The following is a 115,343-nucleotide window of genomic DNA, read 5'->3' as shown; positions in this document are numbered from 1 at the left end:
ATCTTCCGAAACACTCAATTTTCTAGGCTATAATTGAGGGCTTCCGGAGAGGTGGATGAGCGGTTTAAGTCGCACGCCTGGAAAGCGTGTGTGGGTTAATAGCCCACCGCGGGTTCGAATCCCGCCCTCTCCGCCAAATTGATGGTGACATCCAATCACCTGTGTGGGACGTTAGCTCAGTTGGTAGAGCAGCGGACTTTTAATCCGTTGGTCACAAGTTCGAATCTTGTACGTCCTACCATCAACGTCGCGTAGACACACGAAAGCCCGCTCCTGAAAAGATAGCGGGCTTTTTTGTTTTCAGGCCCTTGCCAGATTGTTGCCAGATTTTTTTCTGTGCCAGTTGATCCCCCGTACTGCCCCGGGCCATGCGGCGTGATGAACTCCTAACACGGACCATAGCTCCCGACCAGTGTGGTGAAGCTGCGGCTGGCGAAGACCAGCCCGTCGTCCCAGCGCAGCAGGAAGGGCACAGATATTCGGTCCAGCATGTCGAAGTGCGTGAACAGCGCCTGCTCCAACGCTGGCTCCGCCGTTTTTGATCTCCCGGTCGCTGTTCATTGCCATGAATCTGTACGGTCTTCGCTACTGGAAGCCGTCCACTTGGTCAAAGCCCGATCTTTTGCTACTGGTGCCTGGCCTGGTGGCCGGTATCGGTGCCGGCTATTTGCTGTTCAAGGCACTAGATCATCGCGCCATAGCCATCCAGATGGCTGCCATCACACTGGTTTTCGTGGGTATGTGGTTTCTGCGCGCCGGCGAAGTCGTGGGGCAGCCGCGTTCGTCACCGAAGGCTATGGCGGCCGGTGTGGCATCAGGCATCACCACCATGGTCGCCCATTCAGGCGGGCTGCCTTTGGCAATGTACCTCTTCCCGTTGGGACTCAGCACGCAGGTCTATGCGGACACAACAAACATGTTCTTCACAGTGGGCAACATCATCAAGGCTGTGCCATGGATAGTGAATGTTTGCAGCAGTTTGCCAGGCGAATCGCCGGCCTCTGATTGGTAATCGGATATTGGTGATCAGTGATTGCAGGGTGCTGGCCTGAGCAGCCCGCTCAGCACGCCTCCTGCAGCAGGAACCGCCGTGATCCGGCTTTGGCGCTCGTATAGGCCTTGGCCAAGTCTGGATGATCTTTCTCGAAGGCAGCCGTGTTGAAGGCCTTGCCGTTCTTGGAGCGCTTCCAGCTCACCGAGCCACCGGGAAAGGTCGCATACGACGCCACCCCCATGCGCTGCTGGATCTGGTGTTTCAGCAATGCTTCCTGAGCTTCCCAGTCCTGCAAGAGTTTGCGAACGTGAAGCAGCTTGGCGCACGCATCGCAGGCACTCTCGTCCTCGGACAGGTCCACCGTGTCGCCGCTATCCTGCGAGTACAGGCTGCGCAGTGCAACTGCCGTGCTGTCCGACGCATCTGCATCGGGCGCCTGTCCGGACTGCACCCTCTCCCAGAACTGCGCCTCCAAGGCCATCAGTTGGACGATCATGGTCTCGTCTCGCTTGATGCGGTGGATCTGCAACTCCTGCCCGCAGATCAGGACTGCCACATCGGCCGCCTGCTTGCCTGTCACGGCGAGCTGGTGCATGACCTGCAGCTGGATGTATTCCGGAACGCCATCTCTCCAGAGCCTGGCGCCGTTGATGCCTGCAGTCTTGCATTCCAGGATCTGGACATCGGAAGCTCCCACCACTTCCCGGTCGATATTGGCGAGCATCCAGGGCACCTGGGGATGGCCCAGCACGGCATTGACCCGGCGCACCTTGTTGCCGGTGCGCTTGGTGTAGTGGGCGGCGACGAAGGGTTCTAGCAAGGTGCCCCAGTACATGGGACTGGTCTCGTCGTTGGGATCCACGGTCGGCAGGAGGTGGCCCTTGCCGGTTTTGTGCATCCACAGCTCGAGCTGGGATTGGTAGGGATTGAGCCCTACGGCCGCCGCAGCATCGGAGCTGCCGACGCCTTGGCGGCGTACATCCAGCCAGGTCTCACGCGGCACGCCCCGGGTGGAAACAAGGCGCAGCGCAGGACGTCTGGCCCGCGAGGCTGGTGCATGTATAGAAACAGGTGTCGGCATGGTGCCTCCAGTGAATTGGGTGAAGAAATAAACAAGGACACAGGCAATGAAAGCTCAATGCAGGCAACTGCCCGCCTTCTCCAGTCCCCTGCCCTCAAAATCTCGAAACCCAAAAGCACAAAGCCCTCACCGCAGTGGTGAGGGCCTATGACGTTGGGAAGCTTCGAATGAGAAAGTAAGAGACGAGGGAAGAAGGCCGAGGGCCGAAAGGCGAGAAGCGCACCGCAAGCCCGTGGATTCAAGCCACCAGCTGCAAGGCGTGTTCGAGTGCACGCTGCTTGACCGCAGCCCCCACACCGAACCAGGCACTGTCCAGGCGGTTGTCCTGGCTGCGAGCCCGGCGTTCGTGGTCCACGTACTCGGTGATCGAGCACAGCAAACCCCAGGCCGTGCCCTGGGCTGCGGACAAGGTAGCGCCGCGCCCGTGGCCGTCAAAGAGCATCTGCGCCTTCTGCATGGCCCGCTCATTGGTCAACGCTGTGGAATGCCCTGCCCCGCTGGATCCTGGCTTGTCTGCTGCGCAAAGCACCTTCAAGAAGAAGTTCATGGCCTCGTGGCTCTTGACCTCGCGTTCTGCCAGGGTGCGCATTTGGTACATGAAGGAGTCCCATTGGCCGACGGCAATACCCAATTGACGTTTGACGGCCTGGGCATCGAAGCGGGTGGAGTGGGAGACTTTCACGGCATTGGTTGCTCCCTTCAGGGCAATCGCCAGAGTGTTGTTGCAAACCACCCTCACGGTGGTGGGCATGGCGACCGTGGCCAGGGTGCCATCACAGGAGGTCGCCAAGAGCAGGTAGCCATGGACGACGTCACCACCTTTGAGAGCAGTTGACTTGCCTGTGCGGGCCAGCGCCCAGAACTTGCGACCCGCCTTGAGCACACCGGCTGTCTCCAGTTCATAACCGGCGACCTCTGTGAGATCCCGGTAGAACTCCAGTACATCCCGAGGCTGCACCACCTGGTAGCGGTTGCTGACCACTGACAGCGGTGCCTTGGTGTCACTGCGGTACAGCACCTTCTGGTCCGGGAACTCCTTGGGCTCGGCATATATGGAAGAAGATGCACCCGAGCTGTCGGCAGCCAGATAGCGCACAGGTGTTTCTAGGATCTGCCACTGCATGCCTGCGGCTTGCGCCCAGACATCCAGAGATTGCTTTCGAGGCAGGTTATTGCCCAGTTGGTGCCAGGGGGTCTGGCCTGAATAGGCCATGGTTTCGACGAGATGGGACATGATGAAGTTCTCCTTGATGGTTTCTTCTGGTATCAGGCTTTAAAGGAATAGCCGCAATCCTGGCATTGGTAGTTATCGAGGTAGGCTTGATCGAGCTGCTCGCCGATGCTCCCGCCAATCTCTCGCCCAATGGCTGCGCCAGCCACGATGCCAATCACGCCTCCTATGGTGGTGCTGAAAACTGTTCCTACAGGACCTGCGGCAGCACCCACCCTGGCGCCCATTGACGCACCTTGCATGGCGTTTGTGATGCCCGCTGCGGTCCCCGCAATGGCGCCTACGTTCTGACCTACTTTCTTGCCGGTTCCTTTGGCGTAGACAGCGAAGGATTGGCAATGGCGGCATTGAATCGACATGAATACTCTTGACATAAAAAAGCGCCCCTGGCAGAAAGCCAAGGGCGCTGTGGATGGAAAAATTGAGGGTGAATGCAGGTTTAGTTCAAGGCGATCTGCTCCTGTATCACGACGAGAATATGTGAATGAAAATTTTTAAAAATGAATGGCTGAGCCCCTATTGAAAGAGGGCAAGACGGTGGTCATCATTGCGCGCCATGTTGTCCTTCCGTCATCGGACAGGCCACGGACCGCACCATGCAAAGTTACAGAATCTCATTCATCTCGTTTATCTCTGTCATGTTGTGACAGCTCGAATGGAAGTTCTTTCGAGTGGATCTGAATCTAAGGGAGACCTATGCGAAGAGACAATTAAGCATTCTTTAACAACGGGTTCGTAGCGCATGACTACTTAGCGGAGAAGCTTGAAACTTTGCTGAAACTTCATCAACTCTTGAGTCAACACACTCCGCCGAATGATCGATCCTGATGAGACTGAAATGACGCATCTTTATCGCTCTGACAGCCACTGTTCTAGATAATGGATACTGGTACCTCCCTTGAGGAACTCCGCATCCAGCATCAACTCCTGGTGCAGCGGCACATTGGTCTGTATCCCCGTAGCAATGAGATCACCCAGTGCGCACCTCATACGACCAACGGCTTCAGCTCGATCTCGACCGTGCACGACGATTTTTCCCACCAAGGAGTCATAGAACGGTGGAATCTCATAGCCGCTATACATGTGTGAATCCACACGCACGCCTGGGCCGCCAGGCGCAATCCATTCTCTCAACAAGCCAGGAGAAGGTTTGAAACTGTGCGGATCTTCTGCGTTGATGCGACATTCAATGGCATGCCCAAGCCGCACGATGTCCGCTTGGATCCACGGCAGGTGTTCACCTGCAGCGATGCGAATTTGCATTTCAACGATGTCTATACCAGTAACCCACTCAGTCACCGGATGCTCAACCTGTACACGAGTATTCATCTCGATAAAATAGAACTCGCCGTTCTCGAGCAGGAATTCGAACGTGCCAGCCCCCCCATAACCCATGCGCTCGCATGCGCGGGCACAGCGTTCGCCGATTTCGGCCAACCGCACGGAATCAACGCCGGGTGCCGGAGACTCTTCGATGATCTTCTGATGGCGGCGCTGCATGGAGCAGTCCCGCTCGCCCAACCAGACCGCATTGCCATGCGTGTCGGCCAGCACCTGAATCTCGATATGGCGTGGCGCGAGCAGATACTTCTCCATGTACACGGCCGCGTTGCCAAAGGCAGCATTGGCTTCGGCCTTGGTCATGGCGATCGACTGGAGCAGCGAGGCCTCGTCGTTCACCACGCGCATGCCGCGACCACCGCCACCGCCTGCGGCTTTGATGATGACCGGATAGCCTATGGAGGCCGCCAGTGCCTTGGTCTTTTCGTCGTCGTCTCCCAGTGCCTCCGGCGAGCCCGGAACGCAGGGAACGCCCGCATCGATCATGGCCTGCTTGGCCGAGACCTTGTCGCCCATGGTGCGCATGACCGATGCGCTCGGGCCGATGAAGACCAGCCCGGCCTGCGCCACCTTGTCGGCAAAGCCCGGATTCTCGCTCAAGAAGCCGTAGCCCGGATGAATCGCATCGGCACCCGCCAAAGCAGCCGCATCCAGCAATGCGGCCTGGTCCAGATAGCTGCGCGCGGAAGGCGCTGGGCCAAGGCAATAAGCCTCGTCCGCGTGTCGCACATAAAGCGAGCTCTTGTCGGCCTCCGAATACACCATGACGCTCGCGATGCCGAGCTTCTTGCAGGCACGTTGCACACGCAAGGCGATTTCGCCGCGATTGGCGATCAGCACTTTCTTCAGCATGGCATCAAGCCTCCTCGATCTCAAACAACGGCTGACCCGCCGAAACCAGCTCGCCGTTGTCGCACAGCACGCGCTTGACGCGTCCTTGGGTTTCGCTTTCGATCTCGTTCATGATCTTCATGGATTCGAGCACGCCGACCACGGTGCCTGCATCGATGCTGTCCCCCGCATTCACCAACGCGCCGCCGCCCGGCGTGACCGAGCGATAGAAGGTACCGGCCATCGGTGCCTTGAGAATCTGCAGCGCGATGCTTGCCTGCGCAGGTGCTGCGACGGTGGATGGAGATGCTGTGGACGCTTGTTGCACGACAGACGATGTCTGTACAGCAGCGACAGGTACATCCGCCCCATCGGCAAAGCGCTGAATGCGAACGTCCACGCCGTTCTGCGACAGCTCCAGCTCATCCAACTGCGCCTCAGCCGCCACGGCGATCAGCGACTTGATCTTTTCAATGTCGAACGACATGCTCTCTCAATTCCTGTGTTGGGAAATCGGACGGACCTGCAGACCCGATTGCTGCAGACGCGCGCGCACCAGCGCAGCCAGATCGGCGGCACCGGGCGTGTCGCCATGCACCAGCACCGAGTCGATGGAAACCGGCATGCGCTTGCCGCTCTGGCTGGTGATGGCGCTGTCCTGGAACATGCGCACCACGCGCTCGATCACCGCCTCGGATTCGTGAATCACCGCACCCGGCAGCTTGCGTGAGACAAGCAATCCGTGGTCGTCATAAGCGCGATCGGCGAACACCACGCGCTTGACCGGCAAGCCCGCGTTCAACGCAGCCGTTTCCATTTCCGTCATCGGCGGTGCGATGATCGTGAGCGATGCATCGAACGCCTTGATCGCAGCCATCAACGTGGCCGCGAGTTCTGCCTCTGCAAAGCACATATTGCCCAACGCACCATGGAAGGTCACATGCTGCACTTTCTTGCCAGCGGCCCGCGCAATGCCTTGCAGTGCACCGAGCTGATACCAGGTCATCGCGCGCAGTTCCGACGCATCGAGATTCAACGGCCTGCGACCAAAGCCCTGAATGTCGGCAAAGCCCACATGCGCGCCGATGTCCACACCGTTGTCGATGGCGAGCTGCACGGTCTTCACCATGATGCTCGGGTCGCCCGCGTGAAATCCGCAAGCGATGTTGGCCGAGGTGATCACCTTCATCAGCGCCGCATCGTCGCCCATGCGGTAAGGACCGTAGCCTTCGCCCAAATCGCAATTGATGTCTACGTTCGTCATGCTTTAAACATCCTGAAAAAGAAACTCCACCGCGCGCTTGACCCGCGCGTGATAGGCTTGCACCTCGTCGTTGGCATCCAGCGCCTGCTGCATGCTCACGCACTGAAAACGCAAGCGGCTGCCGATGGGCGCCTGTGCAAGCCGCCACATGTCGGCCGCCACCACGGTCGCCATCTTGGGATAGCCACCAGCCGTCTGCGCATCGCACTGCATGACGATGGGCTGCCCCTGTGGCGGAATCTGCACCACGCCCGGAACAATGCCATGCGACAGCAGCTCTAGCGCTTTCTCGGGCTTGAGCTGCGTATCGCCACTCAACCGCATGCCGATGCGATTGCTGTCCGGCGTGATCTGCCACTCACAGGTTTGAAACCGCTCGCGCGTGACCGCGCTGAAGCTGTCCCATTGCGCTGCGGGCACTACGCGAACAAGCGTTGTCTTGTCCGAAAAGGACGCTTCAACCTCAGGCAATGGAATGCCCGCGCAAGGCGGCAACACGCCAAAACGACGGTTTGAATTCAACGCACGCGAAGGCAGCAAAGCAAGCGAATCGCCCTTGCGCAGGGCGCGGCCATCCATGCCACCAAAACCTGCTTTCAAATCGGTACAACGCGAGCCCAGCACCACCGGCACATCGATACCGCCGGCCACGCACACATAGGCCACGCCACCGCTCTCCGGCGCAGGCAGCGTGACGATCTGCCCCGGCTGCACCGCCACGCTCCACCATGGCGGGCAGCGCTGACCATCCACTTCCATCTGCGCGTCCGAGCCCGTCACTGCGATGCGCGTGGCTTGCTTGAACTGCATGCGTAGCGGAAAAATCACCACTTCCAGAAACGCAGCGTCCGCCGCGTTACCAACCATCAGATTGCCGACCTGCGCGGCCAAAGCATCCAAGGGCCCGCTGACGCCCACGCCATAACGCCTGAAACCGCGTCGTCCAGCATCCTGCACGGTGGTCAAGCCGCCCGTGGAAAGAATCTCCATCATGACAGCGCTCCCACCGCACGAAAGCGCACCAGGTCGCCCGGCGATAGCAATGCGGGCGCTGCCACTGTCGGATCGAAGAAGCGCCGATCGGTGAAGCCGATCACGTTCCAGCCACTGGGCAGCGTCTGCGCCTGCACACCCGTCTGCGCACCGCCGATGGAAACGCAACCCGCCTGCACCTTGAGACGCGGCTGCGCACGTCGCGGCGTATGCAGCTTTTCGTGCAGTCCGCCAAGATATGCAAAGCCCGGATGCGCGCCGAGAAAAAACACCGTGTAAGTCGCAGCGCAGTGCAGCTCGATCACCTCTTGCGTGCTGATGCCGTTGTGTGCAGCAACATGCTCCAGATCGATACCGTATTCACCGCCATAAACCACGGGCAGCTCGAAATCACGCGCCACTCGCTGTGTCTGCTTGGGATGCAGCCAAGCCTGATTCACCACAGCCTGCAATTGCGCGGAATCGACCTGCGTGGAATCGAACACCAGCATGAGATTGTTCATGCCCGGCACCGCCTCTTCCACACCCGGCTGGTGCGAGAGTTCATCGGCCACCATCAGAATGCGCTCCTGCAGCGCGAGACTCATCGGCGGCTGGCAATCGAACAGCAGAGCATCGGTACCCAACGCGCTGACCGACAGCGGCGGTGGCACCAATGGGCGTTTCATTCCGGCAGTCATGCCTGTGCCTTGACGGTAAACAGCGGCTTGCCGAAATCCACCTTGTCGCCATCAACCACGAGCACTTGCGCAATCTCGCCGCTCACCGGGCTTTCGATGGATTTGAGAATACCGCGCGACTCCAGATACATGGCGGGCGCACCTGCTTCAACTTTGGTACCGGCAACCAGCGCCGTACCACCCGCTTGAGCGGGATGGCGAAGGCGCGCAATGCCCAGAGCGTTTGAACGCACAACGGTCTTCTCATCAGACGTCGCACACTTCGACGAATTGACGCTCTGCGAGACCGCCACAGCCACTGGAGCACCTGCTCGCGTGACCAGGCGCAGTCGCGTGGAAGCGTCGCGAATGTCGATGGCCTGCATGCCGGACTGGCGCAGTTGCTGCGAGATCTGAAGTATGTCTGCTGAATTCATGTTGTGCCGTTCAAATCGTCTCTTCAATCAGGGCAGTGCTTCAAACTTCAGGTCCTTGATGGCAGTGACCTTGTAGGGGCGCTTGAGCTTGTATTCCGAATCGTCGCCAAACCACTTCTTCCAGTGCTGGTCCATGTAGCCGCTGGATTCGAGCTTGTTGAGCACAGCATTGATTTCGTTGTGCAGTGCTGTCTCGCCCTTGGTCATGCCGATCGCCACGGGCTGGATGTACAGTTCTTCATCCATCACCACCGCAGGCTTGGGGCCCTTCTGCGATTGGATGGCGAACGCCGTGGCCGACACGTTGTTGATCACGAACGCATCCACTTTGCCCTGTTGCAGCGCGAGGAACGCGGACGACGCATCCTGATAGGTGAGCGGCGTTGCGCCCTTCAAACGCAGCTTGATGGCAGTCTCGGAAGTCGATCCCTTGGTGGAGCTGATCTTCTTGCCATCGAGGCTGGCCAGATTCGTCAGGCCCGAAGTCTTGCCGACCACGGCCACTTCCTTGCCCACGTTGTAGGCGTTGCTGAATTCGACCTGCTCTGCGCGCGTCTTGGTGTAGCCCATGTTGGCGATGATGATGTCGATGTGACCGAGCTTCAGTTCAGGAATGTGCACGCCCACGGGGAAGCCGCGCACCTCGGCCTTCAGGCCCATTTCCTTGGCCACTGCATGGCAGAGCTCCACGTCCGAACCGATGGTCTCGCGCGTCTTCGGGTCTGGATAGCCAAACGGTGCGATGGCTGCAAACGTGCCGCACACCAGGGTCTTCTTGGCCTTGATGTTGTCGAGCTGATCTGCGCTGGCCGCGCCGGAGAATGCGGCAGCAGCGATTCCCAACGCGGTGAGCAGCACGGGAGCAATGCGGAATGGAGATGGCATGGCGTGGTTTCCTTGATGTGAGGGGCGGGTGGAAAAACGGTGGGAAAGTATGGATTCGGTGTTTGAATCTCAGTGCGAACGCAGATCGTTGAGGAAACGCTGCGCACGCTCGGACTTCGGGTTGCTGAAGAACGCATCGGGCGTGTCGGACTCGATCAACGTGCCATGGTCCATGAACCAGACACGGTCTGCCACTTCGCGGGCAAAGTTCATTTCGTGCGTCACGCACATCATGGTCATGCCGTCGCGCGCAAGCTGCTTCATCACCTGCAGCACCTCGCCGACCATCTCGGGGTCGAGCGCGCTCGTGGGTTCATCGAACAGAATCGCCGGTGGATTCATCGCCAGCGCACGCGCAATCGCCACGCGCTGCTGTTGACCGCCGGAGAGTTGTCCAGGATAGGACGATGCCTTGTTCGCCAGTCCCACGCGTTCGAGCAGTTGCAGCGCGCGTGCACGTGCCGAGCTGCGCTTCTCGCCTAACGCGGTGACAGGTGCCAGCTCGATGTTTTCCGTGACCGACAGGTGCGGGAAAAGGTTGAAGCTCTGAAAAACAAAACCCACATGCGCGCGGAACTTGTTGATGTCGAGCTTAGGCGAATACACATCCTGCCCGTCGAACTCGATGCTGCCTTTCTGGATAGGCTCCAGTCGATTCACAGTGCGGATCAGCGTGGACTTACCCGAGCCCGAAGGGCCGCAGACCACGATCACCTCGCCCTTGTTGACGGTGGCGTTGATGTCGTTGAGCGCGTGGTATTCGCCATACCACTTGTTCACGCCATTGAAGGAAATCATGGGCGTACCACCCTGTGTTGCCTTGATCATGGAGATACTCTTTCCCGTTCCTTAAACATTGACTTGCGGCGCAATGGGCGCACTCGCCGCATACGATCCCGACGACAGCTTGCCGGCACGGCGCAGCGCAATGCGTTGCTCCAGCCAGCGAGCAAACTGGGTCAGCGCCGCACACACGACGAAGTAGATGGCCGCCAGCAGGATGTAGACTTGGAACGGCATGGTCAGCAGCGTCGCGTTGATCTGGCTGCCTGCAAAGGTCAGTTCGTTCACGCTGATCACATAACCCAGCGCCGTGTCCTTGATGCTCGAAACAAACTGCGAGACGATGGCCGGAACCATGTTGTAGATGGCCTGCGGCAGCAGCACCTTGAAGGTGGTCTGCATGTAGCTCAGGCCAATCGCACGCGCAGCTTCGGTCTGGCCTGCGGGCAGACCCGTCATGCCCGCACGCACGATTTCTGCCAGATAAGCGGACTGGTAGATCACCAGCGTGACCAGCATCGTAGTGAAGCCCGCCACCGGACGCCCCAGAATCTGCGGCACGATGAAATAGGTCCAGAAAATGAACATGATGAGCGGCACACCGCGCACCACATAGACGATGGCCGTCGCAGGCCAGCTCAAATACTTGAACGGGCTCAGGCGGCACAGCGCCAGCACCACGCCCAGCGGAAACGCCAGTACGATGCCGACAATTGACAGCAGCAAGGTCACTGCCAGACCGCCGAGCGGGCCGTTCGGATACTGGCCGACCAGCAGCAGCATCCAGTTGTCGCGAATGATGTTGAGGATGTCGGTCATGGTCAGCGGGTCTTTATCTTGGTACGGTGTTCAATCAGTGCGCCCGCCCACATGAGCAGCAGCGACAGCACCAGATAGATGACGGTGGATGCCAGGTACACCTCGAACGTCTTGAAGGTCGCGCTCTCCACTTCCTTGGTCACATAGGTCAGCTCGGCCACGCCCACGGTCATTGCAAGACTCGTGTTCTTGAACAGCAGCACCGTGTGATTGATCAGCGGAGGCAACGCAATGCGCAGCGCTTGCGGCATGATCACCAGACGCGCTGCCTGCAGATACGACAGACCCAGAGCGCGAGAGGCTTCCAGTTGCGAAGCCGGAATCGAACGGATGCCGCCGCGCAGGTCTTCCGACATATAGGCACCAAGGCACAGACCGATGCCGATGAACGCAAAGATGAACTCGCTGTTGTGCGCATTGATCCACTGCTGCGCAGCCTCGGGAAGAATCGCCGCAACGCCGAAGTACCACAGAAAGATATGTACCAGCAACGGCACGTTCTGGTGATATTCCACATACGCCGTGGCGGTCCAGACGCAGAGCTTGTTGGCGCTCATGCGCATCACCGCGATGACCACGGCCACCGTCATCGCCAGCGCGAATGCGATTGCCGCCAGTTCCAGCGTGTTGATCAAGCCCTTCCCCACCTGAGTCAGAAACTCCGGTTTGGCAAAGAGCGAAAAGTCCATCTGAATGCTCATGCCATCACTCTTTCGCAAGCAGCCTTCGCTGCCCGCTTGGGTGTTTCGAGACTCGGCGCTTTCGTGCCTGCCCGCGAACGAAAAATGTGGGAATCGGTTCTCATGCTTTGAATGTCATCTCTTGCCTTGGTATACGGAACTTCGATCGCGCAAAGGATTGCCAAACGCAGTCTGTAGCCAGATTCACGGCGACCCTTATGGGACAACATGCCGCAACGAGGGCACGAATCACCAACACCGGAGGGTATTAGCGATTGGCCGCATGTCTGCACTGCTTTGTTGCATTGCGGTGCATGCTTCGCGACATTCCTATTTTCATGCACTTTTCATGCCAAATTAGGCCTTGCAAGCCGCCACGGCCTGAGCGATGGCCGCATAGCCGGCTTCGATTTCTTCCATCGACGTGGCGAACGACATGCGCAGAAATCCCGGGCATCCGTAGGACGTTCCATCGATCACCGCGACGCCCGCCTGCTCGATGAAGAAGTTCATCACATCGACATCGCTTTGCAGCACGTTACCTGCAACAGTCTTCAAACCGAGCAATTTCTGCACGTTCACAAAAACATAGAACGCACCGTCAGGCTGCATGCAGCTCAGACCCGGAATCTTCGCGATGAGTTCCATCACGCGATTGCGGCGCGACTCAAAAAGATGTGCTGCTTCCGCCACGCATTCCTGCGGACCATCGAGCGCAACGACCGCAGCCGCCTGGCTCATGGCGCTTGCGCAGGTAGTGCTTTGTGTGAGCAGCAGATTGATGCGCTTGACCAGTTCCACCGGTCCCGCACCATAACCAATGCGCCAGCCCGTAAAGGCGTAAGCCTTGGAAAGACCATTGACCAGCAGCGTGCGTTCACGCAGATCAGGTGCGATCTGCAGCGGCGACACATGGGTCACACCGTTGTAAACGAAGTGCTCATAGATCTCGTCGGTCATCAGCCAGACCTGCGGATAGGCACGCAGCACATCGCAGATGGCTTCGAGTTCTTCGCGCGTGTAGACAGCACCCGTGGGGTTGTTGGGTGTGTTCAAAATCACCCAGCGAGCGCGTGGCGTGATGGCCTTGGCCAGTACATCGGCAGAGAGCTTGAAGCCGCTCTCCTCGCTGCATGCAACGATCACGGGCTTGGCCGCCTGCAGCGCCACCATGTCGGGATACGACACCCAGAACGGTGCAGGCACGATCACTTCATCGCCCTCGTTCAGGGACGCTGCGAACGCGTTGTAGATGATGTGCTTGGCACCGCAGCCCACGACGATTTCTTCGGCGCGGAAGCTCAGTTGGTTTTCGCGTTCGAGCTTGCGTGCGATGGCTGCGCGCAGCGCGGGCGTTCCGGCCGATGCGGTGTAGCGCGTCTGCCCGCTCTTGAGTGCGTTGATGCCGCCTTCGATGATGTGCGGGGCGGTGTCGAAATCGGGCTCTCCAATCGTGAAGTCGATCACCTTGCGGCCCTGGGCGCGCAGCGCGTCGACCTTGGCCTTGGCTGCCATGCTTGGCGAAGGTTTCACAGAGGCAAGACGTTCAGAAAACAAGATGCAGTCCTTTAAGTGATGAATGTGACTCACTGACGTACCGTGAGCATTCATGGCATTCTTCATGCATCAAGCAATAAAAAAAAGCGATATTTATGAATAAAATTGCATCACATTTTTCGATCACATCATCGATTACCCGAAGGCCCGCACCATGATGACGTTCAAGCAGCTCGAAGCGATCTACTGGGTCACCCAGCTCGGTGGCTTCTCGCAGGCCGCAGACAAGCTGCACACCACGCAGTCCGCCATTTCCAAGCGCGTGCAGGAGCTGGAGACGCTGTTCAACATGCCGCTGTTCGACCGCACGCAGCGCACCTCTCGCCTCACCGAAAAAGGCGAGGAGATGTACGTGGTGGCCAAGAAACTGCTGGAGCAGCGCGATGCGGCGGTCAATCAGTTCATCTCGTCGCAGGAGGTGGTGCGACGCCTGCGCATCGGCGTGACCGAGCTCACCGCAATGACCTGGCTGCCGCGCCTCGTGAATCTGGTGCAGACCCATCACCCACGCGTGGTGCTGGAGCCCGATGTGGACATGAGCATGATCCTGCGCGACAAGCTGCTTGCCAACGAGGTCGATGTGATCTTCGTGCCCGATTCGTGCAAGGACGAACGCTTCACCACCAAACGGTTGGGCGTGGTCGAGAACGCATGGTTCTGCAAACCCGGAACCTTCGATGGCATGAAGGTCAAGCGCCTGCATGACCTGTCGTCGCACACATTTCTCACGCAGGGCGACAAGTCGGGAACGGGCGTGCTATACAACCAGTGGCTGAGTTCGGTGAACATGCAGCCGTCCAACACCATCGTCTGCAACAGCCTGCTCGCCATCATCGGCATGACTGTTTCAGGGCTGGGCTTCAGTTACCTGCCCCGGCAAAGCATGGAGCCGCTGGTAAAATCCAACTTGCTGGAAGTGCTCAAGATCTCGCCCACGCTCCCCAAGACCAACTACGTCGCGGCGTTCAAGAGCGATCAACGCAGCACGTTGCTCTCCTCCATCATCCTGCTCGCTCAGGAATGCTGCGATTTTTCGCGGGCTTTGCAAACGCCGTAAGGCCGCCGTTCAAAGCACGAAAATGGCGCGAAAGTCGTTCACGTTGGTATGGGTAGGCCCTGTGAAGAACAGGTCGCCGATGGATTCAAAGTAGCCGTAAGCATCGTTGCGATCCAGATGATCGGCAATGCGCGCCCCCTGCTCTGCCGCGCGCTGCAAGGTGGTTGGAGTGACGAACGCGCCCGCGTTGTCTTCCACGCCGTCGATGCCATCCGTGTCGGCGACAAGCGCCCACACATTGGCTTCGGATTTGAGTGCAACGGCCAGCCCCATGCAGAACTCGCCCGCGCGGCCCCCTCGCCCCTTGGCCGTGCCAGCGGGTCGTTCACGCACGGTGACGGTTGTCTCTCCACCCGACAGAATCACGCACGGCTTAGCGAACGGCTCGCCGCGCAAAGCGACGGCACGCGCAAGCGCCGCATGTACCTTGCCCGCCTCCCGCGATTCGCCTTCGATTTCGTCGCTGAGGATATGCGCCGCAAAACCCGCATCGCGCGCCACTTGCGCCGCGGCTTGCAGCGATTGCTGTGGCGTGGCGATGAGGTGGCACACATGTCCATCGAACGCTGCATCGCCGGGCTTGGGCGTTTCAAGCTCTCCGCTCACCAAACTTGCGCGCACTTTGATCGGTACATCGATGCGGTAACGATCAAGAATCGCCAAGGCTTGCGCGCAGGTGCTTGCATCGGCAACCGTCGGCCCGCTTGCGATCACCGAAAGATCATCTCCGGGCACATCGCTGATCGCCAGCGTCACCACTTTCGCCGCGCCGCACGCAGCAGCCAGGCGGCCACCCTTGATGCGCGAGAGATGCTTGCGCACGCAGTTCATCTCGGCAATGTCGGCACCCGAGGCAAGCAGTTGCTGATTGATGCGCTGCTTATCCGCCAGCGTGAGCCCATCCGCAGGCAAGGTCATCAACGACGAGCCGCCGCCCGAGATTGGGCAGATGACGAGATCGTCCACGCTCAAGCCTTGCACCAGTTGCAAGATGCGTTCGGCCGCATTCAAACCTGCCGCATCCGGCACCGGGTGCGCCGCCTCGACGATTTCCACGCGCTCTTTCAAACCTTCGGGACGCGGCGGAACATGGTGATAACGCGTCACCACCAATCCGCAAAGCGGTGCATCCTGCGGCCACAGCGCCTCCAGCGCGTGAACCATCGAGGCACCCGCCTTGCCCGCGCCGACGACCACCGTGCGCCCTTTCGGCGGCTGCGGCAAGAATGCCACCATGTTCGCCAACGGCAAGGCTCGCTGCACTGCCGCTTCGTAAAGCCGAACCAGAAACTCTTGCGGATCGGTCATCGCCATCATCATGAGCCCACGATGTTGCGTGGCTCGCCACGCACAAATGCTTCGATGTTGTCCACCAACTGATCAGCCAGCGTCTGAATCGCCTCTTCGCTCGCCCACGCCACATGCGGCGTGAGAATGAAGTTGGGCCGCGACGCCAATTGCATTAGCGGATGATCCATGGGCGGCGGCTCCACCGATACCACATCGAACGCCGCGCCGCTGATCTGCCCGGCGTCGAGCGCCGCACCGATCGCGGACTCATCGACCAGTCCACCGCGCGCCGTGTTGATCAGCAGCGGCTTCTTGCGCATCAACGCAAGTTCCGGCGCACCAATCATGTTGCGAGTGGCAGGCGTGAGCGGGCAATGCAGCGTGAGCACATCCGACTGCGCCAGCGTTTCCTCGAACGGCGTGTAGAGCGTGCCCTGCCCCGTCACTCCCTTGAAGCCCGAAAACAGCACGCGCATGCCAAGCGCACGCCCCATCGCAGCCGTCGCCTGCCCCAGCACGCCATCACCGATCACCCCCAGCGTGGAGCCCGCCAGATCACGGATCGGGAAATCAAAAAGGCAGAACTGGTTCGCCTCGATCCAGCGCCCCGCCTTCACCGCATCGCGATACGCACAGATGCTGCGACGCAGTGCAAAGATCAACGCAAACGTGTGCTCGGGCACCGTGTTCACCGCGTAGTTGCGGATATTGCTGACCACAATGCCGCGCTCGCGACAGGCCGCAACATCCACGTTGTCAGTGCCAGTCGCAGCCACGGCCACCATCTTCAAACGTGGAGCCGCGTCAATAGTGGCGCGATCCAGGCGCACCTTGTTGACGATGACGATGTTCGCATCCGCAATGCGCTCAGCGACCTCCGCAGGCGCCGTGCGCTCATGCACCGTCAGCTCATGCGCAAACGCCGGAGCGCGCAGCACGGTGCTCGGGCACAGCGTCGCGCGGTCGAGAAAGCTGATCTTCATGCCGGAACCTCGACGCCCAGACGCGTGAGCGTCGCATCGATCCACTTCGTGTCCAGCGTACCTTCTTCGATTTCGCGAATCGTCACCTTCTCGGCGTCCTGCTTGCGACGTGTGGCTTCCAGCAGAGCCTGCGCTTCATCGATCGGCACGCACAGCAGACCATCGGCGTCGCCCAGAATCAGATCACCGGGATTGATCACCATGCCGTTCAGCGAAACCGACACATTGATGGAGCCGGGACCATCCTTGTATGGCCCGCGATGCGTGACACCCGCCGCGTAAACAGGGAACGTGCCCGCACCAATTGCATCCACATCACGGATCGCACCGTTCATCACAAAGCCCGCGATGCCGTTCTTGACAGCAGTGGCCACCATGAGTTCGCCGATCAGCGCATTGGTCACGTCGCCGCCCGCATCCACCACGATCACATCGCCCGGCTTGGCCATGTGCAGCGCCTTGTGGATCATCAGATTGTCGCCAGGCCGAGTCTTCACCGTGAACGCCGGGCCCGCCAGCACGCCCTTGGCGTGATACGGACGCAAACTCGCACCACCCGCCGTCATGCGCGACATGCAGTCACTCACATTGGCCACCGGCAACGCGCGAAACGCCTCGACGATCAGAGAGTCCACCCGACGGGTGAGAGCGCAAATTTGAAATCCGTTCATTTCCATTGACTTTCGTAATCAGTTCCGCTCACCCTGTGAACAAGCCATTCAGCAAGGTAGCGATAAAAGTTTAGGAGGGAAAATTAGAGAAAAAAAGCGAATTTATTTTCTTTCAAAGAATCACTTTTTCTCATTTAAATCTGCATCGATTGAGATTCGAATTGAGATAGCCCTCTGAATCTCCCATCGAGATACTTGGCTCCATCAAAATTTTAGCGACTGCTTACAAAAGCCTGAGCGAGATGGGGCCGTCGGTGTGCTTTTTTTTGCTTGGCGATAAAGCAAACGGAGGTACAGGATGGTGGTGTTCGCAGAGCAATTGAGTCGCTCTCAACGGCGTGCTTTTCAGCGAGATGAGAAATATAAGAGACAGCTGGTCCGCAAGCGATCTTCCCGTATCAGTAACTTCGTAACGTGCGCTGTATTTCGCCACCAGTTTGAGAATCTTCAGCTCCAATCCGATTGCCCGAATGTTGAGCTCGACTACTTGTCGCTCAAACGTTCTGGACATCACGTTCTCACCCAAGCGCTTGAAGCAATTCATCTTCGTCTCCACCAGTGATCTGCGGTGGTAGCCGCTCCAGCGTTTCCAGATGGCACGACCCAATCGCTTGCATGCCTTGACTGCCTCATTGCGATGGGTGAATGCCAGTCCTTTGCGCAGTCTTGCTCCTTTGCGCGGCGGGATGACGGGGATGACTCCCCGCCTGTGACAAGCCTCATGCACGTCCTGCGTGTCATACGCTCCATCACCCGTGAGGCTGACCACAGTTTCATGGTTGGGGATTTGATTCAGTAACTCGGCACCCACTGGCGAGTCACCGACTTCATTGGTGGTCACAACGATGGCCCGGATCTGCATAGTGTCGGCATCAATACCCAGATGCACCTTGCGCCATTGACGGCGCCGCTCTGCACCATGCTTCTTGGTTTTCCACTCGCCTTCGCCCAGGAACTTGATGCCCGTGGAGTCAGCGAGCATGTGCAGGCCCTGGCTGCTTGGACGGTAGTGCACCAGAACATCCAGACTCTTTTGCCTACGGCACACCGTGCTGTAGTCGGGCGCAGCCCAAGGCAGGCCCATCAATTTGAGTAACGACTGCACCAAGCCCAAGGTTTGCCGCAGAGGCAAGCCGAACAGACATTTGATGGTCAGGCAAAACTGGATAGCAGCATCTGAGAAGGTGCGATTGCGGCCACGCTTGCCGCTTGGAGGGGCCATCCACTGCAGTCCAAAGTCCAGCCAGATGGTCAAGTCGCCTCGGGCCTTCAATGCTGCGTTGTACGCCTTCCAGTTTGTGGTGCGGTAACGCTTGCGTCCCCAGCTCGATTCGCTCATCTGGCGAGCCTACCGCACTGCAGAGCTGGAGTTGTGCAACAACGCCACCCCGATTCCCACCACTCATTCTCGCCGGTCGTCAGGCTCAGCATCGAACACCTCGACCGGCGCAAGCGAGGCTGGCAGCTGTAGCTGTGCCTCCCAGCATAACGATGCCCTCGCGGCTTCCTTCGGACATTGCCAGTTCTCCGCGGAGTTCGTCATCGCGGCATCCAGAGGCTTGCTACTTCTTCGCCTCGGTCAACATGCGAACAGCCAGACCAGCCAGAACCGTTCCCATCAGCCATCGTTGAACCGAGATCCAGGTTGGGCGGTTGGCAAGAAAGACAGCGATTGATCCTGCGAGCATGGCAATCGTCGCATTCACGCTCACGCTGATCACAATTTGCGTGAAGCCCAGTACCAGCGATTGGGACAGCACGCTGCCATGTGCGGGGTTGATGAACTGCGGCAGGAGCGACAGATACATCACGGCGATCTTCGGGTTGAGAAGATTCGTCAGGAAGCCCATCAGGAACAGCTTCTTTGGGCTGTCCTGCGGAAGATTCTTGACCTCGAACGGAGAGCGCCCTCCCGGCTTGACGGCTTGCCATGCCAGATAGATCAAGTACAGAGCGCCGCCAATGCGCAACGTGTCATAGGCATAGGGCACCGCCATGACGAGCGCGGTAATGCCAAGTGCGGCGCACATCATGTAGAAGACAAAGCCAAGGGCCACACCGCCCAGAGAGATCAAGCCCGCCGTGCGCCCCTGGCATATGGAACGCGAAATCAGATATACCATGTTGGGCCCCGGGGTGAGGACCATTCCAAGGGCGATGAGGCCGAAAGCAAGCAGATTGTCAAAGTCGGGCATGACGATTTCCTAGGATATTGCCATTTTTAACATACCGGCCAAGATCTCGCGCCGTCAACGCTGCGTTGTACGCCTTCCAGTTTGTTGTGCGGTATTTGCGCCGACCCCAACTCGTCTCACTCATCTCCACAGCCTACGCTAGCTGAGGACGGCATTTGTGCAACAACGCCGCTTCTGGATACAACAGATCTTGTCGCATGCATTAGCAGCGTTCGCAGACATGCGTCACCACTTGTGCACAGACTGGCGCTAGGCTTATGCGTGAACGGGACCTGAGCCACTAAAGCTCCGGGCGCGGCGCATGCCGGCTACGTCATTCCTGTATGCCGTGATGGCAACAAGCTTCTGTTGCTCTGTGTACCTGATCATTTCGATTCCTCTAATCAGGGGGCTGATCATTCCTTGGTGACACCATCCTCATGGACACAACCCCTATAAGTCGCTTTTCGACACGCTAATGCAGTCCGAAGCACACCGCAAGCCTTCGCAGCCATTGGAACAACCGTCAAGCTGAACCCCGTGGGCAGATTTGGTTGTGCAGCCCACCATCCACGTAGATATCCGTTCCGTTGATATATCGCGCAGCATCACTGGCGAGGTATACGGCGGCATCGGCGGCATCCCATGGCGACCCCATTGCCCCCGTTGGACAGATGGCATTGCGCGTCGCAAGCAGATGATCCAACCCTTGCGGATGCGCAATGGCCAGCTGCTGGCGCACCAAGGCCGTGTCCATCATCCCAAGCAAAATGTTGTTGCATCGGATACCGTGCCCCGCGTACTGCATGGCAACGCTCATGCCAAGCGCATTCATGGCAGCCTTGCTCGCGGAGTATGCGCAGAAGGCAGTGCCTCCCGCCCGCGTTCCGGCAACGGATGACACCTGCACGATGGCACCTCGGCCTGCTCGCTTCATCAGAGGCAGCACATGCTTGAGCGCCAGAAAGGCTGAGCGCGTGTTGAGTGTGAAGGAGCGCTCCCACTCCTCGACAGACACGTCCTCCGGACCGCCAAGCATCACCGCCCCCACGTTGTTGACGAGTATGTCGATGGTGCCGCGATTCACCTGCGCCAATTGCACTGCACGCTGAATCGATGCCTCATCGCACACGTCCGCCTCAATCACTTCGCAACGCCCTCCGGCCTCCTGCGCCAATTGCTGCGTGCGCCTTGCCGATGCCATGTCCTTGTCTACTGCATACACCAATGCACCTTGCGCCGCCATGCGAATCGCAACCGCGGCGCCGTTGCCAGGCCCCGCCTCCGCCGCACCAGCGCCGAAAATCAAGGCGGTCTTCGTTTCGAGAGAAAGACTCATCGGGGTCCCATCCTTACCGCGCCATCCAGACGCACACATTCGCCGTTCATGTAGCCGCTCGTCAGCAGGAACTCCACCAACTGCGCATACTCCTCCGGGTTTCCCACGCGGCTGGGAAAAGGAACCGAAGCCTCCAGAGCCACGCGCAGCTGTTCAGGGGCACCGCGCAGCATGAACGTGTCGAAGAAGCCTGGCTTGATGGTGTTGACGCGGATGCCCTCGCTTGCCAAGTCACGCGCGATCGGTAGCGTCATGCCCGCCACTCCGGCCTTGGATGCCGAATAGGCGGCTTGCCCTATTTGCCCCTCGTCCGCGGCGATCGATGCGGTGTTCACCACTGCACCGCGCTCGCCACTCGCCAACGGATCAAGCGCCAACATACCCGCGGTGGACTGTGCGATGCAGCGGAAAGTGCCCAGTAGGTTGATACTGATGACGCGTTCATAGTCAGCCATCGGATGGGATCGAATCACACCCGTATTCTTGTCGCGCACTGCGGTCTTATGAGCAATCACAATACCCGCGCAATTCACCAGCACACGCTCCTGACCGTGCACTGCCCGCGCCCGCGCAAAGGCGGCCTCAATGCTTTGGTCGGACCCCACATCCGTTTGGCAGAAAATCCCACCGATCTGCCGCGCCAGCGCCTCTCCGGCCTCGGCGTCAAGATCGAATACCGCCACCCTGACGCCATGCCGAGCCAGCCGTATAGCAGCGGCTGCGCCCAGACCCTTGCCGCCACCCGTCACAACCGCAGCCACGTTATGATCGAGTCTCATACCACCGTCCTCCTAGCATCAGCGCGTGCATTTGCCGCCTTGTCCTCGGTGTACACATACTGCGGCGCAGCGGCCAGAGCCTCCACCAAGAAGCGCTCCTGCGGCTTCTCAGATGCGGTCTTCGGGATCTCCCCCACCACCTGAATGAAACTCGGCACGAAGTTGGCCTCCAGTGCCTCGCGGCAGCGGCGGAACAGCGCCTGCGCGTCGAATTCCTTGTCCACCAAAGGAACCACCGCAGCAACCAAGTCCTTTTCGCCGGGCGCGCTCGACGACGCTGGCACTCCGTATACATAGACATCGGACACGAGGCCAGACTCGGCAATGGCTTTTTCCACGTAGGCCGTGGCGATGAAGTCACCGTTGCGGCGAATGCCTCCCCCCTTGCGGTACTCAAAGAACAACCACCCGTCAGCGTCCTCGCGCACCACGTCGCCCATATGCAGCCAACCGCCTGCGCCCTTCTTGGCAGAAGCCTCTGGATTGCCCACGTACTCCACCTGGAAAGGGGTTCCATCCGCTGGTTGCACCAACAGCTCGCCTGGCGTACCGCGCGGCACATCCCTTCCCGCATCATCCACGATGCGATGTGCAAGATAGGGGGCGACGCGGCCTATGCTGCCCACCGGTCCGCCGCCAATCGGGTTGAGGGCAAGCCCACCTTCAGCCGAGCCGTAGAACTCCAGCACCTTCACACCGAAACGCTGTTCGAACTGCTCCCATATTGCGGCAGGCATGCCTGCAGAGACGACAAAGCGTACCGGGTTGTCAGCGTCATCTGGGTGCGCAGGTGCGGCATACAGCGCGGTCGTCATGCCTCCCAGCAAGGTGAATGTGGTGCATTGATGTCTGCGCGTGATCTCCCACAGCCGCGAGCGCGTGAAGCGCCGCGAAAACACCACACGCATCCCGCCCAGCAATGCGGGCGCCAGCGTCACCAAAAGGGCATTCGCATGTGTCAGGGAGAGACCGGAATACAGCCGGTCGTCTGGCCGGTAGCCAAAGCCTTGCATAGCTGCAGCGCCTGTCTCGCAGAAGCGGCGATGTGTCAGCACAATGCCTTTGGGGTCGCCCGTGGTGCCGGACGTATGGATGATCTGCATCACCTCGTGGCCGTTGTCCAATGGCACCGGCAAATCCTCACCCTCTATAGTCAGATGGGCATAGTCTTCTATGCGTGGACCCCACTTTTCTGGACTTGGCCCTTCATCGGTGGCGAGTGCTACGATCCAGTCAACCGAAGCCCCTGCATCCATCACTTCCTCTATGTTGTGCAGCGCGTAGTCTGCAGCAATGATGCCGGTAGCTTTGGAGTTACTGATCATGAACGCCAGCTTTTCGCCACGTGTGCGCGGGTCGATAGGCACGAGCACGGCGCCTAACAACGCAGTGGCGATCATGAGTTCGACGAATTCGGCGTGATTGGCCATCAGCAGTGCAATCACGCTGCCCGGCCCCACGCCTCGCCTGGAAAGACCTCGGGCAAGACGCTGCGCGTTCCGCCACAAATCCCCATAACTGCGGCATACATCGGCCAGCGCCGGGCCGCCCTCGAACAGCAGCGCCTCGCGCTTCGGGTCGGTCCGTGCAAACAGCTCAATGACCGACGCGATGTTGGGGTGAGAAATGACGGTCATCGCGCCTCACTCCTTCTGCAGAATACTGATAACGATGGCGGCGGCGTCCTCACCGATCCAGCCACCGCCATTTTCCGCGAGCGCGGTGCGAGCACCTGCTACCTGCCGCGGGCCGCAGCGTCCACGCAGTTGATCGGTCAGCTCCACGAGTTGAGCGCAGCCAGAGGCTCCGATCGGGTGCCCCTTTCGCAACAGCCCACCGGAGGGATTGACCGGAACGCGGCCACCGAGCCGCGTAGCCCCGCTGTTCAGCAATGCCACGGCCTCGCCCTCGGCGGCCAAACCAAGATACTCGTAGTAGATGAGTTCGGCCGGTGCGCCCGCGTCATGGAGCTCAATTACGTCTAGCGCCTCTGGGCCCAGGCCTGCGGCTTCGTAGGCTTGCCCGGCCACGACCGGTACTAGCCGCTCCTTCTTTCCAGTACCTTCCGCATAGTCCCAGCCCGAGGCCAGAACGGACGACATTACACGCACCTTGTCGCGCAGGCCAAGTTTCCGTGCTGCCTTTTCCGACACCAGCACCAGAGCTGCAGCACCGTCGCCTATAGGCGCGCACATCGGGCGTGTCATCGGATCCACAATCATGGGCGCCGCCAGTACCTGTTCTACCGTCAGCACGTCCTGGAACTGCGCCTTCGGATTCAAGCTGCCATGAAAGGAGTTCTTGGCCGCCACCGCCGCAAAGTCGCGCTGCGTCGCGCCGCACTCCGCCATGTAGTCGCGCGCCATCGCGGCGTACACGTCCATGAACAGCGAGCGTGAGCGCCCCGGTCCCGCCAAGTCGGCAGTCGATCCGCTGCGCGACAGGTTGGCCTGCAGCATGGCCATGACATGGTCGATGGCTTCCAGATCCACAGCGCCATGGAATACCGAAAAGGTGCGCGCCTTATCTTCGCTGTAGAGCTTCTCAAAGCCTGCGACAAGCACGATGTCGTATGCACCCAACGCAATCATCTGCACTGCTTGCTGAAAAGCCGTGGCCGAAGTTGCGCAGGCATTTTCGACATTAATGACAGGAATTCGTCCAATGCCGATGCCGCGCAGCACGACCTCGCCAGGAACGAGCACCTGCCCGGTCATCACGCCGGCAGCGGCATTGCCCATGTATGCAGCCTGCAACTGCGAAGCACTAATACCTGCATCAGCGATAGCCTCGCTGATCGCCTCGGCGGCGAGCGACTTGAGGCCACGATTAAGGTGTTTGCCAAAACGGGTCATGCCCGTGCCGGCGATATATACGGATTGCATGAAGAGAACCTTAGGGTTAGGGGAATTTAAGAATTTGCGCGGCTGCGCCAGGCGTGGGTGATCCAGCCACTCAGGCCATTGGGGGCGAGAAAGACCACGGCAAGCAACGCGAAGCCGAAGATCATCCAAGGCGCGGATTTCGACAGGCTCTCAGCCCCGTTAGGCGTAAGAACGATGAAGGCTGCTCCCAGAAAAGCCCCCCACAGACTGCGTACACCGCCTACAAAACTCCCCACCAGCAACGACACCGAGAGAAGGAATGGGAAGCTTTCAGGCGAGACAAACTGGCCAGCCACCACGCTCAAGGCACCTGCCAGGCCAGTAAACGCTGCGCTGAGACCGAACATCTGCGTGCGGATGACGGGAATGTTGAGTCCACCGGCCGCAGCCGCGAGAGGCTGGTCACGCGACGCATCCACCAGACGGCCAAACTGCGTACCAAGAATGCGCTGTGCCAAAAGAAAGGCGGCCAGAGCACAGGCTGCGACACACATCATGATCGCCCAGTCCGCCCGATCAGCCAACATACCGGGGAACGTGGGCTTCTCCAGGATGATTCCCTGCACACCACCTGTCAGCCACTCGATCTGCTTCCATTTGAGCGCTTGCGGCGTTACCACTGCCACCGCGAAGGTAGACAGCGCCAGATAGAGCATGGGCAGGCGCAGTGCCGGGAAGCCGAACAGGAAGCCCGCCACAAAGCACAATACCGCCGCTGCGGGTACGCCCACATAAAGCGGCCAGCCCAGGTGGTGCGATAGCACCGCCGCCGCATAAGCCCCCAAGGCAAAGAAGGCGCTATGCCCGAGGGAGACCTGGCCGGTGTAGCCGCTGAGCAGATTCAGGCCCATGATGGCAATGCCGTAGATCAGCACCTGCGTCATCACATATAGCGGGTAGCTTTGCCAGCCAAAGGACCAGGCCACAAGAGCAAGCCCGGCTGCCAAGGCACCCCAGCGCAGCCAGATTGGCGACGCCAGCGGGTGTTCCATCGCATTGTGGGTATGGTTGATGTTCATGCTCATACCCTCACCTGAACAGATTTGCCGAAAATGCCAGAGGGCCGCACCACCAACACGGCGATGATCAAAAGCATGATGCAGGTCAGCTTCAGGTCGTTGCCGACCACGTATGCGCCCAGCAGATTTTCCAGCACGCCGATGGCGAAGCCCCCAGCCACGGCTCCCACCGGGCTGGCAATACCACCCAACAATGCGCCTGCTAACGCGTAGATCAGGGGGCTCATCATCATCGACGGCTCCAGGAACACGATGGGCGCCGCCATCAACCCAGCCACGGCGCCGGCCACCGCCGCGAGGCCCCAGCCTACGGCCAATACCTTGTTGGTATTGATGCCCACCAACTCTGCGGACGAAGGATTCACCGCCACCGCGCGCATCGCCAGACCGAAGCGTGCGAAGCGGAAGAACACGAAAACAGCGAGCAGCTCCACAACGGTGGCCAGTAGAATGCCCGCCTCGTGAGCCGAGAGGAAGGGTTCGGCATGACTGAGAACGCCGCCAAACGGCGTGGCGAACTCCTGCAGTTCATGTCCGAAAAGCCAACCCGCCAGACTGTTGAGAATGATGAGCAGCGCGATGCTTGCGGCAACGACCGAAAGTACCGGCTTGTGCCGCAGGGGCTGGAAGATCACTCGATCAAGCGCAAGCCCGAGCAAGAAGGACCCCACGACAACGATGGCAAAGGCCGCCCACCACGACGCGCCCGCCTGAACGAGAGCCCAGCTCATGTAGGTAGAGAACATCGCCAACTCGCCCTGTGCGAAATTGACGGATGCAGTGCAGCGGTAGATAAGCACAAGCGCAACGGCAAGGCTGGCATAGATGCCACCCGCGGCCAGACCTGAGGCTATCTGATGAAGAAATGCTTGCATGGAAAGTCCTTGTGGGGGTCAATGGCCGAGGTAGCTGCGGCGCACGGTGTCGTCTTCGCGCAACGCTGCGGCAGTGCCTTGCGCAGCAATCCGGCCACTCTCGAGCACATAGGCCCTGTCGACCAGATCGAGCGCAATGTTGGCGTTCTGTTCCACGACCAGTGCCGTGAGATGTTCGCGCTCCCTCAGCTCGCGCAAGAGTTCATAGATTTCCTGCGTCACGCGCGGCGCAATACCGAACGAAGGCTCGTCGAGCAGAAGCATCTTGGGACGCATCATCAGCGCGCGGGCAATGGCCAGCATCTGCTGCTCTCCGCCGCTCAAGGTACCCGCCGTCTGCTTCGCACGGGTAGCCAGCTTGGGGAACAACGTCTGCATCCGAGCAAGGTCTTGCTCGACGCCATCCCTGTCACGGCGGCGGATCGCGCCAACATACAGGTTCTCCAGTACCGTCAAATCCGCGAAGGTGCCGCGACCCTCCGGCACATGTGCAACGCCCAGCTCAGCTATTGCGGGCGCAGGCAGGTCGATGACGTCCTGCCCCTCGAAGCGCAGCGTGCCTGTGGATGTCACCTGCTGGTGGCTGATTGCGCGCAAGATGGAGGTTTTGCCGGCCCCGTTGGCGCCGAGTAGCGCCACCATTTCTCCGGCCTGCACATGAAGATCAATACCATGGACCACCGCAGTTCGACCATAGGCCACACCAAGGTTGAGGATTTCAAGCCGCTGGGTCACAGCACGCCTCCTAGATAAGCATCAATCACCGCTGGATCGTTCGCCACCACCTCGGGAGAGCCCTGGGCGAGCTTGCGACCGAAGCTGAGGACAGCGAGGTCCGAGCAGGTCTTCATCACGAAGCGCATGTTGTGCTCAACGACCACCATGGTCAGCTTCAGTTCCTCGTGCAAGTGCAGCAGCACCTCTCGCAGCTCATCCACTTCGCCAGCAGTGAGACCTGCGGCGGGTTCGTCGAGCAGCAACAGCCTGGGCCGCGTTACCAGCGCACGCGCGATTTCCACACGGTGCTGGATACCCACCGGCAGCTCCGCCACGCTGCGGTCCGCATAGGCAGACAGTCGCAACGTGGCCAAGGCGGAGTCGGCTGCATGCGCGATCTCCTGCTCGGCTGCGCGGACCACACGCGAGCGCAGCGCAGCACCGAACATGGACACTGGCAGCCGCGCGTGCGCACCCACCATCACGTTCTCGCGCACCGTGAGCGACGGGTAGAGGGCGACGTTCTGGAACGTCCGGCTTAGACCGAGCCGCGCCACGCCGTGGCGCGGCATGCGCGTAAGTTCCGTGTGCCCTAAGCGCACACTGCCGCGCGTGGGCCGGTATAAACCGCTAATGCAATTGAAGCACGTGGTCTTGCCCGCCCCATTCGGCCCGATGAGGCCAAAGATGCTGCGCTCAGGCACATCAATTGAGACGGCGTCCAGTGCAACGACGCCGCCAAAGCGGATCGTCAAATCGCGTACGGAAAGAATGGGAACCATGGCTGCATCCATCCCATCAGGCAGACATCAGCTTCCAGCTCGAACCATCGAACTGCTGCAGGCGGAGGCCCGTCACCGGGTGCGGCTGGGTATCGCTGGTCTTGATGCGCAGGCCAGGCAGCATCATGGGCAGTTCCATGTCGAGGCGACGTGTCTGGCGCACGATGTTCTCTCGCGAGAGGTCGTTGCCGCACTGCTTGAGCACTTGCACCACCGTTTGTGCAATGCAGGTGCCATATACAGCGTTGTAGTCCTTGGCTGCGCCACCGTTGTATTTGTCCATGAAAGCATTCCAGGCCAAGAGGCCGGGATCATCCTTCCAGGTCGGATCAGCTGGGTCTTTGAGAAAAGCGGCGCTGATGACCCCCTTGACCTTGTCCAGTCCTATCGGGGCGAGCACCTTGGGCACCGAAGACGAGTTCTGGTTGATGTAGATCGTCGGCTTCCAGCCGATGTCATGGGCCTTGCGCAGCGACTGGATCGTCGCCTTCGGTGAGCCCCACATAACCAGTACATCCGCACCCGAAGCCTGCATGGTGACTACCTGTGAGTCCACCGTTGGATCCGTGACCTCGTGGGATTCTTCGCGCACGATCTGCTTGACAGCGACGCCCAGGCCTTCCTTGAGGCCGCGCAGCAAATCCTTGCCTGCATCGTCATTCTGGTACAGTACGGCAATCTTCGCGTTGGGCCGCGTCTGCAGAATGTGCTTGGCCATGGTGCGGCCTTCGTCGGTGAAAAGCGGCTGCCAGCCCAGGCTCCAGGGGAATTTGGCAGCATCCTCAGCCCATGTGGCAGCACCGGACCCAATGAAAAGCTGCGGCACCTTCGCGCTGTTGAAATAGCCTCGCGCTGCCACCCCAGTGGGCGTGCCCACGGGGGATGCGACAAAAGCCACCTGTTCACGCTCCACCAAGCGGCGTGATTGCTCAACAGTCTTCGGAGGACTGTAGCCATCGTCGAGCTGCACCAGCAAAAGCTTGCGCCCGTCCACGCCACCCTGGACATTGACAAAATCAAACCAGGCGGCCAGGGCCTTCCCGATGGTCGCATAGCTCGCGGCTGGCCCGCTCAGCGGCAGCGTTTGGCCTATCTTGATTTCACGATCCGTCACTCCCGGAGTTCCCGAGCGTTGTGCGCGGGCCAGATCGGCAAAGCCGGTGAGCATGGCACCGGAAAGCATGGTGATGAAATGTCTTTTCTGCATGTTGTCTCCTGTCGTGATTGGAATAGCTGGGTAGTCAGGGCGCAGGTAGCCCTTGGGCCTCAACTGAGGCACCAAAACGTGTCAATTCAGTGGTGGCCCTCGGCTGCTTTATGCAGCGGAGGTCTTGCGCGTTAGTGAGTTCTTTGCAGCAGTCTTTGTGCTGGTACTTGCGGGGGCCTTCGCAGGCCCCTTGTTGGATGCAACGCCGCTCCATAGCACCGAGAGCATCGGCTCAGCTTGGGCTACCAACGAATAGCTGCGGCGGCGGTACTCCCACATGAGGAAAGCCCGGTTGAAGATCGCATTGAACATGTCAAGGATCAGCCGGCTATCCAAGTCGTGCCGGACCGCTCCTTGCTGCTGCGCGTCCTTGATGGCATTGAGCATGCGCAGCATCAGCTCGCGTTGTGCATAGCTCGGATCACGCATCCAGCGCTCCAAGGGAACAGTCATGAAGATGATGCGACCTATGTTCGGGTTCTTTTCGTAGAACTCGAAGTGCAACCTCAGCACCCCCAGCAATTTGGAGTGCAGGTCTCCATCGCCATCAAGCGGCTTCAGCGCTGCCGGGTAAAGCCCGCTCAACCAATACTGGATGAAATAGAACAGCAGCGACTCCTTGTCTCCGAAGTAGCGATAGATCGTGCGAAAGCTCATGCCGGCTTCGCGAGCAATCGTTCGCATATCTACGCGGTGAAAGTCACCCGCAGCGTAGATCTCCATGACGACAGGGGAAAGGCGTTCTCGCACGGTTGCAGGAACGGCTTGTTCGGTCGGCTCGGATGCCGGCGCCTCATTGCCGCCTGGGGCTACATGTTCTGACATTGGTATTCATCCATGGGTAACATCATTACCCCAAGGATAACATCATTACCCAAAAGAATCGCAAGGGTTTACCCGTCAAAACCCAATGCTTGGAAGCATCGCACTTTTGCAGCTTGTCCAGCCTCACGCTGATGCCCCGTACCGGAACCGTGGCTGCTGCCTGTTTCGATGACACCTTGTTAATATGAAAGATGAAACCGGAGGTGGTTCATGCAGAGAAGAAAGACATTTAGCCGCGAGTTCAAACTTGAGACGGTCAAGCCGGTGGCCGAGCGTTGCGTGTCTACGGTCCTGACGACTATCGATAGCACCCGCATCCCAATATAGACAAAAGAAAAAAAGAGAGTCAGAAAGGAGGAACCCGGCGCCTGCCGTGTTCATCCTTTGCTTTCCTCACGTCGCATGCTCAGAGTTTTTGAGTGCGATAGTCACAACCTCCGCACATCTGCCCTGCAGCCGCGCTCCATCCGCAGAGCAAAGAATGCATTGCCAAAGTGCGTCCCGGGACACACGAGCGCCAAACCCGCTGCCCCACGGCGCGCTCCATGCATGATTGACGACCAGCGCAGCCCCGATGACATAGCTTGGTCGGGGCGCCTTTCCCTCTGCCACTTCAGACAGTGCCGTCATCTCCACACCCACCACCCAGACCCAGCAGACGGTGTCCTCCAACTGGCCTTGGTGTCTACGCTGCAACACCAGTTTGAGCAGTACACATCCTCCACGCTCCAGAACAGTTCCTAGACAATTCATCGACTCGGTTCCAGTGGTCGTGGCGCTCCGGATCTCGCATCCCGGAAACATTGCGCTCCACCCATGGTGGTCATCTATAGGTGAGCTCAATGGCCGAGAGACAGCAATACTGCGCAGAGGCCGCTGCATCATCACTGCCGCACTGCGCCTCAGGCACCATTCCAGGCCTTCCGGATCCGATACGCTGCCGCGATCTGTATTCGGAAACAGGTAGCTCCAGCGCCTGCGCCCCGATGGGCTGACCACTCGGTATTCCCACGGGCCATCAAACCGGATGCCACGCATGTAGCGATGTATGAGCGCCTTGTCTGCAGATTCAGCCATGCCGCTTGTCTCGCCCTCTCTCGGGTTGACGCATCTCCTGCAAATGCATCCCCTGCCCCGTGGGCTCTGCTGCCTGCGGATAGAACTCCCGAACGATCTCCGTCGCCTCCTGCTCCAGTTCCTCAAACAGGCCCAGCGCATAGCCATCTCTGGCTGCTTGCTCCAGCGCTTCCTGGTCGTGGCCCACCTCCTGCGCATATTCCGCAGCCTGTGCTGCCTGGCTGATGGCTGCGTCGAGCTGCATTCCATTGCGGATACCCAGGTCCACGTAGTAGATCGGCGTGCGGTGTGACATGGGCGTGAATTTGGCGCGCACCCACCCGGATAATCTCGTTCAAAAAAGCATACTTGTGGGGCAATGCATTGTTGAAGATGAGATCGTGACAATTGGTCCAGTTCCCGCACGGCCATGCCCTCCGTCTCGACTTGGCTTGAGCGCTATGCCGGATTAACCGCGCCAATCCCCATAAATGCAAAAGCCGCCCACTCGGGACGGCTTTCTAACTGTTCCCGCTCTTACGCTCTTGCTGGCTGGTCAGCTGATCTATGTAGGTTTCGCGAACTTCCAGCGGTCGCCACCTCGATACTTTTCCTGATTGGCTGGGCCTTCTTCCTCGTTGGCTCACCCTGAGCAGACACCGCAGTTGAGAAGACCTCAATCTTGCTTTCCAGAGTCCGAAGCAACTCAACTGCGGAATCTCCGGTAAGGTCACCGTCCGAACTCACCTCGCATATGCGAAGCGCATCTTTGGCCCCCATCAGATAGGCCGTCTTGAACACCCTTACCTGATCCTGCGAAAGGCCTTGCGAAGTCTGCGACAAGGGTTTAGCTATGGACCACATAACATCTCCAGAATTTCAAATGGTCAAACACATTTACGAAAGAAGAGGTTAGTACGAACTGGCGTCAGTGGATTAATTGTTAATTGATTGTTACTCGCAAGTAGGGAACTCAGGGCTTCCGCTTACAACAGGGAGCGATAGCGACCGGGTGCCCCCAATCCGACCTTTCGGCTTGACCAGCCTTCAATGGCCAGCGCACACAGATCCGGGTCTTCGCAGGGGTGCTCAACGCCCTTGGCGGTCATGCGCTTGCGGGTCTGTCCATCTCCCACACAGAGGGGTCGTGTCGTGGCCCGGTCGAACAGGGTGTAGTTAGCCCGCAGGTTCAGGGCGGGATCGTTGAACAGCACGCGGATGTTTGTGTCGGCACTTTTTGCGCGCCCCTATTGCTAGCAGGCATCGCCGTCGCTGAAGATGTCTGCAATACTCCACTTGTTCAGTCAATTTGCAAAGAAGCGCCGCCGGTCAGCAGCACTGCGCACGCAGCACCTCTTTCAGTTTCTTGACAGCAACCTCCAACTCATGCGGTGTATGGGCAGCAAACCCCATGAGAAAGCCCGCCTTGTGCCGCTTGGACAGGTGCAGCGCCGTCAAGCCGAGCAAGTCGATACCCGCACCGCGCGCTGCATCCACCACGGCGCGCTCCGAAACCAGCCGGGTAAGAACACAGGGCATCTGCATGCCCCCATCAGGAACCCGAGGCTCCAGAAAATCGCCCAGATGCTCGCGAACCAGTCGCGCCAGTACGTCGCGCCGCTCGGCATAGACAGCGCGCATGGTTCGCACATGTACCCCCAGGTGCCCGCCTTCAATGAATCGCGCCAAGGTCAATTGCGGAATGGGTGCGCTGTGCCCGTCCAGCAAGGTGCGCGCCACGGTCATCGGAGCAACCAGTGACGGCGGAAGCACCATGTAGCCAATGCGCAATCCAGGAAACATCGACTTGGTAAAGGTGCCGATGTAGATCGTGCGCTCCTGTGGATCAAGCCCCTGCACGCAGGCCGTAGGCATGCCAGCGTAGTGGAATTCGCTGTCGTAATCGTCCTCGATGATCCATGCGTCTTCCCGCTGCGCCCAAGCAATGGCCGCCAAGCGTCGATCCAGCGTTAGCGTGGCGCCAGTGGGGAATTGGTGGGAGGGTGTCAGAAACATTGCTCTGGCGGACGGCGTGGCGTGCAACAGATCCGTCCGCATGCCGTGGGCATCCAGCGGCACGGGTACGCACTCCAGCCCTGCTGCCTCGAAGGCCTTGCGAGCCCCGTGATACACCGGGTCTTCGATGAAGATGCGATCACCGGCATCGAGGAGAACCTGGGCACACAAGGTCAACGCCTGCTGCGAACTGGTCAGCACCAGCACCCGCTCGGGTGTAGCACGCGCACCCCGCTCCAGGTTCACATAGTCGGCAATGGCCCGGCGCAATGGCTCCATACCCTGGGGCGGACTGTGCAGCAGGGCCTGGGTACAGTGCTCCTTGAGCACTTGCCGCTGCAACCGTTCCCAGGTTTGAAGTGGAAAGTTGCGCGTCTCCGGTACGCCGGGGGCAAAGGCGCGCGGCGCGAGGAAATCACGCACACCTCCGCCAGCGAACATGGCCGCACCGCGCCGGCTCAGGCGCAAGGCGGGTACGCGCGTGGCCTGGCGTCGTACCAGACCACGCCCAGGAAGGCGCTGTACCTGTTCCGACACGAAACTGCCACTCCCCACACGCCGCTCGATGAAGCCTTCGGCGTGCAGTTGGCTGTAGGCGGATTCCACCGTATCGCGTGAGACGCCCAGCGATTGGGCCAGTGACCGTGATGCGGGTAGAGGCCGCCCCACGTCCAGCGCACCCTCAAGAATCAATTGGCGCACTGCCCGCTGGATGCGGGCATGCAGCGGCAACGCGCGGTGAGCGGGGTCACCTATCCAGGCTTTGACGGTTTCGAGTTGAGCGTGCTTGAACAATTGGTCTGTATACCTTCAAAAAAATGGCATGAAGCAACCATCCATTTCAACTCTATAAATCGGATACCTCACGCGGTCAATCGTTTTTTCGGGAGAGCTATCAAGATCATGTCATCCGCCCACACGCCTTCGTCTCTTCACTGGAGCGATCTCGTTCATCCCGTAGTGGCCGGCCTCATCTCGGTCATCGTCAACTATGGAGGGACCTTCATCCTGGTGTTCCAAGCTGCCAGGGTGGCGGGCCTCAGCCCGGAGCTGACGGCCTCTTGGGTATGGTCGATTTCGATTGGTGTGGGAGTGACGGGGCTGCTGCTCAGTTGGATGACACGGGAGCCCATCATCACGGCGTGGTCCACGCCCGCAGCGGCCTTCCTGGTCACGGCCTTGGCCACAACGCCGTATGCTGAAGCAGTGGGGGCCTACTTGATCTCAGCGGGAGCTTTCGTGGCACTGGGGCTGTCGGGGTACTTCGAGCGTGTCATCCGCCTCATTCCTACGGGCGTGGCGGCGGGGCTGCTCGCAGGCATCCTGCTGCAGTTCGGCACCAGGGCATTTGGCGGCATGAGCGTCGATCCCGCGCTGGCGGGCCTGCTGATCGTGGCCTATGTGGTGCTCAAGCGGTTTTTGGCACGCTATGCCGTCGTAGGCATCCTGGTGCTGGGATTAGCCTTCTTGCTGTTGCAGAACCGGGTTGACCTTTCCGGGTTGGAGTTGAAGTTCGCAGCTCCGGTATTTACCAGGCCGGAATTCTCGCTCAACGCCCTGCTCAGTGTCGCGCTGCCGATGTTTCTGATTACCCTGACCGGCCAATACATGCCCGGGATGCTCGTGCTGCGCAACGATGGCTTCAGGAGCAGCGCCAATCCTGTCGTCATGGTCACCGGCCTAGGCTCGCTGCTGATGGCGCCGTTCGGCTCTCATGCCTTCAACATCGCCGCGATCACGGCCGCAATCGCCACAGGACCTGAGGCGCATGAAGACCCGTCAAAACGCTGGATCGCGGGTGTTGCCGCTGGCGTGTGCTACATCCTGGTCGGTGTGTTCGGGGTCACGCTGGCCGCTGTTTTCATGGCTTTTCCTGCTACCTTTATCACCACGCTGGCGGGCCTGGCCCTGCTAGGAACCATCGGTGGCAGCCTGGCTACCGCACTGGCGGATGCCAAGGCACGCGAAGCCGCACTGATTACCTTCCTGGCCGCAGCGGCCAACATCACGCTGTGGGGTATTGGCGGGGCGCTCTGGGGATTGATCATCGGACTGCTCGCCTATGCCGTGCTGAACGGCCGGATGCCATTGCGCACGGAGCCGGGCTCGGTCCTCTCCACCAAGAAGGGATAACGCGATGCGCACTCTTTCAGAAACCCCGACCCGTCACGATCAGCACGGGCTGTACCCCGAGGCCATCAGCGTGGAAGACTTCCGTCGCAACCTCGCCGCCGTGCAGGCCCGTATGGATAGCGCCTGCCAGCGCGTGGGACGCGATCAGGCCAGTGTGCGGCTGCTACCTGTCAGCAAGACCAAGCCCGAGGCCAGCCTGCGCCTGGCCTACGCCGCCGGCTGCCGCATGCTGGGTGAAAACAAGGTGCAGGAGGGGCATGGCAAGTGGGAGTCGATGCAGGATCTGGCTGATCTCCGCTGGTCAGTCATCGGCCACCTGCAAACCAACAAGGCCAAGCTGATGGCGCGTTTCGCCAGTGAATTCCAGGCACTGGACAGTCTGCGCGTAGCCGAGGCACTGGACAGGCACATGCAGGCCGAAGGACGCTCGCTCGACGTGTTCGTACAGGTCAACACATCGGGGGAGGCGAGCAAGTACGGCCTGAACCCCGAGGATGTGCCCGCCTTTATCCGGCAATTGCCTACCTTCTCAGCGCTGCGCGTGCGTGGCCTGATGACGCTGGCACTCTTCTCCGCAGAGGCCGGGCGGGTGCGCCAGTGTTTCGCCCTCCTGCGAAATCTGCGCGACCAGTTGCGACAAGACGCTCCCACAGGCATGGAGCTGGAGGCGCTATCGATGGGTATGTCGGGCGACTTCGAGATCGCCATCGAGGAAGGTGCCACCGTGGTTCGCGTGGGACAGGCCCTCTTTGGCGCGCGCGCCTTGCCGGATAGCTACTACTGGCCGACGGCTTCTCATTCCAACATGCAGGCCCCGTCATGAAAACCGCCATCACCGCTTGGCTTCCGCTCCATCTTTCGCAACCCACAAAGGCTTCTCTCAGGTACATGCGTACCTCCACCAAAGCTACACCCCGAGATAGGCCTTCATGAATCTGCGCGCATGGAGGGAATGAATGGATCAGAAGTTGTGCTTCACGCCAGCATAGATCATCCGCGTCTTGGCTCCTGAGTCCCCTGCAGCCATTTGCAGGCCACCGGAGAGGCTGCCGTTCCAGAAGTTGTACTGGCCATTTTTCTGATTGCGCAACTCGAGCACGGATACATCCAGCTGTGTTCGCTTGCTCAAGGAGTATTGATAGCTCACGGACAGCATCTTCGCCCCGGAATCTTGGAATTTTGTGCCATTGATCTTGGTGGACATTGCCTGCCCCCAGGTGGCCGACACCAGGTGCGGACCGAATCCGTAGGCGACAGGGATCGCATAGGAGACGCGTTGCTGCGAGGATCCGCTGGCCGTATCGGTCACTTTGTTTCGATCGACCAGCAAGCCCGCGCGCCATCCATTGTTCAGGTACCCGATACCCAGGCGGTCCGCATCCTGGTCGAGCGTTCCGACAGTCTGCGCAGGCAAGACGCCCTGCGCGCGGCGCGCCATGTGGTAGTAGCCTACCCTGAACGGGCCGTTGGTGTATGTCGGGTTGACATACCAGGTCTTGTTGCGCTTGTTGACGGCAGACTCCGCATCGAACGAGTATGACGCCATACCCGAGAAGCCGCCGATATTGGGGGCTTCATATCGAATGGTGTTATTCAAGAAGCTGCCCGCAAAGTAGGAGCCGTTGATCGTGCCCAGCACGTTCAGAGAGTTTGCCGCATTGGGTGCCGCGTCAAAGGAGCCATGGAAGTCAATGAGAAACCAGTGATGGCTGAAGTACACCGACTGGCGACCCAGCTGCAATCGCCCGAGGTCCTTGTCGCCGAGTCCCACGTAGAAATTACGGCCGGCACCTAGAGCACCGGTGTCGCCCGCGAAGTCCCATTCCAGATGGTAGTAGGCGCTCTTGCCGCTGCCGAGATCTTCTTTTCCATCCAGGTACCAGAAGCTGGTGTTGTTGGTAACTCGGGTGACGCTTGGATCAGCACCCCCTCCACCTCGCACGGACACGTTGTCCATGCCCAGCTTGACCTGGCCGCCGAGTGTCACGGCAGATTGAGCCAGGGCGGCAGAGGATGCCGTCGCCAATCCAATCGCCACCACGATAACAGTCTTATTCACGTTGTCTTCCTTTATGACTAAAAATTTTCTTGCAATGAATTCCCACCAGAAATTCCGTTAACTCAAGCGAACACCTCCTATCAATTCAAAATTGAGAACTGCAGAGGCTTACGCGGCAAACGAGTCCGCACCCACCCAGGTCGCATGAAAACCGTTCGGAACACGCTGCGGCAAGATCACCTTGGCAACCGGCCCATCTGCAATGAGCTTGGCGTCGAAAACCCACACCTCGGAGCGACTCTCGTGGGTGTTGAAGACGAAACCCACGACGTAGCCGTCGTCCTCGTCCACCGCGTTGTCCTTGCGTGCGAACGGCGCTTCGCTGAACCAGTAGCCCAGACCGGGGTGATAGGCCGTGGCGCTTCCCAACAGCAAGTCGTACTTCGCAATACCGGCAAATTGCGGTTGCTCGAGCGTGCGCATACGCCCCATCAGCACGTTGTAGGAATATCGATTGCGGTGGCCTTGATACCAGCCATTGATCGTTGGAAACTCGGTGTTGAGGATGTCATCGACCACACCTTCCCGTGTCTTTCCTGTTGCCAGGTTGAATCGCCACTGGTACAGCTCGTAATCCGTTCCCTGCGTGCCAATCGTGAACAGCAGGCGCTGCTTGTCGAGTGAGCCATCAAACTGCTTCGGCATGCTGTATGGCGTGCCAAGCATCACGATCTCAGTTTCACCACGTGCGTTGACCTCCTCCCACGCGTTCAACACATGGAGCATGTAGCGCGGATCGGCTTCGAACCACCGGATGTCCTCCACCGCACCGTGGCGAGGAATCACTGCAAAGCGCGAAGGCAGATGCTCATGGAAGTCCAGGCTGTAACGTCCCGCAGCCAGGGCATCAGGGCTGTTGACCAGCGGGAAGTCATGCAGGATGCTGAAGTTCTTGGTAATCGCCATGTCGTGCGGAAGGCGCGGCCCAGGCAATTGCACGGGTATGAGTGTCTTGAGCGCACCATCGGCACCTACTACTCCGTAGTGCATGTATGGCGCTTTGTTGCCATATGCAAAGAACATGAATTCGCCGGTGCGCTCGTCCACGCGAGAGTGCGCAGAGATCTGCAAACCGATCAGCCGAGGATCGGGCTCGAGCTTGCCGAGGGTCTCCAATGTCTGCGGATCGACCTGGTACACGGAGCCGCCGCGATACCACATGGACAACAGCTTTCCGTTGTGGAATTTCACGTCTGTATTCGACGTGTTTTTCAGCGCATCATCCGGGAGCGTGCCTGTCGGCATGCGCCCCTTCAGTCCGGGAAGCCGCGCGCGTCCCGCCGCGCGATCGGCCAGCAAGCCTTCGGTGAGCACCCAGCGATTGCGGAATTCAACGCGACCGCGTTCGAAGCGGACCGCATGCAACATGCCATCGCCATCAAACCAGTGGTACTTCCCTTGAGGTTGAAACTGCGGCGACGGACCATTGCGCACATACAGCCCATTCAGATCCTCCGGCACCTTGCCGATCACCTTCAACTGGTCATCGACCAGCTCTCTATGAACAGGCTCCCAACCCCCTTGCAGATTCGGATTCTCAATGAGATAGGGTTGGCGATCTTCAATTATTTCCACGACGTACTCCTTCGCTATGGCCTGCCTGCAGCGCGCTCACTGCATATTTCAGGACAGCACTTCCCCGCCTGCCCGGCGGGCAGGACTGAAAAATCAACAGACTCAATTCACTCTTTGGGATCGATGCGCATGCTTTCCAGGCGTCGAATCAGATGGTCGGTCCTTGCCTGCAATGCACGCATGACTCGTCATTTCCCATCAGTAGGCGGGGCGATCTGCACCCACTTGCCACCCTTTGCCTGATCAATCGAAACCAGTTCAGGCATGGCATGGTTGTTTTTCCAGCCAAGACGCGTATAGGTCGTGAAGTCCTCGTGCGTCACGCCCTGCATGGCTTTGGCGAATTTTTCTGCACTCAGGTCGCGGCCCGCGGCCTGCAGGCCGTCGATGAACCACCCCATCGACGAGTAGGCATTGGCTGCGTTCTCGTCGGCGTCCTGGCCGAAGCGGGCCTTGTAATCGGTGAAGAATTTCTTGGCCGAGGGGTCGCTCGTCGTGGCGGGGTCATGCAGCTTCCAGCCACCAATGCCGTAGAGGCCTTCCACCGTGTCCTTGCCCAGTGCCGTGACAACGCTGCTGCGGCCTGGGATGCCCGTGAGGACCTTCACGCCCGTCCAGTTGAGCTTCTTCACCTCGGACATCACGCCCACGGTTTCCCGGATCACCGTGCCCGAGAAAATCAAGTCCACGTTGGCCGCCTTCATCTTGGCGACCTGGGAAGAGAAGTCGATATCGCCCACCTTGTATGCGGCTTCGGCGGCAATATTCAGATTGGCCTGTTTCATGGCCATGCCGACGCCCGTGCGCATCAGATCACCCAAGGGGCCTTCCTGGTAGATCACCCCGATGCGCGACACACCCCAATTCTTGATGGCCCAACCCAGGCCGGTCGCAGTGGTGGAATCGTAGTTCTGCACAGTGGTGAACAGCAATGGACTGTTTCCGGCCACTTTCTGGATCACCGCCGATGCGGCCCAGGGACCGAACACGATGACACCCGCATCGGTGGCCATCTTTACCGTGGCGGCGTTGGTTCCCGAGCCGAACGAGTTGACGATGGCAAACACCTGGTCACTGCGGATCATCTTCTGCACGGCGCGCACGGCCATCTGCGGCTGGCTGCCGTTGTCCTCGGTCACCAGCTTGATCTTGCGGCCGTGGATGCCGTTCGCATTGGCCTCGTCGATGCGCATCTGCATGGCGTTGCGCAGCATGGCGGAGCCTGTTGCGGTCGGCCCCGAGAGATCAAGGTGGGTGCCCAGCAGGATTTCCTTGTCGCTCACGCCAGCCGCATGGGCCATGCCCAGGGTCAGCGCAGATGCAAAGGCCAGCAGGCGCCGGCGATGGATCGGCAGGGTGCGTGCAGTCGTTTCGGTCATTTCTTGTCTCCTTGGTTGTGGTGTTTCACGCGGCAACGGGCAGCGGTTTGGCAGGGCTCGCATACATGCCATCGATCAGCGGTGCGTACTTGCGTGCGACCACCTTGCGCTTGAGCTTCATCGTGGGCGTGAGCTCTTCGTCCTCTGCGCTCAGCAGCGTGTCGATGATCCTGAAGTCCTTGATCTGCTCCACGCGCGCGAGTTGCGGGTTGATGCGCTCGACCTCGCTGCGGATCAGCGCGGCGATCTCCGGCGCATGTGCCAGGCTGGTGTAGTCGGTGTAGGGGATCTGCTGCTCCTGCGCATACCGTGCCACGTGCTCCTGATCGAGCATGACGAGGCAGGTCAGGAAGTTGCGACCATCGCCGATCACCACGGCATCCGTGATGTATGGGCTGAACTTGAGCAGGCTCTCGATATGGCTGGGCGTGATGTTCTTGCCGCCCGAGGTGATCAGAATGTCCTTGATCCGGTCTCGGATTGCCACGTAGCCAGCCTCGTCGATCTCACCGCAATCGCCGGTGCGCAGCCAGCCTTCGGCATCGATCGCCTCGCGGGTCTGCTCGGGCAGATGAAGATACCCTCCGAACACGTTGGGGCCGCGTACCTGGATCTCGCCTTCCGCGCCGATGCGCATTTGCGTTCCCGGCGACCGCATGCCCGCCCACCCCAGCTTGATGCCCCCCTTGGGTGTGGATGCACAGAAGCCTGCCGTTTCGGTCATACCGTAGGCTTCGCGCAATTCGATGCCGCAGGTCAGGAACCAGCGTATGAGTTCCGCGGGCACCGGAGCTGCTCCCGTGAGCGCACTGCGCACGTTCTGCAGGCCCAGGAACACCTTGACGTTGCGAAGCGTCGCCCAGCGCACCAACCGCGTGAACCAGCCCTGTCGCGGGACGGGTTGACGACTCAGCCTCGCATCCACCGCCTGCGCACCGCTCTCCCGCGCCCTGGCGTAGGCCCATCGTGCAAGCGGCACGGCATCGCGCATGAACAGATCGACCTGCGAGTACATCTTCTCCCAGAAGCGTGGCGGCGCAAACAGTACGTGCGGAGCCACTTCGCGCAGATCGTTGGTGACCGTGCCGGCATTCTCGGGAAAATGCACAATCAGTCCTACCGCGAGCGGATTGAAGACGGTGGACATGCGCTCAGCGATATGACACAGCGGCAGGAACGACAGTGACTTGTTGCCCGGCTGGACGTCCAGGTACTCCTGCACCTGCGTGAGCTGAAACACCACATTGCTGCACAGGATCATCGCGCCCTTCGGCGCCCCTGTCGTTCCCGACGTATAGACGAGAAACGCCACATCCTCCGAGCGCCCGCTGTCGATCGCGGCCTCGAACACAGCCGTTTCGGTGGCTGCGCGTCGTTGGCCCTCCAGCACGAAATCATCGAAGAAGCTGACTTGCGGATCGGAGAAATCCCGCAGTCCGTCGCGCTCCATGACCACGATGGTGCGAAGCGCGGGGCATTGCCCGCGCACGGCAAGCACCTTCTCGAGCTGCTCCTGGTTCTCGACGAAGACGACCTCTGCGCTGCAGTTCTGCAGGATGTAGAGCACCTGGTCCGCCGATGACGTGGGGTAGATGCCGTTGCTCACCAGCCCCATGCACTGCGCCCCCATGTCCACATACAGCCATTCCGGACGGTTCTCGGCCAGCACGCAGACCACTGCGCCACGCTCAAGCCCCGATGCATGCAGTTGCAGCCCGACCGCGCGCGCATTGGCGTAGTAGCCCGACCAGGTCACGCTCTCCCACAGGCCCAGGCGCTTGCGGCGCAATGCGGGTTGATCCGCCCATTGCAGGCTGCGCAGGCGGAACAGCTTGGCAGGCGTATCCTGCTCCAGATAGCGGATCGCTTCATTCATCATCGCCATGTCTTTCTCCGCTTCCAGCGCTGCGCTGTGCCCGTCACTCCGGTGTGCGCTCCCCCACCGAGATAGGAGTTCTGCACGTCGGCCTTCTTCGACAGTGCCGCGCAGGTGTCGGCAGCCACCACACGCCCCAGTTCCATGATGTAGCCATCGTCGGCGTGCGCTAGCGCGATCGCCGCGTTCTGCTCCACCACGAGGATGGCCGTTCCCGTCTCATCGCGGATACGGCAGATGATCGAAAAGATCTCCTTGGTCAGCAATGGCGACAGCCCGAGCGATGGCTCATCCAGCATCAACAGCTGCGGGCGTGCCATGAATGCACGGCCGATTGCAACCATCTGCTGCTCGCCGCCCGAAAGCAGCCCGGCGTGCTGCAGCAGGCGCTCCTTCAAGCGGGGAAACCATGCGTACACCCGCTCCAGATCACGCTGCACGCCATCGGTATCGCGGCGTGTATAGGCCCCCATGGCGAGGTTGTCCTGCACCGAGAGAAACGGAAATACCTGCCGCCCCTCGGGCACCAGCACCAGCCCGAGGCGGCAAACCTCGTCCGCATCCAGGCGACTCACAGTCCGGCCGGCGAACTGCACCTCGCCCTTGAACGGGTCGATGACACCGGCGACGGTGTTGAGCAATGTCGTCTTGCCCGCACCATTCGCTCCCAGCACGGCCACCATGCGTCCGGGCTGAACCTGAACGTTCACGCCCTGGATGGCAACGATCGGCCCGTACCAGGTTTCCAGATTCTTTACTTCCAGCAATGCACTCAATTGAAGTCTCCCGGCTCAAGTGCCAAGGTAGGCGGAAATAACGGCAGGATCGCGCTGCACCTGCTCGGGGGTTCCCTGCGACAGCACGGCGCCCTGGGCCATGCAGATCACCCGGTCGGCCACGGCGCTCACGAGCGACATGTCGTGTTCGACCATCACCACGGTGATGCCCAGGTCCGTACGGATGTCATCAATCCAGAATGCGAGTTCGCGCGTCTCTTCCGGATTGAGGCCGGAGGCAGGTTCATCCAGGAACAGCAACTCCGGCTGAGTGCACAGCGCACGGCCCAGCTCGACGATCTTGCGCACGCCGTACGGCAAGCTGGCGACCGGGGAGTTGCGCCACGCGGAGAGCTCCAGGAACTCGATCACCGATTCAACCTGGGCACGTGCCACTTCCTCATGGCGCGTGACCGAAGGTGTGCGCAGGACCTGCTGCCACCACCGGCCATGCCTGAAGCGATGGCGGCCGAGCAGCAGGTTGTCCATCACGGTGGCGGCATCGAAAAGCTCGATGTTCTGGAATGTGCGCGCAATGCCGTACTGTGCGATGCGATGCCTTGGCACGCTGGCCAGGTCCTGCTCCTTCAACAGGATCTGGCCGCCGGACGCGTCGAACACCCGCGTGATCGCATTCAGCATCGATGTCTTGCCGGCCCCATTGGGGCCGATGATGGCAAGCACTTCTCCCGCGTGTACATCGAGGTTGAGCCCGGAAATGGCACGCACGCCACCGAAGGTGAGCGTCAGATCGCGCACCTTGAGCAAGGGGTTGGAAGCAAGCATGGAACTCATCGATAACGCTCCGACTTCATGTAGCGCTTCTGGCGCTTGAAGGTATCGCGCCGATACAGGGGGAACGATTGCAGGAATGCGCGCAGCTTCAGCCAGCGCCCGTTCATGCCGCCGGGCTCGAACAGCACGAAGAGCGCAAGGATCAGACCGAAGACAAAGATTTCCAACCCGAACTGCGTGGACATCTTCTCGGGCAGCAGCGGCTTGATGCGCGAGATTGCCGTCGGCAACATGCTGATGAGCACGGCACCCAGAATCGCACCGCGCAGGCTCCCCACCCCGCCGATCACCACCATCAGCACAAGCTCCAGGGAAAGCAGCAGCGTGAATCCATCGGGTGTGAGGTATTGCAGGTGATGCGCAATCAGCGCTCCGGCAATACCCGTGATGCCCGCGGAAATGGCAAACGCAGCCACTTTCACGGCGCGCACGTGGATGCCGAGCGAATATGCGGCGGCTTCCGAATCGCGCACGCCCATGAACGAGCGGCCGCTCGCCGAGCGAAGCAGGTTGAGCAACCCGAGGAATACGGCGCACAGCACGGCCAGGCACAGGTAGTAGAACGCCGTGGCATTGCCGAGCGACCAGCCTCCGATGCGTGCCTCCGCCACAGCCATTCCGGTGAAGCCGCCAGTAACGGACTCCCAATGGCCGATCAACTGCTCGACGATGATGGCGAAGGCCATGGTGACCATTGCCAGGTACAGCCCCGACACACGAATGGCCGGGATGCCGAGTAGCAGCCCCGCAAAGCCGGCGATCAGCCCCGCCAGCGGCACGGACAGAAGCAGCGGCATGCCCTTGGACATCAGCCACGCATGGGCATAGGCACCAATGGCGACAAACGCAGCATGCCCGAGCGAGACCTGCCCCGTATAACCCGTAAGCAGCATCAGCCCAAGGCTGGCAATGCACAGGATGAACACATACGCCAGCTCACCAAGAACGAACGAACTCGCCACCGTTGGCAATATCAGCAGCACGGCAATGAGCGCGCCATAGGCAAGCTTGTCGGCGGGGTGCGCAAGCAGCTTGAAACTGTCGCGGTATCGGGTGTTGTAATCGAATCTCATGGAGTTTCCTTTGTGACCTGTGCTCAGACGCGGCGCCCGTGCGCCTCACCCAGCAGTCCATGAGGACGAAAAATCAGCACCACGATCAGGACCAGATAGGCGACGATGTCCTTGGAGCCCTGGGGCATGTACACACCCGCGTATTGCTCCACCAGCCCAATGAGTAGCCCCCCGACAATCGCGCCCGGAATGCTTCCGAAGCCCCCGAGCACCAACGCCGCCAAGGCCTTGAGCGTGACCAGCCAGAGAGTGGTGTCCACCAGCGTGATGGGTGCAAGCAGCACGCCTGCAATCGCTGCTATGCCGCCGGCAAGTGCCCACACCAGAGAATTCACTCGCTTGACGCGTATGCCGTTGAGATACGCGGCCAACTGGTTCTGCGATGCAGCCTGCATGGCAACGCCGAGGCGCGTATGGCGAAAGAAGAAATACAGCACCATGGTGACGATCAGCGCCGCCCCCAGGATCACCAGTTGCAGGTCGGCAATCTGCAGCCCCGCAACACGCGTGGTCGAGTTGGTCCAGGGGGTTGCATAGTTGCGCGACTCTGGGCCGAACAGCATGCTGACGAGCCCACGGATCATGAACGCCAGCGCAATGGTGAGCATCACGCCTGCAAACTGGGGCTGGCCTGCGATGCGGCGGATCACCCAGGCATCGAGCGCATAGGCAATGCCCCCCGTCATCGCAACGGTGAGCAGAACGGCCAGCCAGAACGGTAGGCCCATCACGGTGATGAAGCCCCATGCCGAGAACGCCGCAATGACCAGAAGATCCCCATGAGCGAAGTTCAGCACTTCGGTGGCCTTGTAGATCAACACCACGCCCAGCGCCACCAACGCGTAGATGGCACCCACGGCAATGCCATTGACCGTGAGCTGCGCGAATACTTGCATCCCCTCGCTCATGTTGTGGATCCTTGCGGTATATCGAATGTCACGTCCCAGGGCTTGAGCACCTGATGACAGTGGCTGCAGGTCACCTGGGCTATGAACGGTTGACCGCAATCCTTGTGCGTGGGCCGGATGGAACTGGGCTCGCGGAAATGGTGCGTTCCGGCCCAGGTGGACAGGCAGACGATGTAGCCGAACAGGCCACGGCTTGCCGGCGTCAACCTGTAGCGCTTCCTGCGCGCATCAGCGTGATCCGCCTCGGAGACCAGCAGATTGGATTCCGCCATGCTCGCCAGCCGCTTGCTCAACACGCCCGGACCGATACGCAGCACATAGCTCAGCTGGTCGAAGTAGTGGCAACCCAGCGTGACAGCCGCGATGATCAGCAAACTCCAGCGATCCACGCGCAGCCCGAGCTCGAAGCCGGCATCGGTGTCGACGCGCAGGCGCGGCGTGCGGATGGACTCTCCGCTGTCGTAAGGCAGCTTGGCGTTGGGCATCAGCTCATACGAAAGATCCTGCATGGTCACGCGCTCATTGCAGGCGCTGCAGGCCAGATCGGGATGGAACACATGGCCGCAGCTCTTGTGCGTGAGACGCGGTGGCAGCGCTTGATTCCGCTCGCCGTATTTCTGCTCCCAGTCCCAGATCATCAGCACCGAGTCGTACAGCGCCATGCCCTTGGTTGTGAGATGGTAAGCGTAGCGCTCGGGACGTTCCTGGTACAGCCGCGGGCGCAGCACATCCATCTGCACCAACGACTTCAGGCGCTCCGCGAGCGTGTGGCGCGGAATGTTCGCGCTGGCAAGCCAGTCATCGAAACGGCGTTTGCCCACGAAGGCGCCCAGCACGACCTGCGCCGTTCGGTGGTCACCGATGATCTTCAAGCCGTGGCTGAGCGTGCTGGTATCCAGCGCTTCACGCACGAGCGTGAGATCGATGTCTTCGGGCTGCTGGCTCATACAGTGTCCGCTGTGACACGCTCGATAACCATCGCCACCGCCACGCCTGCTGCGCCGCAGATCGCCACCACGGCACGCTTAGCGCCCCTGCGCTCGAGTTCATCCAGCGCCATGCCGACGAGCGAACTGCCGGTGGAACCCATGGCATGACCGAGCGCGATGGCGCCTCCATTCACATTCAGCTTCTCATGCGGCACATTCAGGTGCTTCATGTAGTGCAGCATGAGCGCGGCGAATGATTCGTTCACCTCGAAGAGATCGATGTCGTCCACGGTCAGGCCGGCCCGGCTGAGCGCCTTGCGGGTGGCGTCAGCCGCGCCGGTCAGGGCCAGGACATGGTCGATGGATGCGTCTGCCGTGGCCAGGATGCGCGCGCGCGGCCTGAGCGCAAGGCGCTCCACGCTGGCCTTGCTGGCCACCAGCACGGCGGCCGCGCCGTCGGCCATGGCGGGTGAGTTACCGGCATGCTGCACATGATTCACGGCAGCAAGGCCATACTGCTTGCACAGCAGCGCATCCACTCCATACTTCTGGCCCATTTCGGCAAATGCCGCTGCAAGCGCCGACAGGGACTCCAGCGTCGTACCCGCACGTGGGGTCTCATCCTGCGCCAGCAACACCGTCCCGCCTTCCCCTCTGGCCGGAACAACCGAGCGAAAGTGGCCGGCATCCCGCGCCGCGATGGCGCGTTGCTGTGAGATCAGCGCATAGGCATCGCACTGCTCGCGCGTGAAACCCTCCATGGTGGCGATGGCGTCCGCCGCTATGCCGATCGGCACCAGCATGGTCTGGCGCTGGAACTCCAGGTCGTGCGTGAGCGGTCCTTTGTCGCTGGCCATGGGAACGCGGGACATCATCTCGATGCCACCGGCCACGGCCACACCGTCGTTGGCCATGGCCTGCGCCGCCGCAAACTGCACGGCGGTAAGACCGGATGCACAATACCTGTTGAGCGTAAGACCCGACACCGCATCGCTCCAACCCGCGCGCACCAGAGCCATCTTGCCGATGTTCGATCCCTGATCGGCGGTCTGCGTCACGCAGCCAAACAGCCCGTCGCAGACTTCGGAGGTGTCGATACCGGTGCGCTCCTGCAGTGCCTTCAGCTGCTGGGCCAGCAAGTCCACCGGCTTGAGGCTCTTGAGCGCGCCTTTGTCGCTGCCACGTCCGCGCGGGCTGCGCACAGCGTCGATGATGTATGCCTGGGTCATGTTCCTGTCCTCGAAAGAATGGCGTCAGACGCCATAGTTCAATCCACGGATGCGCTGCATCGCCGCGCCATATTCAAGAGCGAGCTGGTCGACGATCTTCGAAACCGGCTCCACCGCCTTCACCGCCCCCAGCCCCTGGCCTGCAGCCCACACGTCGAGCCATTTACGGCCCGCGGTCTGATTGCTGTCGTACTGGCGATCGGGCGCGCTCGGCATGTTGTCGGGATCGAGCCCGTTGGCGCGCAGCGATGGCTTGAGCCAACTGGCAGGCGTGCCGGTGATGCCCGCGCTCACGATGAGATCGTCCACCGTGCTGTCGACGATCATCTGCTTGTATCCGTCCGGTGCCATGCTCTCTGCGGTGGGAATGAAGCGGGTGCCCATGTAGACAAAGTCCGCGCCCGATGCAATCGCGCCGGCAACGCCCCAGCCGTCGCTGATACCGCCTCCTACGACCACATGACCGTCGAAGAACTCGCGGATCGCGCTGACAAAGGCGAACGGCGACAGGAAGCCTGTATGGCCCCCCGCACCGGCAGACACGCAGGCCAGCCCGTCGGCACCTGCGGCCACCGCCTTCCTGGCAAGCCCGATGGAGATCACATCGGCAAATACCAGCCCTCCATATGAGTGCACGACCTCGACCGCAGGCTTGGGACTGCCCAGCGCCGTCACCACCACAGGGGGCTTGTACTTCGCGATCAGTTCCAGGTCTTCGGCGAGACGCGTGTTGGAGGAATGTGTGACCAGATTGGCGCACCAGGGACCAACACGGCTGGCACCCAGTTCATCACGCGCGGCCGCGATGCCTTCGGTGATCTGCTTCATCCACTGGTCCAGTTGCGCAATGGGCCGCGCATTCGGGGTGGGAAACGCGCCGACGATGCCCGCCCGGCAGGCTGCGAGCACCAGATCCGGGCCGGAGATGAGAAACATCGGCGCGGCAAACACGGGTAAACGTAATCCGTCGACGAAAGGTCTTTTCAACATCTGGCAATTACCTATTTTTATTGAACTAACTTGATAAAAAAATTCCGCACGATCTTCAGCACTGCCCCGAGAGCAGCCCGTCCCGCAGGTCGGCGCCATTGGTCCAGCACGAATGGGTGCCACTGCACAGCTTGTGGGGCAACTCGATGCGGCATATCGGCCCTGCTTCGAAACGCTGGCAATCGACAAGCACCACTTCGGAACGCTGGGTGTTCTCATTGGTGATGAACGACACCAGATAGCCGTCGTCCTCCGCCCTGGCGTGGAGGCGTGGTGCAAACGGCGCTTCGCTGGCGAACTGCCCCGGCGGCAGCATGATCTGCCACGACTGCCCGGTTTCCAGGTCGTGCTTGACATAGCCGTTGAAAAGAAAGCGCCCCGGAACCTGCACCGCGCTGTAGGCATAGCGATAGGGCTTGCCTGCGTAGCGCTGGTTGAACATGCCGAACTCCAGCACGCGGTCGTCAAGGCGCTGCTCCGTCGTCTCGCCGGTTGCCAGATTGAAGCGCCAGCGGTGGAGGTGCGTACCCATCTTGTATTGGTCGAGGTAGGACATCATCCGCTCGTAGCCTGCAGGTGCACCCTCGAAATTGCGCGGCATGGGCTCGTCCTGGAAGTAGCCGTCCAGTACGATCTCGTCGCCGTCCTCGTAGGCATTCAGGAAGTGCAGCACGAAGGTGGGCTCTGCCTCGAACCAGCGGATATCCGCCTCGCTGCCGCGCCGCGGAATGACCGCGAAGCGCGAGGGCATGTTACGGTGAAAGCGCACCACGTGCTTGCCCTGTGCGAGCAGTTCGGGATCCCAGAACAACGGGAAGTCATTCAGAATGACGAAATGCTCGGTGAAGGCCATGTCATGTGGCAGGCGCGGCCCTGGCAGCGGCACGGGCGTGAAATGCACCAGCTTGTCAGCACGATCCACCACGCCATAGTGCATGTAGGGCGGGTACTTGGAGTAGTTGAAGAACAGCAGTTCACCGCTGTGCTCGTCGACCTTGCAGTGCGCGGAGATACCGTCCAGCGGCGACCACGAGGGGATGCCCTGCTGCTCCAGCGTCTGCGGATCCAGCCGATAGCCCTCGCCGCACTGGTAGTAGGTGGTGAGCGCCCTGCCCGCATGCACCACCACGTCGGTGCTGGAAGCATCCTTGATACCGCCATGCGCGCCCCAGCCCGGACGGGTGGAGAGTGCGGGATCCTCCATCAGGCCCGCCCACAGGCGTTCACCGCGCTCGAGCTCTGCGGTCAAACCCTTGGTGGCGATGAATCGATTGCGGTACTCCACCTTGCCATCACGAAAGGAAGCCATGTGGATCATTCCATCGCCATCGAAGGGGTGGTACCGGCCCAGCGACGGGAACACCGGGTTCTGCGTGTTGCGCAGATAGACGCCATCCAGATCACGGGGCACCTCGCCTTCCAACACTTTCAGGTCGGAGGCATTGACCTCTTGCAGCAGCGGAGTCCACGCATCCTGCAAGTACGGATGATCTCCGGCGTCAATGAGGTTGGGCAACTCTCTAATAGTTTGAACTGTCATATACCTTTATCACTTCGTATATTGAACTAACTCAAAATACTATCGACCCACCGACCATTGGCAAGTAACAAAAGCGACAAACCAGAGGTAAACCTGATCAGTGAATTCACCGAGTCCAGCATTCGGACATTCTGAAAACTGAACCGAATTCGGGCGAGTTCACACTCGCATGCCCCCTGCCCCAATCGGAACAGGCTGCCCCGCGGCCCTGTGCAGGCTGTTCGGTCTGCTGCAGGGGGGCTATCCGTGCATCAACGCCAAGGCCTGCAATGGCGCGGCGCGCACGATTCCGCGGGCACCAGTGCAAGCTTCGCGTGGAATGCCAACACGGCGGACGGCAACGTCAGGACACTGCCACCTTGTGCTTCAGAAGCACGTTGCGCAACTGCGAAGTCTCATGCCGGATGACCTTCACGACCTGCTCTTCATGCTCCGGAGACATGCGTGCCGTGACGGTGGCCACACTCAACGCAACTACCGGATGGCCTGCCGGATCAAGGACAGGCATCCCCACACCCGAGACTCCCGGCACGGCGAAATCGGCGATCTTCGAATAGCCGATCTCCTGGGCATGTGCAACGGCCTTCTGCAACCGCTCCAAGCTCAGTCCTGCGTATTTGGGCAGCAGCGCGGCGTTGCGCTCCATCACATGGTTGAATGCGTCGACGGGCAGCCAGCTCAGGATGGCAAGCCCTGCGGCCCCCACCCCCAAGGGCTGGCGGCTGCCAACCTCCACCGTGAACACCTTGACGGGAAAGCTGCCGGATTTGCGATCGAGACAGAACGAGTCCGCGCCGCTGCGCGCGACCAGGAATGCGGTGTCGCCAGTTTCCTGCGCCACCCGCTCCAGGAACGGTTCGCAGATTTCCCGCAGATGAAAGTGCGATGCGGCAGAGATGCCCAGCTCATATGCGAACTGCCCAAGGAAATAGCGACGCTGTGATGAGCGCATGAGCAGGCCGCACTCCACCAGTTCCGTCAGCAGGCGGTGCACCGTGGGCCGGCTCAGTTCGCCTGCATCGACGATGTCCTGCACGCGCATTCCATCCTTTGCATGCGAAGAGACCAGGCGGAGCACCCCCATGGCCCGCGCCACGGTCTGGGATCCTTGTGCAGAATTTTTCATATTTCGTCCAATATATGAACATCTAATGCTGATTTATTCATTGTAAATTTCAAAATGCAGTCATTCGCATAACAAGGTACAAAACATGGAGATGAGAAAGATGGCTCGCACACCCCGCATCGAAGCGCAGTGTCTGCGTGACAGGAGCGAGCACCGTGAGTGATGTCTATATCGTCGGCATCGGAATGACCTCGCTGGGGAAGCATCTGGACAAGTCCGTCAAGCAGCTCACCGGATTGGCTTTGAAGACAGCGCTGGCAGATGCCGGCTGTGCGCTGCCCGACATCGAATCGGCATGGTTTGCCAATACGCGTCAGGGCGTACTCGAAGGCCAGCACGGCATTCGCGGACAAGCGGCGCTGCGGGCCAACGGCGTGCAGGGCATACCCATCATCAACTGCGACAACGCATGCGCCAGCTCTTCCACCGCGCTCAACCAGGCATTTGCGGCGCTGAAGGCACAACAGTGCGACGTGGCACTGGTTGCAGGCACAGAGAAGATGAACTTCCCCGAGAAGCGCGACTTGATGTTCGAAGCCTTCATGGGGGGCATGGATCGCGAGATCGCTTCCGCTCAACTGCGCACCCTGCAGTTGCTGTCGCAGGCCCTGCCCGTTCCCGATACCGGCGAAACAGGACAGCGCAGCGTCTTCATGGACAGCTATGCCGCCATGGCACGCCACTACATGCTGCTCTATGGCACCACCCAGAGACAGCTGGCAGCCGTTGCCGCCAAGAATCACTGGCATTCGCAGTTCAACCCGCTGGCGCAATACCGCAACCCGATGTCGGTGGATGAAGTGCTCGCGGACAGGCTGGTGAGCTGGCCCCTTACGCGCGCGATGTGCGCCCCGATCAGCGACGGCGCTGCGGCCCTGATCCTGTGTTCCGAGCGCGGCCTCAAGAAGTTTGACAGGCGACGCGCGGTGCGCGTTCTGTCGTCACGGCTCGCCACGGGCGTACTACGGGCACCGGAGGATTTCACACAGCACGTCGGGCGCCTGGCGGCCGATCGTGCCTACGAAAGCGCCGGAGTCACGCCGCAAGACATTGATGTTGTGGAGGTACATGATGCATCCTCGTTCGCGGAGATCCGCCATATCGAGAACCTGGGCTTGTGCGGCTTCGGCGATGGAGGCGCGCTGGCGGAACGCGGCGAGACGCAGCTGGGCGGTCGCATCCCCGTGAATGTTTCCGGAGGGCTGGTCTCCAAAGGCCACCCGATTGCGGCAACGGGTGCGATCCAGATCCACGAACTGGTCACGCAATTGCGCGGCGAGGCAGGCCGGCGTCAGGTCGAGGGCGCGCGCCTGGCAGCGGCCGAAAACGGTGGCGGGTTCTACGACGGAGAGGAAGCCGTCGCCGCCGTCACCATTCTCGAGAAAGTGGCCTGAGCATGCGTGTCACTGCATCGGACCTGCCGAACTTCAGGACCCTGGGTGAACTGATCACGCACGCCATCGCCACCCACCCCGACCACGTGGCGTTCGTGGATGCCGATGGCCTACCCACGACGTATGAGCAGTTGGGCCACAAGATAGCCTGGCTGATCGCCGAATTGCGCCGCCTCGGCCTGCGGCGTGGCGATGTCGTCGCACAGCTCTGCGGCAACCGCACCGAGATGTTCTGCCTGATGGCTGCCGCCTATGTGGGCGGCTTCTGCTCCGTCACCCTGCATGCCATGGCGGGGGCGGATGATCATGCTGCCATTCTTGAAGACTGCAAGGCGAAGATATTCGTCTACGAACACTACTTTGCCGAGCGGGCCAAGGAACTCAGGCAACGCAGTGCTAGCGCAATGCTGTGCCGCTCCCACGACGCCACGGACGAGGATGAGAGCATCTGGGGCCAATCTCCCCATGCACCTTCACCTTCACCTTCACCTGCACATGCACATGCCCTGCAGCCGGTGGGCGAGCCCGAGGACATCGTGCGCCTTGCATACACTGGCGGCACCACCGGCCGCTCAAAGGGCGTCATGCTCAGCAACCGCGCAATGCTCACCAACGCGCGCCTGTGGCTGGATGGACTCGAATGGCAGGCCGGCGTGCGCACCCTTTGCAGTGCGCCCATTTCCCACGGTGCGGGCTCTCTGATTTTCCCCACACTGGGAGCAGGCGGCACTATTTACCTGCAGCGCGGGTTTTCAGCGGCGTCCTGGCTACGCTGCGTGCAGTACAACCACATCACGCATACCTTCATCGTCCCCACCATGCTCTATGCGCTGCTGGACCATGCGGATACCGCTCGGCATGGGTTGACCAGCCTGCGTGCGCTTGTCTACGGTGCGGCCCCTGCGTCGCCATCGCGCATCCGCGCGGCGTTGAACCTGTTCGGCCCGGTGCTGGTGCAGACCTACGGCCAGACCGAGGCACCCAACACCATACTGATTCTCGACCAGCAGGCCCACCAGCGCGCCACCGACGCTCAACTGGCATCCGCGGGCATCCCCTTCCCCCATGTGAACGTAGTGCTGACCGGTGACGATGACCGGCCCGTGTCGACAGGCGAAACCGGAGAGCTCTGCCTCACCGGCGACCTGCTCATGTCCGGCTACCACGGCCTTCCCGAGCAGACTGCGCGCACGCTGGCCAACGGGTTGCTCCATACCGGCGATCTTGCCCGCATGGGCGAAGACGGGCTGATCTACATCGTTGACCGCAAGAAGGACATGATTATCAGCGGGGGCTTCAACGTCTACCCCAAGGAAGTCGAGGACGTACTCGGAATGCACCCCGACGTGGCCGCAGCCGCCGTGTTCGGCGTGCCCGACCCGAAGTGGGGTGAAGCTGTGCGCGCCGTAGTCGTTCCGAGATCGGGCGCCAGCGTTGATCCGCACGCACTGATCGAATTCGTACGCGCCAGAAAAGGCGCGGTATGCACGCCCAAATCCATCGAGCTTGTGGATCAGGTTCCACTCACAAGTCTTGGCAAGCCTGACAAGAAGGCGCTTCGCAACCTCTACAGCTCACATCCATCGAGAGAAACAGCATGAACACAATGACATTCGACCCCATGGAGCGCCATCGCGCGCTGTTTGAGAAGGCCAAGGATGCCTGTCGCGAGCGCTTCTGCTGGAGCCCCTTTCCCGAGACTCCCGCGCAGTATCCCGATCATGAGAAGGCCGACGCGCTGGGTCGAGCCGCATTCGAGCGCCATTGCGGACGGCTCTTCCAGATGAGCGACGACGCTGGCGGTGGGAAGCAGGCCGGCATCGCATCGGAGGAGGTTTCACCCTATACGCAGAAACCGCTGGGAACAAGCTACGTCCACCCGCAGATCGACACGGTCTTCACCGATGCGAAGCAGGCAGTGCGCAGCTGGTCTCAGGCCACGCCGCGGGAGCGCATCGGCGTGTTGCTGGAGGTCGTGGACCGGATCTACCGCGAACACCTCTTCGAGATCGCACATGCCGTCATGCACACAGCCGGGCAAAGCTACAACATGGCCTATGCGGGCTCGGGCGTGAACGCACTGGACCGCGCCATCGAGGCGCTGGTCTACGCAGACCAGGCCACGAGCAGCATAGCCACCAGCGCCACCTGGGAGCGCAAGTTCGGCAAGACCACCATCAGCCTTCAGAAGACCTATCGATTGATTCCGCGCGGCGTGGCGGTGTGCTTCACCTGCGCCACCTTTGCCACCTGGAACGCCTGGCCGTCGATGATGGCAAGCCTCGCCACCGGCAATGCCGTCATCGTGAAACCGCACCCGACGGCGGTGCTGCCGATGGCGATTTCGGTACGTGTGTTCAGGCAGGTACTCCAGCAGTTTGGCTTCGACCCCAACCTGGTTGGCATGGTGCTGGACAGCACGACCGAGCCCGTTGGCAAGATTCTGGTCAAGCATCCGGACACAAGCATCGTTGACTTCACGGGCAGCGTGAAGTTTGGGCAATGGGTGGAAGCCAACGCACATCCCGCGATCTGCTTCACGGAGACGGCCGGGTGCAACACCGTGGTGCTCGAGTCTGCAGACGACCTGGAAGCAGCCATCCGCAGCCTCGCAACCACCTTGTGCATGTTCAGCGCGCAGATGTGCACCAGCCCACAGAACATCTACATTCCAGCGGCCGGCGTGAAGACTCCTCAGGGCATGGTGAGTTTCGACAATGTGGCCGAACGCCTGGCCGCTGCGGTCGACGCAATCGGAGCGGAACCCAAGAAGGCGTCCATGATCCTGGCTGCGATCCAATCGCCGGCAACCCTCGCACAGATGAAGCAACTGCGCGAAGAGGTAGGCGACCAGGGAACGGTCCTGCTCGAGCCCCGCTCCTACGCCCATCCCGAATATCCCGGTGCCCGCACCAGCACCCCCATGATGCTGAAGGTGAAGGCCGGCGCAGGCGACTGGTATCGCGGTGAGCGCTTTGGCCCAATCAGCTTCGTGATCGAGTGCCGCGACGCCAGCGATGCCCTCTCCAATGCGTCCAGCGACGTGGCACGGCACGGCGGTCTGACCGCATTCCTGTACTCGAGCGACGAAGCATTCATCGCGCGCGCCGAATCGGCCTACGCTCGGGCAGGCGCGCAACTGACGATCAATCTCACCGGCCCCATGCCACTGAACTTCGCAGCTGCCTATAGCGACTATCACGTCACCGGCCTGAACGCCGCCGGCAATGCCAGCCTGACGGATCTTTCGTTCGTGGCCAGCCGCTTTCGCATCACGCAATCGCGCCGTCCTTCAACGGTCTGAGCAGCGCTGCCATACCCAGGAGACATGCATGATCCTCGTATCACAAGAAAAAATCGAAAAGTTCAAGAAGCTGGGCTGGTGGGGCGACCTGACCTTGTGGCAGCTGTTTCAGGAACGGCTGCCAACGCGCGCGGCTCAGGAAGCCGCAGTGGACGCACCCAACCGGGCGGACTTTGCATCGGGCTGTGCTCAGCGCTGGACATGGCAGCAACTGGCAGACGAAGCAGAGCGGTTCTCGGCGGTGCTGCTTCGCCACGGCATCGGCAAGGACGATGTCGTGCTGGTGCAGTTGCCCAACGTGGTGGAGCAGTTCGCCGTCTATCTGGCCTGCGCGCGCCTGGGGGTGGTCGTCACGCCTGTGCCGGTGCAATACCGGGAGCACGAACTGGCGCACATCATCGAAGCAACCCAGGCCGTCGCGGCCATCACGCTGGGTCGCATCGGCAAGGACTACGAGGCCGCACAGGTCATCTGCGCGCTTCAGGCGCGTCACCCAACACTCACTACCGTGCTCGCATGGGGTGAAGCCCTGCCCCCTGGCGTGGTCAACCTGGGCGTCGAGCCCATCCCCTCCGTCGACGAGATCCGCCACTTGCAAGCCACGGAGCGCAGTGCCCCCGTCACGGCCGACGACGTCTTCACCATCTGCTGGACGTCGGGCACGGAAGCCAGCCCCAAAGGCGTGCCGCGCAGCCACAATGAATGGCTGGTGATCGCCCCCTCGATCATCGAAGCAGGCGAGCTTCCACAGCACGCCCGATTGCTCAATCCGTTTCCCATGGTCAACATGGCAGGCATCGCGACAGCATTCATTTCGTTTCTGGTACTGGGCGGCACGGTCGTGCAGCACCACCCTTTCTCGCTGCCGGTGTTCCTGCAGCAACTCAGGACCGAATCCATTGACTACACGGTTGCACCTCCCCCGGTGCTCAACCTCCTGCTGCAGAATGCGGCCCTGCTCGAAGGCATCGATTTCTCGCGGCTGCGTCGCATCGGCTCCGGCTCTGCTCCGCTGTCACCATGGATGGTCAAGGGCTTCGCCGAGCGCTACGGCGTGCAGATCGTGAATTACTTCGGTTCCAACGAAGGCGCGGCATTGAGTGGCAACTTCTCCGACATCCCCGACCCGGAACTGCGCGCCACCTACTTTCCACGAGCCGGTGTGGAAGGCTTCGAGTGGAGCATCAGCACCACACGCAAGATCAGGACCCGGCTGGTCGACCCCATCTCGGGGGCAGAGATCTCCGAACCCGGCATGGTGGGTGAACTGCGCTTCCATGGGCCCAATATCTTTCACTGTTACTGGGGAGCGCCCGAAGCGACTGCCCGCGCATTCGACGAGAACGGGTACTACAAGTCGGGGGATCTGTTCGAGATCGCGGGCGATGCAAGGCAATACTATCGGTACGTCGGACGCTCCAAGGATCTGGTCATCCGCGGTGGAATGAACATTTCCTCGGAAGAGATCGAGGGACTGCTCGCCGGCGTGGAAGGCGTACGCGAAGTCGCGGTGGTGGGAGTTCCGGATGACGTGATGGGTGAGAGACTCTGCGCCTGCGTAGTGCCCGACGCCAACGCCAAGGTCCGGCTCGAAGCCGTCAACGACTATCTGCGCACACAATGCCGCATCGCCGTCTACAAGCTGCCAGAGCACCTCATCGTCCTGGATGCACTGCCGCGCAACCCTGTCGGCAAGGTCCTCAAGCGCGATCTGCGTGCACTGGCCGCAGATAGATGCCGGCAAGCGGCCTGAGGGCGGACATCAAGAATCAAGACATCCAGGAAGACAGGTAGGGTGGAACGCCAGAAAACGCTGCCATGTGCAGCGTTTTTTGCTGGCGCGCATGGCGTAGGTAGTTGTCCGGATCGAATCTCACTGCTTGAGAAAAATGCGAGCTTTCCGAAGAGGCATTGCGCACCAGGACCTAAATTTCGGTCACTGCAGTGCACGCCTCAAACAACTTAGAGCTGGAGACAGACAATGCCGGGATTCAATCGCAGGCAATTCAACCGATACATCACCCATGCGGGCCTGACCTCGCTCCTGGGAGCTGGCACGCTTGCCAGCGCTGCTCCCGGAAGCAGCAACAACGCGAGCCTGATGCGCCTGATCGTGCCATTCGCTCCGGGCGGTGGCGGCGACGTACTAGGACGACTCTTTGCCGACAAGCTCTCCATCGAACTCGATCGCAACATCATTGTCGAAAACAAGCCAGGCGGCAGCACCACGATCGGCACGGACTTCGTTGTGAAGTCAAAGCCCGACGGCAACACCATCCTGCTGACGATTCCCCTGCTGATCCAGACCTACTACCTGTTCAAAAAGCTGCCCTACGACCCGTTCAACGATCTGCTTCCGATTGTGGATCTGGTCAAGAGCCCGCTGTGGATCGCCGTAAGCACCCAGCGTACGGCGGCCACCAACATCGCCGAGCTGATCAAGGACGTCAAGGCCAATCCCAACCAGCACATGTATGGATCGATCGGCAATGGCTCCACCTCCCACATCCTCGGCAATCACCTGAACAAGTCGGCTCAGCTCGACATGGTGCATGTGCCGTACAAGGGCTCCTCGCAGGTCACGCTGGCGCTCATGGCGGGAGAGATCACATCCACCATTCTCGATCTTGTGACGCTCGGGCCCATGCTCTCCACGGGAAAGATCCGGCTGATCGGTGTGACCGGTCTCGAGCGCACGCCACTCACGCCAGACGTTCCGACCCTCAAGGAACAAGGCTTCTCGGGATTCGAGCTACCCACCTGGGCAGGCTTCTTCGCGCCCAAGGGAACGCCCGTCGAGATCATCAAAAAGCTTCATGACGCGTCAATCAAGGTCATGAACATGCCCGACGTACAGCCACGCCTCAAGGATCTTGGCTACGTAGCAGGAGGACTTTCCACGGCAGATTTCCAGAAACAGCTCGTACTGGAAAAGAACCGCTGGGCCAGCCTCATCAAAGACAGCGGCGTTGAAATGTAAGCCGCGACCGAACACACCCAACCAGAGGAGACAACTCATGAAAAAAGCCATCCCTTCGCGGATGTTGGCGATGCTCGCCCTGACGTTTTCGACGTACGCGGCGGCACAGTCACAGTTAACGGTCTACGGAATCATCGATACCAACCTGGAGTACCTGAACAACCAGGCCAAGGAAGGCGGCGGCAAGGCGAATCTGCTGCGCATGGGCAACTCGGGATTGCAGGGACCGCGTGTGGGATTCAGGGGTTCTGAAGACCTGGGAAACGGGCTCAAGGCCATCTTCACGCTGGAGCATGGATTCAACTCCGATACCGGTACCCCGGCTGATGCCGCCCGCTTCTTCAACCGCGGCTCGTTCATGGGCCTGGAAACCAAGGAGCATCGGGTCACGCTGGGTCGCCAGTACACGTCGATCTTCGATGCATTGCTTTTCATCGCGCCGCTGGCGTACTCCGGGGCGTATGAGCCGTTCAGCCCACTGCTCGGCAATCTTCGCAATGACAACTCGGTCAAGTACCGCTTCAACATGGCCGGACTGCAGGCGCAGGCGCACTATGCATTCGGAGAGCAGACTTCGTCCAAGTCAGCCAATGCCGCATATGGCGGCTTCGTCAGCTACGTGCAGAACGGCTGGAACGCCACTATCGTCGCAGACCAACAGAATGGTGCCGACGTGAACGGCGCGCACTCACGAGCGCGCAAACTGGCTGTCGCAGCGGCATACCAGCTGAATCCCGCACTGCGCCTCTCGGCAGGCTATCGCTGGGGGCAAAACAAGAGCGACACGGGCGTCACCGCATTGCGTGATGACTTCTGGTGGCTGGGCGCGAACTACCAGTTCGCCAACCCCTTCTCGCTCAGCGTTGCCTACTACCAGGACAACGTGAAAACACGCAATGGTGCAGGAGATCAACCAACAACGCGGCAGCTCACGGTGCAGGGCATCTATGCGCTTTCCAAAAGAACCGATCTGTACGCCGCCGCTGCCCATTCCCGAAATGCCGGCCTGAACTTCGCGGCACTCAGCACCCTGGCTGCAGGCTCCAAAAGCCAATCAGGCATCAGCCTTGGCGTGCGGCATCGCTTCTAGGCAAGACGCGAGCTCGTGATCGAGTTGCTCCTTCGGCTCCTGGTGGGGAGGCCGAAGGCTTTTTTTCATTCGCAATGCGGGCTATGCCGCCTGCACTTGTGCAACTTCCTTGAGCAGCAGTGTCGCCAACTCCTTCAAGCGCTCCGGTGTCGAACGGTGCTTGGCGACCGCAATGCTGATGCCAGCCCAGTAGTTCTCGGTCAATGCGAAGGCGCAGCCCACACCGTCCGCATCGATCCGCACATTGCGTGTTTCCGAGTATCCCGCGCTTCGCGCGCGACTCACCTGACCGCGCAACTCTGCAATCGTCACCCGCTGGCGCGCGTACTCGGCCTCATGCCTTTGCAGCATGGCATCCACTTCGCTCTCGGGCAGTTGCGCCATGATGGCGATGCCCGCGGCGCTGGCACCCAGCAGCCGTCGCATTCCGACTTCAACGACATAGGCACGCGTGGTGTGATCGCCCTCGACACGGCTCAGGCACACCACGTGGTCGCCACTGCGGACCATCAGAAACACGGCGTCGTTGGAGATCCGGGCCAGGCGCATCAACATCGGGCGAAAGCGCTCGGATAGCGCATCCATGCCGGCGGACGAGAAACCCCATTGCAGAGGCTCTATTCCCAGACGATAGACCTTGGATTCGCCGACACGCTCCACGAAGCCCTCTTCCAGCAGGCATGCCAGCAACCTGTGCGCCGTGGACTTGTCGATCCTCGACGCCTCGATCAGTTCCTTCAGACGAATTCCCTGCGCATGATGAGCCGCCACGATCTTCAGCAACCGCAGTATCTTGCTGGCGCTCTGCGTACCCAGAACAGCTGACTTCTTCTCATCCATTGGGAAACCTGATCACTTCGGTTTGAATGTTATGAACTATCGGAATGTAATGGGTTTGCGCACCACTTGTGTCACATCCCGGCGCACCAACACAGCAAGAAAGACAACCCATGGCAACGACCTCAATCGACGAATTGAAAATCCAGACCTTCATGGCCATGAAGGAAGGCTGGGAACGCAAGGACTGGCGCCAGTGCGCCGATCTGATGGCGGAGGACGGAATTCTTCATTCCGTCATGCTGGAGCCCTGCAAGGGGCGCGAGAATTTCTACGAACGCATCCGCAAGACCGAAAAGCCCAACAAAAGCGTGACCCTGCATATCCGCTCCATTGGCGTTGCCGGCGGTGTGCTGTTCGTGGAGCGCAATGACGAGATCATTCTGAACGGCATCTCTCGCTTCATTCCCACGGTTGGCATTCTCGAGTTCTCTGGCGAGAAGATCTCTTACTGGCGCGAGTACTACGACCGCGCGACCTTGCTCGCCGCCATCCAGGAGCCAGCGCACGGCTGAACTGAAACCTTCCAGACCTCGACGCAGACAATGGCAAAAGTTCCTCTCTCCAAACTCATCAAGTTCTATGTGCGCTTCACGCCAAGCTACAGCGCCATCGGCTACAACCTGCGCAGCATCTTCTGGCGCAATCGGCCCAATCAGTTCAACGGGCAGACCTGGCTGGTCACCGGCGGCTCTGAGGGCATCGGCGCCAGCGCTGCCAGACAGGCAGCGGAAGCCGGTGCGCGCGTGATCTGCGTAGCGCGCGATGCGAAGAAACTCGAAGCGTTTGCACAGAGCGTCAAGTCGCCCATCCCCATCACCTGGCTGACTGCAGACTTCTCCAGAACGCGCGACGTGCATCGCCTGCTGGAAGACATCAAGGTCGGTGGCCATTCGTTTGACGTCCTGGTCAACAATGTCGGGATCCAGAAGCACCAGATGATCCTGACGGATGAGGAGATGGAAACCTCGTTCGTGACCAACATTCTCAGCCATCACATCCTGGTGAAGGGCCTTCTTGAGACCCGCATACTCAAGGACAACGCCACCGTGATCGAAGTGGCGTCCGGCGGCATGTACAACCACAAGATGGTGATCGATGACCTGAACATCACCGATCCCGCGCGTTACGCCGGCCCTCGCGCCTATGGCCTTGCCAAGCGCGCGCAGTGCATGACCATGGGTTTCTGGAAAGAGAAAGCCGTGTATCCGCAGCAGAGGTTCTACGCCATGCATCCGGGGTGGGTGGATACCGCAAGCGTGAACCGATCGATGCCCCGCTTCGTGGCGATCCTCAAGTCGGTCCTTCGCGATCACGACAAAGGTGCGGATACCATCGTCTATCTTGCGCGCGAGCGGCCGGACCAGAAGCGCAGTGAAGCCATATGGTTCGATCGCAAGGAGCGCACCACGCATATCTACGCCCACACGCCCAACCCTGGAGTCTCGGCGCACGATGTCGTGAATCACCTCGACACCATTGCAGCAGCCAGGATGGCCTGATGCCATGCGAAATGCGCGGATGCCGTCAGGCAGGCCGCGCATTGTTCCCCTCGACAACAGCTTACGAGAAGCGCGGCTTGCGCTTCTCCATCATGGCCGCCAGTCCTTCGCTGAAGTCCGGGCTTTGCATGCATTGCACAAAAGCCTCACCCTCTTGCGCAATCTGAGCGACGAGCGTGTTTCCTGCCGCGGCACGTAGCAGCTGCCTGGTGTGCCGCAGCGCCAGGGATGCGCCGCTGGCCAATTGCGTGGCACGGGAGCGAGCCACCTCCATCAGCGAGCCCTTCGGTGCAATCTCGTTGATGAGGCCGCAGGCCAATGCGCCCTGCACATCGACCATCGTGCATAGCAAGCTCATTTCCAGCGCCTTGCGTTGCCCCACCCAACGTGCCAGTTGCCAACTGGTGCCGGCATCTGGCGACAGGCCGATGGTCGGGCTCCCGACGGTGAAACGCGCGCCCTCTTCGGCGATCAGGATGTCGGATGACAATGCGAGGCCGAGGCCTCCACCCGCGACCATGCCTTGCACCGCACAGATGATCGGAACGGTGCATTCCGACAGCGCCACGATGGTGTCGTTGACGGTGCGAACCAGATCCAGCGTTGCATTGTGATCTCCGCGCAGCGCCGACAGGTCGCCCCCTGCCATGAAGTTGCGCCCCGCAGCGCTGACGAGCAATGCGCGTACTCCTGAAGTCGAACTGGCGTTCAGCACCGCGGTTCGCAGTTGATCGGCCAATGCCTTGTTCGCTGTGTTGCCAGCCTCGGGACGATTGAGTTCGATGTGGAAAATGCCGTCGTGCAACGATTCATTGACGAGCTTGGAGTCTGCCCCTGGCCGCGATTCAGTGGATGACGTCGCGCCCATATCAGACCGCCTTGCCCTGTTCGACCACAAAGCTCACCACCGTTCCGAAGGATCCTCCGATATTGAGCGTCTGCATGCGACGCGCGTCCGGGATCTGCATGGCACCGGCCATTCCTGTGACCTGTCGCGCGCAGTCCAGCACCATGCGAACCCCAGTTGCGCCCACCGGGTGGCCGCAACCGATCAGACCTCCGCTCATGTTGACCGGGCAGCGTCCATCGCGCTCGATGCTGCCGTCCTCAACCGCCTGCCAGCTTTGCCCCGGGGGGTCAGCCCGAAATGGTCGATCGCGACGTACTCGGTCGTAGTGAAGCAGTCATGTGTTTCGATGCCATCGAGATCCTGGGTTCCCGAAATGCCTGCACGACGCCATGCGTCCTCGATGGTCTGGCGGACGTGCGGAAAAACGTACTTCGAGTCCTTGCTCAGTTCGAACTTGTCCTTGAGCTTCAGGACCGAGTTGCGATGGCCCCAACCGGTGATGCGCGGAAGGTCCTCGAGCTTCATGCCATGGCGCCGGGCATATTCACGCGCGAATCTTTCGGATGCAAGGACCACTGCAGCGGCGCCATCGGTCACCTGGCCACAGTCCTGCCTGCGCGTGCCGGGTTCAATGAGTGGGTTGGCCTCATCATCGTCGGTGAAGCTCAACTCGTTGAACTGCCAATTGCGGGTCTGTGCCAACGGGTTCTGTCTTGCATGGCCGTAGTTCAGCTCGGCAATGCGGTTAAGGTATTTGCGATCGAGGCCATAGCGCCTGTCATATTCCGCGGCGACGGCCCCAAAGGCTGCAGGCCACATGAACTGGCACTCGATGTCCTCGTGCCCCTGCCACGACGCGGCATTCTGGTTGCGCGAGGCCTCATGCCCCGAAGTATTCTTGAACTCCTCCACACCCAGGGCCAGTACGCAGTCATAGCGGCCCGACTCGATCTCTGCCATTGCGCTCAGGATGCCGAGTGACGACGAGGCGCATGCGCCTTCGTGGCGCATCGCGGCCACGCCATTGAGCTCGGGCACCACCTGCGCCACCATCGAGCCCAGATGCGCCTGCTGACGCTGCAGCTCGCCAAAGGCATTGCCGACATGGATGCTTTCGATCTCTGATGCAGACACCCTGCTGGCGGCAAGTGCCCCATTCACCACCTCACGGACCATGTCCGAGAGGTCCTGCCCTTGGCGCGACCACGCCTTGGCAAAGTCGGTCTGGTAGCCGCCGAGTACATAGGTTGCTTGTGTCATTCCTTGAGTCTCCTTGTCATTCATAACGTGTCAGGTTGCCTGTTCGCCACGCAGCTCCGACGCATCGGCCCAGCAGGCATGCGTTCCACTGCTGATGCGGTGCGGAAGCATGATGCGCGCTACAGGACCTTTGGATATGTCCCGGGCATCGAGCACGATGCACTCGGAGCGATCGGTATTCATGTCGGTGACGAAGCTCACCACATAGCCATCGTCTTCTGCCTTCGCATCGAATGCCGGTGCCATCGGGGATTCGCTTCCGAAGCGGCCTTCTCCAAAACGGTATTCCTGCGTCTGGCCGGTGGTGTGGTCGAAGCGCTGGATGCCATCGAAGAGAAAGTGCCGTGGGTGGGCAATCATGCTGTAGGCATACCGATACGGTTTTCCCCAGTAGCTCGCATTGATCATTCCGAACTCCAGGTGCTGGTCAAAAAGGCGTCGCTCCTTGACCTCGCCCGTTCGCAGATTGAAACGCCATTCGTAGAGCGTGGGACCGTAGCGGTCGGGCCCCAGGGTCGCCCCCGTGTTGTCATACCCCAGCTTGGGCATGGGGTGCTTCTGGTGATAACCGTGCAGCACGACCTCTTCACCCTCCTCCCAGGCGTTGAGCCAGTGCAGCACATAGGTAGGGCTGGCTTCAAACCACTTCACACCGGCCTGCGCTGCGTGGCGGCGCGGCACGATGGCAAAGCGGCTGGGTTTGTCCTCGTAGAAGGTCAGCTTGTGCTTGCCCTGTGAAAGCAGCGACTCGTCCCAGTGCAGCGGGAAGTCGTCCAGGATCGCGTAGTTCTCGGTGAACATCATGTCGTGCGGCAAGCGCGGTCCTGGCAACGGCACGGGGACGTAGTGCACCAGCCTGTCACGGGAGTCGACCTCGCCGTAGTACATGTAGGGGGCATTCTTGCTGTAGTTGAAGAACAGCAGGTCACCGGTCCTGGGGCATACCTTGGGGTGTGCGGAAATGCCGTTGTCCTTGAGCACCTTCGCGCCCCACTCGGAGACGCCCAACGGTTCCAGCGTGCGCGCATCGAAGCGATAGGGCTCACCGCATTGGTAGAACGTAGTCAGCGCCGAACCCGCATGCACGATGACGTCGGTAGCTGACGTGTCCTTCAAGCCGCCGCGTGCGCCCCAGCCTTCGCGCTGCGCGATTCTCGGGTTGTCGATCAGCCCCGCATAAAGTGCATGGCCCGCTTGCTGCTCCTCCGTAAATCCCTTGGTGCGAAGAAAGCGGTTGCGGTATTCCACCTTGCCGTTCCTGAAGCTCAGCTGGTGGAGCATGCCATCCCCGTCGAATGCATGGTGCACGCCTAGAGGCTCATGCACGGGGTTCTGCGTGTTGCGAAGATAGACTCCGTTCAGGCGTCGGGGAATCTCGCCTATCACCTCTAGGTCCGTGGCGGTGCATTCCACATAGTTCGGGGCAAATGGGCCATGCATGAACGGATGGTCCCAATGCGTGATGGTGGGCTCGACACGCCCGACGATTTCTGTGTGCATGAATGTTGTACCAGCTCGTGAGAATTCAGACCGCGTAGCTTGTGAACCGCGAGCGGGCAGCAAGCCATTCCTGCTCAAGCCGATCGACCACGTCGGACACGCGTTCGACCGCCTTCACGGCTCCCACGCCCTGTCCAGCCGCCCACACATCCTTCCACTTGCGCGCCCCCAGCGAACGATTGCTGTCATAGGAGCGCTCCGGTGCATCCGGCATGTTGTCCGGATCGATGCCATTGGCACGCAGCGATGGCTTGAGCCAGCTTGCGTTGCTGCCCGTGATTCCCGCGCTGACCAGCAGATCTTCCGAGCTCGCGGCAACCAGCATGTCCTTATATGCCTGCTCGGCCATGCTTTCCTGCGTTGGGATGAAGCGCGTTCCCATATAAACCAGGTCTGCACCGCACGCGATCGCGCCGGCCACGCCCCGGCCATCGCTGATGCCGCCACCCACGACGACGTAGCCGTCGAAGATCTCCCGCACTGCACTCACGAATGCGAACGGTGACAGATGCCCCGTATGGCCACCTGCACCCGCACAGATGCATGCCAGCCCATCGACGCCTGCCGCCGCTGCCTTTTCGGCCAGGCGCAGGCTGATCACATCGGCAATCACCAGGCCGCCGTAGCCGTGCACGGTCTCCATCACGGGCTTGGGACTGCCAAGGGCCGTGACCACGACGGGCGGCTTGTACTTGGCAATCAGTTTCAGGTCGTCCTGAAGACGCGTGTTCGATGAGTGGGTCACCACGTTGGCGCACCAGGCTCCAATGGTGCGGGGGTCCTGCTCATCCCGGGCGCGCTGCAGCTGCTCCGTTATGCTCTTCATCCAATCATCGAGCACGTCGATGGGGCGTGCATTGGGTGTCGGAAACGCACCGACGATGCCGGCCTTGCATGCGGCCACCACGAGCTCCGGGCCCGAGACCAGAAACATGGGAGCGGACACCACAGGAACGCGCAGATTGAGCTTGCGCGCCAGGCTGGGCTTGTGCAAAGCAGCCGATGCCGCTCCGTCAATGGAATGGTCTTTGTACATACCGTCTCTCATTTCTAATCTTCGATCTTGAATCCGGAGACTTCGACAACCTGCTTCCAGCGCATGTTTTCATTGCGCGTGAAAGTGGCGAAGTCCTTGGAGGACATGGGAATGGGCTCGAAATCCATGTCACGCCATTTGGCGCGGATGTCGGGCGAACGCAGAATCTTGTTGATTTCCTCGTTCAGGCGATGGACCACCGCGTCGGGCGTGGAGGCTGGTGCGGCAAGCCCGGACCAGATATCGATGTTCAGTTCGGGAAGCCCCTGCTCCGCGAACGTGGGCACTTGGGGAAGAAGCTCGGAGCGCTTGACGCTGCTGACCCCCAGCACCTTGATCTTGCCAGCCTCCACCTGCTGCTTCACCGCGATCAGCGGCAGGAAGGCTGCGTTGACCTGCTCGCCGAGCAGGTTCTGCACGGCAGGTGGCGTACCGTTGAAAGGCACATGCACAAGATTCAGAGCCAGCTTGTCGTTGAGAATGACTCCGGCAAAATGCGAGGAGTTACCGGCCGTGAAGGAGGCATAGGTCACAGGCGTCTTCTGCGTCCTGGACCAGCGCGCAAACTCCTCCACATTGGTCGCGGGAACCGTCTTATTGGCCGCCAGCACCAGCGTGGAGCTCAGGAAGCCGGTGACTGGCTTGAAGCTCTTCTCTGCATCGTAGGGCAACTTCTTCTTGAACGTATAGGGATTGATGGACAGCATGCTGGTGTTCACCAACAGCAGGCTGTAGCCATCGCCCGGAGCACGTGCCACGGTCTGCGCGGCAATGATGCCTGCGCCACCGGGCTTGTTCTCGATGATCATGGGCTGTCCCGTGTTCTTGCGGAACTCTTCAGCCACCTGGCGCAATGCATTGTCCAGCGTATTGCCGGCAGCAAACGGTACATAGACATGGACCGGACGTGCAGGAAAGCTGTCGCCTGCGGCCATGGCAGCGCCACTGACCGTACATCCACCAAGCACGGCAATGGCAACCAGCACCACATTTCGGCGTGATTTGAAATTCATTTCTTGAATGCTCCGAGTTCAGCCAACGATGCGTGCGCCCATGGACTCCGCCAGAAGAGCAGGCTGCTCAAAAGGCAGCATGTGCCCCGTGCGTTCAATCACCTGCAATTGCGCCGAGGGAATGGTCCGTGCAAGCTCCTGCGACAACGCCATGGGAGTGATCCTGTCCTCCTTGCCGCAGATGATGTGAACGGGAATATCCAGGCCACGAAGCCGGTCGCGATGATCGGAGCGCTTCATGATGGCCCTCGTCTGGCGAATGGCCGTGGCGGCGCCCAGCTTGCGCATGGATTGCACGACCGGCTGCAGTTGCTCGGCCGTCTTTTCGAAAGTTCCCCAACGGGCCGTGTTCTGGATGGTCTTCTCGAAATCGCTTTCAAAGCTGGTGATGGCCTTCTCGCGCATGGGCGCACTGGCGTGGCTCTCAGGCAGTGCCGACGTGGAGAGCAGCCAGGCCTCGCGAATCGGGTGCTTCTGGTTGGCCAGCATTTCCAGTGCCACGTAGCCCCCCATGGAGAAGCCCGCAACATAGAAAGGCGTGCCCGGAGCAACCCCATCGAGACACCTCCACGCGTCGCGCGCCATGTCCTCGATGGTGGATTGGGTCAGCACGTCGCCGATCACCACCCGAATCGAATCACCGGCTTTCATCGACAGAACGTCGATCACGCCATCCCAGATATCATTGCCATTGAGCATTCCGGGAATCAACAGCAGCACCGCCTTCGGCGCTGCACTGGCTTGTCCTTCTTGCAACTGCTGGGTCGCAGCATTCATATTCTTGTCTCCTTTTATGTTGGCTCTCGCGTCAATCAACGGGATTGGGCAAGGCCGCTTTTTCCTGCATCTGCTGGCGCAGCACCCGCTTGAGTACCTTGCCGACAGGGTTTCGCGGAAGCTCGCCAAGCAGCTCGATGCGCTCAGGGAGCTTGAAGGCGGCCACCTTGCCGATGTTCCTCAGATAGGTGACAAGCTCTTCCAATTCCACATTCCGGGCCGGATCCTTGGGCACGACGACCGCGCACACCTTCTCGCCAAGCACCTCGTCGGGCCACCCGATGACGGCGACCTCCCGCACGTCCGGATGCGACAGCAGCAGGCTTTCGACTTCTTCGCATGAAATGTTCATGCCGCCCCGCACCACGATGTCCTTGCATCGGCCGGCAAAGCGGTAGAACTGCTGGCGATCACCCGCGATTTCGAACAGGTCGCCACTGCGGTAGTAGCCTTGTTCGTCGAACGCGCGCTCCGTGACCTCGGGGCTGTTGTAGTAGCCGGAGAAGATCATCGGCCCCTTGAAGCGCAACTCGCCCACCTTGCCGGGCTCGAGGATTTCCTCGCCGGTGTCCACATCCACCAACCGCGTGGACACCTTGTTGGAGTGCACCGCCTTCCAGCCATAACCAGCCACGCCGACACGGGGGAAATAGTTGGCACGCTGGTGCGGATCCGGCATGTCCTGCGGGGTGGAGGAAAGCGCAGCGCCTTCGTTGGAACCAAAGTAGTTGATGACTTCGATGCCGTAACGCTGCGCAAACTGTTCCAGCAGCCAGGGCGCCAGCGGGCCGCCACCCGATCCAATGCGCTTGAGGCGACTCAGGTTCACCCCTTCGAGCAGTTCGGGGGCCTTGAGCAGCATGCTGAGCACGGCTGGGGCTGCCACCGTGTAGTCGATCTGGTTTTCCTCCAGTTGCTGGATGAACACCTTGAGATCGAACGGATGATGGTGGTGCAGTCCGCCGGCAGTGAGGAGCCACGCCATGAGGCTGGTTGAGATACCGGCCATGTTCACGAACGGGAACGGAATCACCATCTGCGCACCCTGTTGCATTTGCCCCGCGTCGATGACCCCTGCCCCCACGATCAGCCATTGGTTGTGGCTGCGTGGAACACCCTTGGCGCGCGCTTCGGTGCCCGAGGTCCAGCAGATGGTGAGCACGTCGTTGGCGGTCAGCCGGATGCGCTTCATGTGGGCGCGCATCTGCACGTCATCCCATGCGCAGGTCTCGCCAAGCATCGCATCCAGATTCAGGACCTGCTCTGGCAGCGGCAGATGGGAGCTATCCGTGTACGACCAGATCCATTTCACGGAAGGCAGTTGCTCCAGCATGCCTGCAATCTCCTGCGCGACCTGATTCCTGCCCAGGCGCTGAGTGGTGATCACGCCCTTGGCCCGCGTGCTTTCGGCCACGTATTCGATCTCATGCGCACGGTACTGCATGGGAACGGGTGATACGACAACCCCTGTCAGCGCGCAGGCCAGATAGATGGCATGCAACTCCACGCAGTTGGGAAGCTGGACAACAATCACATCGTCCTTGCGCAGTCCCTGCGCCTCGAACAGCGCACTCATGCGACCCACCTGCTCGCGCAGTTCTCCCCAGGACCAGCGCTGCGACTGCCTTCCGAACAACTCAGGGCGATTCGGCGGATCGGACACCGCAAACGTGTCCGCCTGGCGCGCCGCAGTATCCAGAAAAATGTCACCCAGTGTCTGCGTTCCCCACCAGCCTTTGGCCACGAACTCATCGATGGACTTTTGGTCTACCAGAATCATTTTTCACTTCCACTTGTCAAGATTGGCCTGGCTCACGTAGGTTGCATGGAAGCCATGCGGCACCCGGCGCGGCAAAAGAACACGCGCAATCGGCCCCTGCGCCATGCGGCTGTCCTTGGCATCGAAGATCTGCACCTCGGACTGGCTCGTCCCGGGGTTCCAGACAAACATCACGAGATAGCCATCGTCTTCCGACGCAGCGTTGTCTCGCGGTGCGAACCCGGCTTCGTTGTAGAAGTACTGCGGCCCGGCGCTGTAGGCGATGTATCCACCGGTTTCCAGGTCGTATTTCACAAGGCCCGGGAAGCGCGGCTCTTCGCGTCCGCCCTGCGGAAAGATCACGTGGTACGACCAGCGGTTCTTGCGGCCCTGATAGGCGCTGTTGATGATCGGAAACTCGGTGTTGAGCACATCGTCGATCACGCGCTCAGACGTCTTGCCGGTTTCGAGGTTGAAACGCCACTCGTGCAGCTGGAAGTCACGCTGGCGCAGATGGATGGTTTTCTCAAGCCGAGCGGCATCCAGGCTCCCGTCATCCTTGGTGTGCATGCGATAGGGCGTACCCACCATGACGACCTCTACGCCCTCCTCCCACGCATTCACCACATGCAGCATGTAGGTCGGCTTGGCATCGAACCAGCGGATGTCCGACGCATTGCCATAGCGGGGAATCACGGCGAAGCGCGACGGCTGATCGGCAAAGAAGCGAACCTTGTAGCGACCCAGCTTCAGCGCCTCGGGATCGGGACGCAGGGGAAAGTCGTGCAGGATTGAATAGTGGTCTGTGATGGCCATGTCATGTGGCAGACCGGGACGATCCATGGGCACATCGATGAGATGACGGAGATTGCGGTTGGCATCCACGACGCCGTAACGCATGTACGGCGGCTTGGTGTCGTAGTCGAAGAACATGAACTCGCCCGAATGCTCGTCGGGACGGGCGTGCGCCGAGATGCGATCAATGCGGCTTTCGACATCCACGCTGCCCACAGTATCGAGAGAGGCAGGGTCCACGGCATAGGGCAGCCCCGAGCGATACCACATCGCCACAAGTCGACCGGCATGAAACTTCACATCGGTGTTGGCGGTGTTCTTGAGAGGCTGGTCCGGGGTATCGGCACGCGGGGCCTCCTTGAGGCCTTTCCAGAGGGATTGCCCGGCCCTCTGCTCCTCCACCAACCCGTCGGTGCGAACCCACTTGTTGCGGTAGCTGACCTTGCCCTTGTTGAAGTGCACCGCGTGCAGCATGCCATCGCCGTCGTATGCGTGATAGCGCCACTCGGGCTGATAGTAAGAATTTGGCCCATTTCTCACATACAGGCCGTTCATGTCTTGCGGCACCTCGCCGATCACCTCAAGATCGTCCCAATGGTCCTCCTGTTGAACCGGTGCGTTGTTGCCGTTCAGTGCGGGAATATCGTGGACTGGTAGATCTGCTACACCCATTTTCCTGTCTCCTGTTTGTTGCCCGTCAATCGAGCTCAAATCAGTGTAGAAGTGGTGGCAGACATGTGGCTTTAAAATTTCGATATTTCATATTCCATATCAATATTTCAAAACCTATGGAAAACACTTGGAACCGATGCGTACCCACCGGGTTAGAGGAATACGCAGGAGACAAGCAGTTTGCAACAACACTCGCCCGCGGGCTGGAGCTACTGCATTGCTTTACACCTGAGCGCCCCATCCTCGGCAACAGCGAAATGGCCCACATGCTGAATCTGCCAAAGGCCACCATCTCGCGTCTCACCTACACGTTGACGTGCCTTGGCTACCTGACGGGAACCGAGTACTACGGCAAGTACCAGCTTGGTCCGGCCACCCTGTCACTGGGCTACCCGCTGCTGGCCCAATTCACGATTCGTCGCAGCGCCCGGCCCCTGATGATGCAGCTCGCAAAGAAACTGGGGTGCAACGTCTCCATGGGAATCCGTGATCGACTCTCCATGGTCTACATCGAGGTCATGCGTGCCACCTCCGGCGTGGTGTACTCCCACGACGTGGGTAGCACTCATCCTTTGCTCGGCACCTCGATTGGTCGTGCCTACTTGCTCGGATGTACCCCGTCGGCTCGTGAATCATTGATCAACCAAGTGAAAATCAAAGAGCCCGACCAATGGGAACGCTACGGAAAGAAAGTACTGGATAACTTCCAGGAATTTCCGCAGTACGGTTGCTGCACCGCCATCGGAGAAGTCGTGCCAGACGTGCAGGCGGTCGCTGTTCCACTCGGGCGAATTCATGGGATCGACGTGGCCGCGATGAGTTGCACTTTCCAGGGAAGATCGCTGGATATCCGCTGGCTCCGTGAGGAAGTGGCTCCGCAACTTCAAGCCATCGCGCGGGAAATCACTTAACTCCGTATGGACTGACGACCTCCCGAACGACACATAAGCAGGTGATGAACAAGGGTTGGGCTGCTGCCTGTTTCGATGGCACCTTGTTAAGATGAAACCGGATGTGATTCATGCGGAGAAGAAAGACATTTAGCCGCGAGTTCGAACTTAACGCGGTCAAGCCGGTGGCTGAGCGTTGCGTGTCTACGGTCCTGACGACCATCGATAGCACCCGCATCCCAATATAGACAAAAGAAAAAAAGAGAGTCAGAAAGGATGAACCCTGCGCTGGCCGGGTTCATCCTTTTTCTTTTCTCAGGTCGCATGATGAGAATGTTTGGTAGAGATCGTCACAACCTCCGCACATCGGCCTCGCAATCGCTCTCCATCCACGGAGCAAAGAACACACTGGCCGAGCGCCCCCCATGACACGCGAGCACCAAACCCGCTGCCCCACGGCGCGCTCCACGCATGACTAACAACCAGTGCGGCCCTGATGGCATGGCTTGGCCGGGGCTTGCTTCCATCTACCGTTTCAGGCTGCGCCTGCATCTCCACACCCACCACCCAGACCCAGCAGGCGGTTTCCTCCAGTTTGCCATGGAGCCTGCGATGCAATACCAGCTTGAGCAGTGCACAGCCTCCACGCTCCAGAACAGTTCCTAGACAATTCATCGACTCGGCTCCGATGGCATTGAAACTCCGGATCTCGCATCCCGGAAACAGCTGTTTCCACCCATGGTGCTCATCTGCGTGCGTGCTCAATGACGGAAAGACAGCAATGCTGCGAATAGGTCGTTGCGTCATCACTGCCGCACTACGCCTCAGGCACCATTCCAGGCCTTCCGGATCCGATACGCTCCCGCGATCTGTATCCGGAAACATGTAGCGCCCGCGCCCCGACGGGCTCGTTACTCGGTATTCCCACGGGCCATCAAACCGGACGCCACGCATGTAGCGGTGGATGAGCCCCTTGTCTGCAGAGTCAGCCATGCTGCTTGCCTCTCCCTCTCTCGGGTTGACGCATCTCCTGCATATGAATCCCCTGCCCGTGGGTTCTGCTGCCTGCGGATAGAACTCCTGAACGATCTCCGTCGCCTCCTGCTCCAGTTCCTCAAACAGTCCCAGCGCATAACCATCTCTGGCAGCTTGCTCCAGCGCTTCCTGGTCGTGGCCCACCTTCTGCGCATATTCCGCAGCCTGTGCTGCCTGGCTGATGGCTGCGTCGAACTGCATTCCATTGCGGATACCCAGGTCCACGTAGTAGATCGGCGTGCGGTGTGGCATGGCCGTGGACTTGGCGCGCAGGCGCAGCTCCAGTGGGAGATACGCCAGCAATCCGCCACTGGCCGCATGCAGGTACTGCATGCGGGTCATCAAGGTGCGCATGGAGTTGATCCCGGTGGTGCGCAGCACAAAGGTGCTTATGGCGTCCGCCTGGTTGTCCGGGTGGTCAATGCGCATGTGGAAGCGTCCAAACGGCTTGCACCCGCCTTCAATGGCCAGGGCACACAGGTCCGGGCCTTCACAAGTGTGTACCTCCACGCCCTTGGCGATCATGCATTTGCAGGTCTGCCCATCTCCCACACAGAGGGGCCGCGCCGTGGCTCGGTCGAACAGGGTGTAGTTGGCCCGCAGGTTCAGTGCTGGGTCGTTGAAGAGAACGCGGATAGGGATGCTGCGCAGCTTGGGTTTGGCAGCGTGGGCAGGGGCTGGGGCATTGCCATCGGCCGGGCTGACAGCCTGCGCCATCGTCTTCTGCGCCGGGTTGGTGCCCTGCTCGCCATCTCCCCTCGTGGCCCGCGATGAATTTGCCGTCCTCGCCCGCCTGGCGAGCTTGTCCTGCAAAGTCGGCTTCGGCTGTTGCGCTGCATCTTGGAAGTCCGGAGACAGGGCCTGCAGTTCCGTCACTCGTTGTCGCTCACGGATGAGACTAGGCTGCGGGCCTGGCATTTGTTTCCACTAGCCGCCGCCGGCAACACATGCGTGTTGCTTCTTTTTTGTTCCTAGGGTCAGTGCGTGAGAACGAAATGCAGATTGAAGCGACGCCCGAGCAACTCGACCGCCTATGCCTCCGGGTCCAGCCTCGATTGCAAAACGGTCCGCTGGACGACAGTTCTCGCTGCAAAAGTGCCATCCACTTTAAAGTGCCATCCACTTTTGATGACTTCTGCATTTCTAGACCGTAGAGAATCACTTTTTCTTTTGTCGGTACTTCTGACGGTATTTTTTACAAATCGCATTGAAAAACCTATATTTCACACGCAAAAAATTCAAAAGTGTTAGGCCCTCTGGGCCAATGATTCGTTCGACGAGATCCGGGGATCCCGGAGCAGATCCTGTCCCGGCAAATGGATCGGCTGAATGAAGATCAGCCCGCCCAACTGCTACTTGCCGGCAGGTTAGAACCGGGCCGCCAAGCACCTGGCTGTGGTTCGGTAATGAAGACCTGCTTCACTGCGGGTTCCTGTCAAGGTAGCCCAGCGCTTTTTGCAGGATGTCACGCTCCATCGTGACGCGATGTAGTTCGTGTCGAAGATGCTCGAGTGATCTTGCCCCCGTAGTTCCGGACACCGTCCAGTCGCTAAGTTAGCCCTGATGGGCGGGGTGATTCTGCCGTCGTCGGAACTCCCTGGGCGACATCATCTTCAAACTCGAATGTGGGTGGATTTCGTTGAAGTGCTCGAACGCACCCGGCAATTGCGCCAACACGGTCGGCGCATCGCGCAGGTCCATACGGCTCATGTAGTCGCGCTTGAAGGTGTTCACGAAGCTCTCGGCCATGCCGTTGCTCTGCGGGCTACACACGGGCGTGTTGATCGGCTTCAGGCCCAGCGATCTAGCAATGCCACGCGTCTCGTGCGCGATGTAGGCGCTGCCGTTGTCGGTGAGGAACTCCAATTCACGCTCCAGGGGCACGGCTTCAACCGTGCCAAAGCGCCGCTCCACGGCTTCCACCAGCATGTCGCGCACAGGCTCTCCCGCAAGTCCCTTGCCCTCCCAAGCCCGCCAGGCCAGGATCTCCCGGTCGCAGCAGTCCTTGGCGAAGGTGGCTGTGACCGTCTCGCCCGAATCGCACTTGATCTCAAAGCCGTCAGAGCACCAGCGCATGTTGCTCATCGGCACACTGACCTGGCCATCGTGAATGCGGCTCGAATGCCGTCGCTTGGGCGCCTTGGGCAACAGCAGTCGATGCCGCGCCATGACCCGGTAGATGCGCTTGTGGTTCAGCGCCTGTTGACCTTGCGAACGTCGCTCTCGATTGAGCAGCGCACCGGCGCGGCGATAACCATAGCTGGGCAACTCGGCAATGTGGCGCCGCAGGTCGGCCAGCAAGAGCTCATCCTGGGCCGGGGTGCGGCCTCTGCGGCTGTCCTGCCAGTGGCCAGGGCGGTGATGCCGCACATGCAGATTCGAGCGCGCCACGCCCAGCACCGAGCAGACCGGCTTCATTGGTCGTCCCCGGGCAACAAGGGCGAGCGCGCAATCCATTTTTTTGCTGCAGCGATCTCCACGGCTTCCTTGAGTATCTCGTTCTCCAAGGTCTTCTTGCCCAACACGCGCTGCAGCTTGGCGATCTCGGCACGGGCGGCTGCCAGTTCCGATGCCGGCACAACGGCCTCGCCTGCACCGACAGCCACCAGCGCGCCTTCGCGCTCCAGCCGCCGCCAAGTGAATAGCAAGCTCGCCGACACACCCTCCTGGCGGGCCACGAGCGAGACGCTCATGCCCGGTTCATACGTCTTGCGAACCAAGGCGGCCTTCTCGGCAGCCGACCAGCGCCGCCTGCGCTGGTCTCGGGTGATGACCTCAATCGTTTCTGTATGCCTAGTCATACGCACAGTCCTATGCCTATCTCGAAGATAAGCGATGGACCGTGTCCGGAGATTCAAGGGGCTATCTCATTCTGATCAGCCATTGATCAGTTACCGTCACTCCCCGCGCCAAGACAAGCGCCTGCAAGTCCATCCCTCCCGCCCTCTCCACACCATCATGAGCCTCGCGCCACGGCCAGTCTCACAGTGCCGTGGTCGACGCGCCGCGGGCTCAAGCTGATCGCCGTGGCATCTCAGGTTCCACAAGTCGAATCCTTTCATTGATTTTATAAAAACTATAAACAATCGTCTTTCGCAGCAATAAAAACTATCAACAAAGATATAATAGTTTTTTTGTATTGAAAATCAAACCATCATCATTCTTTGTAAGAAAACGCATGTCCTGGCTGGCCTCGCGGCATCAGCCACTGTGATTCCATCTTTGCAAGATGTGAGCACATGGCCATTTTTGGTGACTGGTTTGAAGATGAAGGATCGAAATGAGAACTGAAAATGTCAACTCAATCGAGCGCATCGACAGAGCCGGACTCCAAGCGAGCAAGGCTGCTCGCTCACCCAGTACCGGCCGTGGCACCTCCCGTCTTGCTGTTGCCATCGCTTGCGTCATGCTCGGCCTCGGCGCCTCATCCGCGCAGGCCCTGGTTCGCTTCGACAACTTTCGTGGGTCACAGAACGTCCCCACGCCCATCGTGGAGCCCAGCTATGCCAACTATGTCGGCGGCCAGCACGATGTCCAGATTCAGAATCTGATCAACTTCGCAGCAGGTCCCTCCGCCAACATTGCCTCGAGCGGCACCGCGTCCAACATCAACTGGACCCGGGACAGCAACACGCTCTGCAACAACGGTACGGGAAGCCAAGCTTGCAACGAACGGTTGCAAGGACGCGTGACGTACGCGCTGGTCAAGTTCCCGACCGCTGGCACCTACTACTTTGGCGCGGCGCATGACGACGAAGTGAAGATCGAGTTCTCCACCACGTTTGCGTCGATGGATCCGGCCAACTATCGCAGCTACGACTACAACGTGCCGGTCGGTGGCGTGGGGCCATGGACCAGTGGCGACAATGGCTACGACCATATTCCCGGCAACTTCGTGGTCTCGCAGGCAGGCGCGTGCCACGCCATGCGCATCTACTGGAACAACCAGGGCGGCATCAACCTGCTGCGACTGGGCTGGCGCAACACCACGCCACCGCAGGTCGCCACGGCGCAGGACTATCCGTTCATCCCGAACGAGTACCTGCGCGACCCGGCAGACCCCAACTCCTATGCCGACTGCGCCGTGGTGGACACGGACCTGTCGATCAACAAGACGGGGCCCACCACGTTCCAGACAGGCGTGCGGTTCAACCCTGCCTACACCATCACCATGTGGAACAAGGGCCCCAACCCGCTGAGCAATGCCACGTTCGCGGATACCCTGCCCGCGGGCCTCAATGTCCATGGTTTCACCTGCACCGCCTTTGACGCCAACGGCAATCCGATGAGCAACGGCGCGGCCAACCTCACCGTCAGCGAGCGCAACAGGGCCTATGCGGTGACCATGGGCGGGCTTCTGGAAGTCAATGCCAGTACGTCGGCGCCGACCACCGGCCCTCGCCTGGAATGCACCGTGGACGTCACGCCAACGACCACCGCGCTGAGCATCACCAACACCGCCACGATCACGGTCAATGACCGGGATACGACCAACAACACCAGCAGCTGGACCAGCGTCCGCGAAGATGTGGTCTCCGTGACCAAGACGGGCCCCGCCTCTGCCGTGGTGGGCCAGGGCTTCACCTATCAACTGACGGTGGCCAACAACAGCGGCTCGACGAAAAACGGAATCATCGTGCTGGATCAATTGCCTCCCAGCGTGACGGCAACCAGCGCCGCGGTGTCAGAAGGCACGGTGAACTGCACCAACCTGGGGGTCGCCGGTGCGTTGCTCAGTTGCACGCTGAACCAGAATGCACCCGACTTCCTGACAGGGACCAGCCGGGTGATCACCCTGGGCGTCTCCGCCTCCACGCCGGGAGCGATCACCAACCATGCGGCAACTTCGCCGGGCGGCAGCGGGACACCGGCATCCAACCCCGGCCCCCTGTGCAACACCGCCACGACCAGCTGTGCGAATGCCCGTACGACCCTGGTGATGCCGCCTACGCTGACGCTGGTCAAGCAAGTGGTCGGCGGCACCGCAACGACCAACGATTTCACGCTCACGGCAAACGGCCCCACCCCGATCAGCGGCATCAGTGGATCGCCGGCGGTGACCCAGGCCGTCGTGAGCGAGGGTACCTATGACCTGAGCGAACAGTCGGCCGTGGCAGGCTACGCAGCGGGCGCATGGAGCTGCACCATCAATGGAGGCACCCCTGCCGATGGCGCCAGCGTCTCGGTGGTCAACGGGCAGAACGCCACCTGCACGATCACGAACAGTGCCGCACTGCTGACCGTGACCAAGACACTCGAGGGAACGACCTTCGATGCGCCGACCGCGTTCGAGTTCAGCATGGCCTGCGAGACTCCGCCGGCCACCTACAGCGGCACGATCCAGCTACCCGCCAATACAGCCACCGCGCAGACCACGGTGAACATTCCAGCGGGCTCCACCAACTGCCAGATCACGGAAAACCTGGCCTCGCGTCCCGCAGCTCCTGCGAACTTCTCGTGGGAAGCACCCCGGTACGTGCAACCGTCGCCCGACGCCCTCGCCGCAGGCGGCACGGCCACCGCCGGGATCACCAACCCGCTGCTGCGCAACCAGATCGCCGTTGCCATCACGAAGAACGTGACAGGCGCACCCGCGTCCGGAGCGCCCGGCAGCTACGGCTTCTCATTGGTCTGCGATACCGGTACCTATGAGGGCACCGTGACGCTGTCCGGCACGGATGTCACCGGCTCTGCCACGGTGAGCGTGCCCGAGGGAGCGGCCTGTTCGGCCCTGAATGAGACCGGCAAGCCTGCTGCACCCGCCGGCCATAGCTGGGGCACCGAAACAACCGTTCCTCCGGCAGGCCTCATCGGAGCCGACTCGAAGGGGGTCATCACCAATCCGTTGAATGCGCCTGTGCTGACAGTGACGAAGTCGGCAGACAGGAAGAGCGCTGCGCAAGGCGGTGCGATCACCTACACGGTCCGTATCGGCAACAGCGGCACGGTTTCGAGCGGTGCCAACACCACGGTCGTCGACAAGGTTCCCGCTGGACTGAAGATCACAGGTGTGAACCCGGGCTCCGGATGGTCGTGCACTCCCAGCTCCGGCACGGGCGCGCTCGACATCAGCTGCGTGAAGGCTGCCGGCGTGGCTGCCGGAACTACAGACGAACTGGTGGCCACCCTCGTGGCGACCAAGTCGAACTCCTCCGACGTCACGAACACGGCCAACGTGACCACCGGAGACATCTCGTGCGAGGCCACCCCGGCGGCTGCACGCTGCACAAGCAGCGTCACAGTGACGAATGAAGTCCCGGCCACCCCCACGCCGGTGCCGGTGAACTCGCGTGCCATGCTGGCGCTGATGGCGCTGCTGGTGATTGCCGCCGCCGCATGGCAGGCGCGAGGCAAGGTGCGCAAGGAATAAGCACCTCAACAGGACATCGGCCTTGGCGGGACGCCTGATTCGCTGATCACGGACGTCCGCTGCATAAGGCCATGTGCCCATACAGCCAGAGAGTGCGAAGAAGCAAAGCGCTGCAGGCATGGAGCCCGCAGCGCTTTTGTTTTGAGTGGTTCATGCACTGCCCATGGCCTCGTCAACGGCGCGATTGCCGCCGCTTCAGGATGGCCGCCAGCCCGATCAAACCTGCCGCCGAGATAATGCCATAGGCCGACAGCGATGGGACGGCGCGCTGCACCTCGGGTGGTACCGGAAGCCGGAGCACGAGGTGCAACGTGCTTTCCTTCTGGATGTTGTAGTCCGCAAGGGTTCGTCCGTCCTCCAGTTGTTTGCCCGCAAAGATGAGCCGTTGCTGATCGACGGGAATGCCCTCCTTGTCCTCGATCTTCTGCTTGACCTGCTGAACGGAGTCGCTGCCTTCCACTTCAAGAGTGATGGTCTTGCCCGTCAAGGTCTTGATGAATATCTGCATCCCACACTCCCTGGGCCCTCAAGCCCATTGCGTCCCGCGGCAGCTCTTGCATGCTGTCCGCAACTTTTGTATCGAGATGGTACAGGCGTCTCGCATAGAAAAAAAGCACCCGATATCGATCGGGTGCTTTCTGCTTTCATAGGCCTGTGGGCCCGTTCCAGACCAACGCCAGCCGTTGCCGGTTGTTTACGCCAGCTTGAAAGGCAGCTCGCGCGGCCTGTTACCCGTCAGTTTGGCAACCGCATTGGCAAATGCGGGAGCAAGGGCCGGCACGCCCGGTTCGCCCATGCCGGTCGGCGCATCGGCGCTCGGGACGATGTGCACCGCAATGTCGGGCATGTCCGTCAGGCGAGCGACGATGTAGTCGGAGAAATTGCTCTGCTCCACCTGGCCGTCCTTGAACGTGATGGCCGCCCCCGGCAGGCACATGCCAAGGCCCATCAGCGCCCCGCCCTGCACCTGCGCCTCCACGCCGCGCGGGTTCACGGCCAGATTGCAGTGCACTCCGGCGGTCACCTTGTGCAGCCTTGGCGTACCGTCTTTCACCGAAGCCTCCACCACGTAGGCCACGACCGAATTGAACGACTCATGAACCGCGACGCCCCATGCGCGGCCTTCCGCCAGCGCAGTCTTGCCATAGCCCGAACGGTTGACCGCCAGTTCGAGCGCTGCCTTGTGGCGCGGGTGCTTGTCACCGAACTGGCGCAGGCGGTACTCGACCGGATCCTGCCCCGCAGCCGCGGCGATTTCATCGATCAGGGTCTCCATCACGTAGGCAGTGTGCGTGGAGCCCACGCTACGCCACCAGAGCACCGGGGCATTCAGTTCCGGATGGTGCACCGACAGCCGCATGGGCAGGTCGTAAGGCTCCTTCATGCCCTCGACCGCGGTGCCATCCACGCCGTTCTTGACCATGAAACCCTCGAAAGCCGTGCCCTTGGCCAGCGACTGGCCCACGATGACGTGGTCCCACGCCACCACCTTGCCCTCGGCGTCCAGGCCGATCTCGGCACGGTGCACGTGCATGGGGCGGTAGTACCCGCCCTTCACATCATCCTCGCGGCTCCAGATGAGGCGCACCGGCGCATCGACGCCGGCTGCGCGCGCGGCCTTCGTGATGTGGCAGGCCTCGACCACATAGTCGCTAGACGGCGTCGCGCGGCGGCCGAAGCCACCGCCGGCCATCTGCACGTTCACCCGCACCTGCTGCGGCTGCACCCCGAACACCCGCGCGGCGGCCGCAACCTCCCAGCCCGGTGCCTGCGTCCCCACCCAGAGGTCCACCTTGGCCGCAGCACCCGTGCCCGTGACGCGCACGGTGCAGTTGAGCGGCTCCATGGGCGTGTGTGCGAGATAGGGGAACACATACTCGGCGCTGATGCGGCGCGCAGCGCCTGCCAGCCCTCCGACATCGGCCTCGTACTTGATCGCCCCCGGCTTGCGGGCCAGTTCGCGGTACTGCGCGAGCTGCTGCACCGTGTCCACCTTGCCCACGCCCGCGCTGTCCCATTGCACCTTCAGCGCGTCGCGACCTTGCTTGGCCGCCCAATACCCGTCCGCCAGCACGGCGACCACCTCACCGCCCAGCACGCCCGGCACGCGGAGAACGGCGCGCACGCCCTTGACTGCCTTCGCGGCGGCGTCGTCAACCGACGTGATCTTGCTGCCGAACACCGGTGGATGCGCCACCACGGCCGTGAGCATGCCCGGCAGGCGCGTGTCGATGCCATAGGATTGCCCGCCGCTGGACTTGGCGCGCGCATCGATGCGGCCTGTGGCGTGACCGATGATGCGGAAATCCTTGGGATTCTTGAGCTCCACGGCCTGCGGCACCGGCAGCTTCATCGCGGCCTCCGCCAGCTCACCGTAGCCCAGTTTCTTGCCGCGTGGGCCGATCACCTGCCCGGCCTGCGTGCGCAGTGAACCGGCATCCACGCCCCAGCGCCTGGCGGCAGCCGACACAAGCATCGCGCGGGTGCGCGCACCGAGTTCACGGTACTGCATGTAGGAATTCTTGATGGACGTGGAGCCGCCCGTCAGGTGAAAGCCCATCACCGGGTCCACGTAGGCCGGATCGGCATTGCCATGGATGCTGCGTACCTTGGACCAGTCGGCATCGAGCTCTTCGGCCAGCACCATGGGCAGGCCCGTCTGCACGCCCTGCCCGAAGTCCAGCCGGTTGATCGTGACGGTCACGGTACCGTCGCGCGCAACCTTGACGAAGGCGGCGGGCTGCTCGGTGGGCTTGAGCGCGCTCACCGCGACGGGTGTCTCGCCCTTGGCCTGGGCCAGCACCGCCGCGGGAAACGCGCCCAGCGCGAAGCCCGACGCCGTGGCCAGCTTGAGAAATGCGCGGCGCTCGAGCGCACCGCCGGCCGCCGTGTCGCCTGCATCGGCGACGAAGGTCCGCAGGCCTTGTGGCAGATCCTGCAGCGAACCGTGGGAGTCTTGAGTGAAATGCATGTGATGTCCCCTCTCTTCAGGCTGCCAGGGTCTTGGCCGCGTCATGAATGGCGGCGCGGATGCGTGCATACGTGCCGCAGCGGCAGATGTTGCCGGCCATGGCCGCATCGATGTCGGCATCGGTCGGCGCGCGGTTGCCCTTCAGCAGCGCCACAGCGCTCATGATCTGGCCGCTCTGGCAGTAGCCGCACTGCGCCACGTCGTTGCGCACCCAGGCGTCTTCCACCGCCTTGCCCACGCTGTCGGCGGACTGCGCCTCGATCGTGCTGATTTTCTGCCCCTCGGCCGCCGAAACCGGCGTGATGCACGAGCGGATGGCCTGACCGTTCAGGTGCACGGTACAGGCGCCGCACAGCGCCATGCCGCAACCGAACTTGGTGCCCGTCATGCCCAGCGAGTCGCGCAGGGTCCAGAGGATGGGGGTGGAGGGATCGACGTCGGCCGATACCGGCTTGCCGTTGAGATGGAATTTGACAGTCATGGAGCGATCTCTGTTGTTCGGGGAGTTTTTTCTTGTTGCCGAATCCACGCCATGGAATGGCAGGGCATGGCCGGAGAACTGTCGCAGTGTGCAGTAGCGCATACCGAAGAGAAAGTCACGAAAACTAACTATGTTTTTAAGTTTTGCTTAAAAATATCTTCATGCAATCAGAAATCCTGGCGGCGCTCACCGTCTTCGAGCAGGTAGCCCAGCACCGCAGCCTGACCTATGCGGCACATGCGCTCGGCGTCACGCCAGCGGCGCTCTCGCAGACCCTCAAGAAACTCGAGGCGCGTCTGAACGTGCGACTGTTCGATCGCACCACGCGCAGCGTCAACCTGACCGAAGCCGGGCGGCTTTATCTAGAGCGCGTCACGCCTGCTCTGGCCGCGCTGCGCGACGCCACCGAAGACCTGCAATCGAGCGCGGGCGTCGAGGGCGGAACGCTGCGCCTGACGCTATCGCACCCGGCGGGACAGGTGCTGGTCGAGCCGCTCCTGCCGCGCTTCTTCGCGCTCCACCCGCACATCAGGGTCGAGCTGGTGTATGACGATGGCTTCGTCGACATCGTGCGCGATGGCTTCGATCTGGGCATCCGCGCGGGGGAGTCGCTCGAAGGCGACATGATCGCCGTGCCGCTCACGCAGACGATGAGGATGTGCTGCGCGGCGTCTCCGGCCTACCTGGCCCGGCATGGGGCACCTGCCCACCCCGACGAACTGGTGCAGCATGACTGCATCAACTACCGCATGCGCAGCAGCGGTGCCATCTACAAATGGGAATTCGAGATCGGAGGCAAGGTGGTCGAGCGGGCGGTGGAGGGACCACTCACCGTCAACCATTGGGAGACGGGCCTGCGCGCCGCCGTCAATGGCGTGGGACTGTTCATCGGCTGGAGCGAATCCATGCTCCTCTCCCTTGAGGCAGGCGACCTCACGGAGGTACTCGTGCCTTTCCGTTCGCATTTTCCCGGCGTATATGCCTACTATCCCCAGCGTGCCCACATGCCGCTCAAGACACGCATCTTTCTTGACTTCCTCGTCCGGCACCTGCAGCAGGACAACGCCAGGGCCGCCGCATGATGCTGCGGTCGGCCTGACCCACGCGCCCGCGCCCCAGCGCCGAAAGACACCCCTTCCCCCTGCCCGCCCTCGACGCCATGAGCCGAGGGCGGCAGCTCTACCTTGCACGGTTATTTGACCGATCGATCCGATCTGCTAGCACATATCAAGAATATTTCATTGATATCGGGTAAGTGCTTAGCCTATTTATTTTGACCGATTGGATAATTCAGATCACCCCAAACGTCACCGAGAGGTTAGCCACGATGCATCCGGTCCCCCTGCGCAGTCGTTTCTGGTCCGATCTGACCAGCGAAGAGTTCTCCCGCCTCGACCGCGACCGGCTCATCGCCGTGCTGCCGGTGGGCGCGACGGAGCAGCACGGCCCCCATCTGCCGATGTCGACGGACACCGCCACCATCGATGGCATGGTGCAAGCCAGCCTGCCCTATCTGCCGGATGACCTGCCGGTGCTTTTCCTGCCCACCGTGCCGTATGGCAAGAGCAACGAGCATTCCCGCTATCCGGGCACGCTGACGGTGTCGGCAAACACCCTGATCTCTCTCTGGAAGGACATCGGCGCCTGTGTCGCGAAGGCAGGCGTGCGCAAGCTGGTGCTCTACAACAGCCACGGCGGCCAGATGAGCGTGATGGACATCGTGGCGCGCGACCTGCGCGAGGAGCACGACATGATGGTCGTGGCCGCCAACTGGTACACGCTGGGACTGCCCGAGGGCCTGTTCACGGCGCACGAGGGCAAGCATGGCGTGCATGCCGGCGACCTCGAAAGCTCGGTGATGCTGCACCTCACCCCGGACTATGTGCGCCGGGACCAGTTCCGCAACTTCGCCTCGATGACCGAGCAACTGGCAGAGGAAAACAGGTTCCTCTCCATCACCCCCAGCGGCAAGCTGGGCTGGCAGATGCATGACATCAATCCGGCCGGTGCGGCGGGCGACGCCACCCGGGCCAGTGCCGACAAGGGGGCCGCCGTGCTCGATCACGTGGGCCGGCGTTTCGTCGAGCTGCTGCACGAGGTGGATCGCTTCCCGATCGAGCGGCTCGCCAACGTTCCCGAATGGCAATGACGCAGGCCACCAGCCGCGCAAGGAACCAGCCCATGGAAACACCCACCCATCCATCCTCCGCCGCGCAGCCGCTGGTCAGCCTGCGCAACGTCGGCAAGCGCTTCGCCAACGGCACGCTTGCGCTGCAGGGCATGTCGCTCGACATCGGGGAGCATGACTTCATCAGCTTCCTCGGCCCCTCGGGCTGCGGCAAGAGCACCGCGCTGCGCCTCATCGCCGGGCTCACGCGCATCAGTTCGGGCGACATCCACTGGCCGCAGGCCCAGTCCGGGCAGGCGCGTGGCGACCGCGACCTGGGATTCGTATTCCAGGAACCCACGCTGATGCCCTGGGCCAAGGTGTTCGACAACGTGTGGCTGCCGCTCAAGCTGTCCGGTACCAGCCGCGACGCCGCGGCGCCGGTGGTCGAGCAGGCGCTCGAGATGGTGGGCCTGTCGCGCTTTGCCGATGTCTATCCACGCGAGCTCTCGGGTGGCATGAAGATGCGCGTATCGATCGCCCGCGCACTGGTCACCCGGCCGCGCCTGCTGCTGATGGACGAGCCCTTCGCCGCGCTCGACGAGATGACGCGCATAAAGCTCAACAACGACCTGCTCTCCATCTGGCGCGAGCACCGTTTCTCCATTGTCTTCGTGACGCACAGCGTCTATGAGTCGGTCTACCTCTCCAACCGCATCGTCGTGATGGCCGCGCGCCCGAGCCGCGTGATCGACGAGATCCGCATCGACGAACCCTATCCGCGCGGCGAGGCCTTCCGCACATCGAGTCGCTACAACGAACACTGCACCGCCGTCTCCCAATCACTGCATGGAGCTCTTCATGGCCTCGACATCGACCATTGAACCATCCGTCATGACCGCACCGACACCCCCACACGACGCCACGCCCACGGCCCAGTCGCTGCGCGAGCGCGAAGACCGGCTGCGCCGCCGCGAATCCATCCTGCGCGTCGCGGTGCCGGTGGCCATCATCGCCGCGCTGCTGCTGATCTGGGAGTGGGCGGTGCGCGCCAACGACATTCCGCACTACATCCTGCCCGCCCCTTCACTGATCCTGCAGACCCTGGTGGACAACTGGAGCTCGCTCTCCGATGCGCTCTGGTTCACCGTCAAGCTCACGCTGCTGGCGCTGACCGCAGCCATCGTCGGCGGCGTGCTGCTGGCGATCGCGTTCGGCATGTTCAAGTGGGTGGAGATCGGCCTGTTCCCGATTGCCGTGCTCCTGCAGGTGACGCCGATCATCGCGATTGCGCCGCTGATCCTCATCTACATCTCCAACACGACGGCCGCGCTGCTGCTGTGCGCATGGATCGTGGCGTTCTTCCCGATCCTGTCGAACACGGTCATCGGCCTCAAGAGCGCCGACAACAATCTGCGCGACCTGTTCCGGCTCTACAAGGCCTCCCCCTGGCAGACCTTCCGCTACCTGCTCGTGCCAAGCGCACTGCCCTACTTCATGGCGGGCCTGAAGATCGCCGGCGGCCTGAGCCTGATCGGCGCGGTGGTGGCCGAGTTCACCGCCGGCACCGCAGGCAAGGAAACAGGACTTGCATCGCGGATTCTCGAATCGAGCTTCCGCACCGAGATCCCGATGATGTTCGCCGCGCTGCTGCTGGTGTCGCTGCTGGGCATCGTCATCTTCATTGTGTTCGCCACGCTGTCGCGCCTCGTGCTCGGCCATTGGCATGAAAGCGAGATGCGCCATGAACGCTAGACTTCCCACCCCGCCAGCGGCCGTTGACTGGGAAGCCGTGCGTGCGGAGCTCGCGGGCCTGCATGTCATCACCGCCTCCAGCCAGCGCAAGCAGCTGTCCAAGGACTTCTACTGGTACAGCCCGATCCTGACCGCGCAACTGTCGCAGTGCGTCGCCGACCTGGTGGTCAAGGTCAGCACCGAGGACGACGTGCGCCAGGCCGCCGCCGTTGCGGCCAGATGGAAGCTGCCGATCACCGTGCGCGCCGGCGGGACCGGCAACTACGGGCAATGCGTGCCGCTCGAGGGCGGTATCGTGCTCGACGTGACGCAGATGTGCCGCGTGCTCGACCTGTCGGAGGGCCGCATCCGCGTGGAAGCCGGTGCGCGCATGCACGACATCGATCTGACCGCCCGCGAGACCGGCCAGGCCCTGCGCATGTGGCCGTCGACCTGGCACGTGGCCTCCATTGGCGGCTTCATTGCAGGCGGCTTCGGCGGCATCGGCTCGTTCCGCCATGGCATCCTGCGCGACCCCGGCAACCTGCTGCGCGCCCGCGTGATGACCGTGGAGCGCGAGCCGCGCGTGATCGAGCTGGTGGGCGACGAGATCCAGCAGGTGCACCATGCCTATGGCACCAACGGGGTGATCCTCGACGTGGAGGTGGCGCTGAGCCCTGCCGTGGAATGGGTGCACTGCACGGTGCTGTTCCCGACCTACCGCGGCGCGCTGGACTTCGGCATCGCGGCGCAGGACCCGGCGCTCGACATCTTCCTGCTCTCGACGGTCGAGTCCCGCTTCTCGCCCTTCTACACGTCCATGCGCGACCGCTTCCCCGCCGACCGCCATGCCGTGTTCACCATGGTGTCGCCCGCGTCGATGGCGGAATTCCGCGCGCTCGCCGCTGCGCACGGCGGCACGCTGTCGGTGGCGGGAACCGAGGCCGAACTGCTCGCCGAGGGGCTGCCTCCGGCCTACGAATGCGCGTTCAACCACACCACGCTGCAGGCGCTCAAGGCCGATCGCGGCTGGACCTACCTGCAGGTGGCCTATGCGCAGCCGTTCGACCCCGCCGTGGTGGAGCGCCACCTCGCCCTCTTCGGTGATGACGTGCTGCAGCACCAGGACTTCGCCCGCGCCCACGGCGAATGCGGCACCTTCGGCATCCTGCTCGTGCGCTGGAAGGGAGAAGACCACCAGGAGGCCGTCATGCGCGAAATCGAATCGCAGGGCGGCTGCAAGATCTTCAACCCCCATGTCGTCACCATCGAGGACGGCGGCATGAAGACCATCGACGCACAGCAGATCGAATTCAAGAAGCGCAGCGACCCCATGGGCCTCATGAATCCCGGCAAGACGCTGGGATGGCAGCCGCACATGGCACAGGACCGCTGACAGGCACCGCCCCTTCGTTCAGGAACCCACATCCGGAGACACCCACCATGCGCAAGCCCGCCTTCAAGGCATCCTCTCTCGTTCGCAGCATCGCCCTCGGCCTGTCGCTGGCCGGCGCCACCCTCGCCGTCCAGGCGCAGGAAAAGGTCATCTTCGCCACCAACTGGAAGGCCCATGCCGACCATGGCGGCTTCTACCAGGCACTGGTCGACGGCACCTACCGCAAATACGGGCTCGACGTCGAGATCCAGCAAGGCGGCCCGATGGTGAACAACCGCCCCATGCTGCCCGCGGGCAAGGTCGACTTCCTCATGACCGGCAACCTGCTGCAGTCCTTCGACAACGTGAAGAACGGCATTCCCACGGTGGTGGTCGCCGCCTTCTTCCAGAAGGATCCGCAGGCCATGTTCGCGCATCCCGGCCAGGGCTACGACACCTTCAAGGACATGGCAAAGGCGCCCGTGGCCTTCATCGGCAAGGACGGGCAGTTCAGCTTCTGGCAATGGATGAAGTCGGAATACGGCTTCCAGGACAAGAACCTCAAGCCCTATACCTTCAACATGGGCCCGTTCCTCGCGGACAAGCGTTCCATCCAGCAGGGTTATGCGTTCTCCGAGCCCATCACCATCAAGAACGCTGCCGGGTTCGATCCCGTCGTGCACCTGCTCGCCGACAACGGTTTCTCCACCTACGGCACCACCATCGAGACACGTACCGAGATGGTGAAGAACAAGCCCGAGACCGTGCGCAAGTTCATCGAGGCCTCGATCATCGGGTGGAACAATTTCCTCTATGGCGAGAACAAGGCAGCCAAGGAGATGATCCTCAAGATCAACCCCGACGCATCGTTCGCGGTGCAGCAGGGCTACATCGACAACATCAAGAAGCTCGGCATCGTGGACAGCAAGGACTCCCTCACCAAGGGCATCGGCGCGATCGACGAGGCACGCGTGAAGGACTTCTACGACAAGATGGTCAAGGCCGGCCTGTACAAGCCCGGGCAGATCGACGTGTCCAAGGTGGTGGACACGCAGTTCGTCAACAAGGGCGTCGGCGTGGACATCCGCAAGAAGCTCACCGGCCAGTGAGCCGCATGGCGCCTAGGAGGAGAAGCAGCACATGAGTCTTGAACGCACGCTTACCGTACGCGTTGCGCGCATCGCGCGGCAGACGCCTGAAATCCTGGCCTTCGAGCTGACCCATCCCTGGGGCCGGGCACTGCCCGGATATGAGGCCGGCGCGCACATCGACGTGCACATGCCCGGAGGGTTCTCGCGCCAGTACTCGCTGGCGCGTGCGCCGCACCTGTCCGCGGGCGATGCCTACGTGATCGGGGTGAAGCGCGAGCCTGCCAGCCGGGGCGGTTCGGCGTCGATGCACGAACGCGTGCGCGAAGGCGACCTGATCGCCATCAGCACCCCACGCAACACCTTCCCGGTGCGTGCCGAAGCGCGACGCCACCTGCTGCTCGCGGGCGGCATCGGCATGACGCCGCTGCTGGCGATGGCCCAGGCCCTCGCCAGCCAAGGTGCGGACTTCACGCTGTGCGTTTTCGCGCGCAGCGAGGAGCACCTGGCGTTTGCCGATGCACTGCGCGCGCCCGGCCTCGCCGCGCATGTCCGGCTGCACCTCGACCAGGGCGATGCCTCGCAGCGCATCGACCTGCGCCAGATGCTGGCCGATCGCGCACCCGATACGCACCTGTATGTCTGCGGCCCCGGTGGCTTCATGCACGCGGTGCGCGAAGCCGCCGCGCACTGGCCCGAGGAAGCCCTGCACACCGAGTATTTCGCCGCGCCCGACGGCACGGCGGCGGCCACCACCGGACTGCCGTTCACGCTGAAACTGGCGCGCCGCGGCATCGAGGTGCCCGTGGCGGCCGACCAGACTGCCGTCGATGCGCTGCACGAGGTCGGCATCGACATTCCGGTGTCATGCCAGCAGGGCCTGTGCGGCACCTGTGTGGTCGACGGCCAGGGCGAGGATGCAGAACACCGCGACTTCTGCCTCACCACCGCCGAGCGACGCGGCAGGATCGCGCTATGCTGCTCACGTGCCAAGAACCAGGAGCTTGTGCTCGACCTCTGACCCATGCCAACCACCACCCCTGCCATCGACGACCTCGACAGTGCCGAAGCCCCCGCCACCCGCGGACGGGCCCGCAAATACACGCAAGTGCTCGGCACCATCAACCAGGCCGCCATCGAAGTGTTCGCCAGCGACGGCCTGGCCGGAGCCTCGACACAGGCCATTGCCGACAAGGCCGGCCTGTCGAAGGCGCAGTTGCACTACTACATCGGCAGCAAGGAAGCCCTGTACCGCCAGGTGCTGCAGGACATCTTGAACGACTGGATCGTGGTGTTCGGCTTCAGCGACGAGGCCTTCGGCCCGCGCAAGGTGCTGAGCGACCTCATCCAGCGCAAGATGGTGTTCTCGTTCGAACACCCCCTGCGCTCGCGCATCTTCACCGCCGAGATGATGCGCGGAGCACCCGTGCTTAATACCCTGATGGGCACCAGCAAGCAGCGCACCGACCAGGCCGCCGCGGTGATCCAGAACTGGATGAACCAGGGCCTGATGGACCGGTCGGACCCGATGCTGCTGCTGTTCCACATCTGGGCCGTGACGCAGTTCTACGCCGACCACGCCATACAGGCGGCCTACTTCCGCAATGTCGCGCAGGACAGCGGCGAGAAGGATCGCCGCTATCTCATCGAGCAGGTGACGGCCTTCCTGCTCAAGGGTGCCGGCGTCAAGTAGCGGACGCCGGCCTGGGCAGGTACATGGTGGCCTCGACCTCCACCAGCACCTCGTCTCCCGGCAAGAACCGCGACACTTCGACCACCGTGCTCACCGGCGGCTCGCCCGGATAGAAGATGCCGCGCACGCGGTTGTAGAACGCATAGTGGGGCAGATGGCGGAAGTACTGCACCAGCTTGACGACATCCTGCATCGTGCCGCCGTGCTCGGCTGCGATCTGGCGGATGCGCTCGAGCACGAACCAGCTCTGGGCGACGATGGCGGCCTCGAACACATCCACGGACATCTGGCCCGTGGCATAGCCCACACCCTGCAGCGCAGCGCGTGCGTGCTCCGGAATGTCGTCATAGGCCGAGACCGCACGGCGCGTGGCCGGATCGACCGCGACCACGCCGCTCATGAAGACGAAATCGCCGACGCGTTTGGCCGCGGCGTAGTTGGCCATTGGCTTGCCCATGCTCATTTTTCAGTGGACTCCAGAAGTTGCCCCGCACGGTAGACGGAGCGTTGGCGGCCGCGGGGGCCGATCAGTTCGTGTTCGTCGGTGGCGGCCAGCACCACCAGGTCGGCCGGGCACCCCGGCGCGAGCAGGCCATCCCACGGGAGCCCCAGCACCTTCGCAGGATGGACCGTGATCGTCCCCACCCAGTCGATGGCGGGCGCAAGATGCGCCATCTGCACCCCCAGGCCGAAGGATTCGAGCAGGTCATAGCTGCCATAGGGAAAGAACGCATCCTGCACGTTGTCGGTGGCCATGCTCGTTCGCACACCCAGCGCCGCCGCCTCGCGGATGCGCGTGATGCCGCGCTCGACGGGCGTGCGGCTCCAGGCCCCCTGCAAGTAGAGATTGGTCGTGGGAAGCGCGACGAGGTCCACTCCGGCCTTCGCGCACAGCGCCAGTGTTTCGTGCGCTTCGGCATCGGTCTGCACCGAGAGCGAGCACGCGTGGCCGCAGGTCACGCGCTGCGCGAATTCGCGCTCGATCACCTGGTTTGCAATGCTGCGCAGACCCGTGGCATCGGCATCCAGACCCTCGTCCACATGGAAATCAAGCGCCAGCCCGTGCCGCTCTGCCAGCTCGAACACCCGCGCAAGCTTCGTCTCCAGGCCCGGATTGCGATAGACAAAGGCACCGAGCACGCCGCCCGCCTCACGCACATCGCGTGCGATGCGTTCGCCGGCCGCCTCGTCGGCAAACACGTCGAGCGGCACCAGCGCCACGCACTGCAGTTCCACGCGGCCGCCCCACTCCTCGCGCAATTCCCTGAACACATGAAGCGCCGCTGGCGGCGCCTCGTCGATCCAGTCGAGGTGCGTGCGAAGCGCGCGGGTGCCTGATCGCCATGCCTCCTGCAGTGCCCGTTCCATGCGCTGGCGCAGCGAGGCATGGGTCCAGCCCGCGCGGTGCAGGTTCATGCGCTCGATGGCGGTGAACAGGTCGCCCTGGGCGGCACCGACCTCCTGCACCGTGTAATTCTTGTCGATGTGCGCGTGCGCCTCGACCAGCGCGCTGAGCACCATGCCGCGCGCCTGCTCCTGCGACGCGCTGGGCACGATGGACTCGACACGGCCTGCGGCCAGGGTGAGATCGAACACCCGCGCCGAGCCGGCGTCAAACCCGATCAGGGGCGCCGGAATGCGCAGCGATTCGAGCACCAGAGGCGGCCCGGAAGACTTCACGGAACTTAATGTTGGCATTGATGATTTTTTCGGCACTTCGTGCGAATGGCTGTTGTCAGCCCGGAAACCGGGGAAAGTTCATCGCTGAAGCGCCCCCGGACCGATGCAGCATTACCGCGTATCGCAGCCATCCGGCATTACCATTTGTACTCCATGGCCAGACGATTCTGCCAGAATCTGGCGTCCTGAACGGGCGATTTCGCCCATGCGATGAAATCCGTGATGCTGAGCCCCTTCCATTTTCCGCTGAAATGGTAGATGGCGTATCCCAGATACTCGGATTGGCGCAGACTGGGGGCGGCAGCGCTGCTCTTCAGGTCCATATAGGAATAACGTGCGCCAATGAACCATCCAGGTGCCGGTGAACCATTCAGATCGACGGCATAGGCATTTCCCGCCCCCAGGTCCTGCGTACTGGAGAGAAATGGCTGGGCAAACAGCGGGCCGGATCCGACATTATGCGAATAAGGAGTGACCAATGCTCCATTCAGATAGGAGTCCGATTTTGGAACAATCCTGTCGTAGCTCACCGAAAATGTCACCGAATTGCGCTTGGCCCCTACCTGGGCTCCATATACCTTGCTGTCGATATTACCCAGCAACTTGCGGCCATCACCGGTTTCCCTGAACACCTGGGCAGCCACAAAGGGCTTGATACCCTCGCCTTGCGCGCTGAGCTGCGCCTCGGCATAGGTCAGCTTTGCATAATCCAGGTAGCCGAAATACCAGGCCTGGCCCTTGAAAAGCATGGATTGGAAGTCGATGCTTTTCACCCCGCCCACTCCATAGAACCCATTGGATTCCGTGCGCCCGATCGGCGAATACGGGTCCACGTTGCTGGTGTAGGTCGTCAGCTTCTTGAAGTTGTTGTCGATATACGACTTGAAGCGCGTCATGCGCACGGCGGTGATGTAGTTGTCGTCGGAGAGCCCGTAGCGCGCCGAGACCCCCTGGAACAGTTGCGGCGCCATCCGCCAGTCATAGGTCGCTGCGAATGGCAGTTCCAGCGCCTGGTTCCCCACAGTCACACGGGTGTCGGCATTTTCCCAGCGGACATAGGCCTCCCCCATTGCGGTGATGTCAGGGCCGATGTAGCCATCCACCTTGGCGGGATCGCTGGATCGATGCAGCGGCCGCTGCAGGAAACCCGAGAGTCCGAAAGAAAACCCGTTGTACCGCGCGGAGCGAAAACCCAGCTTTCCCCCGATACTCGCCGTATCCTGGTTCAAGCCCGGTACGTAATATGCATTTTGGCTGTGAAAATAGATGGCCCGCGCATTGCCTTCGATTTGCCCCTTGGAAAACATTTCCCCCATATTTACGGCGAAATTTTCCTCGCCGGAGGGAGATTCTCCCGTATCCGCGGCATGTACGGCGCCGCAAAGAACCATGGCAGAGGTAATAAGCACCGCCCTGATTCCATTCACACGATGGATTTTGATATTCTTCATGGTGTCTCCGTTGTTGTATTCAGCTTTCAAGCAAGCATTTTTCAAGCATCCATCCACCGGTTCATTTCCGCATCAACGGGCCGCGCCCAATACCACTCCACGCACACGATCAAGTGCGTGAATAAAGGAAAAAGAAAACAGGAAATGACACCGGAAAGAAAACCGTTCGGGGTGTCCATCAAGGGCGGTACGTGTTGCGCACCCGGGGAACCCCGCTGCGCTATCGGTGACCCTGATGGGGTCTGGCCTGGCCTCGGGGGCCGCTTGTCCGGCGGGTGGGACGGCGGCGATGGTTCACGAAAGGAACTGTAGGTTTCCTCTCGCAAAATAGGCTATCGTTCTTGAGCCTTGCCCAAGGCATTCAACAGCACTAAATTTCGAGATTCCATTTTTCTGCGGCATTTCATGAACGAGGTCTGCGGTGCGTTACCGCCTCCATCTGGAGTACCTCGATCTGGGTGCGCACGAACTCCACGAAGCGAGCCAGTGCGGGCGACAGCGAGCCCACGGGCCAGACCAGGCTGGTCTCGCAAGTCGGGAGCAGCGCCGCCTTTCTGCCCGGTTTCTGCGGGCTTGCCACTTCGCGATAGACCACGCCGGGCCGGCGGAACTGCATCACGCTCGCGGGCACCCAGGCCACGCCCATGCCGCCCCAGACCAGGTTCACGATGGTCTGCATCTGGATCGCCTCCTGCACCACGCGAGGCGTGACACGGTTCAGCCTGTACAGATCCATCACCGCGTCATGGAGCGACGGCATGATGCGTCTCGGGAAGATCACCAGCGGCTGTGCCAGCACCGCCTTGAGTTCAAGTGTTTCGGCCTGCGCCAGGGCATGTTGCTCCGGCATCGCCAGCACCATCGACTCCCGGCCGACGGGCAGCCGTTCCCATCCAACGGGGGCGTGCTCGGGTGCATGAAGCATCAGACCCGCATCGATCTGTCCGCGTGCGAAAGCCTCCATCTGCACATCACCGGTGGCCTCCACCAGTTCAAGCGACACGCCTGGCGTCTGCGCCAGAAAATCCCGCACCCACAGCGGGAGCTGCGTGAACCCGATCGTGGAGACGAAGGCGAGCCGCACCCGCCCCAGTTCGCCCGAGGCGGCCGCGCGCGCACGCGCCGGCAACGCCGCCGATCGGGCAAGCAGCTCGCGCACCTCGGGCAGCAGCGCCTCGCTGGCGGCCGTCAGCGCCACGTGCCGGCTGCTGCGCTGGAACAGCACGACCCCCAGGCTTCGCTCCAGCTGCGCAATGGCCTGGGTGAGCGGTGGCTGGGTCATGTGCAGGCGCCGCGCGGCGCGGCCGAAATGCAGTTCTTCGGCCACGGCAAGAAACTGCCGCCAGACACGCAGATCGATGATGGGGTCATTCATATGCCCAGCATATCAATTAATCCATCAAATAGGATTGGATCGGATGAATGCCAAGCCTCATACTGGATACCGTTTTCCCCACAACGAGAGACACGCCATGGACACCAAGACAATCCAGATCAACCGCCGCAGCGCGAACATCACCGAAGGCAAGGCCCGGGCCGCCAACCGTTCCATGTACTACGGGATGGGCTACAAGGAAGAAGACTTCAAGAAGCCGATGGTCGGGGTTGCGAACGGCCACAGCACCATCACTCCGTGCAACTCCGGCCTGCAGAAGCTGGCCGATGCCGCCATCGCCGGCATCGAGGAAGCCGGCGGCAACGCACAGGTGTTCGGCACACCCACCATCTCGGACGGCATGTCGATGGGCACGGAGGGCATGAAATATTCGCTGGTCAGCCGCGAGGTGATCTCGGATTGCATCGAGACCTGTGTCGGCGGCCAATGGATGGATGGCGTGCTGGTGGTCGGTGGCTGCGACAAGAACATGCCGGGCGGCATGATGGGCATGCTGCGTGCCAACGTACCGGCGATCTACGTCTACGGCGGAACCATCCTGCCCGGCAAATGGAAAGGCCGCGACCTGAACATCGTCAGCGTGTTCGAGGCCGTGGGCGAGAACGCCGCGGGCAAGATCAGCGACCAGGAGCTCAAGGACATCGAGCAGCACGCCATTCCCGGAACCGGCTCCTGCGGCGGCATGTACACGGCCAACACCATGTCGAGCGCATTCGAGGCATTGGGCATGAGCCTGCCCTACTCCTCCACCATGGCCAATCCGCACGATGAGAAGGCCAACTCGGCCAAGGAGTCGGCCAAGGTACTGATCGAGGCGATTCGCAAGGACCTCAAGCCCCGCGACATCGTGACGCGCAAGGCCATCGAGAACGCCGTATCCGTGATCATGGCCACGGGCGGATCGACCAATGCGGTGCTGCACTTCCTCGCCATCGCGCACGCGGCCGAGGTGGAGTGGTCGATCGATGACTTCGAACGCATCCGCAAGAAGGTGCCCGTGCTCTGCGACCTCAAGCCAAGCGGCAAGTACCTGGCCGTGGACCTGCACAACGCAGGCGGTATCCCGCAAGTGATGAAGCTGCTGCTCAATGCGGGCCTGCTGCACGGCGACTGCGTCACCATCACCGGCAAGACCATTGCAGAAACCCTGGCCGATGTGCCCGATGTGCCGCCCAACCCGGAGGTGATCCGTCCCATCGACAAGGCGCTCTACAAGCAGGGCCACCTCGCCATCCTGAAGGGCAACCTGAGCCCCGAAGGCGCCGTGGCCAAGATCACGGGCCTCAAGAACCCGGTCATCACCGGCCCGGCACGGGTGTTCGACGACGAGCAGTCGGCGCTGGCCGCCATCCTCGACGGCAAGATCAAGGCGGGTGACGTGATGGTGCTGCGATACCTGGGCCCCAAGGGCGGCCCCGGCATGCCCGAGATGCTGGCACCGACCGGCGCGCTGATCGGAGCAGGCCTGGGCGAAAGCGTCGGGCTCATCACCGACGGCCGCTTCTCGGGCGGCACCTGGGGGATGGTGGTCGGCCACGTCGCGCCAGAAGCAGCGGCAGGAGGCAACATCGCCATGGTGCACGAAGGCGACTCCATCACCATCGATGCGCATCAGCTGCGGCTGCAGCTCAATGTGCCCGAGGAAGAACTCGCCAAGCGCCGCGCAGCCTGGAAGGCTCCTGCTCCGCGCTATACACGCGGCGTACAGGCCAAGTTCGCGTTCAATGCCTCCAGCGCCAGCTCGGGTGCCGTGCTGGACAACTTCAAGGTCTGATCGCGGGTCGATGATCGCCAGGAGCCGGGATGCTCCGGCGATCATCAGGACGCCGTACGTCCTCCCGTACGGGTGTGCCTGGCGATGAGCTCGTGCAGCAGTTCCTTCAGTACCGCCACTTTGTGGGGATCCAGGGGTTTGAGCACATCGCGCTCATGCTGTTCCGCCTTCTCCATGAGGCCCGAGACCAGGCGCCGTCCACTGCGCGTGACGCGAACCAGCGTGAAGCGACGATCGTCCAGGCTGGTGGTGCGCTCGATATGCCCCTGCGCTTCCAGACGCAGGACCAGGCGCGTCACCGTGGGCTGCTTGCTCACCGTGGTCTGCGCGAGCTCCGAGATGGCCATGGAGCCATGGCTCGCAAGTGTGGAGAGCACGCGCCACTCAAGCACCGACAGGCCTTGCTGCTCCACGATCTCGTGGAACTCGGTGGAGACCAGATACCAGGCCTGGCCCAGCAATGCGGGCAGATAGTCATCAACAAACGCCTTGGTTTTTGCCATGCCGCGAGCCACCTCATCCATCTCTCGATCCTTGGCGGATTCTAGCGTGGGGTCGTCGGGCATCACATTGCCATGCATACGCGGCTCGGGCTCAGTTTGCGGCGGGAGCACCCAGCGCCCACTGCGCAATCAGCGCCTGCAGGCGATGGCCGTGCTCATCGGCCAGGGCCGCCTCACGCAAGGCCTTCAGGCTGGCCGGTGCAAGCCTATGGGCATGGCGATCCACCACCGCCATCAGGCACTCGTAGTTGCCAAGGCCACGCGCGTGCGTGTCGCCATAGCCCTTGACGAGGCGTTGGCAGCGCGCCGTCTCCAGCGCGAGCGCGGGGTCGATGCCGGCAAGATTGCACAAGCGCGCGAGCCAGGTTTCGATGCGCCGGTTCTCCAGTTCGAACCGGAGCGTGGAACGCCTGCCCCGGCGCCACCGCGCGAGCAGATAGAGCAGCATGAAGCCACGAACGGAACTGGTGCGTACCACACGGCCTTCACGCGTCAGGCGTGCCGCGATGCGGTTCACCGCATGGGGCCTCGCCAGCCAGCGCCCCAGTCCGGCGGGCAGGGTTTCACAGATTTCCTCCAGGCGCGGATGCATGAACTCGTCTATCTGCAGGACCTGCCCGGACTGCACGCTGGCCTCCCCTTCCACACGTTCAAACCGGCTGGCGCGTGTCTTGAGGTCGGCCACCCGGATGACGTCCTCGTACGACATCCACAGCGCGAGATGGCGCGCGGTCTCCGACAGCAGCAGGTGATCCACGCCCTTCGCGGCCGCCAAGGCATCGAGCCGTTCGAGATAGAGCCTCGCGTACGCCACGTCCTGATAGTCGATCAGCCGCCGAATGCCTTCCACCGCCGTATCGGCAACGCTCTTCTCGAACCGCTGCGCGTGGGCCAGCAGCCGGGCGACCTCGGGGTGCCGGGCCTGTGCGGCAGCGGCGTCGCGCAGGCCGGGCGCATCGGAGGCCAACGTGGTCACCGGATCGGCGCGTGCCCGTTCGACACCCGAAGCGAAGGCCTTGAGGCTGCTCTTGACGCCCACCCCGCCACGCTCGATGGTGTGCTCGAACTGCTGGCGATTGAAGGGCAGGACCTCCGCCCCGCACAGCGCGCCGAACAGCACCGCGCTGATGACGCTTGCGCTGTCCGCCGCGACGGCCGCCATGTCGAAACTGATGCAACGCCTGGCCGCCTTCCGTGACTCGCCCAGCAACTGGTCGCCGTCGACCCGGCCGTCGCCCATGGCCATCTTCTCGGCTATCGAGTAGACCCGATGCGTGGAGGTGATGAGCGTGGTGCGATCGGCCGTCACGAAGCCACGCTGCACGGCCCTGCCGGCCTCCATGAGTTCCGATGCCATCACGATGTCGACGTCTCCCGGCATGGGCACCTGCGCCAGCACGGGTGCCCGCGCACCCGGCAGATCGGCGCCGGGAAACAGCTCCACGTAATAGATCGTCGCGCCCGTGCGCTGCGCCACCCCGGGTACCGAGGTCGTCTGCGCAAAATAGCCATTGCTCTCGCCCAGGTCGACCACCCAGTCGGCCAGCACGCCGCCACCCTCGCCGCCCATGGCGAGAATCGCGATCTTGATCGGTTCCGCATCCAGCATGTTGAAACTGCTCCGTGAATCTGTTGCCCCGGCCATTACAGGACCGCCCATTTGTCGCGCCGGCGGGCATCTGCACGCTGCAGCCAGCCGATCACGCCGCGGCGCAGCCGCTCGCGCAGCCGTTCCCAGCGCGTGGGATGGCTCACGATCTGCGAACGGTAGAAGGACGGACACAGCACGGCGGCGTGCGCCACCTCGCCGCAGGTGCCACAACCGACGCAACTGTCGATGACGGTTGCGACCGGGTCCTGGCGCAATGGGTCGGGATTCGTGCGCACCGACAGCGACGGACAGCCCGACAGCCGGATGCAGGAGTGGTCCCCTGTGCAGGTATCGGGATCGACGCCAAAGCGCTCGCGAACCACCCGCTCGCCAGCCTCCAGTGCCGTGCGGACCAGCTTCTTCTCGCGGCGCTGGCGATTGAGCATGCATTCGCTCTGAGCCACCAGCACCTTCGGGCCGGACGTGCTCGTGGTCAGCGCCTCGCGCAACGCACCCGTCATGGCCTTGAGATCGTAGGTGCGGCGCAGGGTCTTCACCCACGTCACGCCCACGCCGCGAACCGCCTGTTCGATTTGATGGCCCGTGCTGCGCGTGGGATTGTCTGCACGCGATGACGGAATGTCCTGCCCTCCCGTTGCCGAGCTGTAGTTGTTGTCGACGATGATGGTCAGGTTGTCGCTGCGATTGAACACGGAGTTGGCGATGCCGCTGGTCAGCCCGTTGTGCCAGAAGCCGCCGTCCCCCATGACCGCGATCGCCCGCTTGGCCGCTGGCGCGCTTCCCGGCGGCACATTGAATGCGGCAGCCGCCGCGCTTCCCAAGCCATAGCCCATCGTGGTGTTGCCCAGGTTGAACGGGGGCAGGATGGAAAACAGGTGGCAGCCGATGTCCGCACTGAAATGCAGCGCGCCCAGTTCACGCTCCACCAGCTTCACCGCCGTGAAGATGGGCCGCTCCGGACAGCCGGTGCACAGCCCCGGAGGACGCGCGTGAACCAGCGCATCGAGCGCGGCCTTCGTTTCTGCCTGGCCCTGCACCCCTGCCTGTCCTGCCCCGGCCACGGCCGGAACCAGCGGAATCACCCGCCGTGGCGCGGCCTGCACCAGGCCGTAGCGCTCCAGGAACGAGCGCACGCCCGCGAGCACCGTGGCCGTGTTGTAGTCGCCCGCCAGGGGCAGCACGTCCTTGCCGTGGAGTTCCGTGGCCAGCCCGCATTGGCGCAATATCGCGGCGACGTTCTGCTCGATGAAGTTGGGCTGCCCCTCCTCCACGACAAGCACGGCGCGCCTGCCGCGGCAAAAACGCTCGAACTCGGCGTCAACAAGCGGATAGGTCACATTCATCACGTACAGGGGAATCCGCGAGTCGCCATGGACATTGGCAAGGCCCAGCTTCTGCAGTGCACGGATGACCGTGTTGTATGTTCCGCCCTGCAGCGCAATGCCCACGTCCGCCGCGTCCTCGGAAAAGAACTCGTTGAGCCGCCGCTCCTCGATGAATCGCACCGCGGCGGGCCAGCGCTGCTGCACCTTTTCGCGTTCATGCAGGAAGCTCGCCGGCGGCAGCACGATGCGGTTCACGTCGCGCACCGGGTTTTCCAGTGCATCCTTCACGGTGAACGCGCTACGCCGGTTGTCACTGGCCACAAAACGGCCATGGAGGTGGCAGGAACGGATGCGCATCTGCAGCATGACCGGCGTGTGGCTTGCCTCCGACAGCTCGAAGCCGTCCTTCACCGCCTGCACGATGCTCGGCAGGTTGGGCCGGGGGTCCAGCAGCCACATCTGCGACTTCATCGCAAACGCGTGGCTGCGTTCCTGCATGATGGAGGAACCCTCGCCGTAGTCCTCGCCCACGATGACCAGCGCGCCGCCCGTGACGCCGCCGGAGGCGAGGTTGGCCAGTGCGTCGGATGCCACATTCGTGCCCACCGTCGCCTTGAACGTGATCGCGCCGCGCAGCGGATAGTTGACGGACGCCGCCAGCGTCGCCGCCGCGGTCGCCTCGCTCGCGCTGTTTTCAAAGCGGATGCCGTACTCCGCCAGAATGTCCTGGGCATCCGAAAGCACGTCCATCAGGTGCGATATGGGCGAGCCCTGGTAACCGGCGACGTAGGCGACGCCCGACTCCAGAAGCGCCTTGGTCACGGCAAGGATACCCTCGCCCGCGAAGACCTCTCCTGCCCCCATGCGCAGCTTCTGCACTTCGTGCACAAATGATCGTTCCGCCATGTCTGTCTCCGGGTTTGTCGCACCGCGGTTCTCTTGTCCGGGTGCGTTCTGTGTATGTCCAAGACTCTCCGGCAGGCCGATCATGGCGTCAATACATGATTAATCATGCATTCAGGGTTTTCGCACTTTCCGGACAGGCACTGCGTGAAATGGATACGCCACGTGGGCTGCACCTTCACTTTTGCCATTCAAAAGTCAGCGCGCTGCCAAAGCTCGGGTTTTCCTTGTGATCGCATTCCGCTCTCCGATTTACGATTCCGCGGAAAACAGGGAATCGCCGGACCGCGCCCGAAAGACGCTCCAATGCATGAAAAATCATGCTCCCGCCACCCGCGCAACCGGCATCGAACTCGTCCAGGTACCCTGACGATCAGTGATTCCCTGAAAAAGGAACATGCCATGCTTTCCACGATGACATCGATCGCCTCCGCCGCAAGCCTGCCGTTTGCGCCGCTGGCCGTGGAGCGTTTCTCCAGCGCGCCCAACCGGCTGCTCTTCGCCTCTGCGGACGTGGACGAGACCCGCTCCATGGTGGGCCGCGTGATGAAGCCGCACCAGCTCAATCGCACCACGGGCAGCAGCGAGCGCCTGGACGCACGCATGTACCACGCCAGTCTGGGCGACGTGTGCCTGAGCCGCCTGCGCTATGGTGCCTCGGTGGACATCGAGCCCGGCCCCCTGGAAAGCTTCTTCCTGGTCCAGATGCCGCTGACCGGGTATGCGCAGATCGATTGCGGCGGCCAGCATGTGCACTCCAACCAGAGCGTGGCCTCCGTGCTGAGCCCGGATGACGAAACCCGCATGCACTGGAGCGCCGACGCCGATCAGCTGATGATCCGCATCACCCGCTCGCAGGTCGAGCGCTCGCTGGCGAGCTACCTGGGCCATCCGCTCAAGCAGCCGCTGCGGTTCGAGCTGGGCCTTCACTGGCAGGACAATGCCCCCTGGCGCTGCCTCATGTCGTATCTGCTCGATTGCACAACGCACCATGCGGATCTCTCGCAGAACAAGTTGCTGGTTTCCCAGATCGAGCAGCTCGTCACGCTGATACTGCTGACCTCGCACCGCCACAACCACAGCGAAACAGCCCCAGCGCGCTGTGGAACCGTTCTGCCCCGCCATGTGCGGCGCGCGCAGGACTTCATGCAGACCCATGCGCACGAACCGCTTTCCGTGGAACAACTGGCCGACGTGGCGGGCGTGAGCTTGCGAAGCCTCTACTCCGGCTTCAAGGATTTCCTCGGAATCAGCCCGATGCAGTATCTCCGTGACCTGCGCATGGAGCGTGCGCGCAGCGAACTGCTGGGCAGCGAAACCAGCAATGTGGCGGCCGTGGCCCTGCGATGGGGTTTTGCACACCTCGGGCGCTTCAGCAGCGAGTACAAGCAGCGCTATGGAGAATCTCCCAGCCAGACGCTGCGCAGGCGCTGACACCTCCCCCGCCCCCAACCGGCGCGCCGATTCCCGACCCACGGTCCCCAAAAAAGCGCCCCAGACCCTGCGATCCGGGGCGCAAGCTTGTCGTCACTCGCATGGGATGGCTCGCGCCGGTTCGGGCTAGAACGGTATCGTTGCCTTCACGAACAGCTGCTGTCCTTCGGGACGGTTGCGTACGTTGAATTCCTTTTGCCACTTCAACGTGACGAGCACGCCCTTTTCGTTGGCATAGCGGATCGAGGGGCCGATGGCGACTGCCCGCGCCTTGCCCATGGCACTGGCAGGCCCGCGGTCATCCTGCACCTGCTGGAACACGTGGCCGCCCACGCCGGCAACCCAGCCGTTCCCGAAGCCCCAGCCTGCCGCGTAGTCGGCATGGATGGCCTGACCCGAACGTGTATCGGTGTCGCTGTTGCGACGGTTGATGTCGTACATGAGCTTCAGGTCGGCGTTGAACCCTTGCGGCTGCATGTAGGTGATGGCCCAGACGGGCTGGAAGGTCCAGTAGTTCTTGCCGAGGCTGGAAGGATCCTTTGTGCTGTAGTCGCCCGTGGGTGCATAGATATCCAGTCCCACCACCTGATGCAGCGACGGCGAATGGTGGTACCCCAGCGCCGCGCCCAGCGTGAGGTCGCCGAGGCCCGAGCTCTTGAAGGTTGCACCGTTGGCGCGGAACTTCACGTCCAGCAGCGGGGCAATGGCATGGAACGCAAGCTGGCCGCCGGCCACGGTCTGGTTCGTCACCCAGACCAGGCGCGGGGCGAGCACGTTCACGTCCACCTTGAAGTCGCTCAGCAGCGACTGCCCGCTGTTGCCTCGCAGCTTGTCGTAGCGCATCGCGCCGCCGTAGAGCAGGAAGTGCACGCCGGGCGGAGGCAGTGCACCCACGAAATAGTTCTCCAGCCCATCGGGATAGATGCCCAGGCCTCCGCCTTCGGTGGCATGCACGCCCGGGCTGGCCCCGATCGCGCCCGCAAGGCACAGAGCGCCCATGAGCGATCGTTTGCGTTGGAAACGGATTGTCTTGTTCACGGTCTTGTCTCCTTCTTTTCAAGTTCTCGTTGGTTGATCTGCCCTGTCTCGTCAATCTCCTGGCTCCGCCCGTTCCATCCGTTGACGCATGGATTGGGCGCGGGGTGCTAAGCAAGCATCTGCGCCACGCGGTATCCGGATCCGGCTCCCAGGCCCGGCCCGGGATGCGTGCTTGCGCCGATGTGGAAGACGTTGGCCACCGGCGTGCGATGGCCACGTGCGCCATGGCTTCCGGCAAACGGCCGCAGCCAGAAGAACTGGTCCGGCGAGCACACGCCCGCGTAGGGGTCGCCCCCAACGAGGTTGCAGTTGAGCGCTTCGAGATCCGCGGGCGAATAGGCCTTGCGCCCGACGATGCGCTCGCCCAGCCCCGGCATGACGCGCTCCAGCCGCGCCTGCACCCGATCCGCGAACGCCTCGCGCACCTCGCTGGTCCATCGGCCGTCCGCCGGCACGCTGATCTCGCCCGCCGCATCGCCCCGCAGGCGCGTGGGCAACTCCTGCATCTGGATCCACAGAATCCACCCGCCCTGCGGCGCCCTCGATACATCCGCTACCGTGGGTTGCCCGATGCCAAGGGTCGGCCTCGCGGGCAGCAGGCCGTTGTTCGCGCTGGTGACGGATTCGCAGACCTGCTCCATGCCTTCCGTCAGGTGCACCAGCGGCACGTGCAGAAGTTCGGGTTCCAGCCAGGCCGGAGGCGCATCGAGCGCGAAGTGGATCTGCATGTCGCCTCGGCCGTAGCTGAACTGCTGCGCACGTGAGCGGACCTCCTGCGGCATGTTGTTGAGCAGGCGCGCATAAAGCTGCTTCGGCGCGACGCTGCAGACCACCGACTCGCTTGCCGCGAAGCGCCTGCCATCCGCCGTGCGAACGCCCGTTGCGCGCTCGCGCTTGCCCATGCCCTCGGTATCGATATGGTCGACCTGCGCATTGCAGAGGAGTTGCCCGCCCTGCCCTTCGATGACGCTCGCCAGGGCCTTGACCAGTTGGCTGCCCCCGCCCTTGACGACCGGCATCCCGCCACTCACCACCGCGGCAAAGGTGAGCTTGCCGATCAGCGCGGACGTGGCGTCATCCGGGCCGAGTCCGGAGTGCAGCGTCCACGGCGCCATGACCGCGCGCGCGGTATCCGACTGCAGCCTGCCGTGCGACCAGCGCCTGAAGCTCTCCATGGCGCTGCCCGCATAGGCCAGCATGCCATCGGTGCCGCGCTTGCGCCATTCGGACCACAGCAGCTTGAGCATCGGCCATCCGTACGGGTCCCCTCCGAGCAGCCCGAAGGTCAACGCGGCATCACGCCCGAACAGCTCGCCCGCCACGGTCTGCAAGGCGGCTCCGTCGCCCGGTGCGATGGCATCGAGCCTCAAGGCGGCGTCATCCAGATCGCGCTTGAGCGCCAGCCCGCGCCCATCGGGCCAGACCAGGCCCGTCGTGTACTCGGGAAGCAGGAACTCCAGTCCCGCGCGCTCGAGCGCCGGCTTGAGTTCCGCATAGCCGGGACTGCCCGTGAACAGCGGATACCAGGAGGACATCACTTCGTGGTGATAGCCCGGAAACAGCTCCTCCGTGCGAATGCAGCCTCCCAATCGATCATTGCGCTCCAACACCAGCACCCGCTTGCCGCGCAGCGCCAGCAAGGCCGCGCCCACCAGCGAATTGATGCCGCTGCCGACGAAGATGATTTGCGTGTCTGCCGCCATCGGCCTACTCCACCAGCGCCAGCACGCGCAGCGGGCTGCCCGAGCCGCCTTCGATCTTGAGTGGTGCACTGACGATCATGGCGCCCTGGGGCGGCAGTTGATCCAGATTCTTCAGGCACTGCAGGCCGAAGCGGTTCGCGCCGTGCATCAGGGTATGGCAGGGATACGCCACGGGCCACGCATAGGACTGGCCGGCATCGGTGTTGATGGTTTCCACGCCAAAGCCATGCACCTGGCGCTGGCCGATCATCCACTCCACCGCCTCCTGTGTCGGGCCGGGGGTGTGCGCTCCATCCTCGCGCAGGTTGAGAAAGGCAGCGGCGTCATCGGCCTTGAGCGACCAGTCGGTGCGGAACAGCACCCAGGCGCCCGATGGAATCCGGCCATGGCGCTGCTCCCACGCCTCCAGGTAGGCCACGGTCAGCAGCCAGTCCGGGTTCTTTGCAACCTCTGCCGACGCATCGACCACGACGGCAGGAGCAATGAAATTCTGCGGCGCGATGGTATCGACGCTGTTGGCCGGATGGTCGCGGCCGGTAATCCAGTGCACCGGGGCATCGAAGTGCGTGCCCGTATGCTCCCCGCACGAGAAATTGTTCCAGTACCAGCCAGGCCCGGCCTCGTCGTAGTGCGAGATGCGTTCGATCTTGAACCCCTGGACCTGGCCGAACTGCGGTGGCAACTGAAGCGCCGGAAACGATGGTGAGAGCGTCTGGGTCAGGTCGATCACCCGGACGCTCCCGCTTGCCAGCCTCAGGGCGAGCGCGGAAAGAACGGAAGCAGATGCGTTGTTGTCGTGCATGTTGTTGTCTCGCTCAGGAATGCTTGTCGGGTGCGGCTTGCACCGCATGCAGGCTGGTGAACCTGCCGGCGTGGAACACCAGGGGCACGCCGGGTGTGCTGGAGGTGCGCACCACGCGCCCCACCATCAGCAGGTGGTCGCCCGCGTGCCGGCTGTGATCGTTGGCACACACCAGGGTAGTCACGGCGCCGTGCAGCACGGGCACGCCCTCGGGCGTGATGTGCAGATCCAGCTCCGCGAACTTGTCGACGACCGCGGGGTTGGCAAAGCGCCGGGCCAGTTCCTCATGCTCTCGCGGCAACACGTGAATGGCAAAGTGCGCGCAATCGCGGAATACGGCAAGGCTGGGTGAATGGTTCACCAGGCTCCACAGCACCAGCGGCGGATCCAGCGAAAGCGACGCAAACGAATTGATCGTCAGCCCCACGGGGCGGCCGTCGGACGCCGACGTGGTGACGATGGCGACTCCTGTTGGATAGCTTCCCAGGAGCTTGCGCAGGGTGTGCGGCGCGAGGTCGTCACTCCCCCATGGCGGGCTGAGTGAACCAAGGTTGCCACCCACGTGGCGGTCTTCATCCATGGCAGCGCAGGCAGACATGGGCACTCCTCAGGCCGCAACCGGCATGGACTGCTGATGCTCGGCAATCAGCCTCGCGGCGGCAGCCGCGTCGTCCCAGGCCGGGAAATAGTTGGGGGGATGGTTGAAGCCATTGGCAATCGTGGAGGCCAGCGTCGGCAGTTGCCCCGCCGCGCCCAGCAACTGCAGCACGTGCGGCGGTGGAGGCGTGAGCAGCGAGTTGGTCCAGCGCACCACCCACCTGGCGTAGTCCCAGTAGCACTCGAAGGTCTGCTCCATCCACTCGCGCGTGTAGGCCTGCTCGCCGCGCTCGAGAATCGCGCCCAGGTAGACCTTCGCCGCCTTGGCCGCGTTGTTCGATCCCTGGCCCGTGATGGGATCGTTGGTGACCACCGCATCCCCCAGGCCGAACACCAGGCGCCCCGAGGGCAGCGTGAGCACGGGCTTGCGCACGGTGGGTGCGAATGCACCGGCAAGCACGCCCCTGTCGTCCGTCAGTTCGACGTTGCGCGCCCGATCTCCCTCCCACGGCAGGTAGGTGTCGAGAAAGCGCTTGCTGACGGCCAGATGCTCGGCTGGTGTCGTCGCGCTCTTCCAGCAATCGAGCGGGCCGCCTGGAACCCCTTCGAAGACCATGATGTCGCAGGGACCGGAGAAGGTCAGCGCCGGAAAGACAAAGTACTCGCCCACCCCGGGCACCAGGTTGAAGGACACGCGCGAGTACTCCGGCGTCGGCCTGAGACCGTGCACGTAGGTCAGCGCCAGTGCGCGCTGCGGCTTGTCGAACGGCGATCGCGCGGCATCGCGTTCGAAAAGCCGCACCACCTCGCCCTTGCCTGCCGCGAGGATCACGAGGTCGTGCGTGTCCGCCAGCGCCTCCAGTTCAGCGATGCCCGCGTCCATGATCATCACTTGGCCGCCGCGCGCCTCGACCTGCTCCAGCCAGACGGGCATCTTCAGGCGCTGGTCGACGGACTGTGCAGGACGATCCAGCCGTGCGCTCCAGTCGATGACCTTGGCCCCGGCCTGCTCCGGATGCGGAACGGCGAAGCCGATGCCCTCCACGGGTGGGCAGGTGTTTTCCCAGTCATTGATGCCCAGTGCACGCTCCACATCGAGCGACGGCGCAAACATGCACTGGCTCGACGTGACCTTGCCCGCACGAATCTCATCAGGTGTTCGGTTGGTCACCACCGTCACCTGATAACCCTTGTCAAGAAGCCCGAAGGCCACGGGCAGGCCCGCCTGGCCGCCACCGACGATTGCAACGCTGCGCATAGATGTCTCCTGAATGATTTTTGAAAGTGCAAGAACCGGCCGGGTCACTGCGCCAGCAAGGGAATCGCGGGGTGGGCCTGCTCGGGGCCCATGGCGGAGTAACCGCCATCCACCGCGTAGTCGGCCCCGGTCACGAACGACGCATGGCCGGAGAGCAGGAACGCCACCACATCCGCGACTTCTCCGGGATCCCCCACCCGGCGCAGCAGATGGAAATCCGCTGCCACCCGGTCGGTCTTCGCGCGGTCGCCCTGGGTGAGCTCATCCATCACGCGCGACCATGTCCAGCCCGGGGACACCGAGTTCACCCGCACACCGTCGCCCGCGAAGTCCATTGCCATGCTGCGCGTGAGCTGCACCAGAGCGGCCTTGGAGACCGGGTAGAGCCAGCGCCCGGTCTGCGCCACCTTCGAGGAAATGCTGGTGAAGTTGACAATGGCCCCGCCGCCAGCTGCCTTGAGATGCGGGAGCACGGCGCGTGCGGCCATCACGGCACTGACCAGGTTGACGTCCAGCGCCTTGAGCCAGTCGGCGCGCGTGGAGGCAGCACCGTCGTCGAGATAGGTCGCGGCGAGGTTCACTAGCCCGTCGATGCGACCGAAGTGCCTTGCCACATCCGCAACCGCTGCATCGAGCTGCTCATCCCGGGTGATGTCCACCTGCCAGAAGCGCGAGGCTGCCGCATCCTCGGAGGCCACTTTCGCGCCGTTGTCGGCATCGATGTCAAACAGCGCGACCCGTGCGCCGTAGCCGCGCAGCGCGCGCACCACGCCCGCTCCAATCAGCGTCGCACCGCCCGTGACGATGATGCATTTCCCTTGCAAATCCTTCATGCCTGTCTCCGCTCCTTGTCGTTCTTTCGCAGCAGGTCGCCGCGTGGAACGCATGGTGGAACGAAGAGGACGCAAGGCTATGTCCAGGCCGCGCGCAGACTATCCAATGGGTGCGGGTATGGAGAAAAAGCTTGGTGCCACGCAAGGCTTCTGGACAAAAGATGCGGTGGCTATCCGGTTTGTGAAGCACCCGCTGGGTCTTTCCTTCGGACCGTGGCTGTCTGCCGGGCTGCCGAGTCCCGTCTCGCCCAGGCGCTTGGGCAGGGGGATCTGGTGCGGCTGCTGTCCGCGCTGCTGATCGTGGGATAGGCCTTTAGCACTCCGCCACGAAGTGTCAGAAGTCCACCGTTGCCGATACGGCCACCGTGCGCGGTGCGCCCAAAGCCAGGCTGGAGAGCAGCGGCATGCCCCAGTAGGCCTTGTTCGTCGCGTTCAGCACGGTGGCACGGAAGGTGACCGGATGGTCGGCGATCCTGGCGGCATAACGGGCGCCGATATCGTAGGTCACCCGTCCCGGTACCCAGAGGCTGTTGTCCGCACTGATGTACTGCTTGGAGACGGCAGTGGCGTTGCCCGTGAGCGTCAGGCCCTGCACGGCGGGGACATCCCATTCGACACCCAGTTTCCCCTGCAGCCTGGGAATGCCGGTGGCGATCCTGCCTTGCGAGGTGGCGACGGTCGACCGGGTCACCTTGGGGCTGGTGAATGCCGCACCGCCCATCAGGCGCACACCTCTCCAGGGAGAACCGAAGAAGCTCCACTCGGCGCCTCGGTTGCGCTGCTCTCCACCCATCGAGAACACGTTGGTCACTGGATCGGTGTAGCTGCTCGGTCGCGTGATCTCGAACAGGCTGAGCGTGTGCGCAAACTCGCCCAGATCGAACTTGATGCCCACCTCCTTCTGCTTGCTCTTGTAGGGCGCGAAGACCTCCCCCGCATTGGCTGCGGTCATCGGCGCCACGGCGCCCTGGCTCAGCCCCTCGATGTAATTGGCGTAGACGGACACATGCTCCGTCGCCTTGACAAGCAGCGCAGCCGCCGGCGACGTCGCGCCTTCGTCGTACCGCGAAGTGCGCGCGCCGTTGGCCACGTTGAAGCTGTCGCTCACGACCTGCTGCCGCCGCACGCCCAGCGTGAGCTGCACCCGGTCTTGCGCAAACGACAACGTGTCGGCCACGCCATAGCTCGCAAGCCGAACCTGTGTGCGAGCGATGTGCGGAGCAGCGAACGGCGCCTTGGGGCCCCATACGGGGTGGTAGATATTGGTGGTCCAGTCCGCACCCGGGACGCTGCGGCGTCCATAGTCGTCCTGCTTGTGCTCGTAGTGCGTGGCATTCAACGCCCACTGATGCCGGATCCCGCCGGTCTGCAAGCGGCCCTTGAGCCCCAGTTCGGCCGACTGCTTTTTCTGCTCGAACGCCAGCTGCCCCATGCTGGTACGGAAGTCGCCGGCCGCATTGAGAACCTGTGCGGACATGGCGCCGTTGTACTGGTAGTCCGTACGGCTTGCGCCCAACGCAGCATAGGCCATGACCTGATCGCCCAGGTCGAATTCGCCAAGCACCATGACCGCCTTGTCCTTGTTGTGGACCGTGGACCAGTCGGGATTCAGCAGGGTGTCCGCCTTGGGCGCACGCGGAATGGCGACGCCCGGCGCCAGGTTGATGCCGCGCGTCACACCGTTGACGCGGTCGTCGCTGTGATAGAGGTCGGCTGACAGTCGCACCCCATCGCCCCGCCAGTCGAGGCCGAGCGCGGCCAGTTGCGCCTTCTTCTCCTGCCCGTCCACCGCTCCGTCACCATCACGGTAGACACCATTGAAACGGATGCCCAGTTGCTGGCTGTCGCCGAAGCGCCGCCCCAGGTCGATGTGTCCGCCGAACTGGGCATCCGACATATAGGTGGTGGTCAGGCGCGTGATGGGAGCGCTGCCTGCCCGCTTGGGAACGAGGTTCACCGAGCCCCCCACCGAGCCACCGGGCGGCATGCCGTTGAGCAAGGCCGAGGGGCCCTTCAGAACCTCGATGCGCTCGAACATCTCGGGTGTCGTGCGGTAGTACGGGGCCATGCCGTACAGACCGCCCAGCGTCATGTCGTAGGAGTTGGAGGAAAAGCCGCGAATCGAGTAATTCTCGCTCCAGGCGCCCGACACTCCGTTGCTGAACACCGTTGGATCCGTGGCGGCGATCACATCGGTGATGGTCTGTGCCTGCCGGTCCTCGACGAACTTGTCGGTGTAGCTGATGGTGTTGAACGGCGTCTCCATGAAATCCTTGTCGCCCAGCAGGCCAATGCGGCCGCCCGAGGAGACCTGCCCTCCCGCATAGGGCACGGCCACGGGCCCGGCCTGCTCCCGCACGGTGACCACGGGCAAGGTGGCCTCGGCCCCCTCCGCCTCGCCCGATGCCTGCGCGTGTGCCATCGGAGCGGCTGCCAGCAGGCCGCCCGCTGCCAGGCCCAGCACGGAGCGGCGCGCGGCCAGGCTGCGCCGCAGCGCGAACGGAGGCTGCGCAGACACGGTGAAACAAGGTGGATGAGAAAGTGCGGACATACCGGATTCCTTTGAATGGGCGCGTGAGACGGGCACGGGTCTCGGGCGCCTGGATTGATTTTTTGGCTGGGTAGGAACCTGGCTGCGAAGGGTTTGGACAAGCGATGAAAGCGAGGAGCGTCAGCGCGGATAGCCTTTGAGCACATCGTCGATCAGGAGCCTGAGCGAGGTCGGGCTGGCGGCCGTCGTGTACCAGGCGTCGGCATCGGCAAAGACGACCCGGCCGCTCTTCCATGCCCTGGTCTGGCGCAGCAGCGGATTTGCCAGCCCCTGCATGTCGATCACGGGCCTGCGCTCCATGACGGCGGTGCGGTCGACGACATACAGGATGTCGGGGTTCGCCTGCTGGATGAACTCGCTTGAGATCGGCTGGCCGTGCAGGCTGGTCTCAACGGCCTCGCTGGCGGGCTTCACCCCCAGGGCACTGAAGACGAAGCCGTAGCGCGAGCGCACTCCGAAGGAGCTGAAGGCACCGTTGTTGTGCAGCACGATCAGCGCCCTGTCGGGACGGCCCTCTGCCGCTCTGCGCACCAGTTGCACCCTGGCATCCAGCTCCGCGACCCGCTGCCTTGCCACCGCCTCCTTCTCGAAGATGCGCCCCAGCGTGAGCAGGTGGCTCTTGACGACCTCGAGATGGCCTTTCTCGCTGTTCTTGAAATCCACGTCGTAGTGCAGCGTCGGCGCGATCTCGCTGAGCTCCTGGTAGTGGTTCGCCTGCAGCGGCGTCATCAGGATGAGATCGGGCCGCAGGGCGTGCACGCGCTCCAGGTGAGGCTGGACAATGGCTCCCAGGTCCTGCACGGCCGCGTCATTCCGGTAGCGCGACAGAAAGTGCGGAACAAAGTCCTTCACCATGCCGGCGATCGGCACGCCCAGCAGGTCCAGCATGTCCACCTCGTTCATATCGAGCGCGGCCACGCGCTGCGGACGCTTCCTGATGACCGTGGTTCCCATCCTGTGCTGCACCGTGACGGGTGCATAGGCATGGGACGTGCCGGGCAGCAGGGACAGGGTGGGCAGCGCTGCCGCACCGGCCGTCGATAGCATGAAGTTTCTGCGTGATGAAAGCATGGCCGTCACATTCCCTCTATAGAAAATAGTTGCAAATGCAGCCGCTCGCGCTGCGGGTGATTTCGAAGTCGATCTCGTAGAGATCGCGCAGGCGTTCCTCGGTCACCACCTCCGTGGCCGGGCCGCTGAAGCGCAGCGCGCCATCCTTGAGCGCCACGATGTGGTCGGAATAGTTCGCGGCGAAGTTGATGTCGTGGATCACCAGGATCACCGTGCGCCCGTGCTCGTCGCACAGGCGGCGCAGCGCGCGCATGATCTGAACGGCATGCTTCATGTCGAGGTTGTTGAGCGGCTCGTCCAGCAGCAGCACGTCGGTCTGCTGCGCCACGGTCATGGCCAGAAAGGCCATCTGGCGCTGGCCGCCGCTGATTTCGTCCACGTACGCGTGGCGCAGTTCCCGCAGCGACAGGAAATCGATCGCATCATCGACCGCGCGATGATCCTCCGCCGTCATCGCGCCACGGCTGTGAGGAAAACGTCCGAAGGCGACAAGCTCCTCCACGGTCAGCCGCATGTTGAACCCCGGCGACTGGCGCAGCGTGGCAACACGCAGGGCATATTCGGCGATGGGAATGCCGCCGACGCCACGGCCCTGCAGCCGTATCTCGCCGCTGCTGGGCTCCAGCAGCCGGGCCATCGCCATGAGCAACGTGGACTTTCCCGCTCCATTGGGGCCGATCAGCGACGTGACGCCGCCAACGGGAAACTCGGCATCCACGCCGCGCAGCACCGCCCTGCCTCCGTATCGCTTGTGAAGTTGGCTCACGGTGATCATGCCGGGCTCCGGTTGCGCAGGATGAGCGCGAGGAAGTACGCACCACACACCAGGTTGACGAGAATGGTGACGGTGGTTCTGTAGTGGAAGACATGCTCGACCAGGAGTTGAGCGACGAGAAAGATGCCCACGGCGACACCGCACCCCAGGGGCAGGCTCGTGCGATGCCGTGCGCGGGGCGCCCATGCGTGGACGATGTTGGCCACGAAGATCCCCATGAATGCAGCGGGCCCGATGAGACTGGTGGACACGGCGACCAGAACGGCGATGAGCGCCAGGTACAGCCGCAGATACCGGTCGTGCGGCACTCCCAGGGAGATGGAGGGATCGCGTCCCAGCGCCATCACGTCCAGCACGGGAAGCGTCCTGTACACCACGGCCGTGGCGGCCAGCACGCCCAGCGATGCCCAGGCCAGCGTCTCGGGGCGAACGCGCTGGAAGGAGGTCTGCCCCACGCCCTGCAGCACGGCAAACTCCCCCGGGCTGATGCTCAGTTGCACGAACTG

General features: G+C 61.8%; 98 protein-coding genes, 2 tRNA genes and 2 pseudogenes (1 of these 102 running past the window's edge). 26 read left to right on the top strand and 76 right to left on the bottom strand.

The genetic code is table 11. From position 1 onward, the window contains the following. The first annotated feature begins 45 nt into the window (after positions 1-45). The 3 genes from H9K76_RS10315 to H9K76_RS10305 all read left to right on the top strand — a co-directional run bounded on the left by H9K76_RS10315 (position 46) and on the right by H9K76_RS10305 (position 1,012). Positions 46-136: transfer RNA gene (locus H9K76_RS10315), tRNA-Ser, on the top strand. A gap of 29 nt (positions 137-165) precedes the next feature. Beyond that, positions 166-241 (top strand) — tRNA-Lys (locus H9K76_RS10310). A 324-nt stretch (positions 242-565) separates the two neighbouring features. After that, the gene (locus H9K76_RS10305; protein WP_187600083.1) at positions 566-1,012 is read left to right on the top strand and encodes a sulfite exporter TauE/SafE family protein; all 447 of its coding nucleotides are present in this window, start codon (positions 566-568) and stop codon (positions 1,010-1,012) included. Positions 1,013-1,061: 49 nt separating this feature from the next. Here the strand turns inward: H9K76_RS10305 and H9K76_RS10300 are convergent, their stop codons facing one another. The 14 genes from H9K76_RS10300 to H9K76_RS10235 all read right to left on the bottom strand — a co-directional run bounded on the left by H9K76_RS10300 (position 1,062) and on the right by H9K76_RS10235 (position 13,513). Beyond that, positions 1,062-2,075, bottom strand: a complete 1,014-nt coding sequence (locus tag H9K76_RS10300) for a YqaJ viral recombinase family nuclease (RefSeq protein WP_187600081.1) — start codon at positions 2,073-2,075, stop codon at positions 1,062-1,064. 238 nt (positions 2,076-2,313) lie between these two features. Next, on the bottom strand, positions 2,314-3,309 hold the full coding sequence (locus H9K76_RS10295; protein WP_187600079.1) for a DUF932 domain-containing protein: 996 nt from the start codon (positions 3,307-3,309) through the stop codon (positions 2,314-2,316). A gap of 32 nt (positions 3,310-3,341) precedes the next feature. Further along, positions 3,342-3,665 carry a hypothetical protein gene (locus H9K76_RS10290; protein WP_246475450.1) on the bottom strand — a complete coding sequence of 108 codons (324 nt, stop codon included), beginning with the start codon at positions 3,663-3,665 and terminating at the stop codon, positions 3,342-3,344. A 490-nt stretch (positions 3,666-4,155) separates the two neighbouring features. Beyond that, positions 4,156-5,499: an acetyl-CoA carboxylase biotin carboxylase subunit gene (accC, locus tag H9K76_RS10285; protein ID WP_187600075.1), complete on the bottom strand. Its 1,344-nt coding sequence runs from the start codon at positions 5,497-5,499 to the stop codon at positions 4,156-4,158. A gap of 4 nt (positions 5,500-5,503) precedes the next feature. Further along, positions 5,504-5,965, bottom strand: a complete 462-nt coding sequence (accB, locus tag H9K76_RS10280; protein WP_187600074.1) for an acetyl-CoA carboxylase biotin carboxyl carrier protein — start codon at positions 5,963-5,965, stop codon at positions 5,504-5,506. 6 nt (positions 5,966-5,971) lie between these two features. Further along, positions 5,972-6,742, bottom strand: a complete 771-nt coding sequence (locus H9K76_RS10275) for a LamB/YcsF family protein (protein ID WP_187600072.1) — start codon at positions 6,740-6,742, stop codon at positions 5,972-5,974. Positions 6,743-6,745: 3 nt separating this feature from the next. Further along, on the bottom strand, positions 6,746-7,699 hold the full coding sequence (locus H9K76_RS10270) for a 5-oxoprolinase subunit C family protein (RefSeq protein ID WP_246475512.1): 954 nt from the start codon (positions 7,697-7,699) through the stop codon (positions 6,746-6,748). 32 nt (positions 7,700-7,731) lie between these two features. Next, positions 7,732-8,403 (bottom strand): 5-oxoprolinase subunit PxpB, encoded by a 672-nt coding sequence (gene pxpB, locus H9K76_RS10265; RefSeq protein ID WP_187600068.1) that lies wholly within the window; start codon positions 8,401-8,403, stop codon positions 7,732-7,734. Between the two features lie 8 nt (positions 8,404-8,411). Beyond that, the gene (locus H9K76_RS10260) at positions 8,412-8,831 is read right to left on the bottom strand and encodes an acetyl-CoA carboxylase biotin carboxyl carrier protein (protein ID WP_187600066.1); all 420 of its coding nucleotides are present in this window, start codon (positions 8,829-8,831) and stop codon (positions 8,412-8,414) included. Positions 8,832-8,858: 27 nt separating this feature from the next. Continuing rightward, positions 8,859-9,716 (bottom strand): transporter substrate-binding domain-containing protein, encoded by an 858-nt coding sequence (locus tag H9K76_RS10255; protein WP_187600064.1) that lies wholly within the window; start codon positions 9,714-9,716, stop codon positions 8,859-8,861. A 69-nt stretch (positions 9,717-9,785) separates the two neighbouring features. Further along, a complete protein-coding gene (locus H9K76_RS10250; RefSeq protein ID WP_187600580.1) occupies positions 9,786-10,514 on the bottom strand; it encodes an amino acid ABC transporter ATP-binding protein in 729 nt (242 codons plus the stop codon). Between the two features lie 51 nt (positions 10,515-10,565). Then, a complete protein-coding gene (locus tag H9K76_RS10245) occupies positions 10,566-11,318 on the bottom strand; it encodes an amino acid ABC transporter permease (RefSeq protein ID WP_187600062.1) in 753 nt (250 codons plus the stop codon). Between the two features lie 2 nt (positions 11,319-11,320). After that, the gene (locus H9K76_RS10240; RefSeq protein ID WP_187600061.1) at positions 11,321-12,019 is read right to left on the bottom strand and encodes an amino acid ABC transporter permease; all 699 of its coding nucleotides are present in this window, start codon (positions 12,017-12,019) and stop codon (positions 11,321-11,323) included. Positions 12,020-12,355: 336 nt separating this feature from the next. Then, positions 12,356-13,513, bottom strand: coding sequence for a pyridoxal phosphate-dependent aminotransferase (locus H9K76_RS10235; RefSeq protein WP_246475447.1), 1,158 nt, complete (start codon positions 13,511-13,513; stop codon positions 12,356-12,358). A 196-nt stretch (positions 13,514-13,709) separates the two neighbouring features. On the opposite strand from H9K76_RS10235, the gene H9K76_RS10230 reads away from it, so the two are divergent. Beyond that, positions 13,710-14,612, top strand: a complete 903-nt coding sequence (locus H9K76_RS10230) for a LysR family transcriptional regulator (RefSeq protein WP_187600059.1) — start codon at positions 13,710-13,712, stop codon at positions 14,610-14,612. Positions 14,613-14,621: 9 nt separating this feature from the next. Here the strand turns inward: H9K76_RS10230 and H9K76_RS10225 are convergent, their stop codons facing one another. From H9K76_RS10225 to pdxR, 18 genes and pseudogenes are all read right to left on the bottom strand, one after another. Next, positions 14,622-15,920, bottom strand: coding sequence for a glycerate kinase type-2 family protein (locus H9K76_RS10225; RefSeq protein WP_425489689.1), 1,299 nt, complete (start codon positions 15,918-15,920; stop codon positions 14,622-14,624). Positions 15,921-15,928: 8 nt separating this feature from the next. Beyond that, positions 15,929-16,885 (bottom strand): D-2-hydroxyacid dehydrogenase, encoded by a 957-nt coding sequence (locus H9K76_RS10220; protein ID WP_187600055.1) that lies wholly within the window; start codon positions 16,883-16,885, stop codon positions 15,929-15,931. Further along, entirely contained in the window at positions 16,882-17,556 is a 675-nt protein-coding gene (locus H9K76_RS10215; protein WP_187600578.1) for an RraA family protein, read from the bottom strand. The genes H9K76_RS10220 and H9K76_RS10215 overlap by 4 nt, the downstream gene beginning before the upstream one ends. A 463-nt stretch (positions 17,557-18,019) precedes the next feature. Next, positions 18,020-18,895, bottom strand: a pseudogene (locus tag H9K76_RS10210) (IS5 family transposase); the annotation flags it as partial. 223 nt (positions 18,896-19,118) lie between these two features. Beyond that, positions 19,119-19,751, bottom strand: coding sequence for a LysE family translocator (locus H9K76_RS10205; protein ID WP_187600053.1), 633 nt, complete (start codon positions 19,749-19,751; stop codon positions 19,119-19,121). Positions 19,752-20,256: 505 nt separating this feature from the next. Beyond that, positions 20,257-21,069 (bottom strand): SDR family NAD(P)-dependent oxidoreductase, encoded by an 813-nt coding sequence (locus H9K76_RS10200; protein WP_187600051.1) that lies wholly within the window; start codon positions 21,067-21,069, stop codon positions 20,257-20,259. Next, positions 21,066-21,848, bottom strand: a complete 783-nt coding sequence (locus H9K76_RS10195; RefSeq protein ID WP_187600049.1) for an SDR family NAD(P)-dependent oxidoreductase — start codon at positions 21,846-21,848, stop codon at positions 21,066-21,068. The genes H9K76_RS10200 and H9K76_RS10195 overlap by 4 nt, the downstream gene beginning before the upstream one ends. Next, positions 21,845-23,485 (bottom strand): AMP-binding protein, encoded by a 1,641-nt coding sequence (locus H9K76_RS10190; RefSeq protein WP_187600048.1) that lies wholly within the window; start codon positions 23,483-23,485, stop codon positions 21,845-21,847. Before H9K76_RS10190 ends, H9K76_RS10195 begins: the two co-directional genes overlap by 4 nt. Before the next feature lie 6 nt (positions 23,486-23,491). Beyond that, positions 23,492-24,733 (bottom strand): thiolase family protein, encoded by a 1,242-nt coding sequence (locus H9K76_RS10185; RefSeq protein ID WP_187600046.1) that lies wholly within the window; start codon positions 24,731-24,733, stop codon positions 23,492-23,494. A gap of 26 nt (positions 24,734-24,759) precedes the next feature. Then, the gene (locus tag H9K76_RS10180; RefSeq protein ID WP_246475446.1) at positions 24,760-25,758 is read right to left on the bottom strand and encodes a branched-chain amino acid ABC transporter permease; all 999 of its coding nucleotides are present in this window, start codon (positions 25,756-25,758) and stop codon (positions 24,760-24,762) included. Further along, positions 25,755-26,627 carry a branched-chain amino acid ABC transporter permease gene (locus H9K76_RS10175; RefSeq protein ID WP_187600045.1) on the bottom strand — a complete coding sequence of 291 codons (873 nt, stop codon included), beginning with the start codon at positions 26,625-26,627 and terminating at the stop codon, positions 25,755-25,757. The genes H9K76_RS10180 and H9K76_RS10175 overlap by 4 nt, the downstream gene beginning before the upstream one ends. Positions 26,628-26,645: 18 nt before the next feature. Next, a complete protein-coding gene (locus H9K76_RS10170) occupies positions 26,646-27,362 on the bottom strand; it encodes an ABC transporter ATP-binding protein (RefSeq protein WP_246475444.1) in 717 nt (238 codons plus the stop codon). Further along, positions 27,359-28,126: an ABC transporter ATP-binding protein gene (locus H9K76_RS10165; RefSeq protein WP_187600043.1), complete on the bottom strand. Its 768-nt coding sequence runs from the start codon at positions 28,124-28,126 to the stop codon at positions 27,359-27,361. Before H9K76_RS10165 ends, H9K76_RS10170 begins: the two co-directional genes overlap by 4 nt. 16 nt (positions 28,127-28,142) lie before the next feature. Continuing rightward, a complete protein-coding gene (locus tag H9K76_RS10160) occupies positions 28,143-29,309 on the bottom strand; it encodes an ABC transporter substrate-binding protein (RefSeq protein ID WP_246475443.1) in 1,167 nt (388 codons plus the stop codon). Between the two features lie 132 nt (positions 29,310-29,441). Beyond that, positions 29,442-30,158, bottom strand: a complete 717-nt coding sequence (locus H9K76_RS10155; protein WP_187600042.1) for a TetR/AcrR family transcriptional regulator — start codon at positions 30,156-30,158, stop codon at positions 29,442-29,444. A gap of 1,069 nt (positions 30,159-31,227) precedes the next feature. After that, positions 31,228-31,530, bottom strand: coding sequence for a hypothetical protein (locus tag H9K76_RS10150; protein WP_187600040.1), 303 nt, complete (start codon positions 31,528-31,530; stop codon positions 31,228-31,230). Positions 31,531-32,200: 670 nt separating this feature from the next. After that, the gene (locus tag H9K76_RS23665) at positions 32,201-32,428 is read right to left on the bottom strand and encodes a recombination directionality factor (RefSeq protein ID WP_425489688.1); all 228 of its coding nucleotides are present in this window, start codon (positions 32,426-32,428) and stop codon (positions 32,201-32,203) included. 115 nt (positions 32,429-32,543) lie between these two features. Continuing rightward, positions 32,544-34,025, bottom strand: a complete 1,482-nt coding sequence (gene pdxR, locus H9K76_RS10145) for a MocR-like pyridoxine biosynthesis transcription factor PdxR (protein WP_187600038.1) — start codon at positions 34,023-34,025, stop codon at positions 32,544-32,546. A 108-nt stretch (positions 34,026-34,133) separates the two neighbouring features. Between pdxR and H9K76_RS10140 the strand changes: the two genes are divergently transcribed. Next, positions 34,134-35,363, top strand: a complete 1,230-nt coding sequence (locus H9K76_RS10140; protein ID WP_187600036.1) for a benzoate/H(+) symporter BenE family transporter — start codon at positions 34,134-34,136, stop codon at positions 35,361-35,363. A gap of 4 nt (positions 35,364-35,367) precedes the next feature. Further along, entirely contained in the window at positions 35,368-36,186 is an 819-nt protein-coding gene (locus H9K76_RS10135) for a YggS family pyridoxal phosphate-dependent enzyme (RefSeq protein ID WP_187600035.1), read from the top strand. 138 nt (positions 36,187-36,324) lie between these two features. Here the strand turns inward: H9K76_RS10135 and H9K76_RS10130 are convergent, their stop codons facing one another. From H9K76_RS10130 to H9K76_RS10070, 13 genes are all read right to left on the bottom strand, one after another. After that, complete coding sequence (locus H9K76_RS10130) at positions 36,325-37,422, bottom strand: porin (RefSeq protein WP_187600033.1); 1,098 nt, start codon at positions 37,420-37,422, stop codon at positions 36,325-36,327. A gap of 108 nt (positions 37,423-37,530) precedes the next feature. Further along, positions 37,531-38,997 (bottom strand): carotenoid oxygenase family protein, encoded by a 1,467-nt coding sequence (locus H9K76_RS10125; RefSeq protein WP_246475442.1) that lies wholly within the window; start codon positions 38,995-38,997, stop codon positions 37,531-37,533. Between the two features lie 188 nt (positions 38,998-39,185). Then, complete coding sequence (locus tag H9K76_RS10120) at positions 39,186-40,376, bottom strand: ABC transporter substrate-binding protein (RefSeq protein ID WP_187600031.1); 1,191 nt, start codon at positions 40,374-40,376, stop codon at positions 39,186-39,188. A 25-nt stretch (positions 40,377-40,401) separates the two neighbouring features. Continuing rightward, a complete protein-coding gene (locus H9K76_RS10115) occupies positions 40,402-42,261 on the bottom strand; it encodes an AMP-dependent synthetase/ligase (RefSeq protein ID WP_187600029.1) in 1,860 nt (619 codons plus the stop codon). Continuing rightward, entirely contained in the window at positions 42,252-43,028 is a 777-nt protein-coding gene (locus tag H9K76_RS10110; protein WP_187600027.1) for an ABC transporter ATP-binding protein, read from the bottom strand. The genes H9K76_RS10115 and H9K76_RS10110 overlap by 10 nt, the downstream gene beginning before the upstream one ends. 15 nt (positions 43,029-43,043) lie before the next feature. Next, positions 43,044-43,823 carry an ABC transporter ATP-binding protein gene (locus H9K76_RS10105; RefSeq protein ID WP_246475441.1) on the bottom strand — a complete coding sequence of 260 codons (780 nt, stop codon included), beginning with the start codon at positions 43,821-43,823 and terminating at the stop codon, positions 43,044-43,046. Further along, positions 43,820-44,896 (bottom strand): branched-chain amino acid ABC transporter permease, encoded by a 1,077-nt coding sequence (locus tag H9K76_RS10100; protein ID WP_187600025.1) that lies wholly within the window; start codon positions 44,894-44,896, stop codon positions 43,820-43,822. The genes H9K76_RS10105 and H9K76_RS10100 overlap by 4 nt, the downstream gene beginning before the upstream one ends. A 23-nt stretch (positions 44,897-44,919) precedes the next feature. Then, a complete protein-coding gene (locus H9K76_RS10095) occupies positions 44,920-45,804 on the bottom strand; it encodes a branched-chain amino acid ABC transporter permease (RefSeq protein WP_246475440.1) in 885 nt (294 codons plus the stop codon). Further along, positions 45,801-46,751, bottom strand: a complete 951-nt coding sequence (locus tag H9K76_RS10090; protein ID WP_187600023.1) for a winged helix-turn-helix transcriptional regulator — start codon at positions 46,749-46,751, stop codon at positions 45,801-45,803. The genes H9K76_RS10095 and H9K76_RS10090 overlap by 4 nt, the downstream gene beginning before the upstream one ends. Further along, positions 46,748-47,962 carry an acetyl-CoA C-acyltransferase gene (locus H9K76_RS10085; RefSeq protein WP_187600021.1) on the bottom strand — a complete coding sequence of 405 codons (1,215 nt, stop codon included), beginning with the start codon at positions 47,960-47,962 and terminating at the stop codon, positions 46,748-46,750. Before H9K76_RS10085 ends, H9K76_RS10090 begins: the two co-directional genes overlap by 4 nt. A gap of 24 nt (positions 47,963-47,986) precedes the next feature. After that, on the bottom strand, positions 47,987-48,952 hold the full coding sequence (locus H9K76_RS10080; RefSeq protein WP_187600019.1) for an NAD(P)H-dependent flavin oxidoreductase: 966 nt from the start codon (positions 48,950-48,952) through the stop codon (positions 47,987-47,989). Positions 48,953-49,007: 55 nt separating this feature from the next. Further along, positions 49,008-50,492 carry a carotenoid oxygenase family protein gene (locus H9K76_RS10075; protein ID WP_187600017.1) on the bottom strand — a complete coding sequence of 495 codons (1,485 nt, stop codon included), beginning with the start codon at positions 50,490-50,492 and terminating at the stop codon, positions 49,008-49,010. Positions 50,493-50,835: 343 nt separating this feature from the next. Beyond that, positions 50,836-51,618, bottom strand: a complete 783-nt coding sequence (locus tag H9K76_RS10070; protein WP_187600016.1) for an IclR family transcriptional regulator — start codon at positions 51,616-51,618, stop codon at positions 50,836-50,838. A 155-nt stretch (positions 51,619-51,773) separates the two neighbouring features. Between H9K76_RS10070 and H9K76_RS10065 the strand changes: the two genes are divergently transcribed. From H9K76_RS10065 to H9K76_RS10040, 6 genes are all read left to right on the top strand, one after another. Beyond that, positions 51,774-53,012, top strand: a complete 1,239-nt coding sequence (locus H9K76_RS10065; protein WP_187600014.1) for a thiolase family protein — start codon at positions 51,774-51,776, stop codon at positions 53,010-53,012. 2 nt (positions 53,013-53,014) lie between these two features. Further along, the gene (locus H9K76_RS10060) at positions 53,015-54,613 is read left to right on the top strand and encodes an AMP-binding protein (protein ID WP_187600013.1); all 1,599 of its coding nucleotides are present in this window, start codon (positions 53,015-53,017) and stop codon (positions 54,611-54,613) included. Next, the gene (paaN, locus tag H9K76_RS10055; protein ID WP_246475439.1) at positions 54,610-56,316 is read left to right on the top strand and encodes a phenylacetic acid degradation protein PaaN; all 1,707 of its coding nucleotides are present in this window, start codon (positions 54,610-54,612) and stop codon (positions 56,314-56,316) included. Before H9K76_RS10060 ends, paaN begins: the two co-directional genes overlap by 4 nt. 28 nt (positions 56,317-56,344) lie before the next feature. After that, on the top strand, positions 56,345-58,069 hold the full coding sequence (locus H9K76_RS10050; protein ID WP_187600011.1) for a class I adenylate-forming enzyme family protein: 1,725 nt from the start codon (positions 56,345-56,347) through the stop codon (positions 58,067-58,069). A gap of 228 nt (positions 58,070-58,297) precedes the next feature. Next, positions 58,298-59,296 (top strand): Bug family tripartite tricarboxylate transporter substrate binding protein, encoded by a 999-nt coding sequence (locus H9K76_RS10045; protein ID WP_187600009.1) that lies wholly within the window; start codon positions 58,298-58,300, stop codon positions 59,294-59,296. Between the two features lie 37 nt (positions 59,297-59,333). Continuing rightward, complete coding sequence (locus H9K76_RS10040) at positions 59,334-60,386, top strand: porin (protein WP_187600007.1); 1,053 nt, start codon at positions 59,334-59,336, stop codon at positions 60,384-60,386. 81 nt (positions 60,387-60,467) lie between these two features. On the opposite strand, the gene H9K76_RS10035 is transcribed toward H9K76_RS10040, so the two are convergent. Further along, on the bottom strand, positions 60,468-61,226 hold the full coding sequence (locus H9K76_RS10035; RefSeq protein WP_187600005.1) for an IclR family transcriptional regulator: 759 nt from the start codon (positions 61,224-61,226) through the stop codon (positions 60,468-60,470). Between the two features lie 110 nt (positions 61,227-61,336). On the opposite strand from H9K76_RS10035, the gene H9K76_RS10030 reads away from it, so the two are divergent. Then, positions 61,337-61,738 carry a limonene-1,2-epoxide hydrolase family protein gene (locus H9K76_RS10030; protein ID WP_187600003.1) on the top strand — a complete coding sequence of 134 codons (402 nt, stop codon included), beginning with the start codon at positions 61,337-61,339 and terminating at the stop codon, positions 61,736-61,738. Positions 61,739-61,768: 30 nt separating this feature from the next. Then, complete coding sequence (locus H9K76_RS10025; protein ID WP_187600001.1) at positions 61,769-62,725, top strand: SDR family NAD(P)-dependent oxidoreductase; 957 nt, start codon at positions 61,769-61,771, stop codon at positions 62,723-62,725. Between the two features lie 61 nt (positions 62,726-62,786). Here H9K76_RS10025 and H9K76_RS10020 read toward each other — a convergent pair whose 3' ends face one another. The 8 genes and pseudogenes from H9K76_RS10020 to H9K76_RS09985 all read right to left on the bottom strand — a co-directional run bounded on the left by H9K76_RS10020 (position 62,787) and on the right by H9K76_RS09985 (position 72,387). Then, positions 62,787-63,530, bottom strand: a complete 744-nt coding sequence (locus H9K76_RS10020; RefSeq protein ID WP_187600000.1) for an enoyl-CoA hydratase/isomerase family protein — start codon at positions 63,528-63,530, stop codon at positions 62,787-62,789. A 64-nt stretch (positions 63,531-63,594) separates the two neighbouring features. Next, positions 63,595-64,835: pseudogene (locus H9K76_RS10015) on the bottom strand (acetyl-CoA acetyltransferase). A gap of 30 nt (positions 64,836-64,865) precedes the next feature. Then, the gene (locus H9K76_RS10010) at positions 64,866-66,335 is read right to left on the bottom strand and encodes a carotenoid oxygenase family protein (RefSeq protein ID WP_187599998.1); all 1,470 of its coding nucleotides are present in this window, start codon (positions 66,333-66,335) and stop codon (positions 64,866-64,868) included. Positions 66,336-66,360: 25 nt separating this feature from the next. Continuing rightward, complete coding sequence (locus tag H9K76_RS10005; RefSeq protein ID WP_187599996.1) at positions 66,361-67,371, bottom strand: NAD(P)H-dependent flavin oxidoreductase; 1,011 nt, start codon at positions 67,369-67,371, stop codon at positions 66,361-66,363. Between the two features lie 14 nt (positions 67,372-67,385). After that, positions 67,386-68,384 carry a Bug family tripartite tricarboxylate transporter substrate binding protein gene (locus tag H9K76_RS10000; protein ID WP_187599994.1) on the bottom strand — a complete coding sequence of 333 codons (999 nt, stop codon included), beginning with the start codon at positions 68,382-68,384 and terminating at the stop codon, positions 67,386-67,388. An 18-nt stretch (positions 68,385-68,402) separates the two neighbouring features. Continuing rightward, the gene (locus H9K76_RS09995; RefSeq protein ID WP_187599992.1) at positions 68,403-69,161 is read right to left on the bottom strand and encodes an alpha/beta fold hydrolase; all 759 of its coding nucleotides are present in this window, start codon (positions 69,159-69,161) and stop codon (positions 68,403-68,405) included. A 31-nt stretch (positions 69,162-69,192) separates the two neighbouring features. After that, positions 69,193-70,941 (bottom strand): class I adenylate-forming enzyme family protein, encoded by a 1,749-nt coding sequence (locus H9K76_RS09990; protein ID WP_187599990.1) that lies wholly within the window; start codon positions 70,939-70,941, stop codon positions 69,193-69,195. A gap of 3 nt (positions 70,942-70,944) precedes the next feature. Next, positions 70,945-72,387 (bottom strand): carotenoid oxygenase family protein, encoded by a 1,443-nt coding sequence (locus tag H9K76_RS09985; protein WP_187599988.1) that lies wholly within the window; start codon positions 72,385-72,387, stop codon positions 70,945-70,947. 65 nt (positions 72,388-72,452) lie between these two features. Here H9K76_RS09985 and H9K76_RS09980 point away from each other — a divergent pair, with 65 nt between their 5' ends. Further along, positions 72,453-73,298, top strand: coding sequence for an IclR family transcriptional regulator (locus H9K76_RS09980; RefSeq protein ID WP_246475436.1), 846 nt, complete (start codon positions 72,453-72,455; stop codon positions 73,296-73,298). Positions 73,299-73,592: 294 nt separating this feature from the next. Here H9K76_RS09980 and H9K76_RS09975 read toward each other — a convergent pair whose 3' ends face one another. After that, on the bottom strand, positions 73,593-75,188 hold the full coding sequence (locus H9K76_RS09975; protein WP_187599986.1) for a recombination directionality factor: 1,596 nt from the start codon (positions 75,186-75,188) through the stop codon (positions 73,593-73,595). Between the two features lie 678 nt (positions 75,189-75,866). Beyond that, a protein-coding gene (locus tag H9K76_RS09970; RefSeq protein ID WP_425489603.1) for an IS3 family transposase occupies positions 75,867-77,113 on the bottom strand; the annotation gives its coding sequence in 2 pieces (ribosomal slippage) (positions 75,867-76,768 and positions 76,768-77,113; 1,248 coding nt in all). Between the two features lie 605 nt (positions 77,114-77,718). Between H9K76_RS09970 and H9K76_RS09965 the strand changes: the two genes are divergently transcribed. Next, the gene (locus tag H9K76_RS09965) at positions 77,719-80,682 is read left to right on the top strand and encodes a DUF11 domain-containing protein (RefSeq protein ID WP_187599984.1); all 2,964 of its coding nucleotides are present in this window, start codon (positions 77,719-77,721) and stop codon (positions 80,680-80,682) included. A 172-nt stretch (positions 80,683-80,854) separates the two neighbouring features. Here H9K76_RS09965 and H9K76_RS09960 read toward each other — a convergent pair whose 3' ends face one another. From H9K76_RS09960 to H9K76_RS09950, 3 genes are all read right to left on the bottom strand, one after another. Further along, a complete protein-coding gene (locus tag H9K76_RS09960) occupies positions 80,855-81,190 on the bottom strand; it encodes an IPTL-CTERM sorting domain-containing protein (RefSeq protein WP_187599982.1) in 336 nt (111 codons plus the stop codon). A 186-nt stretch (positions 81,191-81,376) separates the two neighbouring features. Beyond that, on the bottom strand, positions 81,377-83,653 hold the full coding sequence (locus tag H9K76_RS09955; protein ID WP_187599981.1) for a xanthine dehydrogenase family protein molybdopterin-binding subunit: 2,277 nt from the start codon (positions 83,651-83,653) through the stop codon (positions 81,377-81,379). A 16-nt stretch (positions 83,654-83,669) separates the two neighbouring features. Further along, the gene (locus H9K76_RS09950) at positions 83,670-84,134 is read right to left on the bottom strand and encodes a (2Fe-2S)-binding protein (protein ID WP_187599979.1); all 465 of its coding nucleotides are present in this window, start codon (positions 84,132-84,134) and stop codon (positions 83,670-83,672) included. A 161-nt stretch (positions 84,135-84,295) separates the two neighbouring features. On the opposite strand from H9K76_RS09950, the gene H9K76_RS09945 reads away from it, so the two are divergent. From H9K76_RS09945 to H9K76_RS09910, 8 genes are all read left to right on the top strand, one after another. Continuing rightward, a complete protein-coding gene (locus H9K76_RS09945; RefSeq protein ID WP_187599977.1) occupies positions 84,296-85,216 on the top strand; it encodes a LysR family transcriptional regulator in 921 nt (306 codons plus the stop codon). 245 nt (positions 85,217-85,461) lie between these two features. Continuing rightward, positions 85,462-86,283 carry a creatininase family protein gene (locus tag H9K76_RS09940; protein ID WP_187599976.1) on the top strand — a complete coding sequence of 274 codons (822 nt, stop codon included), beginning with the start codon at positions 85,462-85,464 and terminating at the stop codon, positions 86,281-86,283. A gap of 32 nt (positions 86,284-86,315) precedes the next feature. After that, a complete protein-coding gene (locus tag H9K76_RS09935; protein ID WP_187599974.1) occupies positions 86,316-87,125 on the top strand; it encodes an ABC transporter ATP-binding protein in 810 nt (269 codons plus the stop codon). Further along, complete coding sequence (locus H9K76_RS09930; RefSeq protein ID WP_187599972.1) at positions 87,103-87,996, top strand: ABC transporter permease; 894 nt, start codon at positions 87,103-87,105, stop codon at positions 87,994-87,996. Before H9K76_RS09935 ends, H9K76_RS09930 begins: the two co-directional genes overlap by 23 nt. Next, positions 87,986-89,371 carry an FAD-binding oxidoreductase gene (locus H9K76_RS09925; RefSeq protein ID WP_187599970.1) on the top strand — a complete coding sequence of 462 codons (1,386 nt, stop codon included), beginning with the start codon at positions 87,986-87,988 and terminating at the stop codon, positions 89,369-89,371. Before H9K76_RS09930 ends, H9K76_RS09925 begins: the two co-directional genes overlap by 11 nt. A 47-nt stretch (positions 89,372-89,418) precedes the next feature. Beyond that, the gene (locus H9K76_RS09920) at positions 89,419-90,459 is read left to right on the top strand and encodes an ABC transporter substrate-binding protein (RefSeq protein WP_187599968.1); all 1,041 of its coding nucleotides are present in this window, start codon (positions 89,419-89,421) and stop codon (positions 90,457-90,459) included. A 31-nt stretch (positions 90,460-90,490) separates the two neighbouring features. Beyond that, positions 90,491-91,459, top strand: a complete 969-nt coding sequence (locus H9K76_RS09915; RefSeq protein ID WP_187599966.1) for a PDR/VanB family oxidoreductase — start codon at positions 90,491-90,493, stop codon at positions 91,457-91,459. A 3-nt stretch (positions 91,460-91,462) separates the two neighbouring features. Beyond that, complete coding sequence (locus H9K76_RS09910; RefSeq protein ID WP_187599965.1) at positions 91,463-92,131, top strand: TetR family transcriptional regulator C-terminal domain-containing protein; 669 nt, start codon at positions 91,463-91,465, stop codon at positions 92,129-92,131. Here the strand turns inward: H9K76_RS09910 and H9K76_RS09905 are convergent. The 4 genes from H9K76_RS09905 to H9K76_RS09890 all read right to left on the bottom strand — a co-directional run bounded on the left by H9K76_RS09905 (position 92,124) and on the right by H9K76_RS09890 (position 96,637). After that, positions 92,124-92,594 carry a RidA family protein gene (locus H9K76_RS09905; protein ID WP_187599963.1) on the bottom strand — a complete coding sequence of 157 codons (471 nt, stop codon included), beginning with the start codon at positions 92,592-92,594 and terminating at the stop codon, positions 92,124-92,126. The two genes, H9K76_RS09910 and H9K76_RS09905, sit on opposite strands and share 8 nt — an antisense overlap. Then, positions 92,591-93,829 carry an amidohydrolase family protein gene (locus H9K76_RS09900; RefSeq protein ID WP_246475435.1) on the bottom strand — a complete coding sequence of 413 codons (1,239 nt, stop codon included), beginning with the start codon at positions 93,827-93,829 and terminating at the stop codon, positions 92,591-92,593. The genes H9K76_RS09905 and H9K76_RS09900 overlap by 4 nt, the downstream gene beginning before the upstream one ends. Positions 93,830-93,948: 119 nt before the next feature. Then, positions 93,949-95,262 carry an OprD family outer membrane porin gene (locus tag H9K76_RS09895; RefSeq protein WP_187599961.1) on the bottom strand — a complete coding sequence of 438 codons (1,314 nt, stop codon included), beginning with the start codon at positions 95,260-95,262 and terminating at the stop codon, positions 93,949-93,951. Positions 95,263-95,665: 403 nt separating this feature from the next. After that, complete coding sequence (locus H9K76_RS09890) at positions 95,666-96,637, bottom strand: LysR family transcriptional regulator (protein ID WP_187599959.1); 972 nt, start codon at positions 96,635-96,637, stop codon at positions 95,666-95,668. Positions 96,638-96,734: 97 nt separating this feature from the next. On the opposite strand from H9K76_RS09890, the gene ilvD reads away from it, so the two are divergent. Continuing rightward, complete coding sequence (gene ilvD / locus H9K76_RS09885; protein ID WP_187599958.1) at positions 96,735-98,432, top strand: dihydroxy-acid dehydratase; 1,698 nt, start codon at positions 96,735-96,737, stop codon at positions 98,430-98,432. Positions 98,433-98,476: 44 nt separating this feature from the next. On the opposite strand, the gene H9K76_RS09880 is transcribed toward ilvD, so the two are convergent. The 3 genes from H9K76_RS09880 to H9K76_RS09870 form a co-directional block, all read right to left on the bottom strand. Beyond that, entirely contained in the window at positions 98,477-98,935 is a 459-nt protein-coding gene (locus tag H9K76_RS09880; RefSeq protein ID WP_187599956.1) for a MarR family winged helix-turn-helix transcriptional regulator, read from the bottom strand. A gap of 91 nt (positions 98,936-99,026) precedes the next feature. Next, positions 99,027-100,544 (bottom strand): indolepyruvate oxidoreductase subunit beta family protein, encoded by a 1,518-nt coding sequence (locus tag H9K76_RS09875; RefSeq protein ID WP_246475433.1) that lies wholly within the window; start codon positions 100,542-100,544, stop codon positions 99,027-99,029. 35 nt (positions 100,545-100,579) lie between these two features. Next, on the bottom strand, positions 100,580-102,778 hold the full coding sequence (locus H9K76_RS09870; RefSeq protein WP_187599954.1) for a thiamine pyrophosphate-dependent enzyme: 2,199 nt from the start codon (positions 102,776-102,778) through the stop codon (positions 100,580-100,582). Positions 102,779-103,177: 399 nt separating this feature from the next. On the opposite strand from H9K76_RS09870, the gene H9K76_RS09865 reads away from it, so the two are divergent. Next, positions 103,178-104,209, top strand: coding sequence for an AraC family transcriptional regulator (locus tag H9K76_RS09865; protein WP_187599952.1), 1,032 nt, complete (start codon positions 103,178-103,180; stop codon positions 104,207-104,209). A 126-nt stretch (positions 104,210-104,335) separates the two neighbouring features. On the opposite strand, the gene H9K76_RS09860 is transcribed toward H9K76_RS09865, so the two are convergent. The 10 genes from H9K76_RS09860 to H9K76_RS09815 all read right to left on the bottom strand — a co-directional run. Further along, a complete protein-coding gene (locus H9K76_RS09860) occupies positions 104,336-105,208 on the bottom strand; it encodes a SphA family protein (RefSeq protein WP_187600567.1) in 873 nt (290 codons plus the stop codon). 146 nt (positions 105,209-105,354) lie between these two features. Beyond that, positions 105,355-106,950: a phytoene desaturase family protein gene (locus H9K76_RS09855; RefSeq protein WP_187599950.1), complete on the bottom strand. Its 1,596-nt coding sequence runs from the start codon at positions 106,948-106,950 to the stop codon at positions 105,355-105,357. Positions 106,951-106,954: 4 nt separating this feature from the next. Further along, positions 106,955-107,752: a cyclase family protein gene (locus H9K76_RS09850; RefSeq protein WP_187599948.1), complete on the bottom strand. Its 798-nt coding sequence runs from the start codon at positions 107,750-107,752 to the stop codon at positions 106,955-106,957. Between the two features lie 13 nt (positions 107,753-107,765). Continuing rightward, positions 107,766-108,332: a flavin reductase family protein gene (locus tag H9K76_RS09845; protein ID WP_187600566.1), complete on the bottom strand. Its 567-nt coding sequence runs from the start codon at positions 108,330-108,332 to the stop codon at positions 107,766-107,768. Positions 108,333-108,359: 27 nt separating this feature from the next. Then, positions 108,360-109,607 carry a styrene monooxygenase/indole monooxygenase family protein gene (locus tag H9K76_RS09840; protein ID WP_187599946.1) on the bottom strand — a complete coding sequence of 416 codons (1,248 nt, stop codon included), beginning with the start codon at positions 109,605-109,607 and terminating at the stop codon, positions 108,360-108,362. Positions 109,608-109,651: 44 nt separating this feature from the next. Beyond that, on the bottom strand, positions 109,652-110,440 hold the full coding sequence (locus tag H9K76_RS09835; protein ID WP_187599945.1) for an SDR family oxidoreductase: 789 nt from the start codon (positions 110,438-110,440) through the stop codon (positions 109,652-109,654). Positions 110,441-110,774: 334 nt separating this feature from the next. Next, entirely contained in the window at positions 110,775-112,991 is a 2,217-nt protein-coding gene (locus H9K76_RS09830) for a TonB-dependent receptor (protein WP_187599943.1), read from the bottom strand. Positions 112,992-113,111: 120 nt separating this feature from the next. Further along, positions 113,112-114,038, bottom strand: a complete 927-nt coding sequence (locus H9K76_RS09825) for a siderophore ABC transporter substrate-binding protein (protein ID WP_425489687.1) — start codon at positions 114,036-114,038, stop codon at positions 113,112-113,114. A 40-nt stretch (positions 114,039-114,078) separates the two neighbouring features. Continuing rightward, positions 114,079-114,837 (bottom strand): iron ABC transporter ATP-binding protein, encoded by a 759-nt coding sequence (locus tag H9K76_RS09820; protein ID WP_187599939.1) that lies wholly within the window; start codon positions 114,835-114,837, stop codon positions 114,079-114,081. Beyond that, positions 114,834-115,343 carry the 3' portion of an iron chelate uptake ABC transporter family permease subunit gene (locus H9K76_RS09815; protein WP_246475432.1) on the bottom strand. It continues 450 nt past the right edge of the window, so only the last 510 of its 960 coding nucleotides appear in the window; its start codon lies off the right edge, out of view — the gene reads right to left on this strand; the stop codon is at positions 114,834-114,836. Before H9K76_RS09815 ends, H9K76_RS09820 begins: the two co-directional genes overlap by 4 nt.

The sequence above is a fragment of the Diaphorobacter ruginosibacter genome (genome assembly GCF_014395975.1).
Taxonomy (GTDB): Bacteria; Pseudomonadota; Gammaproteobacteria; order Burkholderiales; family Burkholderiaceae_C; genus Diaphorobacter_A; species Diaphorobacter_A ruginosibacter.
This window is presented reverse-complemented; position numbering and strand designations above follow the sequence as displayed.

Excerpts from the sequence above, each read along its gene's own strand:
- H9K76_RS09930 (WP_187599972.1), top strand. The coding sequence starts at position 87,103 with ATGGCCTCGACATCGACCATTGAACCATCCGTCATGACCGCACCGACA.
- H9K76_RS10005 (WP_187599996.1), bottom strand. The coding sequence starts at position 67,371 with ATGTACAAAGACCATTCCATTGACGGAGCGGCATCGGCTGCTTTGCAC.
- H9K76_RS10090 (WP_187600023.1), bottom strand. The coding sequence starts at position 46,751 with ATGAGCCAGCAGCCCGAAGACATCGATCTCACGCTCGTGCGTGAAGCG.
- H9K76_RS09940 (WP_187599976.1), top strand. The coding sequence starts at position 85,462 with ATGCATCCGGTCCCCCTGCGCAGTCGTTTCTGGTCCGATCTGACCAGC.
- H9K76_RS09880 (WP_187599956.1), bottom strand. The coding sequence starts at position 98,935 with ATGGCAAAAACCAAGGCGTTTGTTGATGACTATCTGCCCGCATTGCTG.
- H9K76_RS10290 (WP_246475450.1), bottom strand. The coding sequence starts at position 3,665 with ATGTCGATTCAATGCCGCCATTGCCAATCCTTCGCTGTCTACGCCAAA.
- H9K76_RS10220 (WP_187600055.1), bottom strand. The coding sequence starts at position 16,885 with ATGAAGATCAGCTTTCTCGACCGCGCGACGCTGTGCCCGAGCACCGTG.
- H9K76_RS10150 (WP_187600040.1), bottom strand. The coding sequence starts at position 31,530 with ATGTCACACCGCACGCCGATCTACTACGTGGACCTGGGTATCCGCAAT.
- ilvD (WP_187599958.1), top strand. The coding sequence starts at position 96,735 with ATGGACACCAAGACAATCCAGATCAACCGCCGCAGCGCGAACATCACC.
- H9K76_RS10190 (WP_187600048.1), bottom strand. The coding sequence starts at position 23,485 with ATGACCGTCATTTCTCACCCCAACATCGCGTCGGTCATTGAGCTGTTT.
- H9K76_RS10255 (WP_187600064.1), bottom strand. The coding sequence starts at position 9,716 with ATGCCATCTCCATTCCGCATTGCTCCCGTGCTGCTCACCGCGTTGGGA.
- H9K76_RS10225 (WP_425489689.1), bottom strand. The coding sequence starts at position 15,920 with ATGACCGATCCGCAAGAGTTTCTGGTTCGGCTTTACGAAGCGGCAGTG.
- H9K76_RS09845 (WP_187600566.1), bottom strand. The coding sequence starts at position 108,332 with ATGGATGAAGACCGCCACGTGGGTGGCAACCTTGGTTCACTCAGCCCG.
- H9K76_RS10295 (WP_187600079.1), bottom strand. The coding sequence starts at position 3,309 with ATGTCCCATCTCGTCGAAACCATGGCCTATTCAGGCCAGACCCCCTGG.
- H9K76_RS10160 (WP_246475443.1), bottom strand. The coding sequence starts at position 29,309 with ATGCTTTCCGGTGCCATGCTCACCGGCTTTGCCGATCTGGCCCGCGCA.
- H9K76_RS10300 (WP_187600081.1), bottom strand. The coding sequence starts at position 2,075 with ATGCCGACACCTGTTTCTATACATGCACCAGCCTCGCGGGCCAGACGT.
- H9K76_RS10070 (WP_187600016.1), bottom strand. The coding sequence starts at position 51,618 with ATGAAAAATTCTGCACAAGGATCCCAGACCGTGGCGCGGGCCATGGGG.
- H9K76_RS10155 (WP_187600042.1), bottom strand. The coding sequence starts at position 30,158 with ATGTCAGAACATGTAGCCCCAGGCGGCAATGAGGCGCCGGCATCCGAG.
- H9K76_RS09925 (WP_187599970.1), top strand. The coding sequence starts at position 87,986 with ATGAACGCTAGACTTCCCACCCCGCCAGCGGCCGTTGACTGGGAAGCC.
- pxpB (WP_187600068.1), bottom strand. The coding sequence starts at position 8,403 with ATGAAACGCCCATTGGTGCCACCGCCGCTGTCGGTCAGCGCGTTGGGT.
- H9K76_RS10200 (WP_187600051.1), bottom strand. The coding sequence starts at position 21,069 with ATGAGTCTTTCTCTCGAAACGAAGACCGCCTTGATTTTCGGCGCTGGT.
- accC (WP_187600075.1), bottom strand. The coding sequence starts at position 5,499 with ATGCTGAAGAAAGTGCTGATCGCCAATCGCGGCGAAATCGCCTTGCGT.
- H9K76_RS10030 (WP_187600003.1), top strand. The coding sequence starts at position 61,337 with ATGGCAACGACCTCAATCGACGAATTGAAAATCCAGACCTTCATGGCC.
- H9K76_RS09840 (WP_187599946.1), bottom strand. The coding sequence starts at position 109,607 with ATGCGCAGCGTTGCAATCGTCGGTGGCGGCCAGGCGGGCCTGCCCGTG.
- H9K76_RS10135 (WP_187600035.1), top strand. The coding sequence starts at position 35,368 with ATGCGCACTCTTTCAGAAACCCCGACCCGTCACGATCAGCACGGGCTG.
- H9K76_RS09850 (WP_187599948.1), bottom strand. The coding sequence starts at position 107,752 with ATGCACGACAACAACGCATCTGCTTCCGTTCTTTCCGCGCTCGCCCTG.
- H9K76_RS10250 (WP_187600580.1), bottom strand. The coding sequence starts at position 10,514 with ATGATTTCCTTCAATGGCGTGAACAAGTGGTATGGCGAATACCACGCG.
- H9K76_RS09910 (WP_187599965.1), top strand. The coding sequence starts at position 91,463 with ATGCCAACCACCACCCCTGCCATCGACGACCTCGACAGTGCCGAAGCC.
- H9K76_RS10050 (WP_187600011.1), top strand. The coding sequence starts at position 56,345 with ATGATCCTCGTATCACAAGAAAAAATCGAAAAGTTCAAGAAGCTGGGC.
- H9K76_RS10180 (WP_246475446.1), bottom strand. The coding sequence starts at position 25,758 with ATGAGCATGAACATCAACCATACCCACAATGCGATGGAACACCCGCTG.
- H9K76_RS09900 (WP_246475435.1), bottom strand. The coding sequence starts at position 93,829 with ATGCCAACATTAAGTTCCGTGAAGTCTTCCGGGCCGCCTCTGGTGCTC.
- H9K76_RS10165 (WP_187600043.1), bottom strand. The coding sequence starts at position 28,126 with ATGGTTCCCATTCTTTCCGTACGCGATTTGACGATCCGCTTTGGCGGC.
- H9K76_RS09890 (WP_187599959.1), bottom strand. The coding sequence starts at position 96,637 with ATGAATGACCCCATCATCGATCTGCGTGTCTGGCGGCAGTTTCTTGCC.
- H9K76_RS10035 (WP_187600005.1), bottom strand. The coding sequence starts at position 61,226 with ATGGATGAGAAGAAGTCAGCTGTTCTGGGTACGCAGAGCGCCAGCAAG.
- H9K76_RS09935 (WP_187599974.1), top strand. The coding sequence starts at position 86,316 with ATGGAAACACCCACCCATCCATCCTCCGCCGCGCAGCCGCTGGTCAGC.
- H9K76_RS10120 (WP_187600031.1), bottom strand. The coding sequence starts at position 40,376 with ATGACCGAAACGACTGCACGCACCCTGCCGATCCATCGCCGGCGCCTG.
- H9K76_RS10080 (WP_187600019.1), bottom strand. The coding sequence starts at position 48,952 with ATGTTGAAAAGACCTTTCGTCGACGGATTACGTTTACCCGTGTTTGCC.
- H9K76_RS10275 (WP_187600072.1), bottom strand. The coding sequence starts at position 6,742 with ATGACGAACGTAGACATCAATTGCGATTTGGGCGAAGGCTACGGTCCT.
- H9K76_RS09960 (WP_187599982.1), bottom strand. The coding sequence starts at position 81,190 with ATGCAGATATTCATCAAGACCTTGACGGGCAAGACCATCACTCTTGAA.
- H9K76_RS10185 (WP_187600046.1), bottom strand. The coding sequence starts at position 24,733 with ATGCAATCCGTATATATCGCCGGCACGGGCATGACCCGTTTTGGCAAA.
- H9K76_RS09825 (WP_425489687.1), bottom strand. The coding sequence starts at position 114,038 with ATGCTATCGACGGCCGGTGCGGCAGCGCTGCCCACCCTGTCCCTGCTG.
- H9K76_RS09950 (WP_187599979.1), bottom strand. The coding sequence starts at position 84,134 with ATGACTGTCAAATTCCATCTCAACGGCAAGCCGGTATCGGCCGACGTC.
- H9K76_RS09920 (WP_187599968.1), top strand. The coding sequence starts at position 89,419 with ATGCGCAAGCCCGCCTTCAAGGCATCCTCTCTCGTTCGCAGCATCGCC.
- H9K76_RS09870 (WP_187599954.1), bottom strand. The coding sequence starts at position 102,778 with ATGGCGGAACGATCATTTGTGCACGAAGTGCAGAAGCTGCGCATGGGG.
- H9K76_RS09995 (WP_187599992.1), bottom strand. The coding sequence starts at position 69,161 with ATGAATGCTGCGACCCAGCAGTTGCAAGAAGGACAAGCCAGTGCAGCG.
- H9K76_RS10235 (WP_246475447.1), bottom strand. The coding sequence starts at position 13,513 with ATGGCAGCCAAGGCCAAGGTCGACGCGCTGCGCGCCCAGGGCCGCAAG.
- H9K76_RS10240 (WP_187600061.1), bottom strand. The coding sequence starts at position 12,019 with ATGAGCATTCAGATGGACTTTTCGCTCTTTGCCAAACCGGAGTTTCTG.
- H9K76_RS09985 (WP_187599988.1), bottom strand. The coding sequence starts at position 72,387 with ATGGGTGTAGCAGATCTACCAGTCCACGATATTCCCGCACTGAACGGC.
- H9K76_RS10100 (WP_187600025.1), bottom strand. The coding sequence starts at position 44,896 with ATGAGATTCGATTACAACACCCGATACCGCGACAGTTTCAAGCTGCTT.
- H9K76_RS10075 (WP_187600017.1), bottom strand. The coding sequence starts at position 50,492 with ATGACAGTTCAAACTATTAGAGAGTTGCCCAACCTCATTGACGCCGGA.
- H9K76_RS09990 (WP_187599990.1), bottom strand. The coding sequence starts at position 70,941 with ATGATTCTGGTAGACCAAAAGTCCATCGATGAGTTCGTGGCCAAAGGC.
- H9K76_RS10040 (WP_187600007.1), top strand. The coding sequence starts at position 59,334 with ATGAAAAAAGCCATCCCTTCGCGGATGTTGGCGATGCTCGCCCTGACG.
- H9K76_RS10105 (WP_246475441.1), bottom strand. The coding sequence starts at position 43,823 with ATGAGTTCCATGCTTGCTTCCAACCCCTTGCTCAAGGTGCGCGATCTG.
- H9K76_RS10305 (WP_187600083.1), top strand. The coding sequence starts at position 566 with ATGAATCTGTACGGTCTTCGCTACTGGAAGCCGTCCACTTGGTCAAAG.
- H9K76_RS10245 (WP_187600062.1), bottom strand. The coding sequence starts at position 11,318 with ATGACCGACATCCTCAACATCATTCGCGACAACTGGATGCTGCTGCTG.
- H9K76_RS10215 (WP_187600578.1), bottom strand. The coding sequence starts at position 17,556 with ATGAACGGATTTCAAATTTGCGCTCTCACCCGTCGGGTGGACTCTCTG.
- H9K76_RS10085 (WP_187600021.1), bottom strand. The coding sequence starts at position 47,962 with ATGACCCAGGCATACATCATCGACGCTGTGCGCAGCCCGCGCGGACGT.
- H9K76_RS10230 (WP_187600059.1), top strand. The coding sequence starts at position 13,710 with ATGATGACGTTCAAGCAGCTCGAAGCGATCTACTGGGTCACCCAGCTC.
- H9K76_RS09875 (WP_246475433.1), bottom strand. The coding sequence starts at position 100,544 with ATGCTGGATGCGGAACCGATCAAGATCGCGATTCTCGCCATGGGCGGC.
- accB (WP_187600074.1), bottom strand. The coding sequence starts at position 5,965 with ATGTCGTTCGACATTGAAAAGATCAAGTCGCTGATCGCCGTGGCGGCT.
- paaN (WP_246475439.1), top strand. The coding sequence starts at position 54,610 with ATGAACACAATGACATTCGACCCCATGGAGCGCCATCGCGCGCTGTTT.
- H9K76_RS09860 (WP_187600567.1), bottom strand. The coding sequence starts at position 105,208 with ATGGGCGCTCTGTGCCTTGCGGGCGCGATCGGGGCCAGCCCGGGCGTG.
- H9K76_RS10095 (WP_246475440.1), bottom strand. The coding sequence starts at position 45,804 with ATGAGCGAGGGGATGCAAGTATTCGCGCAGCTCACGGTCAATGGCATT.
- H9K76_RS10010 (WP_187599998.1), bottom strand. The coding sequence starts at position 66,335 with ATGCACACAGAAATCGTCGGGCGTGTCGAGCCCACCATCACGCATTGG.
- H9K76_RS09895 (WP_187599961.1), bottom strand. The coding sequence starts at position 95,262 with ATGAAGAATATCAAAATCCATCGTGTGAATGGAATCAGGGCGGTGCTT.
- H9K76_RS10115 (WP_187600029.1), bottom strand. The coding sequence starts at position 42,261 with ATGGCGATGATGAATGAAGCGATCCGCTATCTGGAGCAGGATACGCCT.
- H9K76_RS09945 (WP_187599977.1), top strand. The coding sequence starts at position 84,296 with ATGCAATCAGAAATCCTGGCGGCGCTCACCGTCTTCGAGCAGGTAGCC.
- H9K76_RS10025 (WP_187600001.1), top strand. The coding sequence starts at position 61,769 with ATGGCAAAAGTTCCTCTCTCCAAACTCATCAAGTTCTATGTGCGCTTC.
- H9K76_RS09830 (WP_187599943.1), bottom strand. The coding sequence starts at position 112,991 with ATGTCCGCACTTTCTCATCCACCTTGTTTCACCGTGTCTGCGCAGCCT.
- H9K76_RS10045 (WP_187600009.1), top strand. The coding sequence starts at position 58,298 with ATGCCGGGATTCAATCGCAGGCAATTCAACCGATACATCACCCATGCG.
- H9K76_RS09915 (WP_187599966.1), top strand. The coding sequence starts at position 90,491 with ATGAGTCTTGAACGCACGCTTACCGTACGCGTTGCGCGCATCGCGCGG.
- H9K76_RS10140 (WP_187600036.1), top strand. The coding sequence starts at position 34,134 with ATGTCATCCGCCCACACGCCTTCGTCTCTTCACTGGAGCGATCTCGTT.
- H9K76_RS10000 (WP_187599994.1), bottom strand. The coding sequence starts at position 68,384 with ATGAATTTCAAATCACGCCGAAATGTGGTGCTGGTTGCCATTGCCGTG.
- H9K76_RS09865 (WP_187599952.1), top strand. The coding sequence starts at position 103,178 with ATGCTTTCCACGATGACATCGATCGCCTCCGCCGCAAGCCTGCCGTTT.
- H9K76_RS10175 (WP_187600045.1), bottom strand. The coding sequence starts at position 26,627 with ATGCAAGCATTTCTTCATCAGATAGCCTCAGGTCTGGCCGCGGGTGGC.
- H9K76_RS10195 (WP_187600049.1), bottom strand. The coding sequence starts at position 21,848 with ATGAGACTCGATCATAACGTGGCTGCGGTTGTGACGGGTGGCGGCAAG.
- H9K76_RS09835 (WP_187599945.1), bottom strand. The coding sequence starts at position 110,440 with ATGAAGGATTTGCAAGGGAAATGCATCATCGTCACGGGCGGTGCGACG.
- H9K76_RS09855 (WP_187599950.1), bottom strand. The coding sequence starts at position 106,950 with ATGGCGGCAGACACGCAAATCATCTTCGTCGGCAGCGGCATCAATTCG.
- H9K76_RS09965 (WP_187599984.1), top strand. The coding sequence starts at position 77,719 with ATGCTCGGCCTCGGCGCCTCATCCGCGCAGGCCCTGGTTCGCTTCGAC.
- H9K76_RS10060 (WP_187600013.1), top strand. The coding sequence starts at position 53,015 with ATGCGTGTCACTGCATCGGACCTGCCGAACTTCAGGACCCTGGGTGAA.
- H9K76_RS09820 (WP_187599939.1), bottom strand. The coding sequence starts at position 114,837 with ATGATCACCGTGAGCCAACTTCACAAGCGATACGGAGGCAGGGCGGTG.
- H9K76_RS09905 (WP_187599963.1), bottom strand. The coding sequence starts at position 92,594 with ATGAGCATGGGCAAGCCAATGGCCAACTACGCCGCGGCCAAACGCGTC.
- H9K76_RS09955 (WP_187599981.1), bottom strand. The coding sequence starts at position 83,653 with ATGCATTTCACTCAAGACTCCCACGGTTCGCTGCAGGATCTGCCACAA.
- H9K76_RS10260 (WP_187600066.1), bottom strand. The coding sequence starts at position 8,831 with ATGAATTCAGCAGACATACTTCAGATCTCGCAGCAACTGCGCCAGTCC.
- H9K76_RS10205 (WP_187600053.1), bottom strand. The coding sequence starts at position 19,751 with ATGCCCGACTTTGACAATCTGCTTGCTTTCGGCCTCATCGCCCTTGGA.